The sequence below is a fragment of the Nocardia panacis genome (assembly GCF_003598715.1).
Taxonomy (GTDB): domain Bacteria; phylum Actinomycetota; class Actinomycetes; order Mycobacteriales; family Mycobacteriaceae; genus Nocardia; species Nocardia panacis.
In genome coordinates this window covers 1-113,263 of sequence record NZ_QZFU01000041.1, presented here as the reverse complement: position 1 = coordinate 113,263, position 113,263 = coordinate 1, and the positions used below count along the sequence as shown (strand labels likewise).

The following is a 113,263-nucleotide window of genomic DNA, read 5'->3' as shown; positions in this document are numbered from 1 at the left end:
CTCGACCAGGCCGGTGCCCAGCTTCTTCCTGGTCATCTGGACCAGGCCGAGCGAGGTGACCTCCGAGACCTGATGGCGGGTGCGGTCGCGACCCAGCGCCTCGGTGAGTCGGCGCAGCACCAGGTCCCGATTGGATTCGAGGACCATATCGATGAAGTCGACGACGATCATGCCGCCGATATCGCGCAGCCGCATCTGGCGCACGATCTCCTCGGCCGCCTCCAGATTGTTCCTGGTGACGGTCTCTTCCAGGTTGCTGCCGCCGGAACCGGTGAACTTGCCGGTATTGACGTCGATGACGGTCATGGCCTCGGTGCGGTCGATGACCAGGGTGCCGCCCGAGGGCAGCCACACCTTGCGGTCGAGCGCCTTGGCCAACTGCTCGTCGATGCGGTAGGTCTCGAAGACGTCGACGCCGTTGTTGTCGTGGCGTGACACCCTGGCCAGCAGGTCGGGCGCGACGGTGCGGATGTAGGTCTCCACCGTGCTCCAGGCCCGATCGCCCTCGATGACCAGTCGGGAGAAGTCCTCGTTGAACAGGTCCCGAATGACCTTGACCAACAGGTCCGGCTCTTCGTACAGCGTCTTGGGCGAGCCGGAGTCCCGATTGGCGGCGGCCTTCTCGATGGTGCGCCAGGTGGCCTGGAGCCGCTCCACGTCGCGGGCCAGTTCGGTCTCGCTGACACCCTCGGAGGCGGTGCGGATGATCACGCCCGCGTCGGCGGGCACGATATCGCGCAGGATCTCCTTGAGCCGCTTGCGCTCGGTGTCGGGCAGTTTGCGGCTGATCCCGGTGGAGGTGCCGCCGGGCACGTACACCAGGAAGCGACCCGCGAGGCTGATCTGGGTGGTCAGCCGTGCGCCCTTGTGCCCGACCGGATCCTTGGAGACCTGGACCAGCACCTGATCGCCCGGCCGGAGCGCCTGTTCGATCTTGCGTTCCCGACCGCCGAGTCCGGCGGCCTCCCAGTTGACCTCGCCCGCGTAGAGCACGCCATTGCGGCCGCGACCGATATCGACGAAGGCGGCCTCCATGCTGGGCAGCACATTCTGGACCCTGCCCAGGTAGACATTGCCGACCATGGACGCCGAGCCGGTATTGGTGACGAAGTGCTCGACCAGGACACTGTCCTCGAGCACCGCGACCTGGGTGGCGGCGGCGTGATCCGGGAAGGATTTCTCGCGCACCACCATGACCCGGTCCACCGCCTCGCGGCGGGCCAGGAATTCGGATTCGGTGAGGATGGGCGGACGCCGACGGCCCGCCTCGCGGCCGTCGCGCCTGCGCTGCCGCTTGGCCTCGAGCCGGGTGGAGCCGGTGATGCCCTGGACCTCGTCGACGGCGACGGCGCGGCTGCGGCTCTTGTTGCGCGGCTCGCGCTCGTGCACCACCGTATTCGGCGGATCGTCGTCGGACGGTTCGGATTCGCCGGATTCGCCCGCCACCTTGCGACGGCGACGGCGACGCCTGCGACGGCTGGATCCGTCGGACTCCGAGTCGTCGTCGGCGTCGGCGGCTTCCTCATCGGCCTGCCGCTGCGCCGGTTCGACCGATTCGGTGGACGTTACGTCCTCGCCCTCGGCGGACTCGCCTTCAGCGGACTCGCCCTCGGTGTCCTCATCGGATTCGGCGTCGGCCTGCTGTTCGCCCCGGCCCCGACCGCGACCGCGCCGACCGCGCCTGCGCCGCCGCGGATGATCCTCGGAGTCCTCGCCGTGCTCGGCGTTGTCGGCCTCGTCCTCGACGGGCTCCTGCTCCTCCTCGACCGGCTCGGGGGCGGGCCGTTCGGCGCGGCGGGCCTCGCGTTCGGCCTTGCGCCTGCGGCGCGCCTCCTCGGCGACGGCCGCGTCCGGCGGCAGGAACAGGGGTGCCACCACGGCCGATTGGAAGATCGGCTCCGCGACATGCGGCGCTTCCTGGACGGCACTGGTGAATAGCTGCTCGGGTTCGGGCCGGGCGGCCGCGAACAGCGGCCCCGCGGCGATTCCCGGTTCGGCGACCGCCGCGGCCTCGGGCTGCGGCTCGAACTCGGGTTCGGCCACGACCTCGACGACCGCTTCCGGTTCAGCGGGAGCGGGCTCGGCGGGTGGCGCGACCTCGGCGGGCGCGGGTGGTTGTTCGCTGGTTTCGGACGCGCGCGGACCCAATGCGTCGACCACGGATGCCGCGAAGGCGCGGTCCACGTTCGACTGGGCGCTGCGCGCCTCGGCTCCCAACTCGCTCAGCTTGGCCAGGACGCGCTTGCTCGTGGTACCCAGCAGCTTGGCCAGCGCATGCACTCGGATTCGCTCCGGCAATTGTTCGGCATCCTGTTTTGTTGTGTCCAGCGGCTCTTGATCGGCCACGAAGTCTCCTCGAGGCCCCCGGGCGCGTCCCTCCCGGTACGGAGTGAAGCGGCCGACGCGGGGGCACTGTCCGTTATCGATGCGCGCCCGCTGGCGCGAATCGTTTGGTCTCGCCCCGCGTGCCCGGTTATCACCGTTGTTGTTCTCGTCGTCGGGCTAACTGGTCACGCGGCGCCTGGCTGTTGGCTGAACCTCCGTGGGTTGCGCGATCATCCAGCGTGCCTCGGTGTGCCACGGACCCGGATTACAGGTCGATGGTCCTTCGGCAGCGATGATCGGCAGCGAACCGCGGTGTCATCCGGCTGCCACGGCACCGACAACTCGCGTACCTGCGCGAACTATCGGCATAGAAGGCAACCAGTGCCAGTATCCCACACCGTGCGCCGAAGCTTTGCCATAGGCGCTCGGCTCGGCCGGTGAGCCCGGTGGACAAGCGCACGGCGCGGGTCGATGATCAGGCCGGGTGCTCGGGGAACCAGAGCGCGATCTCACGCTTGGCCGATTCCGGCGAGTCCGAGCCGTGTACCAGGTTGTACTGGGTCTCCAACGCGAAGTCGCCCCGGATGCTGCCGGGGACGGCCTTCTCGACCGGGTCCGTGCCGCCCGCGATCTGACGGAAGGCGGCGATGGCCCGCGGACCCTCCAGGACGGCCGCCACGACCGGGCCGGAGGTGATGAATTCGATCAGGGATCCGAAGAACGGCCGCTCGGCGTGTTCGGCGTAGTGCTCGCCCGCGAGCGTCTCGGAGACATTCTTCAATTCCAGGGCCTTGATCTTCAGGCCCTTGCGCTCGATACGGGTGAGCACCTCGCCGACGAGGCCACGGGCGACACCGTCCGGCTTGATAAGTACCAACGTCTGCTCTGTCACGGCGCAAAGCATAGTGGCCGCCGTGCCGAACGGCCGCCTCAGGAGGAACGTCGGATCCGCTGACCGGGCAGCAGACCGTGCTCCATCCGCTTCTTGACATCCGATCGCAGCACCAGGATGAAGGCCCACACCACTGCGAACAGCACCCCGATGACCCCGATGGATACGTGGATGAACATCCCGGCGATCGTCAATACCTGCAGCGCGAGATTGAACGGCAGCGCCCGGGAACGCCGCTGCACACCCGCACCGAGGATCATGATCACCGCCAGCGCCACCAGATAGCCACCCGATAGCCAGGTGATGCCGCCGCCGACCGATCCGACCACCGGCAGTGCCAGCAGCACCACAATGGCCTCCAGGATCAACGTCCCGGCCATCACACCGCGCAGGCCCTTCCACGGGTCGGGGGGCGAGGGCTGCTCGCCGTTCGACTGTTCCCCGTTCGACTCCGTCATTGCGGATCCTTTCCGAACAGTGCGCGGGCGGCGCCTGCGGTGACGACCGATCCCGTCACCACCACGCCTGCGCCGGAGACCATCTCCCCCGCCTCGCCGATTTCCTCGGCGAGCGCGATGGCCGTCTCCAAAGCGTCGGGCAGTGTGGCGGCCTGGATCACCCGCTCATCGCCGAAGCGCTGCACCGCCAGGTCGGCGAGCCGCTCGACATCCATCGCGCGCGGGGATCCGTTGGTGGTGACCACGATCTCGTCGAAAACGGGTTCCAGGGCCTCGAGGATGCCGGCCGCGTCCTTGTCGCCGAGGACGGCGAGAACCCCGACCAGTTTGCGGAAATCGAATTCGGCGTTCAGCGCGGCGGCCAGCGCCCGCGCCCCGTCCGGATTGTGCGCGGCATCGATGAAGATGGTCGGCGCGCTGCGCATCCGCTCGAGCCTGCCGGGACTGGTCGCGTTCGCGAAGCCCGCGCGCACCGCCTCGATATCGAGCTGCCTGCCCGCACCCGCGCCGAAGAACGCCTCGACCGCGGCCAAGGCCAGCGACGCGTTGCGGGCCTGATGCTCACCGTGCAGGGGCAGGAAGATGTCGTCGTAGACCCCGCCGAGGCCCTGCAATTCCAGCTGCTGACCACCGACCGCGACGCGCCGCGCCAGCACCCGGAACTCCGAACCTTCGCGGGCCACCGCCGCGTCGACCTCGACGGCCCGGCGCAGCAGCACCTCCATGGCCTCCGGCTGCTGCTCGGCGATGATGGCCACCGTGTCGTGCGGGATCAGCCCCTCGGGCGCGCGCTTGATGATGCCCGCCTTCTCCGCCGCGATGGACGCGAGATCGGGGCCGAGGTAGTCGGTGTGGTCAAGGCCGATGGGGGTGATTACCGCGACCTGCCCGTCGATGACATTGGTGGCGTCCCACGTGCCGCCCATGCCGGTCTCCACCACCGCCACGTCCACGGGGGCCTCGGCGAAGGCCGCGTACGCCATCGCCGTGAGCACCTCGAATTTGCTCATGGCCGGACCGCCCTCGGCCGCGGAACGCTTATCGATCATCTCGATGTAGGGCAGCAGTTCCCGGTAGGTCGCGACGTAGTGGGCCGGGCTGATCGGGGCATTGTCGATGCTGATCCGCTCGGTGGCCAGTTGCAGGTGCGGACTGGTGATTCGACCCGTGCGTCGGTGCAGCGCGGTGAGCAGGCTGTCGATCATCCGGGTGACCGAGGTCTTGCCGTTGGTGCCCGCGACGTGGATGGCCGGATAGGTCTGCTGCGGCGAGCCGAGCAGATTCATCAGGGTGGCGATGCGGGTGAGCGACGGCTCGATCTTGGTCTCGGGCCAGCGCCGGTCGAGTTCGGCCTCGACCAGCGCCATCTCGGCCAGTTCGACCGGGGACGGTCCGGCGCCGAGTCGGGCGGCCGTGCCGTGCTGCGGTTCCGGTTCGTCGTTCACTTGCCGCTCAACTCCGTCAGGCGCGCGGTGATCCGGTCCGCCTCGGCGGTGGCCGCCGCACGGCGGGATTTGATCTTGTCGACCACCTGTTCGGGGGCCTTGGCCAGGAACGCCTCGTTGCCGAGCTTGGCCTCGGTGCCGACCAATTCCTTCTGGGCGGCGGCGAGATCCTTCTCCAGGCGGCGCCGTTCGGCGTCCAGATCGACGGTGCCGGAAGTATCCAGTTCGACGGTGACAGTGCCTACGCCGAGCGGCACCTCCAGCGTGGCGGTGGCGGCGAATCCGTCGGCGGGCGCGGTGAGCCGCGCCAGGCTGCGCACCGACTCCTCATGACCGCCGAGCTCGGCCGCGTCCAAGCCGACCAGGGCGGCGGCCACCTTCTGCTTCTCGGCCAGGCCCTGATCGCTGCGGAACCGGCGGATCTCGGTGATCAGGCGTTGCGCGTCCGAAATACGCCGCGCCGCACCGGTATCCGGTTCGATACCGGTGGCGGTGGGCCACGGCGCGACGACGATGGACTCACCACCGGTGAGCGCCTGCCACAGCGATTCGGTGACGAACGGGATGACCGGATGCAGCATCCGCAGCGACGCATCCAGCACGGTGCCCAGCACCACCCTGGTGGCCTCGGCGCGGGCGTCGTCCTCGGCGAACTGCACCTTGGCCAATTCCAGGTACCAGTCGCAGAATTCGTCCCAGAAGAAGTGGTACAGCGCCTCGCACGCCTTGCCGAACTCGTACCCGTCCAGGGCCGAATCCACCTCGGCGCGAACCTCTTCCAGTTTGTCGAGAATCCAGCGGTCCGCGTCGGTGAGCGCGGCGCGGGCGGGCAGATCGCCGGGGCGCGCGCCATTCATCAGGGCGAGTTTGCCCGCGTTGAACACCTTGGTGATGAAGCTGCGCGCGGCCAAGGCGTGCGGTTCGCCGACCGACAGGTCGCTGCCCGGCTGCGCCCCGCGCGCCAAGGCGAAGCGCAGCACGTCGGCGCCGTACTGCTCGATCCATTCGAGCGGGTCGATGCCATTGCCGCGGGATTTGGACATCTTCTTGCCGAACTGGTCGCGGATCAGGCCGTGCAGGAACACATCCCGGAACGGCATCTGATAGTCGCCGTCCTTGCCCACGTTCAGGGCGATGTCGCGCGAGACGAAGGTGCCGAACATCATCATCCGGGCCACCCAGAAGAACAGGATGTCGTAGCCGGTGACGAGAACGCTGGTGGGATAGAACTTCTCGAGTTCGGGTGTGGCATCGGGCCAACCCATGGTGGAGAAGGGCCACAGGCCCGAGGAGAACCAGGTGTCGAGCACATCCGGGTCCTGGACGTAGCCCTCGGGGGCCTGCTCGTCCGGACCGACGCAGATGACCTCGCCCTCCGGCCCGTACCAGATCGGAATGCGGTGGCCCCACCAGAGCTGGCGCGAGATGCACCAGTCGTGCATATTGTCGACCCAGTCGAACCAGCGGGGTTCGGAACTGGCGGGGTGGATCACGGTGTCCCCGTTGCGCACCGCGTCGCCCGCCGCCTCGGCCAACGACTCCACCTTGACCCACCACTGCATGGACAGCCGGGGTTCGATCGGTTCGCCAGTGCGCTCGGAATGGCCGACGCTGTGCAGGTACGGCCGCTTCTCGGCCACCACGCGCCCCTCGGCGGCCAGGCGCTCGCGGATGGCCACCCGCGCCTCGAATCGGTCCATACCGTCGAATTCGGTTCCGGTATCGGCGATTCGGCCGCGCTCGTCCATGATCGTCGGCATGGGCAGACCGTGCCGCAGACCGATCTCGAAGTCGTTCGGATCGTGGGCGGGGGTGATCTTCACCGCGCCGGAACCGAATTCGGGATCGACATAGTCGTCGGCGACGATGGGAATCTGCTTGCCGGTGATCGGGTGGTACAGCGTGGCGCCGATGAGGGCCTGGTAGCGCGGGTCCTGCGGGTGCACGGCCACCGCCGTGTCACCGAGCATGGTCTCCACCCGGGTGGTGGCCACGATGACGTGCGGTTCGGCGTCGTCGAGCGAGCCGTAGCGCAGCGAGATCAGCTCACCTTCGACATCGGAGTATTTGACCTCGATATCGGAGATGGCGGTGCGCAGCACCGGCGACCAGTTCACCAGGCGCTCGGCGCGGTAGATCAGGCCCGCGTCGAACATGCGCTTGAAGATGGTCTGCACCGCGCGCGAGAGGCCCGCGTCGAGGGTGAACCGGTCGCGGCTCCAGTCGACACCGTCGCCGAGGGCGCGCATCTGCCACTGGATGGCTCCGCCGGATTCGCGCTTCCAGTCCCAGACCTTCTGGACGAACAGTTCGCGGCCGAAATCCTCTTTGGTCTTGCCGTCGACGGCGAGCTGCTTCTCCACCACGGTCTGGGTGGAGATGCCCGCGTGATCCATGCCGGGCAGCCACAGCACCTCGTAGCCCTGCATGCGCTTGCGGCGGGTCAGCGTGTCCATCAAGGTGTGATCGAGGGCATGGCCGATGTGCAGATTGCCGGTGACATTCGGCGGCGGCAGCACAATCGAGTACGGCGGTTTGGCGCTGCTCGGATCGGCGGTGAAATAACCGGCCGCTACCCAGCGCTCGTACATCGGGGCCTCTACCGCACCGGGATTCCAGTTCTTGGGCAGGGCATCGGCACGATTACGCGTGTTGTCAGGGGTTGCGCTGGTCACCCCGCGATTCTAATGACCGTTGCCGACGGGATTTCGCAGACCCGCACGGCACGCCGGAAGGGTTCGGCCGCAAGGCAATCCATCGGGGGATCCCGGACACAAAACTAGGCGGAGTCTTCGGTGGATGAGGGACACCGAACACTCCGCCTATGCCTTGTAGCTTACCGCCGTTCCAGGTCGGAGCCTGGAATCCTCAAGTAATTCTCAGCTTCCGACCTTTTTCGCCACGGAAATCGGGCTTGTTCGCGCGGCCTGCCGAGGGTGCGGTGGGGCGCGTCACATCGAGGCGGCCGGAACGGGTGAATCCTCCTCGGCCAGACTCGCGTTGAGCGCGATGGCCGCGGTCGAACCCGCGCCCGCCGCGGTGATCACCTGAGCGCCCGGATTGTTGACATTGCCCGCCGCCCACACTCCGGCCACGGTGGTCTGCCCGCTCGGATCGGTCACCGGCCAACCCGCCGCGTCGAACGTCGCGCCGAGGCTCTCCAGCACCGCCGCGTTGGGGACGAACGTGGGGCCGACGAAGACCGCATCGCGTTCGATGATCCGACCGTCGGCCAGTTCGACACCGCGCAACCGATCGTCGGTAATGACGAACCGAACCACCTCGCCGTCGACGACGATGACACCGCGCCCGGCCAGCCGCGCCCGCTGTTCCGCGCTCAAGAGCATGGTGTGCGGGAAGAACATGGTGTCCTGCGACCACTGCGGCACCAGCACGCCCAGATGGAAGGCCCTGGCCAGCGCGCCGGGTTCGGTGCCGCCGATCACGGCCAGTCGCTGATCGCGGACCTCGTAGGCGTGGCAGTACGGGCAGTGCAGCACCTCATGGCCCCAGCGCTCGGCCGCGCCCGCAATCTCGGGCAGCACATCGCGCAGGCCGGTGGCCACCAGCAGTCTGCGGGCGCGCAGTTCGCCGCCCTTGACCAGGCGGACCGTGAATGTCCTTCCGTCCGCGGCCTTCTCGGCGGAGCTCACCTCGTCGTCGAGCAGTTCGCCGCCGTAGTCGGCCACCTCCGCCGCGCCCAGGGTCAGCAGTTCGTGCGGCGGCATCCCCTCGCGGGAAAGGTAGCCGTGCATATGCTGGGCCGGGGCATTTCGCGCGGCGCCGCCGCGCACCACGGCCACCCGTCGCATCGCGCGGCCCAGTACCAATGCCGCGGACAGGCCCGCCGCTCCGCCGCCGATAACCACCGTGTCGTATATCTGTTCAGTCATTAGTCGTCCACCTCCGCCGACCACCCTGCACGCACCAGAGCTGTTTCGGCAACGAATTTTGCCAATATCGGGAATGGGGTGTGCACTGGGGAAATGACCCAGCAGGCTATCGCTCAGACACTGGCCACCATAGGCCCGCGCCTGCGCTCGGTGCGCACCCGGCGCAATATGACGCTCACCGCGTTGGCCGAGGCCACCGGCATTTCCAAGAGCACGCTGTCGCGTTTGGAATCCGGCCAGCGCAAGGCCAGCCTGGAACTGCTGCTGCCCATCGCCGCCGCGCACGAACTGCCGCTCGACGAGCTCATCTCCGGACCGAGGGTGGCCGATCCCAGGGTGCACACCACGGCCCGGAATGTGAACGGCAACACCGTGATTCCGCTGACCAGGCAGCCGGGACCGCTCCAGGCGTACAAGATGATCATCGGACCCGAGCGCACCGAACCCGAACCGAAGGTGCACGACGGTCACGAGTGGCTCTACGTCCTGGCCGGACATCTGCGGCTGATCCTGGCCGAACACGATCTGGTGCTCGGCCCCGGCGAGGCCGCCGAATTCGACACCAGGCAACCGCACTGGTTCGGCAGCACCGGACGCGGTCCGGTGGAGATCCTCAGCCTGTTCGGCACCCAGGGCGAGCGCATGCACCTGCGGGCGCGCACCACCCCGCACACCTTCCGGAAACGGGCGTGATCAGGGCGTCAGCACCGACAGCGCGCCCGGCGCCACCCGGATGGTGAGCGGCAGCATGCCCGCGGGTTCGCCGTCGGCCGTCGCGGGCGCGCCCGGCGCGCTCAGCGTGATCGATGCGGCCCGATACTGCTCGACCCGCGGATGATCCAGCCGCTTGCCCGCCGCCAAGGCGGGCAGCAACCGCAGCATCTCCAGGCGGGACAGCGCACCGACCACCGTGAGATCGAGCAGGCCGTCGTCGAGCAGCGCGTCCGGGCAGATCCGCATACCGCCGCCGTAGGTGCGGGCATTGCCGACCGCGACCATGATGGCCTCGGTCGTGACGACGGTGTCGGCGCTCGCGCCCGGATTGGCCAAGCCCTCGGCGGTGACACCGGCCAACTCGATGCGGTAGGGCACGGTGAGCCCGCCCGAGAGTTCCGCCAGTGCCGCGACGGTATAGCGCAGCCGACCGCGCGGCCAGTGCATCGCGTTGGCGCGCAGGGTGACTCGCGCATCGAGTCCGGTGCCGGTGACCGTGGCGAACCACATCGGCTCGGTGCGCGGACCGCCCGCTTCGATGCGGCCCAGATCGATGACGCGAATCCGCCCGTCCAGCACCAGATCCGCCGCGGCGGCCGGATCATCGGTCGGCACACCCAATTCCCTGGCCAGGTCATTGCCGGTGCCCGCGGGCACCATGCCGAGCGGGATACCGGTCTCGGCCAGTGCGGGCAGCAGCACCGCGATCAGGCCGTCGCCGCCGACGCACACCACCGCGTCCGGTCGGGTCCGCTCGATCGACTCGCGCAGCAGCCGAACCGAGGCCGCGGCCGAATCCGCGCGGATCTCGGTGACGACCGCACCGCGCGCGGCGAACCGGGCCAATGCCGGGACGGCCGCCTGCTCGCCCTTGCCGAGTCCGGACAGCGGATTGGTGACGACGGTCAGTCTGCGCGGCGAAACCTGGTTCACGGAACCAGCTTTCCAGGATTGAGGATGCCCGTGGGATCCAATTCGGCCTTGACCGCGCGCAGCACCCGCACGCCGAGTTCGCCGATCTCGGCCGACATCCAGGGGCGGTGGTCCGCGCCGACCGCGTGGTGGTGGGTGATGGTGCCGCCCGACGCCACGATCGCGTCGCCCACGGCGTTTTTCGCCCTGTGCCACTGGGCGATCGGGTCATCGAGCTGTTTGGCGATGACGGTGAAGTACAGCGAGGCGCCGGTCGGGTAGCTGTGCGAGATATGGCACATCACCAGTGCGGGGGTGCCCTGCGCGGTGAGCGAATCCGTCAGCGCCGCAGTGACTTTCGCCTTCAGCTCGGACAGGTTCGACCAATTGGTCGCGGTCTCCAGGGTTTCGCAGAGCACGCCGAGATCCAGGAGCGCGTCGCGCATATAGGGCGCGGCGAAGCGGCCGTGCTCCCATTCGCGGGCCGGAGTCTCCCCCAGTGCCTTTCCGCCCGCGGCTGCCAGCAGGTCGTACGCCTCGGCGCTGCGCGCGGCCACGTGCGCGGCGCTGCCCTCGAAGGTCGTGACGGCTAGACAACCCGTCACCGCCGCGCCGCCGATATCGCCCGCACGGGCCAGGTTCACGCCGGTCTCCGCCTCGTCGGACAGTCGAAGCACGGTGGGCGCGGCGCCCGCCTGGACCACCGCGCGCAGTGCCGCCGCTCCGGTCGCGAAGTCCGGGAACGACCACGCCTGGTACGCAGTGGTTTCCGGCACCGGGTGCACCCGCACGGTGACCTCGGTGATCACCCCGAGCGTGCCCTCCGAGCCCACGAACAGCTCGCGCAGATCAGGTCCGGCGGCCGAGGCGGGCGCGCGGCCCATATCCATTGTGCCGCTTGGGGTGGCCACCCGCAGACGCTGAACCATGTCGTCGAAACGGCCGTAGCCCGCCGATGCCTGTCCGGACGAGCGGGTCGCCGCGAATCCGCCGATACTGGCGAATTGGAAGCTCTGCGGGAAGTGGCCGAGCGAAAGTCCGTGCGCGGCAAGCAATTCCTCGGCGCGCGGGCCGGTGAGCCCGGCACCGAGCACCGCCGTGCCGCTGATCGGATCGATTCCGGTGACCGTGTCGAGCCGCCGCAGATCCAGCGCGATGACCGTCGCGAACCGGCCGCGCAGTGGTTCGACACCGCCGACCACACTGGTGCCGCCGCCGAAAGGCACCACGGCGACGGCATTCTCGGCGCAGTAGGCCAGCACGGCGAGCACCTGCTCGTGATCGGCGGGGAAGACGACGGCATCCGGGGCATCCTGCGGACCCTGCGCCCGGCGACGCAGCAGATCCGGGGTGCTCTTGCCGCCCGCGTGCCGCAGCCGATCATCGTGGTCGACCGAGACATGCGCCGCACCGACCACCGCACTCAAACCCGCGCGCGCGTCCTGCCGGAGCGCGGACGCGCGCAGCGGCACATCGCCCTCGTCGCGGCGCGCCAACGGGTCGCCGGAGATTCCGAAGACCTGCGCGAGCAGATTGCGGACCTGCGCCGAGAGCGGTTTGTGTCCGGCCGGAATACCCCAGGCGTCCCACACCATACCCGCCGTATCGCCGCTCGTCGCGGGACTGTCGGCGGCGCTGTCCTGTCGCTGCGTCTCGACCATGCGTTACAGTTTGACATAGACTGTCAAGCAGTAACGATACCTCGAACTCCGGTGGTGATTCCCGCATGCCAGACCACGGCCGCACCGAGGCCGAAATCCCGCTTTCCGCAATCGATCTCGCGATCCTGGCGGCCGCGCGCGACTGCGTGCGGGAATTCGGGATGCGCCGGACCACCCTCACCGAGGTGGCCCGCCGCGCGGGTGTCAGCAGGCCCACCGTCTATCGGCGCTGGCCCGATACCGGATCGCTCGTGGCGGAACTGCTGGTGCGCGAATTGCGCGAGATCGTCGCCGTCGCCATGCCCACCACCGGAACCGGCCGCGCCAGACTGGTCGACGGCATTGTCGCGGGCGCGGCGACCGTCCGCACGAATCCGCTGTTCGACAAGATCTTTCGCACCGACACCGACCTGATGCTGACCTACGTCTTCGGTCGACTCGGGCGCAATCAGCGCATGCTCATCGACCTGTTCGCCGCAAGCATCAGGTTCGGACAGCAGGACGGATCCATTCGCGGCGGCGAACCCGAGCAGATGGCGACCATGCTGCTGCTCATCGCCCAGTCGGCGGTCCAATCCGCAGGCACCGTCGCCGCACTGCTCGCCGGACCCGACCTCGACACCGAACTCACCGCCGCGCTGAGCGGATACCTGGACCCGCTAGGAAAGGGCTTGTGATGACCCGGAATACGCGCACCACCGGAGATTCGGCGCTCAACGCCGCACGACGCGCGCGGGAACTGCGCGCACTCGGCGACGACCCACAGGTCGATGTGCTGGTCATCGGCGGCGGCGTCACCGGCGCGGGTGCGGCACTCGACGCCGCCGCCCGCGGACTGCGCACCGTACTTGTCGAGCGACACGATCTGGCGTTCGGCACCAGCCGGTGGAGTTCCAAACTCGTGCACGGCGGGCTGCGCTACCTCGCGAGCGGACAGGTCGGCATCGCGCACGAGAGCGCGGTCGAGCGCGGCATCCTGATGCGGCGCACCGCACCGCATCTCGTGCGTCCGCTGCCGCAACTGGTGCCGCTGCTGCCGCAGATCCGACCGTCGCAGCGCACGCTGATCCGGGCGGGCTTCGTCGCGGGAGACGCCCTGCGTCGCAGCGCGGGAACACCGCCCGCGCTGCTGCCGCGCGCACGCCGGGTGGCGGCGGCCGAGGCGCTGCGGCTCGCGCCGACGGTGCGGCGGGCCGGGCTGCGCGGCGGCCTCCAAGCGTGGGACGGTCAACTGGTCGACGACGCCCGATTGGTAGTCGCATTGGCCCGGACGGCCGCGGCGGCGGGCGCGACCGTCCTCACCAGGGTCGAAGCCATCGCAGTGCAAGGCAATTCGGCCACCCTGCGGGATACGCTGACCGGCGCGACCCTCGACCTGCGCGCGGGCGCGGTGGTCAATGCCACCGGCGTCTGGGCCGATACGGTCGACGAGAGCATCGAACTGCGTCCGAGCCGGGGCACCCACCTGGTCTTCGACGCCGCCGCCTTCGGCGGGCTCACCGCCTCGCTCACCGTGCCGGTGCCGGGCAGTATCAGCCGGTTCGTCTTCGCCCTGCCCGCCCCGCACGGCCGCGTCTACCTCGGCCTCACCGACGAGGACGCGCCCGGCCCCATTCCGGACGAACCGAAGCCCAGCGAATCCGAGATCGACTTCCTGCTCGACACCATCAACCAGGCACTGCGGGAACCCCTGACCCGCGGCGATATTCGCGGTTCTTTCGCCGGCCTGCGTCCACTGTTGAAGACCGCCGAGGACAGCACCGCCGATATCTCCCGCAAGCACGCGGTCCTGCACTCCCCCTCCGGCATCATCACCATTGTCGGCGGCAAACTCACCACCTACCGACGCATGGCCGAGGACGCGATCGATGCCGCCGTCGCGCGCGTCGGCATCGCCGCGGGTCCGTGTCGGACCCGACGGCTGCCGCTCGTCGGGGCGGTATCCGGCGCGGCGCGCGACAGACTGGCGATCCCCCCGCTGCTCATCGAGCGCTACGGCAGTGCGGCATCGGTCGTCCTGTCGGCGGATCCGTCCTCGCGCGAACCGGTCGCACCCGGAATAGATGTCACCGCGGCGGAATTCGCCTACGGCATCTCCCACGAAGGCGCATTGACGCCCGAGGACCTTCTCGACCGACGCACCCGCATCGGGTTGGTCGCCGAGGACCGGGCAGCGGCCCTGCCCGCTGCCGAAAAGCTCTTCGACTGAGCGCTATTCCCCGATGCCCAACAGCTTTCCGAGCAGGTCGGTGAGCTGTCGGCGTTCGGCGACACTCAGCGGGGCGAAGGTCGCGTCGAGAAATCCGGGGACCGCGCCTTCCGCCTGCTTCAGCCGGGTCAGACCCGCCTCGGTGACGGTGACCGCATAGGAGCGCCGATCCTTCGGATTGCGTTCGCGACGTATGTATTCGGCGCCTTCCAAGTCGTCGCAGAGACCCACCATCACGCTGCGATCGATCCGCAATTCCTCGCAGAGCGTCTGCTGCGCGCACGGTCCCGCGCCCGCCAGCATCTTCAGCACCAGATGCTGGCCGACGCCGAGTCCCTGTGCGCCCGCGTGGGTCTCGGCCGCCTTGGCCACCTGCGCGGCGGCCCGACACAGCGCGATATCGACCCGCTCGTCGGCGAGGCGCGGAAAGTAGTTCGCCCTGTCGGGCTCGGCGCCGGATCTCATGTCGACAGACTACCATCCGGAAGCAGATTGTTTGACAACAGATTATCTTCGCCAATATCTTCTTGGCACTGATTCCTCTAGTCGCGGAGCGAACCCATGACCCTCGACCTCACCCCCGACGAGCTGCTTTCCACCACCAGGGCGGTGCGCAAACGCCTCGACTTCACCCGGCCGGTGCCTCGGCGCCTGATCGAGGAATGCGTCGACCTGGCCACCCAGGCGCCCACCGGACGCAACCGCCAGCGCTGGCACTTCCTGGTCGTGACCGACGAGCGCAAGCGCGCGCAGGTCGCCGACATCTTCCGCCGCGCCACCGCATCGGGTTCGGGCCAACCGTTGAGCCACAACGACATTCGCCGCATGAACCACCACCCCGCCTCCACCGCCGCGGTATTCGACGGACTGCGCCACCTGCTCGACAACGCGCACCGGGTGCCCGCCTACGTCATCCCCGCCATCGAGGGCCGCACCGACCGCGCCCCGGTCGAGATCCAAGCCAATACCTGGGGTTCCATCCTCCCGGCCGTATGGAGCTTCATGCTCGCCGCCCGCGCCCGCGGCCTCGGCACCGTGTGGACCTCGGCACAGGGTCCGCTGGAACGTGAACTCGCCCAAACCCTCGGCGTCCCGCACCGGGATGTGATGCTCGCCGCGCTGATCCCCCTCGCCTACACCCTGGGCACCGAATTCAAACCGGCCCCGCGGATTCCGCGCGCGCAGGTGCTGCACTGGGACAACTGGTGAGCCGAAGCGGGCGGCGCGAGGACCCCGCGCGAACCACTATCCTGGCTTGGACGCCGGTTTCATGCGCCGGGAAGGAGGGCGCAGCGTGCGCAGCAAGATATCCGTGGCAATCGCGGCTGGTGAGGGACTCATCGCGCGATTCGGCGAGGTCGTGGTGTATCTCGCCGAGGAGACCGCCTCCACCGACCGAATACTCGGTGCGGTCGAGGCCGTCGCCGAGGACCGACACGCGGGCGCGGCCATCGCCCAGCGCCTGGCCGCCGTGGTCTTCGGCACCGGATCCGAACCCCCGCCCTTCGGCGTGGTCGCCCCCACCGCCGACGGCACCCTGATCCTGCTGCGCGGCCCCGTGAGCGCCGTCATCGAAGGCGCCGAGGGTATGCGCCGCCTCACCGGCGCGCGCGCCTTCACCTGGGTCGACGAGATCGTCCGAGAACCCGTGCGCCGCATCACCGTCGGCGCCGATACCGGCACACCCACCCGCGCCCATCCCCGCTCCGACCTGCACTCCGGGGTGGTGCCGGGCAGCGGATTCGTCCTCGAAACGGTGCGCCGCACCAAGAAACCCGCCGGGGCGGAACCCGCGCGCCCCACGACAGGCTTCCTCACGCCCCCCACAGGCCCGGCCACCGCGCATACCGGCTTCCCCGCCGAACCCGCCGCCGACGCCAACCCCGCCATTCCCCAGCCCGCTCGCCCCACCCCGCCGAATCGCCCCTATATCCCCGTGGGATTCCAGCCCCAGCCCGAGCAGCACCCCGGCTTCACCCGCCCCGGCTTCACCAATGGCAGGCCCGGCGAACCCAGCCTCGGACACCCTTTCCCCACACCGGGATTCACCACCGACCCTTCCCGGGGACCCACCACTCGATTCGGCCAGCCCGTCCCACGCACCCCCGAATACACGCCACCTCCCCCATGGCCGAGCCCGGTAGCGGAATTCGACGCCACTACCCAATACCGACCGCAACAGCCACTCAGCGCGCAGGCGCCTGCCGAACCCGAAGCGCCGTTGCGCCCCTACACGGCGGCACAGCACTACCCACCCGGATTCACCGGAGCGGCACCCGATGACACTCCGGCAACCGCCGGACTCGAAACGGCCGTCCACAACAGCGGACCGGTCGCGCAGCACCGCCCCGCCGAGACAACCCCGGAGTCCAAGGGCCACACCGCCAACGGACAGTCGAGCGCGGAAGCCGCCATCAACTGGCCCAAGACAACGAGATACGGTGCGGCAGACTTGGCCGACGCGACGAACTCGACCGCGACAGCCGACCGGCCCGAGGCGATGCCGGGCACACCCGACACAGCCGGCCACTCCGAAACCCCTGGTCAAGAGTTCGACCCCACCCCGTACGTTCAAGGCGTCATAGGCGCACATCATGACGGCGTATCGGGCTGGGCCGCCACCCCTTATAGCCACTCCGAAGCACTCGGACAACCGAGCGCGATGGACGATTGGGCCAATGGCGTCGTCGGCCCCGATGCCACCGCACAGGACGCCACGAACTCCGAGCAGCCGAGCAGCAACCAACCCTCCGGGCCCGAGACAGGTCGGCACGATCCGGTTGAATGGCCGTACCCGGCAACGGGATCCACCGCGGCCGACTGGTCGAGCGATATAACCGTGCACAGCGGTATCGAACAGCCCGCGAACGCCCGAACCGAGGCGATCGGACGGCCGCGCGCAGCAGTGGAACGCGAACCGAGGCCCGACCTCGACACACAGGGCCGACCCGAAGACGCACCCGACCGGATCGACACCGGGGATCAACCGGCCACCGCACCTTGGGCCGCCGACGAGGTGTGGTCCGGTGAATTGCCGGAGTTCACCGAGAGCTCCGAACCCGCCGCCGCAACCGCATCCCCCAGCGCGGCAATCACATTCGATGTCGACAACCGATTCGGCGACGAAAGCCACTCGGCGCCGGTGGATATCGCGAAGACGAGCACTCCGCAACCGGTCGAGCACATCGACACCAAGGACCAGCCCGCCACCGCGCCCTGGGACGCGGCCGCCGACTCCGCCGCGCAGGAGGCGGTGCACGCCAATGACGCGACGGTGCGATCCACGCGGCCGGAACATATTTCGGGACCGAATCCGATCGGTCCAACCGAAGCGCCCAGCGGCGCGATGCGGTACGGAATGCCGATGTACGGACGCGCGGCCGAACCGACACTGATCGATCGCTCACCTCAGGCAGGCCCGGCAGCGAACCGGATTCTGCCGCCACCGAACTATCCGGCCCAGGATTCCCGAGCCCACTCGTGGCCGCCGCACAACACCGCGCCCCCACCGCTGGAACCTGTTGCCCTGCACCCGTTCCCGCCACCCGATGAGGGCCGGACACGGATCATGCGCCCGGCCGCCGGAATCGGTTCCGGCAGCAACGGCCCAGGCACCCTGGTCATGCACGACGGCTCCGTGCATCCACTGGACCGACCGTATGTGATCGGGCGCGGCCCGCAGTCCGACGATCTGGTGAAGAAGGCTTCCGCCGCACCGCTGGTCCTGCCGCGCGACCGGCACGTCTCCCGCGTGCACGCCTACATCACCGTCGACCGCGGCAAGGTCTATGTGCGCGACGCGGGCACCCGCTCCGGCACCTTCATCGCCGCCTCGGCGGTGGACCAGTGGACCCGCATCACCGGCGACCCCACCGAACTCCCACCCGGTTGGCTCATCCGAATCAGCAACCGTGTCATGACCTTCCGCCCCGGTGATTAGGGCGGGAGTGGCAGGTCTACGACCCGCCACTCCTCCTCCGGTGCTGAGCACACCCCTCGGTGCTCAGCACCGAACTCACACCGCGCGAGCCGATTCCGTGCGATGCACGAGGTCGGCTATCCGGTCGGCGATCGTCGACCAGAGTTCGCGCGGCAGGCCATGGCCCATACCGTCGAAGATCTCGAGTTCCGCGCCCGGTATCGCCGCGGCGGTGGCGCGGCCGCCGCTGCTGCCGATCATGATGTCGGCGGTGCCGTGGATGACAAGCGTCGGCAGCCGCAGCTCCCGTAGGCGGGCGGTGCGGTCGCCGTAGGCCGCCACCGCCGCGCCTTGCCGACCCATACCGGCAGGTTCATAGCCGCGATCGAAGGCCAGGCCCGCACGTCGCGCCACGGCTTCGGCATCGAATTCGAAAGCCGTTCCACTGACAGCCCGCAGCGCACGAACCTGCCAGGCGATGAATTCGGCGCGCTCGCTCGGCGGTTCGCCCAGCGGACCGATGGCCGCGAAATTCGACTCCCCCACCGACGAATCACCGGTGGTCGAGGCGATCGAGGTCAGCGAACGAATGCGGGCGGGATATTCGATGGCCATCGTTTGGGCGATCATGCCGCCCAGCGACATACCGACGACATGCGCCGAATCCACCGCGAGCGCGTCCAGCAGGCCGATCGCGTCACCGGCCATATCCGCGAGCGTGTAGGGCACCTGCGAGAAATCACCCGCCCACACCGCATCGAAATCGAGCGTCCCGACCGTCGGGAAGTGCGTCGACCTGCCGGTATCCCGATTGTCGAATCGCACGATCCGCAGTTCGCGCGCCACCAGTTCCGCGCAGAACTCATCGGGCCAGTGGATCAGCTGCGCGCCGCCACCCATGATCAGCAGCACCGTCGGTGCACCGACCTCACCCAAACTCTCATAGGCCACCGCTATCCGCGACGGCCCTACCTCGCGCATCATTTCTTCGGCCACCCGCTACCTCATTCCGTCTTCGATTCCGAACCGCGCTGCCGAGATCCGGGGATAAAACCCCAGGTCAGCGAGTATGAACCACTACGGGGGTCTTGCCGCAAGCCCATATCCGCGCGATAGTATTGAATCGGGAAAAACGAGTTGAGTCCCGCGAATTTCGCGTCGTCCGTTTTCCCGCATTCCGAGGGATCAAGCAGGCAGGGACGGCCCGCGAATCAATTGCCGCCCCATCCCGGGCGGGCACTATTCGTCACACGACAGCAGTGCGGCGACGAAACCACTCACCGCGTGTCCACCGGAGGCGAAACCCGCTGCGCTCCTCCGGAAATGACACCGGGCGGCAGCGAAGTGCGTCCCCCCTCGAGGCGAACCGGTTCCCGATCTCCGGCCGAAGGATCGACCAGCTCATCGTCGAGATCACCGGTCAACTCCGCGAATTCGGGCACGGCGTAGCCTGCTTCCGCGACCGGCGACGAGTATCCGAGCAGGAATCCGAGCACCGCGCACCCGCCTGCCACCGCCCACCACATATCGGCCTCCGGAACCCACCAGCGCGCTACCGAGGCGACGAATCCGAAGACCATGCCGATACCGAGGGCCGGGACGAGCAGCCGCAGGCCGCGACGGAAACGGTTGTCCGGGAACCTGTTTCGGACGATCGACAGCGTCACATCGGCGATGGCGGCGACGGTCAGAGCCACCAGCGCCAGTCCGAACAACCCGTACACCGACCACAGCGAGCCACGAACATCGGCGACAATGGGCACGCCCGCCAACCGCTCGCCGCCGGTCCCGTAGACCACCACCTCGCCGCCGATCAGCCCGGTGGTCTGCCGTGCCAGCCCGGTGAGGTCGAGGACATAGTGCAGCGTCTCGGTTTTCCCCGGCGCGATGGTCAATTCGACGGCTGTGGCGTAGGAGAAGAAGGTGAGCCCCAGCACCTTCCCGGTCATTTCGACCCGGTGCGCGACCACCGGGGTCTCCGTTTTGTTCAGCAACGCGACCGTGACCCGCGCCCCGGTCTCCGAGGACAGCGGAATGGGCGAATTCGCCGCGGATCCACCGACATCGCGATCATCGATACTCACCATCATGCGCACCCCGTCGGCGGCACGGGCCGGAGCGGACGGCAGCCACGAGAGCCCGACCACCAAGAGCGCCAGAACAATTCGCAAGACTTTCACGACCGCCTCCTATCCACCGCGTCCGAGACGACCCGCCGAGCGAACAACCCCCCGCCGAGCAACAGGGCGAAGACGATCACGATCAGCGTCGAAGTCCCGGTGTCCACCCGGCTGACCAGCACCACATCCAGGGGCGCGACCGCCGATGCCCCGCACCGCAGACTCACCTCGTACCGCCCGACCCCGGCGGACGCAGCGGCCAAGGAGGTCCGAAAGGCCCCATCCGGTCCCGCGACGGTGCTACCGACCCGCGCATCGCCGATCGACAATTCCACCGGACCAAGCGGCGCACATCCGGACCCCGAAGCGGTCACCATCCCGGCCGGAGCGACCGCGACCGGATCCAGCCGCAGCACAGCGGGACCAATTGCGGGTGAAATAGGTTGTGGTGCAACAATATTCGGCCCAGCGGGCACTGCATCGGGCGTCCCGGCGGGAGCAGGAACCGGCGCGGGCGCCTCGGGCGCAGGGGTAGGCACAGGGGCAGGGGCAGGGGCAGGGGCAGGGGCAGGGGCAGGGGCAGGCACGGGAACCGCCGGACCGGGCGAATCACCCTCGGGCGGCGCTTCGGAGGTAACCGGCGGCCCCGCGGGCACGGTCCCCGGCGGCGGCTCGGTAGTCGGCGGCGGCGCACTGCTCATCGGCGGCAGCGGCGGAATACTGATCGGTGGCACAGAGGGCAAAACGATCGGCGGAGGGCACACCGGTTGCCCGGCACACGGCCCCGGCGGCACCCGAGTCGGCGGCGCCGCCCCGACCATCCCACCCGACCAGAGCAAGATCACCAATAAGCCGCACGCCACCCAGAGCGTGCGAGTCCCCCTGCGCTGCCGAGCGGCGCCCTCGACACGCGCGGCGATCGGTATCCGCATCCCCATCGGCACACTGCCTTCGATCGGGTCGATGACCAGTAATATCGTAAGTCCGCACCGCTGGATTACCCGGCGGTAGATCACGATTTGCCACGCGATATCCGGCAGGGTGCGATAAAACCGACCGATAGGTTAGGTGACTCCACCGGCAGGGCGAGGGCACACCGAACCGCTCGCCGAGTGGAGAGGACAATGGTCACATGCACCGAAATGGGCCGAGCCGGGATATCGACGAATCCGCCCTGCGCGTCAGCGCGCCCAAGGCGCAGGCCGCTGGTGTGACAGCGGTGGCGGTAGCGCTCAAGCGCTCCGTCGAGGAGATGGGTGTGTTGCGCACCGCCCGCACCCTGTCGCGGGTCAATCAGGTACACGGGTTCGACTGTCCGGGTTGCGCCTGGCCGGAACCCTCCGGCCACCGCCGCCCCGCCGAATTCTGTGAGAACGGCGCGAAGGCCGTCGCCGAGGAGGCGACGCTGCGCACCGTCACCCCGGAATTCTTCGCGACCCATTCGGTCGCCGAGTTGGCGGAGAAGTCCGGCTACTGGCTGGGTCAGCAGGGTCGACTCACCCATCCGATGGTGTTGCACCCCGGCGACACCCACTACTCCCCCATCGCCTGGGCCGACGCCTACCGGCTCATCGCCGAGAATCTGCGCGCCCTGAGTTCCCCGAACGAGGCGCTGTTCTACACCTCGGGCCGCACCGCCAATGAGACGGCGTTCCTCTATCAACTGCTGGTGCGCGGCTTCGGCACCAACAACCTGCCCGACTGCTCGAACATGTGCCACGAATCCTCGGGCGCCGCGCTGACCAGTTCCATTGGTATCGGCAAGGGTTCGGTCACCATCGACGATTTCGCCGCGGCCGACCTGATCATCGTCGCCGGTCAGAATCCGGGCACCAACCACCCGCGCATGCTCAGCGCCCTGGGCCGCGCGAAGGCCAACGGCGCCAAGGTGATCGCCATCAACCCGCTCCCCGAGACGGGGCTGATGGGTTTCCGCGACCCGCAGACGATCAAGGGTTTCACCACCGGCATCCCCATCGCCGATGATTTCCTGCAGATCCGTCTCGGCGGCGATATGGCGCTGTTCCAGGGCTTGGGCCGGTTGCTGTTCGAGGCCGAGGATCGGGCGCCGGGCACGGTGGTCGATCGCGCCTTCGTCGACGCGCACACGGCGGGTTTCGCCGAATACGAGAAGCAGACGCGCGCGGTCGATCCGGCCGTGGTCGAGGAGGCGACGGGTCTGAGCCGCGCGCAGATCGAGCGCACCGCCGACCTGCTGGCGCGATCGCGCAGCGTCATCATCTGCTGGGCCATGGGCCTGACCCAGCAGACGCACGGGGTGGCCACCATCGAGGAGGCCACCAATCTGCTGCTGGTGCGCGGCATGATCGGCAAGCCCGGCGCGGGTGTCTGCCCGGTGCGCGGTCACTCCAACGTGCAGGGCGACCGCACCATGGGTATCTGGGAGAAGATGCCCGATACCTTCCTCGACGCGCTGGACCGCGAGTTCGGTATCGCCTCCCCGCGCGAACACGGCTGGGATACCGTCGATTCCATTCGCGCCATGCGCGACGGCCGGGCCAGGGTATTCCTCGGCATGGGTGGCAATTTCGTCTCGGCCACCCCCGATACCGAGGTCACCGAGGCGGCACTGCGCAATTGCGCGCTCACCGTGCAGATCTCCACCAAACTCAATCGCAGCCACGTGGTGCACGGCGCGACCGCGCTGATTCTGCCCACCCTGGGCCGCACCGACACCGATCTGCAGGGCGGGGTGAAACAGCAGGTGTCGGTGGAGGATTCCATGTCCATGGTGCACCTGTCGACGGGTCGACTGGATCCGGTCAGCACGGAATTGCGCAGCGAGGTCGCTATCGTCTGCGAACTCGCCGAGGAGCTGTTCGGGCCGGATCATCCGGTGCCGTGGCGGGCGCTGCGTTCCGATTACGACCGGATCCGCGACGCCATCGCCAGGGTGGTGCCCGGCTGCGCCGACTACAACGCGAAGGTCCGGCAGCGCAACGGATTCCAGCTTCCGCATCCGCCGCGCGACGCCCGCGAGTTCCACACCGCGACCGGCAAGGCGAATTTCGCGGTCAACGAACTGACCTGGCTGCCCGTCCCGCAGGACCGGCTCATCCTGCAGACGCTGCGCAGCCACGACCAGTACAACACCACCATCTACGGCCTGGACGACCGCTATCGCGGTATCCACAATGGCCGCAAGGTGGTTCTGGTGCATCCGGACGATATCGTCGCCGCGGGCTTCGCCGAGGGCGACCTGGTGGATATCGTCACCGAGTGGAACGACGGCATCGAGCGCCGGGTCACCGGATTCCGGTTGGTCGGCTACTCGACCCCGCGCGGCAATGCCGCCGCCTACTACCCGGAGACCAATCCGCTGGTTCCGCTCGATCATGTGGCGGAGCGTTCCAATACGCCGGTGTCCAAGGCTGTCGTGGTGCGGTTGGAGCGCCACGAGCATGGCTAGGGTCACGGCGCGTCGGCCCATGCGCCGGATCACGCCGACCGGCGCGGTGCAGCGGCCCGACACCCTCGCGGTGGAGGAGCCGCTGGAAATGCGCATCGCGGGCGAATCGCTGGTGGTCACCATGCGCACGCCCGGCGGCGATATCGATCTGGCGCACGGATTCCTGTTGAGCGAGAACATCATCGGTGACGCGGCCGATATCGTGGCCGCCCGCTACTGCGCGGGCGCCGACGACGAGGGCCGCAATACCTACAACGTGCTCGATATCAGCCTACGCGAGCCGTACCGACCCAAACCGCGCACATTCCTTTCCACCGGCGCGTGTGGGTTGTGCGGGAAAACCGCGCTGGACGACGTGCGAACCAGCACCCGCTATCCGCTACCGGAGCCGACCCCGCTGGTCGAGATCGAGACCCTGGCCGGACTGCCCGCGGCGCTGCGGGCCGAGCAGTCGGTCTTCGAGGTCACCGGCGGATTGCACGCGGCGGGTCTGTTCACCGCCGAGGGCGCACCGTTGGTGGTGCGCGAGGATATCGGCAGGCACAACGCCGTCGACAAGGTGATCGGCTGGGCAGTGCGGGAAAACCGCGTCCCGGCGCGCGATCTGGTGCTCATCGTGAGCGGACGGGCCAGTTTCGAACTGGTCCAGAAGGCCGTGATGGCGGGTATTCCGGTGCTGGGCGCGGTCTCGGCCCCCAGTTCGCTGGCCGTGGACCTGGCCGCCCAATCCGGTCTCACCCTGGTCGGATTCCTGCGCGGACCGACCATGAACATCTACACCGGCGCGGAACGGTTGATCGAGTCCCGCGTCGCCGCCGCCCGATAGCTGCACACGAGGGTGTCGGACCCGGTCCGACACCCTCCGAGTGCGGAGGGCGCGGTCAGTCCTTGAGCGCCTCGAGCAGCGCGGCGCGCTGCCGGGCTCCGAGGCCACCGATGCGGCGGTCCTCCGGGATCTCCGCCTGATCCATCAGCTTGGCCGCCTTGACCGGTCCGACGCCGGGCAGGGCCTTGATGACGGCGGCGACCTTCGTCTTCTTCACCAGATCGTCGCTGTCGGCCTTCTTGAGCAGGTCGGCGACCGAAACCTTGCCCGCCTTCACCTTGCCGATCAGTTCGGAACGCGCCTTGCGAACAGCCGCCGCCTTGGCCAACGCCTCAGTGCGTTGTTCCGCGGTCATGGTAGGCAGTGCCATGTCTCCTCCGCTTTCACTCGTCACTCGAACATCTGGTTGGACCGGACCGAGTAAACCGCACGACGTCGATGGCGCGACGCCGACACACCGGGACGCGGTAGCGATGAGTTTTCTGGCGGCCGCCCCGACAAATGCCTGCGGGCGCGGCGAACCGGACGAATTGGCTCGACACCGCGTGGCTCGCCCTCGGTGCACGCGAGGTAACGAGCGGAGCTGAAATGTCGACTCCATAGGTGCGAGCACCTGATCGGGAACAGGGTTCAACGGCGAACCAGGGAAATCGATGCGGATTTCCGCGATGGGAGCGGCGAGCCACCGGCATCGTCGGCACCGAATCCCGAAATCGTGCCCACACGGGGGAAACCCGAATCCGCCCCGCCGAGGGTGATCCGGTCGTGAAAGGGCCGCGATCGCCGTCGACGGGGCTCGCCACATCCCACCGAAATGCGTTTGCGGACTGATATGCTGCATGCTAGAACACGTTCCAATTTCACGGGAGTTACCATGGCGCAACAGATTCGGGCCACCATCGAGCGCTACGTCACGGCCGTCGGCTCGGGCGACACCGACGACATCCTGGCCCTCTACGCCCCCGAGGCCACCGTCGAGGATCCGGTGGGGACACCGATCCGCACCACCCGCGAACAACTGCGCGAGTTCTATGACGTCCTCACCGGACTCGAACGCCACGCCGAACTGCACGAGGACGCGGTCCGCATCGCCGACCGACACGCCGCCTTCCGCTTCACCCTCGTCACCACCGTGGCAGGTCAGCGCTTCACCGTATCCCCCATCGACGTCATGGAATTCGATGCCGACGGCCGAATCCTGACCATGCGCGCCTTCTGGGGCTCCGAGGACCTGCGAGCAGAACCGATCTGACCCCTCCGGTGCTGCGGTTCGGGCCGTGAGAGTGTACGTTAAAATCCTCGCGCCTACCGGGACGATCGACGCAGGAAGGGATCTCGGTCCTGCCCACGCGAGATCCCTTACCGTCCAGCCTGTTTGGAGCCGCATGCCCGACCAGCAACCCGACGACGACGTCGCCTTCCTCGCGGCGCGCGTCGAGCGGGCCCGTGGCCGCCTGGCCTACCAGTTCGACCCAGCGCTCAACGAGGCACTGTCCGAGGACGAACTCCAGGCCGAACGCGAACTCGCCGAACGCATCCGCACCCTGGACCGCGAGCAGCGCTGGAAGCACTCGCAGGCTCAGGGCGTGGCCTCGGACCGGGTCAGGGATACGGTCGAGGAGATCGAGAAGGCCGACATCCGGGATCTGATGGCCGCCCGCAGGGCCATCGCCTCCCAGCGCCGCGAGTCCAGCCCGCACGCCAGGCTGGCCTCGCTGTACCGAGCCAGGGCCTGGTCGCTGCGCGCGCTGGCCGGGGTGGTGGTCGCGGGCATGCTGTGGTCGGCGGTCAACGTGCAGCACAATATCGCGCCGACGGGTGCGGCCGATCCGCTCTACTGGTTCAGCTACCTCATCGAGGCCATGATCAGCGCGTGTCTGGTCATCATCATGATCGGCACCAACAAGGTCGCCGAGTGGGGCATTCTGGACAGCCGCCGCAAGGTGGCCATGGCCGAGGTCGCGCTATTGGCACTCACGGTCGGCCTCAACACCTATCCGTATGTGCACAAGGGCAATTGGTACGACGCGGCGGTGCACGGCATCGCCCCGGTCATGATCGGTGTCGCCCTCCTGGTGCACGACGCGGCGAGTGCGCGCTACGGCCTCGCCATCACGCGCGCCACCCAATTGGTCCGCGATTCCCCGGACCCGGTGAGCGGCGAACACGCCGAATCGGCCGAGGAGCCGCAGGCCGACACCTCCAATCCGCATCCGGCGTATTCGCAGATGCCCCCCGGCGCGCTCGATGACGACGCCCCGCAGACGGAGTTCCAACGCGAGATGGCCGACCTGTCGGCCCGTTTCCAGTCGTCGCGCTAATCACGACCTCAAGCGAAGCGTTCGACAAGCAGCGCCACCGCGATAACGATCATCGCGATCCCCGAGACGCGGCTCAACACCTTGGCCGCACCGGGCCGATTCCGCAATAGGGCCTGCGCCGCCAACCCAACTCCGAGGTAGACGACACCGCAGGTCACGGTGTGCACCATGCCCAGTGTGCCGATCTGAATCGCCATGGGCCACTGGCCGTTTCGATCGGTGAACTGCGGCAGCAGCGCCAGGAACAGCAGCAGCGCCTTCGGATTGAATCCGCTGATGCCCGCGCCCTGCCGAATTCGCGCACCCCACGGCGTCGGCTCGCCGAGCATCACCTCCGGCGGCCCACCCGGCCGCAACAGCGCCGTACCTCCCAGCCAGAGCAGATATGCCGCGCCCGCCGTGGTCAGCACGGTCAGCGCCGCCGGGTTGCGCGCCACCACCGCCGCCACTCCCCCGGCGACCACCAGGGTCAATCCCACATATCCCACGATCAACCCGCCGACCGAGGGCAGCACCGAGCGCTCCCGCGCCCCCGCCCCGATGACATAGGCCCAGTCCGCACCCGGAACCAGGACGAGCAGGAACGACACCAGCCAAAAGGCGGCGACGGAACCGGCGGCCACGACTGTCTCCCTCTTCTCGACAAACACCGTTATTTCTCTCGAAGAGGAGACTAATTCCAGTGTGGCCGAACAGGATTCCAAGTATTTTCGGCGAATCGCCCCGGCGTGGAAGAATCTTCTCCGTGGATGCCATAGATCGGAAGATCCTTGCCGAGCTCCAGCGCAACGGCCGGATCACCCTCACCGACCTCGCCGCCAAAGTGCGGTTGAGCCTGTCACCGTGCCATCGCCGGTTGCGGGAATTGGAGGCCAATGGCGCGATTCGCGGCTACCGCGCCGTGGTGGACGCGGCCGCGGTGGGCCTGACCTTCGAGGCCATCGTGTTCGTGAGCATGAATCAAGAAGACCGAGGCACCGTCTCGGCCTTCGAACAGGCGCTCACCGAAATCCCCCAGGTCGTCCAGGCACAGCGCCTCTTCGGCGAACCCGACTATCTACTGCGGGTAGTCGCCGCCGACCTCACGGCCTTCCAGCGGCTCTACGACGACCGACTGGCGACCCTGCCGGGCGTGGGCCGACTGACCTCGACCCTGGTAATGAAGCAGATCGTCACCGACCGGGCACTGCCGCTCTAGGACACAGGCCCTAGCGGATCAAGCCGACTTCTCCCGACGCTCGGGCCGCTGCGGCTTGCGCGGGACGATGGTGGGCAGCACATTGTCGTTGACGGTGTCGGCATCGACGACGACCTTGGCCACATCGTCGCGGCTCGGGATGTCGTACATCACGGGGAGCAGCACCTCCTCCATGATGGCGCGCAGACCGCGCGCACCGGTGCCGCGCAGGATCGCCTGATCCGCGACGGCCTCCAGCGCGTCCTGGGTGAACTCCAGGTCGACGCCATCCATTTCGAAGAGGCGAATGTACTGCTTGACCAGCGCGTTCTTCGGCTCGGACAGGATCTTGATCAGCGATTCCTTGTCCAGATTGGTCACCGAGGCCACGATCGGCAGGCGGCCGATGAACTCCGGAATCAGACCGAACTTGATCAGATCCTCCGGCATCACCTCGGCGAAGTGATCGGTGGTATCGATCTCGGCCTTGGAACGCACCTCGGCGCCGAAGCCGATACCGCGATGGCCGATGCGGTCGGAGATGATCTTCTCCAGACCCGCGAACGCGCCCGCCACGATGAACAGCACATTGGTGGTGTCGATCTGGATGAACTCCTGATGCGGATGCTTGCGCCCGCCCTGCGGGGGAACGCTCGCCTGGGTGCCCTCCAGAATCTTCAGCAGCGCCTGCTGCACGCCCTCACCCGACACGTCGCGGGTGATGGACGGGTTCTCGCTCTTGCGGGCGATCTTGTCGACCTCGTCGATGTAGATGATGCCCGTCTCGGCGCGCTTGACGTCGTAATCCGCGGCCTGGATCAGCTTGAGCAGGATGTTCTCCACATCCTCGCCGACATAGCCCGCCTCGGTCAGCGCCGTGGCGTCGGCGATGGCGAAGGGGACATTGAGCATCTTGGCCAGCGTCTGCGCCAGGTAGGTCTTACCGCAGCCGGTGGGGCCGAGCATGAGGATGTTGGACTTGGTGAGTTCGACTGTCTCCCCGCGACTGTCTCGGCTCTTGTCGCCCGCTTGGATGCGCTTGTAGTGGTTGTAGACGGCGACGGCGAGGGTGCGTTTGGCGGTGTCCTGCCCGATGACGTAGTTCTCCAGGAAATCCCGGATCTCGGCAGGCTTGGGCAGCTCATCGAGTTTGACCTCACTGGACTCGGCCAGCTCCTCCTCGATGATCTCGTTGCACAGATCGATGCACTCGTCGCAGATGTACACCCCTGGTCCCGCAATGAGCTTCTTGACCTGCTTCTGGCTCTTTCCGCAGAACGAGCACTTCAGCAGATCGCCGCCGTCTCCGATGCGCGCCATCTCGTGGGTCCCTACTTCCTTGTCCGCGTGCAACCGTCGTTCCTGATTGCCAGCCGTCTGCCATCCTCGGGCGATTCGGGGACGCCGCTGCCGATTCCGGCGGGAGGGGCAGTGCTGTCAACCGGGAGCAAAGGTTCCTAGGTTGACCGTACCCGGTGTGCGCGACCGAGGGCGACAACTCGAGCATGTTTCTCGTCGGGGTTGTGCGGGTTCTCACCGGAGCATCGCCCGCACCTCGACCCGGCGGCCGGCAACCGCCGCCGTCCCGATCGACCCGACACCGCCGCGCCGGACCCGAATCGGATCGGTGCGCAACACCGTAGCCCAACGGCGGGACGGGCCGTCCACCGGCCCGTCACCAGCCGTATTCCACTGCCGCACAGCAACTTCCGAGCCATCTACTGGGCTATCGAATCCGCCGCCCCGAACAAGGACCGCAATCCTGCGTCCCGATCCGGTCCAGGCCCGGCGGAGCCGGAAAACTGCCTACTTCTTGGCGCTCAGCTTGCGGTATTCGAACACCGTGTCGACGATGCCGTACTCCTTGGCGTCCTCGGCGGTCAGGATCTTGTCGCGATCGGTGTCCTTGCGGATGGTGTCGGCGTCCTTGCCGGTGTGGCGGGCCAGCGTGGTCTCCATGAGCCTGCGCATCCGCTCGATCTCGGCGGCCTGGATCTCCAGATCCGAGACCTGACCCTGAATGCCGCCCTCCACCGAAGGCTGGTGGATCAGCACGCGGGCATTGGGCAGGCAGGCGCGCTTGCCGGGAGTGCCCGCGGCCAGCAGCACCGCGGCGGCCGAGGCGGCCTGACCCAGGCAGACGGTGGCGACATCGGCGCGCACGTACTGCATGGTGTCGTAGATCGCCATCAGCGAGGTGAACGAACCACCGGGCGAATTGATGTACATGGTGATGTCGCGGTCGGGATCCAGGGATTCCAGCACCAGCAACTGCGCCATGATGTCATTGGCCGAGGCGTCGTCCACCTGCACGCCGAGGAAGATGATCCGCTCCTCGAACAGCTTGTTATAGGGGTTGGACTCCTTGACACCGAAGCTCGAGTGCTCGATGAACGAGGGCAGAATGTAACGCGACTGCGGCATCGCGGGAGCTGTGCCGCTCAGGCCTGCGCGCGGATCGATCAGGGCCATCTTCTCTCCAAAGTCTGTGTGGGTGAGCGGGATACGCGCTGCTTACCTCGCGCCGTTCTGGTTCGCGCGGCTGATCACGTGGTCGATGAAGCCGTACTCCAGCGCCTCGGCGGCGGTGAACCAGCGGTCGCGATCGGCGTCGGCGGCGACCTGCTCCACCGATTTGCCGGTGTGCTGGGCCTGCAACTCGTTCAGCTCGCGTTTGGTGTGGGCGAACTGCTCGGCCATGATCGCGATATCGGCGGCCGAACCACCGATACCCGCCGAGGGCTGATGCATCATGATGCGCGCGTGCGGCAGCGCGAAACGCTTGCCCTTGGTGCCCGCGGTGAGCAGGAACTGCCCCATCGAGGCCGCCAAACCCATTCCGTACGTGCGGATATCGCAGTCGGCGTACTGCATCGTGTCGTAGATGGCCATACCCGCCGTGACCGAGCCGCCCGGCGAGTTGATGTACAGCGCGATATCGCGCGTGGGGTCCTCGGCCGACAGCAGCAGGATCTGAGCGCACAACTTATTGGCGATATCGTCGTCGACCTGGGTGCCCAGGAAGATGATGCGCTCGCGCAGCAGCCGCTCGTAGACCGAATCGCTGAGGTTGAGACCAGCCGTCGCGGATGTCATGACGACCCCTGCCTGGTTGATTGTCACGGGTACCTGCCTTCTCTCGCCGGCTCGTTGCTGATGATCCGAGCAGCCATCTGTTCGCTTGTCAGAAACATTAACGAAGCAGGGCGGCACCGAACTCCCGGCACCGCCCATTCTTCGCTTACAGCGCAATCACGCGCCCGGTCCCACGGACTACTCGGCCGAGGCCACGACCTCTTCGGCCGCCGCATCCTCGGCTTCGGAATCGGCAGGCGCGCCGAACATTTCGGCGGTGTCCACCGCATTGCCCGCCGAATCGGTGACCTTCACCTGTGTGACCACACCGGCCAGCGCCTTGCCCCGGCGCACATCGGCGAAGATCGCGCCCAACTGACCGGCCTGCTGCACCTGCTGGATGAACTGCTCGGGCGAGAGGCCGTAGCGCTGCGACTGGAACAGGATGCGCTCGGTGAGCTCCTCCTGGCCGACCTGGGTGCCCTCGGCCTCGGCGATGGCGTCCAGCAGCAGCTGGGTCTTCACCGACTTCTCCGCCGACTCCTTGGTGTCGTTGTCGAATTCCTCGCGGCTGGAACCCTGCGCCTCGAGCGCCTCGGCGAGCTTGGCCTCGTCGTGATCGAAGGGGTGCACCGCATCGTGCAGGACGGCGTCGATCTCGGCCTGGACGACCTTCTCCGGCAGCGGCACCTCGACCTGCTCGAGCAGGGTCTCGAGCACCTTGTCGCGGATCTCGCCCGCCTGCTCCACCTTCTTGACGCGCTCGACGCGGGTCTTCAGGTCTTCCTTCAGCTCGTCGAGGGTGTCGAACTCGGATGCCAGCTGGGCGAATTCGTCATCGGCCTCGGGCAGTTCGCGCTCCTTGACGGTCTGCACCTTGACGGTGATGACCGCCTCCTTGCCCGCGTGCTCACCCGCGACCAGCGTGGAGGTGAAATCCTTCGACTCGCCCGCCGACAGGCCGATCAGGGCCTCGTCGAGCCCCTCGATCAACTGGCCGGAGCCGACCTCGTGCGACAGGCCGGTGGTGGCGGCCTCGGGGACCTCGGCGCCGTCGACGGTGGCCGACAGGTCGATGGAGACGAAATCGCCCTCGGTGACCGGGCGCTCGACACCGGTCAGGGTGCCGAAACGCTGGCGCAGCGACTGCAGTTGCTCCTCGATGTCCTCATCGCCGATGGTGAACGCGTCGACGGAGACCTCGATGGCGGTGTAGTCGGGCAGCGCGATCTCGGGGCGGACGTCGACCTCGGCGGTGAAGGCCAACTCCTGGCCGTCCTCGATCTTGGTGATCTCGATCTCGGGCTGACCGATGACCTTCACCTCGGTGCTGGTGACAGCCTCGCTGTAGCGGCCGGGCAGCGCGTCGTTGACGACCTGCTCCAGGATCGCGCCACGACCGAGGCGGGCCTCGAGCAGCCGGGCAGGCGCCTTGCCGGGCCGGAAGCCCGGAATGCGCACCTGCTTGGCCAGGGTCTTGTAGGCGCGGTCGAAGTCGGGCTTGAGCTCATCGAAGGGCACCTCGACATTGATCCGGACCCTGGTCGGGCTCAGCTGCTCGACGGTGCTCTTCACGGACATGCTCCTTGTTCGTCGTTCGTAACGGGTGGGCGCAACCCTCATCAAGGGATGGGCGAACGATGAGGGACGCGGCAAACGCATCCGCTCCAGGCTAGTCGACCGGCCCGAGCGCCCTTCAGGCGGTGTGTGTCTACTTGCCGACCGCGACCGCGTCGGTCACGAAGACCAGGGTCTCGTTCGGTTTGATGCCATTGCCGCCGCTGCCGTAGCCCAGATCCGGCGGCACGATCAACAACCTGCGCGCGCCCTGCTGGACACCGACCAAACCTTGATCCCAACCCTGGATGACCCGGCCCGCGCCCAGGGTGAGCTGGAACGGCTTGCCCCGGTCGAAGGAGCTGTCCTTCTTCTTGTGGTCCGACCACGTCACCAGGGCGTAGTTCATGGTCAGCGGCTCGCCAACGGCCGCGCCCGGCCCCTTGCCCGCGACCAGGTCCTTGACGATCAACTGCTTGGGCGGATCACAGTCGTCCGGGATGGTGATCTTCGGCGCGGCGCCGAATCCGCCGTCGACGCCGATATCCTCGGCCGCGCATTCGCGGCCCTTGCCCTGCGCGGACTGCGCGGCGACGGTGGAGGATTTTGCCGGGGCGGTGGACTTGTCATCGCTCGAACCGCAGGCGGTGAGCGCGAGGGCGGCCGCGGCGGCCGTGCCGAATCCGATGATCCTGGCGAGTGCATGCATGGGCCGAACCTAAACCACCGCGACCACCCACGCGTGGTTGCCGTCGGGTTGCGGGTCACCGGGGCTTGCCTCTAGCGTTGGCGAACGGCGAAGTGGGCATACGAGAAAGAACGCCGTGAGCATTGATAATGGGTCCGCACAGGCAGGCCCCGAATTCGTTTCGATCATCATTCCCGTCTACAACGGGCTTCCCGACTTGGACGAACAACTCGCCGGGCTCGCCGAACAGGACTATCAGGGGTCCTATGAGGTGATAGTCAGCGACAACGGCTCCAAAGACGGTCTGCGCGAACATATTTCGAACCATCCGCTGACCTCGCGACTCGGGCTGCGCTACGTCGACAGCTCGGCCAAGCGCGGCGCTCCCTTCGCCCGCAACAATGCGGCCAAGGTGGCCAAGGGCGAGTTCCTGGCCTTCGTCGACCAGGACGACCGGGTGTATCCCGGCTGGTTGAGCGCGCTGGTGCGGACCGCCGCCGACTACGACGCCGTCAGCGGCGCACTGGAGGTGACCTCGCTCAACACGCCCGAGGTCGCGCTGTCGCGGCCGCTGCCCGCACCGGAGGACGGCTTCCCGACCCACTGGCTGCCCTACGCCAACGGCAACAACACCAGCTACTGGCGCAGCGCCTTCGAGAAGATCGGCGGCTACGACGAGGAATTGATCATCGCCGGGGACGATGTCGACATCTCGTGGCGGCTGCAACTGGCCGGACTGCGCTTCGGGCACGCCTCGGACGCACTGGTCGCCTATCGGCTGCGGCACGACTGGGACGCCGCCTGGCAGCAGTCGGTGAACTACGGCTACGGGGCCGTACAGGTATATGTGAAACACCGGGCCAATGGCTGCCCGCGGCTGCCGTGGCAGGCGACCCTGCAGTCGCTGCTGATGACCGTACGGCACAATCCGTATATTCCGTTGACCCGCAACAGAATTCCACACGGACTATGGGTGCTGCACGCGGGCGTGTTCGTCGGGCGGATCCGCGCGAGCCTGCGCTACCGGACCTACTACGGCTGAAACCTCCTTGCCCGCGCCGGATCCGCGGGCGACCATCGCACCTCGACGGCGTGCGGCTCGCGCCCTTCCAGACAACCTGCGCAGACTGCGCGACCGAGGACTCGACCGCAAACGTGCCATGGCGCTGCGCGAATACACCCTCGGCCTCGAGGCCCTGGACCGGTTCGTCGCGGGCGAACCCCTGTGGCGGGTGCATGAGGCGGTGTTCGCCGTGCTCGCGCTGGCGCCCGAACCCGTCGACCCGCGCCTGTGAAGCCCGGCGGCGCGGACACCACCCGGCAGACGCGCCGCCCGCCTTCCCTCTGCGTGTCCACCCGAATCCGCGCCTATATTGGCTCAGGCCCTTCCGTTCAGCCATAAGGAGATTCGGATGCGCACCACATCGATCCTCACCTCCCTGCTCGGCGCGGCCGCATTGGTCGCCTTCGCCGCCCCCGCCGCCCACGCCGACCCGGATCAGGGCACCCTGCGCGTAGTGGCCACCACGGGCGCCGACCACCTCCCCGTCGCGGGCGCCCAATTCGGTATCACCACCTGCCGCGCGGGCTCGGTCCTGGCCACCCTCACCACCGGAGGCGACGGCACCGCCACCCGCGATTTCCCCCCGGACTGCTACATGGCCGAAATCACCAAAACCCCCTCCGGCTGCTCCCTGGCGAGCATGGCCTACCTCCAAATCGAGGTAACCCCCGCCGCCACCGCCACCCTCCCCTTCGAATTCCACTGCGCCTGAACCGATCCCCCAGGGGTTGAAAGGCGCTCGGGGTGAATGGATTTGAAGCTGCGACCCTCCGCTCCCCAATATCGCAGAATTGATCATGGTGCCTGGCGTTCATTCCACCCTCACGATCGAAGGCAAACCGGCGGCACATCGTAAAGGACTGCCCCGGTATTGAATTCGCTCCTCGAGTACTGTGGGAACCCGCTCCGGACGCAGCCCGTCAACGATATGCTGTCGTCGAAAACGTAAGGTGCCCGAAGGGGTCACGGGAAATGTCCTCGGTGACTTTTTTGGGGGTAGGCAATGACATTGGAAGCTCACGCGCAGGCCATCGCGGATACAGCGGACTGGGTCCGACGGCAATCGGACGATATGGCCGATGCCATCGAAAAGCGTGTCCAGGAACTGTCGGACTTCCTCGGTGACGCCTGGTCGGGCGCGGGCGCGTCGTCGCACGAAATCCCGTGGCGGGACTGGGCAGACGGCGCCGAGCGGATGGTCGCGTCCTTCTACACCGATGTCGATGCGCTGTACAGCGCCGCAAACATGTACACCACCACCGAGATACGGAACAAGAAGTCGATCGATCGGCTCATATGGGCGACGGATCTGCCGCCGGACAGAGCCTGACACAACCCGATAGGCATCCGCGTGACAACCGACTACGGAGTCGATCTGAACGGACTCCAGTATCAAATCGACGCTACCGCCAAACTGGAGTCGGCGCTCGCTGCGCTCGCCGAGGAGATCGACCGCTCTGTGGCAGACCTACACATCACCTGGATCGGTGTGGGTGCGACAGCCCACAAGACAGCACACGACAGCAGGATTCGGGCACTTGCCGACATGACCGAGGCGTTGGCGACACTGCGGCAACGCCTGGCCCACGCGCACGCCGCCTATGCGAAGGTCGGGCCGACCAATCACCAGATGTGGCCACGGATATGAGTGCCCCGCCGACGCCGACTCCCACGCCGACACCTTCACCGTCGGGGATCGACACGACGGCCCCGAAGCCCGCCGCCCCGACGACACCACCGAAGGTTTTGCCCGCGCCGCCGCCACCCCCGGCCCCGCCACCGCCTCCGACGGTTCCGCTGATCCGGTTCTTCGCCTTGAAATACTGCGACGCAGGCGACGAATTCGGTGCAATCGCAGGCACGATCGCCGAAGTCCACGGCGCGCTGCTACAAACACTGAACTATTGCACCGGGATGGCCGGAAGCGACAATTCGGGTAAGCAATTCGTCGACACCTACGACAATGCGGCGCACTTGGCGGTCTCGGCGTCGTCGACTTTGGCCACCGCGTGCGTGGAAACCCGGAACTTGATCCTCACCGGTGCCTACAATCACGCCGTCGCGGACGCCAACGCGCACCACTCGAACGCCCCACAACCGGATAAGCCGTATCTGACACCTGATCCGTGCCTATCCACCACGGTGGGGTCCGCAGCCGATGACGACTCCGACGTTCCCTTCGGCTGGTCGCTTGTCGGAGATCTCATCCAATACGCGTGGCCGAACGGCAAACCGGGCAAACTGCATGCCGCCGCCAACGCCTGGCACAATGCGGCTACCGACTACCGATCGATGACCTCCGGAGTCGCCCGCGCCATCGATTTGCTGGGGGCCAATCGATCCGACGAGATCGGCACCGCGGTCGCCACCTGCGGACAACGGCAGTCCGACCTCAACGATCTCGCCGACGCGTGCCAAACCATCGGCGACGCCTGCGGCGACTTCGCCAACAACCTCGAAGCGGCACAGCACCAGATCCTCGATGAACTGGGCGATCTCCTCGCGCAAACCGCCGGATTCGAAGTACTCTTCGCCGCGCTGGCTCCCCTCACCGAAACCGCATCCGAATGGGTCGGAAACACGGCCATCGCGGGACGAGTCACCGCCACAGCGTCACGGATCGCCGAGATCATCGGGTCCTTCGTCACTCGTGCGGGGGAATTCATCGCAAGCAGAGTGGGGCCGATCCTCGGCCGCCTGAAACCACTCCTGGAACGACTGCAGAAATGGGTCGAGGAAGCCAAGACAAAGCTGGCCAAATTCGGCAAGGACGACGAACCCCCTGGGTCTAATCCCTCCAACACTCCAGGAAACCCCGAATTCGACAAGCGGATCGAGGAACTCGCGAAGGACCCGGCGAAGAATGGCAAGATATCGCCCCAGTCTCGAAGGGAAGCGGCAGTCGGTTTGTCGGCAGAGCGCGATGGATTGATACCGGGTCCAATTACGCGAGCACAACCGGGTCCGAATAACGAGGACATGGGCGAATTCGTGGATGCAGACGGAAGCCGATGGGATGTGAAGAGTTCCCCTGATGTTCGGCCGAGCTATCGACCGGGTGCAGGCACTCCATTGCCGAATCCGCAGTCCGAACAAGATTTCGTCACGATGGTCGAAAGTAGTCTGAACCATGGTGAGGGTGTCCTTCTCGATCCGGATGGAATGACCCCTGGCCGACTGGCTCAAGTACAGAGCCTCGTCCATGCCAATCCCCAGTGGCAAGGCAAGGTAATATGGACGCGGTGAACAAGAGCTATGGTCGAACTCGGGCGGCAGTTCGCCGGTGGCCCGACGACCGAGATACCCGCAATGCGCTCGAAAGTTATCTCGACGGATTGCCGGTCGACGCAATGGCGGAGATTACCGTGTCGACGGTACTCGCCGCCGCCGGACTCGATTTCACTGGCGCCGATTTGTCCGCACTCGACCTGAACAGCGCAGACTTGGCCGACGCGATACTGCGCAATGTGCCGATGACCGAAGCGGACCTTTACGAATCATGGCTTTCGGGTGCCGACCTGAGCGGTGCAGATCTCAGCGGATCAGATCTGCGGAAAGTCGAGGCTCGCGGCTGCCGTGGCGTACGGGCGAGGTTTTGCGGCGCCGATCTACAGAAGAGCGACTTCGGCGGCAGCGACCTGCGCGGCGCCGATTTCGGTGACACACAGTTGAGAAAGGTGCTGTTCACAGAATCCGATCTTACGGAAGCCGATTTCAGTGGATGCACTTTCGATGGTTTATCCCTCGCCAAATCCAGAATGTGGGGCTGCGTACTGATCGGCGCGTCCGGCATAGTAACAGGACCGGTCAATGTAGGTAAGGAATCGCCCGAACTGCTGGATGGAAGAGAATTAGAAAGCTGGTTCCGCGGCAGTGGTGCCATCAGTATCACTGTCGCTCGGTGAGACGGGGCAGTGCGGCTCGCGTTGGGCACAGCCAACGCCGATCCATCGGGAACCAATATCAACGATAAGCCCCCGACCCGAGCAAATGCGCGAAAATGGCGGCGGAACTGTGAAGACGGAACATGTACGTGGCGGCTTCAACATCAACATATGCAGGCGTGGCGGTAAATACAACGGCCGGCCCCGTGTTCGGATAGCAAATCCCACAGAACGCAAACCACGCAACGCTCACCAACTTAATCGAGTCGAAATCCATACACGCAGGCCGAGTCGCCGCTGACACTGCGGTCGCGGCGCGCGCCGCAGCGAGTCAGGACGCCGACGCGGCACGCGTCGCGGCGGGTGCCTGCGTGGGATTCCGACGGCCCACAGTCCGGGACAACCGAACCACGATTATGCCGACGACCACGCCCACAGTCCACCCGGCCAGCACGTCCGTCGGCCAATGCGCGCCGAGATAGACCATCGCACAGCCGATCAGCGCGACACCCGTCGCGAGCAGTCCTATTGCGTACCGTCGACGCCCCACGCGCCACGGCACGACCGAGTACACGGCCACTGCGAGGGCCGCGGTCATCGCAGCAACGGTCGACGGCATGGAGAACGCCCCGACCTGAACCACCGCGAGATCCTCGGGAGGTCGAGGCCGCGCGATGATTTGCTTCAACACCCTGGCCGACGCTTGCGCAACCAGCACCGAGACACCGATCGTGATACCCGCCCGCCACCACCGCGTGGCGACCACCAGTCCCACGAACATCAGTCCCGCGAGCCCTATCGCCAGATCGCCGGTCCCGATATCCATCCCCCACCGCGCCACCGTGGTCAACACCGCCGTTCGATGCCCGCTGAAGAACCTGAGGATGTCCCGGTCCACATTCACGGTGCCCATCCTGCCCCAACACCTCCGGTGGAAGCGCCCTGAACTCACCACACCCGAACATGCGCATCTTCACTCGGTACTGCGGCGAAAAATGGATACGAGAAACGAGAGTCGACACCCAACTCGCCGGGGCTGTCGTTGCCGGCAGATCCCAAAAATGGTCGGGGTGACAGGATTTGAACCTGCGACCCTCCGCTCCCAAAGCGGATGCGCTACCAAGCTGCGCTACACCCCGAAACGGCCCCCGAAGGGGTGGAGAGCGGGTGACGGGAATCGAACCCGCACCATCAGCTTGGAAGTCTGACGGTGTGTAAGCTTTGACCTGCGAGTTTGTTGAAAAACCCCTGGTAGACGTACTTCTCGTCATACCTCGTTATGTGGGGTTATTCCACATCCCTCACACCAACCATCACACCAAAACCAGTCCGCCGAGGCCGCCACCTCACGGGCTGGGAGCACCAAGGAGCCACCCAAATGCCGAGTCACCGTGGCGAGGGCAAGATCCTCAAAGAGACGCGCAAGCGCAACGGCAAGGAGTACACCCTCTACGCCTGGTACATGGAGATCGGCGTCAAGCCGGATGGCACGCCCGACCGGATCGCCATCCGACGCAAGAACCGCAACGACCTGATCAAGGCCCGCCGTGAAGCGCTGGTGAAGCTCGAGCAGGGCGAGCCGCTGCGCAAGGACAACACGACCGTTGAGTCGTGGCTGCTGTATTGGCTGAAAGAGATCCAGAAACCCCGGCTGCGCCCACGCGCCTGGCACGGCGTGCAGTCAAACCTGAAGTGCAACGTCATCCCGCACGTCGGGCGACACAAGCTGCAAGACCTGGAGCCGCAGCATATCCGGTTCATGATCAAGGAGATCCTGAAGTCCGGTCGGTCACTGCGGACCGCCGAGATCGCCTACAACAATCTGAACAAAGCGATCAAGGACGCCATGAAGGAGCCGAATCTCGGCCTGAAGACGAACGTGCTCTTGATGGTCAACCGACCGAAGCCCAAGTCGAACAGCCAGGACACCGGCGCTCAGAAGGCGCTGCCCACCGGGCACGGCCGCCAACAGAAGCCACGCAAGGCCCTCACATCCTCCACTGCACGCGCGGTGATCAGCACGTCCGTCGAAGCTCGCGACCCGCTTGCGGTCCGCTGGGCCACGGCACTGCTGACCGGTGTCCGGCAGGGCGAATGCCTCGGCCTTACCCTCGATGCCCTGGACCTCGAAGAGGGGAAGTTCGACCTCTCGTGGGCGTTGCAGGAGATCCCACTTACCCGCAGGTCGGACGGGAAGCGCTGGACCGGCGACGTCTACCCGCTGGAGGCGTACGACACCGCAGCGGGATTCGAGATCCGGCCCCTGTACAAGGCGATGTGCCTGGTACGACCGAAGACGAACGACTCCCAGCGAATGACGCCGATCCCTGAACCGCTGCAGGTCCTGCTGCGCGCCCATGTCAAAGCCATGGCTCCGAACCCGTGGGGACTGCTGTTCGTTGCGCCTGCGGACCAGAAGCTCGTGAAGCCGGGCACGCCCATCCGTTCCAAGCTGGACGAGTTGCTGTGGGCCGAGGCGTTGAAGCGTGCCAGCGCACCGGATGTCGTGCTGCACGCGGCTCGACACACCACCGCCACACTGCTACTGGAAGCGGGCGTGCCGGAGGACGTGCGCATGGCGATCATGGGTCACAGCTCCGCCGCCGTACAGCGGGGATACGCGCACGCTGATATCGGGGTGAAGCGCGCCGGCCTCGCAGCACTGGACAACCTGATCGATGCCGAGGTGATCGACATCTGGGAGGAGGATCTGCCCGCGTTGGAGGCCGCACCGGGCGAGGTGATCGACGCCGAGTTCGATGAGGAGTTCAGCGAATTCGACGACAACTACGACGTCGAGAAGGCGGAACCATTCATGCAGCCGCGGACGGTGTCTTCGCCGGACGCTTGGCGAAGTCTCGTATTCCAGACCGCGTCCTGAGTCCGGCCGGGTCCGGGCGGCCATCGTGCAGCCCGGACCCGCTTGGCACCAAAGCTTTGCCTGGAAGCGCAGAAGCGCTGGGCGAGCGGACCGGGAGAGCGTCGAGAATGACGCAAAGGGGATGTGCGACAGGCGGAATCGACGGCCATTCGAGCCGCCGATTCGTCCGTGCGCGTACATCGCGCCAATAATCGCGCGGAAGGGTGCGCAGTGCTGCGGCGAGGATGGGAACCGCGACGCCAAGGTAGCTCGCAATTTGCATCGCATCGGTCGATACATCTTCGAGCAGATTGGCGAGCTTGGCCGGGGGCAGGATCCATTGTGTCGACAGGCACATTGCGTCCAGCTCCTCCCGGATTCCGAAGTTCGCATGGTCATGCTCGAGCTTCAGGTGCGCGAGCATGTGCACGACCTGGATCTGTTGGCGACGGGGAGACATCCGACTGTCGATAAGGATGGTGCGATCCTCGCTGATGTACCAGGACAATCCAGCGGGAAGCTCAGCAGCGGCAACGATCAGCCCAGGGAAATGGGTGCGCGCCAAGTGTTGATAGTCGGGCAATACGGCACCGTACACAGGGGTGTCCTCCATTGGGTGCGCACTGGCCCAGTAGCCGGTGCAGCGACGTCGTTTCGACCCAACCGCTGATCATGCGTTCGATAGCACCCGCCCGTTTTGGACAGCGAGGAGGACCGAATTGTCAGGATCCCCCGACAGCGGCGCGCTGGGGTGCGCCGCGCAGGTCAGGTGAGTTCGGCCATACATTTTGGCTATCAAGACAGCCGCAGGTAGCGGTGGAGACTTGGCACATGACCAGGTCGACGCGGCTATCCGCCGCGCCGAAGCGCGTGAAGCACTCAGATTCCTCCCAAAAGCCCAGGCCGCGACCATCTCGATCAAGTTGACCAGCCAATTGTCCGGCTGCTATCCACAATGTCCGAAGACATTGCCACGAATTAGCCGGACGATGCACTGTCCGGTTTGTGCGGGTCAAGCGTCCTACCCGACCAGCGTTCGCGTCAAACTTCTTAGCGTCACCTAATTTGTCCGCCCGACCAGCTCAGTAGAAGCGAGACCGATGGCTGCCAGCCTCAGATTTGGCACGTTCGTACGAGAGCGCCGCCGATACCTTGGGATTTCCCGCGAAGACCTCGCGAGGCGCACTCAATGGTCCAGAGCGACCATCGAGAAGATCGAGCAGAGCACGCGCCCTCCCACTGTCGACACGCTCATGGCATTATTCGACGCGCTCCTGATCCCGACGATGTACCGGGAACAGTTGTTCAGCCTCATGTACCCAGGCGCCATCCAGGAGATGTACGGCCCGCTCCCCGATGAGCCCTTCCCGAGTGACCTGATCGATCTCGGCAGCTACCCGTACCCCGCCGCGTTCCTGAAACTGCCGGAGGCGGATGTCATCGCAACCTCTCCATCGTGGCCGCTCACGCTTCCCGGCTTGGTCGCCGGGTCGAACCTCATCGAATGGGTCTTCACCGATCCGGACGCGCCTGAAATCCTGGCGGACTGGGAAACCTACGCACTGGGGCTGGCGCACAACATGCACATCACCGGGGCAACCCTGTTCGCGCCGGGCCGCTACGAAACCATCGCCGCGGTTTGCGCAGCAAGCCCCGAGTGGGACCGCTTGCTAGCCAAAGAGTTTCCCGCTCACTCAGTCCTCAACGAGACACTGCGAATCAACGCCCCCAGCTTCGGTGCCGAAGAGACATATCTGATTCGGATCGATCGCCCCGAGTTCCCACGGCGCCCCTGGTTCACCTATCGACTTGTACCGAAGCCACTCGCGCAGGCGGCTTAGTCAGCCTGCGCAGCTTGCGACTTCAAGAACGCGACGTAGGAACGCACCTTCTCGATGTCGTCAGCGGCCAGCCCGCCGACATAGATGGTCTGAGGCATGAGCCCCACCGGGACATCGGCCACGGCAGGGTCGAACCCTGCCGCAGCCAGCAGTTGGCGACGGTCCGCACCGGTCGTCTCCGCTATGCCCGACACCGTCTCCGGCGTCGTCCTCACCGGGAGGGTCTGCCCCCGAACCGTCTCGTATCCGAGTTCGAGCTGCCTCCACCGGGCTTCGCTGATCCCAGCCCTTTTGGCCGCCTCACGCTTGGACAGGCGGGCGCGTTCTCGCGCCTCCTGCACCAGTCGACCGAACTCCCATTGCTCCATAGTTCCTATAGTCTCGCCTGCGCAGTAGCGCGAAGTAAAGACGAAGCTTGCGAAGTCTGTGCGCACTGCGCACGCAGTGCGCACAGAACATCTAGGCATATCACATCTGAGCAGGACATACGCCCCATCATCCCTGATGATACCGGCGGTTTGTTCTGCGAAATCACTTCGCATAGGATCGTAGTGTCACCCCGACAAACGGGATGACGAACACGCCGTACCGTGCGCCGCCACGCACGCCGAGAGGAACCACCCCGTGTCCAAAAAGGCCGAACGCCACCCAATTCCGCTGAATCAACGTCTGGCACTCACTGTCCAGGAAGTCGCCGACACAACCGGATTCAGCTATCCGTTCATCGACCAACAGATCGCCGCAGGGAATCTCGCCGCGTGCGCGCCCGGAGGCAGCGGTCGCTCCAAGCGAGTCCGGCCCGCCGATGTCGATGCCTGGTTGCAGGCCACTCCCTGGGAACCACTGAGCGCCTGATCGCGCCCAAGCACGGATAGCCCTTGCTCGATATGAGGCGGCCGACGCCTCTCCGCCAAGAGATGAGCGTCGGCCTGGTGCACCCGAAAGGAACCACCCACAGATGCAGCACAACAGTACCATCCTCACCGACGCCATTGCCCACCTCAACGAGCGTGCGCCGCACGTCAACGGCACAACTCCGCAATGGAGCCTGAGCAACAAATGGCGCGGATTCGAGGTATTCGTCCACCTACCCGATGCGTACGCCGGGCTCGACGGAACCCGGACCGGCGGCAAGTACTACTGGTTCACTGTGGATGGCACCGAGGCGGTCGATGCAATCAACAACGCACTCGATCTGATCGACCGGCTCAATGCGCAGCTCAAGGCGAAGGTGGCGGCGGTATGAATGCTCGCAGCCGAGAACCGTTGTCCGCCAGTATCATCCACCTGTTCATCGCGGCACCGACCCTCATGTGCATCGGTCTGACGCTGCCGGCTCGCGTAAGAATGCGCGGATGACCGGCGTCGAGGTCACGGCCCTGGAGCCCGGTAGCTCCCGGTGGTCGCGCAAGATCACCGCGTCCAAGATCCCCGGCATCTTCAACGCCAGCAAATTCAGCTCACCCACCAAGGAGTTCCACCTCCTCCGTGGCGAGATCGCCCCAGACGGGCCGAGCGAGGCCACTGAGCGTGGCCAGGACTTCGAGGAGATCATTCTCCGCCGGTTCTTTCGCCGTCACCCCGAGCTACGCCAGCGCGGCACAAGGACATTCAGCCGTCCCGGCTTGGAGGAATGGGCAGCCGCGAACCCAGACGATATTGCCGTAAACGAGCACACCGGCGAGACGTTCGGAGTTGAGGCCAAGACCGACGGGCGCGGCGACTACCAATGGGGGCCGCCCGGCTCAACCGAAATCCCTCTCGGGTACTTCCTGCAAGTCCAGTGGCAAATGCACATGTCGGGGCTTCGCAAGACGTATGTGGTGTGCCTGGGACCGTTCTACGACGAGTCGGAGTACATCATCACCTACGACCCCGAGCTGGCGGCAGCGATCGAGGCCCACTGCGCCGAGTTCTACCGCAAGGCAATGGACCCGACCGGGGAGCCGCCGGACGTCGACGGGCACGGCGAGACCTACAACGCCATCCGCCGCACGCACCGCGATATCGAACGCGACTGGGACTGGGAAGTGTCGATCGAGACCGCCCGCGAATTCGAGGCCGCCGTTCTCGGGGTCGATGCCGCCGACGAAGCCCTCAACCTGGCCCGGTCCAAGCTACTGCGCGCCATGGGAAACGCGCGCCGCGCAGTGGTCGGACACGGGAAGAACGCCCAAACTGTCGCCACCCGCCAACCGACGAAAAACGGTGTGGCCCTTTATAAATTCCGCAAACCGATCGACTGGCACGCCGCCACGTTGCCGCCCCACCCGAAAGGAACCAACTGATGTCCCTTCGCACCCGTAAGCCCACCGGCAAGACCCCGTGGCCGTTCATCCTGGTCGAGGGCGGCGAGAAGACCGGAAAGTCCTGGGCCATGGCCGAACTCACCGCGAGCGACCGGATCGGCCGAGCATTCTGGCTCGACCTCGGCGAAGGCGCGGCCGACGAGTACGCCGCAATCCCCGGCGCGGACTACGAAGTGATCGAGCACAACGGCACTTACCGCGATATCTACGACCAGCTCACCGAAGTGCGGACCATCGCCGCGAAGGCCGCCGAGGCAGGCGAGCTGCCGGTAGCCCTGCTGATCGACTCCATGACCGCCGAGTGGGAGTTGCTCAAGGATTGGGTTTCCGAACGCGCCCGCGAGTCCAAGTACGCGAAGAAGCTGCTGCGCGACGACCCGAACGCCGAGATAAAACCGGCCATGAACCTGTGGAACGACGCCGCCGAGCGACACGGCCGCCTGATGCGACTGCTCATGACATTCCCGGGCATCGTCGTCGTGACCGCACGCGGCAAAGAGGTTGCAGCGCTGGACAACCAGGGCAAGCCGATTCCCGGCAGCAAGGACTACAAGGTCGAGGGACACAAGAATCTGGCATTCGACGCGTCCGCATGGGTCCGACTCTCCCGCGACACCGCGCCCCGTGTGATCGGAGTCCGGTCGGTGCACGCCGGTATCCGGCCCGGCGTCGACAAACCCGTCCCCGCACCTTCGTTCACCCTCGAATGGCTGATCTTCGACGTGCTGAAATGCCACCCGACCACAGCCAAGCCGCGCGAATACGTGCAGCTCACCCCAGACCAGGCACAGGAAGCCGGGCCTGTGCAGGAGAATTCCTCAGCCGCCCCGCTGCCTGTAGCCGACCGTGCAAGGGCTGCCGTCGGACGCCAGACCGCACGCCCGATCACCGAAGAGGACGAGCAGCGCGCCAACGTCATGCGGGCCACCATCGAACGCGCGGACGTCAACCGCGAAGAGTTGCAGGCGGTTTGGAAAGCAGCCGGGGATCTGCCTCAGGCTCTCGCCAACGACATCCGCGCCATGGCCACGGACAGAAGCAAAACCGTTGGAACAGCGGCGTGAAAACGTACACCATCCAACTGAATTGCGGCACCGACGCCGGATACCACCGCCACTACCGCCGAGACGAGCAACCGTGCGAACGGTGCCGCGAAGCACACAACGAGTCCGCCCGTAAACGGCGCAGGGAACGTCCGCGGCTGCATGGCCGGGGCAAGGTCGTGGTCATCGATGCGCACCTTTTCACCGGCATGTACCTCGACACAACACCGACCCGTCAGATCGAGATCGAAGCCGCTCTCGGCCGCGACAACGTGGACCGGCTCGTCGCCCAGTTCGATCGCGTGATCGCCAAGCGTGAGGCTGCCTGATGCAGCGAAACCGACTGGCGCACACAGATTCTGTTCCCACATGCCACAAACGTGCGCACCCGAGTCGGCAGTCCAGACAGAAGGGAACGGCCGAGCTATGGCCGTCTCCGAATTCGACCCAGTCGACGGTGTGAACCACATGGGCCACCTACCCCGCGTGGCCCGAACCGATGAAGTCAGCCGCCACACGCGCAACAACCCAGCGGCACAACCGCCCGTGCGCCGTCCCGACCAAGTCGCCGGGACGGCGTACGGCCAGCCATTCGCGCGGCAGCGCGCCGAAACCCCTCAGGCACACCACCATGACCATGCCCGCCCGCTATAAAGCAGAGCAGCCGTTCACCTACACAAGGGTGGAGGCCGGTGAACTGCCCGCCGAAGTACTCACTCCGCACGACCGTCGCGTACTGGTCCGCCAACTGGTCGCGGACGGATTCACCGACCTGGAGATCGCCTCGCGCACCCAGTGGACGCTCTTCACCGCCGCCCGTATCCGCGACTCGATCTTCCTGCGCCCGAACCACCCCACCGAAAGCGAGTACGCGGTATGACCTGGTTCAAGGTCGACGACAAGTTCTGGTCCAGCCCGGAGAGACTAGGCGCGAGCTTTGCGGCCATTGGGGTCTGGGCCACCGCCGGGAGCTACTGCGCGGACCAGCTCACTGACGGCGTCGTCTCGAAGAACGCGCAGAAAATGCTCCGAATCCGACCGAAAATCGCTCGAGAGTTGGTCGAAATCGGGCTGTGGCACGAGCACGACAACGGCGACTTTTCGTTCAAAAACTGGTCGAAATTCAACCCGTCCAAGGCCGAAGTCGAGACCCGACGCGAACGGCTCCGCGAAGCAGGACGCGCAGGTGGGAGGCGGTCCGGGCAATCCAGAAGGGAAGAGGTGAACGAACCGAACAGCGAACCGATCGCGAAGCATGATGCTTCGCCGAGGCTGAGCATCGTGCCGAGCACAAACGAAGCATCGCCCGTTGAACACCCGACCCGACCCGTACCAACTACTTCTGACGAAGTAGTTAGAGAGCCGCGCAAAAAGCGCGCGACCGCGCTCCCCGACGGCTGGATGCCCGGCTGGACCGTCATCGACGCCATGCGCGCCGAATGCCCCACCGTCGACCTCGAAGCCGAGCACCGCAAATTCGCGGACTACTGGCTCAGTAAAGGCGAACGCCGCGCCGACTGGACAGCCGCTTGGCGCAACTGGATCCGCCGCGCTGCCGAGACCCGCCGCTCGGCGACCACGGACCGCCCGGTCATGCCGAACGGCCACCGGCTCACCCCGGCCGAGATGAAATTCGCCCAAGCCGAAGCGCTCAAGTCGAACCCGAATCCGGAGATCCTGCGCGCCGCAGGACTTCCCGTCCCGCCATCCGCCAACCCGCAAGGCGCGCTGTCGAACTCCGGATCGTCCAGCGCGATCACCGCATAGGAGACTCGCCGTGTCCAGCAATCCCAGAGACACCGTGGTCGCGCTGCTCCAACTCGCGCAGAGCTACGACTCCCGGAACATCGACGCACTCATGGTCGATTCGTGGCTCGACGCCGCCAGGCGGGCACCCTGGACGCCCGAGGCAGCAGCCGAAGCCATCCGCGGCCACTACGCGGAGCAGACAGAGCGCATCATGCCCGGCCACGTCACCGCACGAATCCGTTCGGCGGCAAAGGCTCCGGGTTACGCTCCGGAATACCTGCCGGAACTTCCAGTCGCGCCACCAGCGTCCGAAGAGGCTCGGGCTGCGGCGCGGGCGCTGTTCGACGCGACGACCCGAACACACGAACCTCGGAAGCCTTTCGCACGGCGCAGGCGGGTTGTGGATGGATCGAATGGGGTTGCGTCCGGCCCGGATCCTGTTCCCGCGTTCTCAGCCGATTTAGCGGACATTCTGCGACGGCCACGGTTGCGCTCGGGCGAGCAACACACGACACGCCATACGACATGAGATACGACGTGCTATACGACCTGCTATATGACACGAGATACGGCGCGCTATACGCCACGAGATACGACACAAGAGATGGCGTGAGAGATGGTGCGCAGTATGGCGCGCAGTAAAGTTCGCAGACGGGTGGGGCATAGCGCCCATATGGGCCATATACGCCAACTTGACAATGCCCCTGACCGGGTAATATATGACACAGAACCGTTCTCGCAGGTCATGCGCAGCATTTGCGAAGTGAAGCATCGGCAGGTTAGTGTCATATCCGTTGCGCCGTACGGCCCCATAATCGAACGGTAGTGAGGCACAACAGTTTCCGGCCGCCAACGGGAACAAACCACCCGAAAGAGCCACCTCGGTCGACCGCCATCGACCGAGGTGGCCGGAACCACCACCCACAGGGGCAAACCCATGACGATTCATGTATTCGATTCCAGCGGTGAGGCATACGACCACAGCCAGTGGCGCGACGACATCACAGACGGAGACTTCCTATTCGTCCCGGCAGAGAACGTCGCCGGATGGCTTGAAAAGGCATGGCCGGTCGCTGCCACCGACGACGAGGGCGAATTCCACACCATCCATATCACCGCGCGCCACATGTTCGAGCAGCAGATCGCCGACGTCCGCGAAGCCTTCGCCAGATACATGGGTGAGGACTGGGCGTGGGACCTGAACGCCCTCTACGACAACAAGCTGTGGCAGCCCGCCGGCCTGTGACCACCGACGATCGGAAGCACCGCCGAATCAAAGCCGCGCTCCGCATCATCGACCAAACCCAACAGCCCCTCGGGCTGTTGTTCAACATCGACGACGAAGGCCACGAGTACGAGCACGATTTGCTCGACCTGGCCGACGACGCCGCCTGACCGCCGCCACGGTCACCACCAATCCGGCCGCCACCGGGCGCGAAAGGAGCCAAATCATGGCCAGCCAAACATTCACCGACACAGGCGAAACCACCTCCGAAGGACACCACATCTACCGTGCCGAAGGCCCCGTCACCGGAGCGTTCCAGGTCGCGTACGCGTGGCGCGAGAAACAACACGGCAGCGATATCGGCGGCTGGGTCCTGCGGATCAGCGGCAAGCGATTACACGTCAACCGCGTCGACTACACCGTCCACGTCGACCTGATTGTCGAGATCGCAAAAGGTTGCGGCGCCCCGCGCGATGGCGTCTACGCGGCACAATGGTGGCGGAAGTCCGACGGCGGTTGGGACGACTTCCCAACCGCCGCCGCCAGGGCGAAACTCAAGGCCCTAATCGCCCAGGTACTCGACACCGTGCACACGCCACATGCGTTGTGGGAGGCCAAGATTCGCCGCGAACAGAGCCAAATCGTCGAGCTTCAGGACGCACGCATCAAGTTCCTCGCCGAGAACGACGCAGCGATCGAAGCCGCAGCCCGTCGCCTCTCATTCCACCTCGACAACCCGGCCTGAACCGCCACCACACCGGGACCACGGGTCCGCCAGCCCGCGCCCCGGCGATCGAAAGGAACCACCCATGCGAGTCGAATTCGTCGACCCCGCAACCGATATCGACGCACACCACTTGTGCGACGACACCGGCGACTGCCCCACCTGCCACCCCGACCAGCTCACCAACGGCCCCCAATGCGGCTGCGCCTGGTGCACGAACCCGGACAACGAGCCCGCGGCTTGTGAATGTTCCGACTGCATCGAATCCGAACCCTCGGCCACGTGGATAGCCGCCCTGGAATCTGTCTACGGCGTCGATGCCAGCGACCACTTCACAGACCTCGACCGCGACTGGGACCTGCTGTGAACACATACACCAACACGATGGTCAAGGCCGCCGGTCTCACGCACGGCAAGGTCTCCAGCTACACCAGCGGATGCCGCTGCACCGAATGTCGAGAAGCGTTGCGACGCTATACCGCCGACCTACGCGCGCGCCGCCGTGCCCGACGAGTCATCGTCAAAGGTCGCCCGTTCGCCGCAGTCGATCAGAACGGCAACTACCTCCAGCACGGCACACCGTCGACATATCAGAACTGGGGATGCCGCTGCTTCTCCTGCCGCGTCGCCAAGGCCGCCGATCATGCACCCCTCCCAGAAAGAACTCTGAAGTGACCACACCGAACCTGCTCAAAGGTGTCGAGACGTTCATGGCCGCCGCCGAGCAGCCGATCCCGACCAAGCCCGCTGTCCCGCCAACCCGCATTCTCGCCGCCCGTCTGCTGATGCTGTTCGAGGAGTTCGACGAGTTGCTGATCGCACTCGGGATCGAAGCAGTCGACGTGGAGACAGCCCACGGTTCGCGCGATGGCGCGGAGTGGTTGGCCGGGCTGCTGGAAGACGGGTGGCGCACCGGAAAAGGGCCGGACCTCGTCGAGATGGTGGACGCGTTCCTCGACATGGCCGTAGTGGCGTACGGCGGAAGCCTGGAGACTGCCGGCCTGGCCGGAACCCACGCCGCCGCAGCGGAAGTCACCCGATCCAACCTCGCGAAGATCCTCCCGGACGGCACGTGCCTGAAGCGGGAGGACGGCAAGGTGCTCAAGCCCGAAGGCTGGACGCCTCCGGACATCGGCGGCGCATTGACCGCCATCCTCCGCGAATTCTCCTGAATCCCAATCCATTCCACCCCGAAAGGCGCCAACTCATGGCCAACGACACGGTGATCACCGTCATCGGCAATCTGACCGCCGACCCCGAACTCCGGTTCACCCCAGCAGGTGCGGCCGTCGCCAACTTCACCGTCGCGAGCACGCCGCGCGTGTTCGACCGGAACACCCAGGAATGGAAGGACGGCGATCCCCTGTTCCTGCGATGCAATCTGTGGCGGGAGGCAGCCGAGAACGTCGCCGAGTCACTGACCAGAGGTTCGCGCATCATCGTGACCGGCGCGTTGAAACAACGCAGCTACGAAACACGCGAAGGCGAAAAGAGGACAGTCGTCGAACTCGAGGTCGACGAGATAGGCCCGAGCTTGAAGTACGCCGTCGCGAAAGTCACCAAGACCACGCGCGGCGATGGTAGGAGCGGCGGCAATCGTCCGCAGCAGCGCGGCGGCGATGACCCGTGGGCCTCCAGCTCCGCTGAGGAAGCCCCGTTCTAACCGACGTGAACATGCTGGGTGGGCCGGAGAAGGGGATTCCGGCCCACCCAGCACCTCCATGCTCCCACGACGCACAGCGACCGTCCGGAAGGACACGAAACCTATGCCCGCCACCATGTTCGAGGTAGAAGAAGACCTCACGTTCGGCGATATCACCGCACGCCGTCGACCGCTCGGCATCAAACCCACGACAATCGCATCCGAGATCGCCAACGCCAACCTCGTCGTCGATTTCTGCTGGTTGGTCGATTGCGGTCTCTCATTCGAGACCATCGCCAAACGCCTCGGCTACACCGTCGACAGGCTCGAGGTCGCGCTCCGCCGGGCAGGGTTCATGTATCGCACTCCCGAACGACTCGCGGTCGAGCGACGTATCGACGCGCTGATCGCCAGAGGCCCCGGCTTCCGATTCTCCACCAGCGACATCGACATCCCTCATGCGCTCACGAGCACAGTGTCTCTCGTCATCCAGGCCGCCAATCGCCAGGGCCGTATCCGGATGGCCGAGCCTCCGAAGCTATCCAGTGCCCGTTCCGCCGCGATCTGGGAAGTGATCTGATGTCAGACATCCTGGACGTCCTGTACTCCCGCTGCGCCGAGGCCGCCGGAGAGGCGATCCTCACCGGGGAGAGCCACCCAACGCTGACCCTGACCACGGGCGAAGTGGCCGACTTGCTCATCCACATATCGACCGTCAATCGCCGGTTCCGCGACCTGATCACGGCCCGCAAAGCGCTCGACCATCGCGCGAATCAACTCCGGAAGGCTGCGACCGAGGCTGTGGGGTCATTCGAGCGGATCCGATCAACGCTCGACCATCCAGCCGCGCGTCACGGCCCGCAAACCCGCCTATGCTCGACCATCGCCGATACCGCCGCTGGAAAGCTCACCGCCGCAACCCTTCACACCGAAGGATCTCCGAAATGACCAACCCTCACATCGATCAGCCGCGGATTGTCGACGAGGCCGCTAACGCCGAGCGTATTGCCCTCGATCAGCAAATCCGGACCCTTACAGACAAGCTGTCGATGGGCGGCCCGTCGATCCGGCTCGAAGAACATCGACAGGGTTTGCTGAAGCTTCAGCAATTGCAGGAGGAGCGGGGCGACGCCTTCCGTCGATCGGTGGGCTGGACCGGAACTCGCCAGGTGTGACCAACTCCGCCTCGTGCGGAGTTCTGCCACTGCCGGGGTTGGCTGGCAGGATGCCCAGCTATGAGACATGCCTGGAGTGCCGCATTCGCCCTCTGCATGGCCGTCGCCGCATCTGCCCCTCTGGTCGGATGTTCGACAACCACTGACAGGCCGACGGCAACCAGCTCGTCGACGAAAACGGCCCCCACAACGACCGCCTTCCCGGAGCCGCCCCGCTACACCTACGAAATCCAGGGCCAGGAGATCCGCGTCGCAACTGTCAGCGCGGACCCCTCTGACCTGCTGAACACCTACAACAAGTTGGCGCGCACACTTCAGTCGACGTTAGCGGACGGTGGCTACTGGGTGCGGATCAACTGCGCCTCCAGCGGAACGGCGAAGGCGGACAATCGGCTTGCCAACGGAACGCTCGCGGTCGGCCAGCTCGGCAAGGCGCAGATCGGCGGTCTCGGCAAATTTGAGGGCGTCGTCTCCGGAACCCACTGCCCGTAAGTGCACGAGACGCTTGCGGCCCGACTCCAACTCTGCAACCGGCTACACAGGCCATAGCGTCTACGTCGTCCCTCGGATCACCTTCGACGGACGAGGCGACGACATCGGATTCGTCGAAATCGCCAACGATTTCGCCAGCATCGTCGAGCCGTACGACGCGTACCCGAACGAGGTGACCTTCTGATGCCCACCAAAACCCTCCGGACCAAACCGATCAACATCAAGGCAATCCAGTACACCGGCAACAACCTGCACGAAGTCAACGCGGAAATGCTGGGCCACAAGGCATATGGCAACACCCCGTGTACCCGCGCCTACCCAGGCGACCAGGCGTACCCCGCCGCCTACCACGACCCGAACATCACCGCTGAGGTGTGGAACTCCGCTCTCTCGCAATGGCTTCCACTCAAGTCGGGCGACTGGGTACTTCAAGGAACATCCGGCGAATTCTCGCCGACCTCAGCGGACACCATCGCCGACGCCTACGACGTCACCGCCGACTGACCCCGGTCCCGCCAGGCGCACCCGAACGAACCACCATCCCACCGGATGAGGAGACCTATGCCCGTGTCCGACTCCACCGTCGACGCAATCGAATCCATCCTGGAAGCCATCACCGACGCCGTCAGCGATCCCACTCCGCGCGGGCAAGGTCGGCTGCTGGTCCTGGCCCGCACGCTCAGCACGCTGGCCAACCTTGCCGCGGCATTGGAACTCACCGACCAACCAAAACTCGCTCCAGCCGCGGATGGTCCGGCCGTGATCGCTGCGCATCCCGATTTCCCTGCGTCCTGGCTCAAAGAATGCCGCAATGGCACCGTGCTTCGGTCCGAACTCCTCGAAACCATCTGGCACAAGGTCGATGGCTGGTGGTACACCACCGGCTCGGAGGTTGCGCTCGATAGTCTCGACGTGGCGGCGCAGGGGCCGTTCGCCGTTCTGACCGAACCCATGTAGGCCGGATATGAGTCTCATCGCCGAGCTGGGCCAACGCCAAATCACGAAGTCTTGTATCGCAAGCCGTTGGTCCGACTCGCTCCTGGACTCGCAACCGGGATGCGCTCGACCACATCGAGATTCACGCCCCTGACCCGGATCGCAGATGCATGACCATCCTGGCCGGAGACACCGTGTTCGTGGTCGCGCACGGCCACCAATGAACGACGAGGGGGACGCCGCAGCCGGGTCCACGCGGCGCGATCGATGGCTCTATCGCCGGTCGCGTCGTTCGTGAAGTCCCAGCGTCGGTCGAAGCTGACGAGGCGGCGACTGGACCTGAGCTGCAGCCCGTTCAATCACTGCATCGATCAAGAGTTTAGCTCGCGCTGCGCGCTTCTCCCGTTCGTCCGCACCGTTCGCCTGCGAGATCGACCGAGAGACCTGAATAATCTCGTTGCCGAGATCCTGCATTCGTGTGTCGCTCGTCAGTAACGCAATGCGCACCAGCGCACTGCGGGCCGAAGCTCGCGTTGTATGGGCCACCTTTGCCGCCGCTTGGCTAGCTTCGCCGTCGCCTTCCTGAAGTCGAAACCACCGGTCGTTCTCCGCTCTCCGGTACTCGATCGCTGCATCTCCAAAAGCGTTGTACGCGTTGAGTCGGTCCTGTCTTAGCTTCTCCACAAACCCTAGTGCAGCCGTCCGATCGGCACTCGCCCGTTGAAAGAAGAAGGTCGCAGCGGACCCGAGAAGTGTTCCCGCAACAGCAACCAAAGACGACAACACAGCACTCACACCGGGGAATACTAGACGTGCGGGAGGTTCCCAGGCCCGCACATCTGTTTGATGAAAGCTGTCGGCCCGCTGGTCGCTTCGTAGCTGCACGGCAGACGTCGGCACTTCGCACATCAGGCCTCGATGCGGGTCCCGGAATCACCGTCGGCGAAGCCTGACGGGGAGCTTGATCCCGGCCGACTCACATGATGTCGGGGCCACAAACGCTCGTCGTGGAGTGTCGATTCGCTCAGCGTGTTGCGTCTTCCTCCGAGAACCGCCTCCTGACGTCGGGAGAAGTCGCGCGCCCAGGACGAACGCAACACACTGCGGTGCGCAGCGCATTGCGCAGTGTCTGCGCAGCGGCAGAGGATCTGAGCATGAGGGACACGCGGGCAGAGCAGGCACCATGCCACCTCGACCCCCGATTCCTACAGCCTGGCGACGAACCCGACTGGCATCTCTTTCCTGAGACCATCCAAGCCGTCGCCGTCTGCGAAACAATCTGCCCTATCAGCCATTTAGTCAGATGTGCCCGTGCTGCACTCAGGTCCGGACAACTTGCCACCGAGCCAGAAGTCACCCTCCCCGCAGACGGCGTCATCGCCGCCGGAATCATCTGCCGAGGCGACAACGACACCGCCCTCACCCTGCGCGAAGTGATCAACCGGTACGGCCGCCCAGAAGACTGCATCCCCGTTTGCCCCGGATGCGAACGTCGCCTCGTCCTCGCCGGAGAACCCCTGGGCCTCAACGAAGCCCGCCTGGCCGCCCGAGGCTTATGCAAAGGCTGCTACTCCGCCACCGCCCGATCCGGTCAGCTCACGAAGGTCTACCAGCTGCGGCCCGACCATTGCGCCGACTGCAAACGCCCCCTCGTCGGACGCGAAGATCCAGTGCCAGAAGGCCACGCCCGCTTCCACTCCGACGGCCGCTGCCTCGGCTGCCAATCCACCTACCGCCGCGCCAGCAGGAAGGCAGCATGACCAAACGATTCGGCGACCTCAACAGCAACGATGTCGGCAAGGCCCTCGTCTACCGCGATAGAGGGCGCACGCACCGCGTGAAAATCGCTGGCTTGGAACACAAATCAAGCTATCTCGTCGCCTACGTCACCACCGGATACTCCGGCGAACGGCCGCTCACACTGCCAGCGGACATCGAAGTAACCGTCGAACTCTGACCTGCCCCATCGACCGCCATCGACACCCGCGAGGAACCACCCGATGAACAACACTGCCATTCTGGCGCTGCCCTACACGAAACCACCGCTGTCGCTGAACGACTCCGGCGCTTCCCGTGGCGCTGCTTTCGCGAAAGCCCGCACCCGCAAACAGATTCGCGAAGACGTATGCCGCCTGGCCGCTATCGCATGGTTGCCGAAAGGCGTCGACCACCTGACCGTGCAACTGCACTATCGGCCGCGCGACAGAAGGGTCCGCGACACCGACAACCTTTGGGCCACCCTGAAACCCATCTGTGACGCGCTCACCGTCGGCAAGCCTCCCAGTATCTCACCGCGCACCAAACGCCCCGTCCCCGCCCAGATCGGCTACGGCATGGTCCAAGACGACTCGCCCCGCTGGATGGCAAAGCCGGAACCGATCATCCACCAGGCCGTGAAAGGCGAAACCGGCGCGTTGTGGCTCGAACTCAACTGGCGCTACGTGGCGGAACCGGCAGGCATCGCGTGAGCCACCGCCCTTCGCGTGCCAGTCAGGCGTATGTGACTTCCCGTAACCCGTGACCCCGAAGGAGATACACCGTGCCCCCACAGATGATCGGTGTGACGAAGGAGATGCTGCGCGCCAAGTTGGAGGACGCGCTCGGCCGCTTCCCCGACGGAGAACCGCTGCCGATCGACACCAGCGCTGTCGCCGCAGGCGCGAACCCGCTGATGCCGACCGAGGCTGAACGCATCGCTACTGCCAACGGCCAGCCGACCTCGGCCGACACAAGCAGCTCGATCCTTGGCGCCACTGCCGCCGAGCCTGAACCCGACATCGCCGAGGAGCTGGACGAGATCGGCACCGACTGGGCCGCCCGCGCCAAGTTCGCTACCTCCGGCCCGACCCCGGCCCCACCCGCGGCAACCGCGCTGCACGAGGCCGCCGCGATCACCGACGGCGACCGCATGAACACCTATGGGAACCCGGCCGAATCGTTCGAGCGGATCGCCGGCCTGTGGTCGGCGTACCTGGGCCACCCGGTTCACGCCCGCGACGTCGCCAACCTCATGGTGCTGCTGAAGGTCTCGCGTTCGAGGCACGCCTATCAACGCGACGACTACACCGACATCTGCGGTTATGCCGCTCTGGCAGAACGGATCTCCGAATGACCCTCGTCGCCGTCTCCAAGCTGACCCCTTTTCCCGGCAACCCGCGCCGGGGTGATGTCCCCGGTATCGCCGAGAGTTTGAAGTCGAACGGCCAGTTCCGCCCGATTGTCGTGCAGAAGGCCACCGGCTATGTGCTCGCGGGCAACCACACGATGCAGGCCGCGATCTCGTTGGGCTGGGACAAGATCGACGTGCACTGGGTCGACTGCGACCATGACCGCGCCAAGAAGATCGTGCTCGCGGACAACCGGCTGGCAGACAAAGGCCGCTACGATATCGCCGCTCTTACCGACCTCCTCCAGGATGTCGCCGACCTGGAGGGCACCGGCTACACCGAGGACGAGCTGAACGCCATGCTCGACCAACTGGAGCCGCAGGACCCCGACCTCCTAGACGACAAGCCCGGCCTCGGCAACCCGGTCATCTCCTACAACCTGATCTTCGACGACGAGCAGCAGCAGGACGTCTGGTTCGAGTTCACGAAGTGGCTCAAGCGCACCTACTCGGACAAGGACACAGTCGCCGAGCGGTTGACCGAGTACTTGGAAGCCACAGCGGGCGAGCGAGCGGCCTGATGGCGCGAGTCAAGGGCTTCATCGATGCCAACGTGTACGAGGAGGCGAAGAAGCGGATGCACCGCGTCTACGACCTGTTCGACACGGTCATGGTCGCGTTCTCGGGCGGCAAGGACTCCCTCGCCGCGCTGCACCTGGTGCGCGAGGTCGCGTTGGAGCGCGGAGACGCCCGCCCGCTGAAGGTCGTGTTCCGCGATGAGGAACTGATCCCCGATCAGGTCGTCGATTTCGTCGACAAGTACCGGCAGTTCGACTGGATCGATATGCGCTGGTACTGCGTGCCATTGGAATCGACGAAGTACATCCTCGGCCAGTCGACCCGCTACATCCAGTGGGACCCGGCCCGCGAGCACATGCGACCTGTACCCGAATGGGCGCTCACGCCGGAAAAGCTCAGCCTGCCCACGGATCTCGTGCTGGACCAGTACACCGCCGACACCCTGGTCTCGCGCGAGGAGAAGGGCAAGGTCGCCATCGTGACCGGCGTGCGAGCCGCAGAGTCCATCATGCGATTCAACGCGCTCAAGGCGAAGCTGCACGACAACTACATCAACGCCACAAAAGACCAGCGAGTCATGACGGTGAAGCCGCTGTTCGACTGGCAAGAGAACGACATCTTCCGGTACTTCTACGACCGCGGAATCATGTACTGCCCGATCTACGACTCGCAGGTACTTTCCGGTACACCGCTGAGGGTTTCGACGCCGCTGCACGCGGAGAGCGCGAAGACATTCGGCCGCCTGCGGGCCTACGCGCCGACGTTCTACGAGCAGGTGATCTCGCTCGTACCGGAAATGGCTGTGCAGGAACGCTATTACAGCGAGCTGGACCGGGGCGCGCTCATGACGCGGTACGGGCAGTCATTCGACGGCGTGCAGGCGTACGTGGAGGAGACCATCACCGACGAGGCACAGCGGAAGAAGGCGCTCACCGTGCTCAAGCGGATCCGCATCACCGCCGCCCGCAACCCGGCCGCCTACCCGCCCGACCACGTACTCAAGCAATTCATGGCCGGTGCCTACAAACGCACCATCACCCCGATGACCAAGGCCGAGCAGAAGAAGAGAGCCGCCAAGTGAACAACACCGACGGACTCCCCCGCCTGGACCCGACCCCGGCGGGCGCGAACCCGATCGACCACATCAAGTGGGTTCCGGCCGACACACTGGACCCGAACGTGTGGAACCCCAACCGGGTTCACAAACCCGAGCTGCGGCTGCTGGAACGGTCGCTGCTGCACACCTACTGGATTCAGCCGCTGTTGGTGAACCCGGACCGCATCATCATCGACGGATTCCACCGCTGGCGGCTCTCGCAGGACTCGAAGGCCGTGCGGCAGCGTTGGAAGGGCCGCGTGCCGGTCGCTGTGCTGGACGTGGACAAGCCGACGGCCATGCTGATGACGATCCGAATCAATCGCGCCAAGGGAAGCCATGCGGCCGTGGAGATGTCGGCGATCGTGCGCGAACTGCTGGACACACACCACATGGACCCGGACCAGATCGCGGCCGAGATCGGCGGTACCCGCGCCGAAGTCGACCTACTCGCCCAGGACGGCGTGTTCTCGGCCCGCAAGATCAGTGAGTGGGCGTACTCGCCCGCCTGGTACCCGAAGGACGCTGCGGTATGAGCCGATTCGATTCCGCGGAGCACCTGTACGACTGGCAGCGCTCCGGCCGGTTCCCGCGTATCCATGACGACATCTACAACCTGATCAGGTCGGAGGTGTCGCCGTCGGACGGCCCGGTGCTCGACCTCGGTTCGTCGACTGGTCTGCTCGCGCGGCGGCTTCAGCACGCCCGGTTCGCGGTGCACGCGGTCGAGGCCGACGCCAACTCGATCGACGCCGGGCGCACGGCGGGCACCTACGGCCCGAATGTGCCGGTTCGGCACTGGATGCTCACACCAGGCCAGATGCCGGAGTTCGGGGAGTTCCTGGCGAACGCGGGCATCACCATCGTGGTAGCGCGGCGCGTGCTCCCCGAGCTCGACGACGCCGGGGTCACGCCGGAGCTGCTGGGCGAGACGCTGGCTAATGCCGGTGTGAGCCATCTGTTCCTGGAAGGCCGCGCGCCTCGGCAGGACGCGAAACACAGGCTACGCTCAGTTAGCGACGAAGTTGCCGGTCTTGAAACAGATTGGCGGCCAGCGACTTTCGCTGGCAACCACCGCGCGTATCTGACGCTAAAGGAGTAGTCACCATGGGGATGTCCACCTACAACGGGTTCGATGGCGCATACCGGCAACGCGCGCAGGACGAACTGAACGCCATGTGGACATCCGGACTGTGGGAGCCGCCGTCGGAATGCACCGTGTGCGGGCAGACCAGCGGCGCGATCCACGGGCACCTGGAAGACTACTCGCGGCCGGAAACGTATGTGCCGCTGTGCATCACCTGCCACCTCATCTTGCATATGCGATTCCGGCAGCCGGACCTGTGGGAGGAGTACGCCGCCTGGATTCGCGCCGGGCACCGACCCGACCCGCAGACCCAACGGGGCGGTTTCTACGCCATCAAGAAGGGCTTTCTGGTCGGCTGCTCCAACCATTGGCCCGGCCGCAAGTCCAACCCCGCGCGGCGAGCCACCTACCTCGATGCCCTCGCGCCTGTCCGTTTCACACACCCGAATGCCCCAGCCGACCAGCCATTTTGAGAGGTGATACTGCTGTCTGCCGTCCCCGACGCTCTGTTCGCCACCTTCGTACGCGACTTGCGGCGCATCCCCGAGCTATTCGAGCAGTTGAACGTGACGATCACCAAGACCGACGTCACGCGCCCGCGCGGGGACGGCTCGCCAGGCAGCGGCCATGATCGACCGCTTATCCTCAATGACCGCGCCAGCGAACAGCGCCGTTCCTTGCTGCGGACCCTGCGCCATGCCGCTGCCCCAGTGCCCTACGCGCCCCGCCCACTCAGGCCCGGCGCCGCTGCGCTCGCCATCCTCGACCAACTTCCACACACCAGCCGCGGACATGGCGCTGAATTCTGGATCCGCTCGATACTGCGCGAAATCACCAAAGCCTGGGGCGTGGTGGACGCTCCCGCCAGCCTGGCGTTCTCGGGCTACTGCTTCGATTGCGGCGCGCCTGTGTCCGCGCCTGGGCACCTGCGGGCGGTTTCGTGCCGGGCCTGCGGGGGTGAACATCAGGCGGCCGAGCATCGCGCGTGGATGTGGCAGGAAGCGCAGCAGGTTTCGGGTACAGCCGCCGAGTTGGCGCGGCTGCTACCGCACTTCGACAACTCCCCTGTCAAGGCAGCGACCATCCGCAAATGGCACGAGCGCGGCAAACTGTCCGGCTGTATCGAGAAGCGCGGTACGGTCTTCCGTCTCGGTGACGTGCTGGCACTTCATCGTGTTCGAGCAACACCCCTGCGATCGACGCTGCTTTCGACATAGCCACTGGCCGCGTTTTCCGGGCTATCGGGATGGCACCGGCCACCATCCGGACCAAGGTCGGGGGCCAAGCCTTCCTCGGAGACAAGCGATCCTGTGGTCGGCTTGTGGCTGATCGGCTTCGATCGTAACGGCGGTCTGAGCCGCCATGGTCGTCATCCGGAATTCGCGCAGATCACGCAGTAGTTCGTACCCGTCCCACATCGTGACGTCAGATCCGTAGACTTCGCAGAAGGAACGGTACTCGTCCTCTGTGATCTGGCCGAGTGACTTGTACTTGATCGCGGTGTGGACCGTGTCCCATTCCGGTGGACCGATGGATGTCCGTTCGAGGTCGAGCATAACGACTTCGCCGTCCTCCGTGGCTACCACGTTCCCAACCCAGGCGTCCCCGTGCACAACACACCAAGGAAGCCCCTCCGGCAACCGAGTCCAATGCTCCTTCAACTCCGCCAGGTGCTCACGCATCCATTCGCGGTCGTCGGCGGATATGGTGCTCGCCGATTCGATCCGCTGGCCCAGCCGGACGAATGGATCTAGCCTGCCAAGGTCGAATGTTGCCGGAGGGGTGAGCGCGTGCAGCTTGCGAAGCGCCCCTGCCACCTCGGTCGGCGTTCCGTGACGGTGTGGCGGCAATTCTCGCCAGAAGGTCACTGCCTGGTCGTCGACAACGATCGGCTGATCAGTCTGCGGCAGTACACGGACGGCGGGAACGTCGACTGATTCGAGCCAGCGAGCCACCTCGACCTCGCGGAGGGCGGCGGCGCGCTGGCCCGGCCTGGAGATTCGCGCGACCACGGAACCGGGGAGCCGATAGATGACATTCTCACTGCGGTTGAGGACCGTCGCGCCGGCCGAGTCCAGACCGGCGCGGGCGCACGCGGTGCGCAGGATCTCGCTGGTTGGATCCGGCATGGTCTCGGCGGTCATGTGGCGAAGAGTCCTTCGATTCGGCCGGTCAGGTTTGCCACCTCGGGCTGGTCGATTCTCCGCGATGCGATTCGGTACAGATCCCGGAGGTCGTCGGCCGCTCGCCGGGACCGCAGATGTTCGGCGTCTTCGAGTGCGTGGTGTCCGATCGCTGCCGCTTCCTGCGGATCACCAACCGCCATCACCAGTGACGACAGTTTGATTCCCGAGATCGCGCGGGCGCGGAGATAGGCGTCGGTGTGCCCGTCTACAGCGTCGGAGAGGCGGATTCGCGCTTCCCCGGAGAACTGGCCGGCCATAGCGAGGTCATATAGTGCGTGGCCGGTGTCACCGGAGTGCTGCGCGAGGTCGTAATACTTCATCCACGCGGGGTCGTTCTCAGGGCGTGCTTTGGCGAATTCTTCATCGGCCCTGCCGATCTCGGTAAGGGTCTCCTGAACGCGCCCGAGCTTCGCCAGCGCGCGAGCTTTTGTCGTGTGCAACATGGCCCGTTCGGTCGCGGTGAGCCGGTCGGATCGTACGAATGCCAGTTCGACGGAGGTCAATCCGTCGTCGGGATCGCCGCGCCAGATCGACTGCCGGGCCATCGATGAGTGGACTTTCGCGCGGAGGTTCCAGTCCTTGCCGTCTTCGGCGCAGGCCAGCCCGAGCTCGAACATGCTACGGGCATCCTTGTGGTCGTAGCGGTCGAATGCCATGAATCCGGCTGTGTGGCTGAGGAATCCTACGGCCGAGCGAAGTTCCATCTTGTCTCTGGGAGTCGCGTTCGCACCGAGCAGGCGAACCGCGTACCGCAGCTGCGCGAAGACCGCTTCGCGTACGAGGCCGCGACCATCCGTCGCGTCCCATGAACTGATCTGCTTGGCTGCGGTCCGGATCTCGTCGATCTCGTCCTGTCCGACTGTCGGCGGAACGGGTGTCGTTTTGAGGGCGGAGATCAGTTCGAGCAAGGTTCCAGGGACGAGCGTGACTGCTGTCGCGACTCGTAGGAATCCATGGCGGTTCACATCCTCGAGCGTATCGGCGTTTCGCTTCGGCAGCTTGAACCAAAGGAGATCACTCGGGATGTTCAGAGTCTCGGCCCAGTGGATGAGCTTGCTCAGTTGCTCCGGCGCGGTGCCCTTCTCAAGCCTGCTCAATTGGCCTTGGGTGAGGTTCAGCCAGCCGGCCACCATGTCTTGCGCGAGCGTTCGCCTGTGGAAGGGGTGGGTCCGATAGGCGTAGATCACGCGCCCCATATGCCAGGTGGCGAGAGCGTCGCGCATCAGGTCGGTCTGCCAGAACGCGGGCGGAAGGGTGGGCGGTTTCAGGATGGTGGGTTCGCAAGCGCCGCAGAAGGATTCGTTGTTGTAGGAGTTCAGCCTTGTACCGCAATGGGCACAGTAGCGCCGTGACCGCGGATTCGGCTTCATGCGACCGCTCCGGCTGGACTTTGGGGCGTCGACCCCCTCGATCTCCCTGATCTGCGGAAGGTATCACGCAGTGCCGCAGCGGTCTATGCGTTCGGCGCATATCCCGAATGCATTGGTGTTGTGGTTTCGCCTTCTTCGTCGTCGGACTCTTGGGTTGTCCGAAATCGCGTCGAGGAAGGAGCGGGCCTGTGGGGCTATTTTTGGTCGTTCCGCTGTTCGGGCCACCGGCTGCGGGCAAGACCACGCTGACGATGGTGCTCGGGGCTGAATCGGGAAGACGGGTTTTTCGCCTTCGCGAGCATGTACCGCAAGAGGTCCTGTTGGCAACGGCGACCGACAGTCGGCACCTGGGATGGATCGACGAGCAAACCGTTGAATTGGCGCTTCGGGACTACTGCCGAGGTGTATCGGACGACCCGAACGCCCATACCGTATTGCTGGACAACTTCCCCGGCGCTGCCAATCAGGTCGGCCAACTCTTGTCCGTTGTGGCACAGGTCGAGCCGCGATGCCATGTCGAGGCGATCGAACTCCTGACCGACGCCAAGACATTGAAGCAGCGAGCACAACACCGCAAGGTCTGCCATCGCTGCGAGCGCGACCCGATTTCCGACCCGCGCTTGCCGGTGATTCCACGGGCGGATGATCCCTGGGCGTGCTCACGCTGCGACGGGTTGCTGCATCCACGTCGTGGCGACTCCCCTCGCCTGCTGCGGGCGAGGCTTCAGCGCTACCAGAACGCTGCCAGCGGCATCCGCACCGGCTTCACCGAAGCGGGCATCACCGTCACCCAACTCGACACTACTTCGACGATCGATGGGTCCGCGAATCTGCTTGCCCCCCTTCTCATTTCTCGGAGCGCAGTCAAATGACATCTGTTCCACTGCCGGCACCCAAGGTCCGTGGCGACGGCTACGGCCATGCCCGGATGCCTCGCAAGATCACCATGCCGGAGCCCCAACGCATCGACCCTGTCGCCTACGGACGGTTCCGCAACGTCTACCTCTACATCACCGAGGCGTGCCAATTGCATTGTGAGCACTGCTATATGGGTGAGCGCCTGGAGCGCGCGCTGAAGATCGAGCTTCCTCGAATCGTCGATTGGCTCACCACGTGGCGCAAGCTGGGCGGCAGCAAGGTGACCATCCTCGGAGGCGAGCCGACGCTGCACCCGTACTTCGTCGACTCGATACGCGCGGCGGCCAAGATCGGGTACGAACACGTCATCACCACGACAAACGCGCAGGTCCCGGCTGCTAAGAAGTTCCGACAGATGGAACCCTCCGATTTCGCATACATCCAGGTCAGTCTTGATGGCGGCAGCAAGACGACCCATGACGTCGTGCGGGGACCTGGAACGTTCGATATCGCGATGGCGACAATCGATGAACTGACCGCCCGCGGTTTCGATACTCGGATCATCTGCACGGTCAACAAATCGAATGAAACCGACGCCCTCCAACTGCTCACCGTCGCAGACGAACTGGGCGTCAGCCTGGTCAAGTTCCACGTATTCAGCACGATCGGTGTCGGGCACGGCAATCCCGAGATGGCGATGACTCCGCCGGAATGGGTCGCGTTCTGCGACAACCTCAATCAGGTTGCGCCCGAATACCGAACGCGAGTCTGGTACCAGCCGACATACGTCCGACGCGATCAGATCGATCGGTATGCAAGTGAGGGCTATCAGGGATGCATCGGGCGCACGCTCGACCGGATCTCGATCTTCCCGGACGGCCGCGCGTACGTGTGCAGCTATCTGTTCGACACGAAGATGAACTACGCCCAGATGACCGACGGGCAGGTCCAGCTCAACCACGGCCCCAACGAATTCGAGCTGTTCACCAGCGTCCTCAGTGAAAGTAGCTGCGGAGGTTGCAAAGCCAAGGCATGTATGGGGGGCTGCCCGGCGGAGGAGCTGGTGATGGGCGCGTCCTCGTGCAGCTCCTACCCCGACATCGTGCCGGTCTGTCGACTGTGGAAATCCAGCGCCAAACCCGAGGAGTGAACAGCCAATGTATGAGACCAACACGTCCGACCTCGACCTCGCGGCGGCCAAAGTGTGCGGCATCGACTGGAACGACATCGACGAAGTGGAGCGCGCCTCGTTCGAGTTCTTCGAGGAGGTGGCTGCCGATCCCGCCATTGTGCGCAGCCGACTCTGGGGCCTGCCGAACCAGCCGGAACTGCTCACGCTGTGCGAACACTACGACATCCTGGACAAGATCGTATTGTTCAACGACGACGACTCGGGAGTGCGGATTCGCCTGCATGTGTTCCTGCCGGGCTATTTCGATCGGCCGCACAATCACCGGTGGTCATACGCGAGCCGCATACTTCGCGGGCAGTACCGGCACTACCTGTTCGGCAACGCGGAGGTTGACGATCAGATCGACCCGGTGAAGCTGCCGGTTCTTCAGGTGCGGGAGGAACCGGTCGGCGTCGGCTACGCGCTCCATCACACGATGGTGCACGCCGTAGTGGCGGAACCTTTCACTGTTTCGCTGGTCGTCCGAGGCCCGGCTGTGAAGGATCGCTTTCTGGTCGGCGACCGTGCGACGGGCGAAGTGTGGTGGCAATATGGCGCTGGTCAGGAGTCGCCCGAGGAGTCTTTCAAGAAGCGGATGACGCCGGAGCGTTTTCAGGAACTCGTTGTGCGCCTGGAGGAATGGGGCCTCTTCTAGTTGGAAGCGGGGCGCGCCAGCAGTGTGACAAGCGATTCGAGATCGTGAAGTGAAGGCAGCGGGGCGCTTTGGTCGCGAACGCAGCGAAGCGCCCCGCTCGCCGAGGCGAGCATCAGGCTGCGCCGCATCGGCATACCGGCGTGCAGTCCGTAGAGGAGTCCACCAGAGAACGCGGCTCCCGCGCAATGGGTATGGCGGACCTCGACCGGAACCGCCGAGGTAGTCAGCAACTGCGAGTGGCTGGCGGCGAGCGCGCCGTAGCGGCCCGTGGTCACGATGACCCAGTCCGCGCATGTCCACTCGAGCAATCTTCGGGCCACGCTCGGAGCCTCGACGTGGTCGTCATCGTCGATGTTGGTTTGGATCAGCAGATTCGAGTATCCCGCCAACTCGTGCCGCAGTGCGTCGGACAGTGGAATCCCTCCGAGGTTGACGAACAGGCGCTGCCCGTGGGCACGGACAGTCCTGATCACTCGTATCGCCGCAGCCTCGATGAGCTGGTAGGCGTCAAGATATACGAACGAAGCCGTGGCGATGCTGGATAAATCCACCCGCTCCAGCGCGTCGGCCACTCCCGGAAGGTAGGCGAACCACGTGCGGGTGTGGTCACCGTCGGAGACAACCACGACTCGCCGAGTTGCGTAGTCGGTACTGGCTACAGCCGTCGCGCCAACGCCGTGTTGCTGTAGCCAGTGCCCGACTCGTCGGCCCGCCTCGTCACTGCCGAAATCGTTTGCCACGAGCAGGGTCGGCACTTCCAGCGCCGCCAACACTGCCGCGACCATGGGACCGTCTGCCGCGATAGACATCTCCGTTGCCCGGATTTCGGCTCCGTGATTCACGGCGGGGAACTTCGGCACGCTCCACAGCTCGGCTGATGCCAGATAGCTGATGCACACCACCGGTCTGTCTTGCGTGGTCATAGTGCTACCAGCCGAATGCCGAGAAGGGCTCGTCATCGCTCACGTGCCCCATAGCCGCACGACAGTACTCAATCATGTGGTCGGGCAGGTCCCGGATCGGAAAGAACTCCAGTGCAGCGCATTTGTCCGGTTCGCGATTGGTCGGCTCACCATCCCAGCGGTCCACCGTGAAGAAGAACGCCACCCGACCACCGGACGACGAGTTGTGCATGATGTGGCTGAAGCGGACATCCGCAGGCACGATACGCACCCCGATCTCCTCATCAGCCTCCCGAATCAGTGCCTCGACAACCGACTCATCGGCTTCGAGATGACCGGAAGGCAAATGCCACGCGCCATCCTCGTACCCGGTGTTCTGGCGTTGCCCGAACAGCACCTCATCGCCACGACGCAGGATCAGGTGCACGTCACCGGTGACCTTGTGTCGCTGCGGCTTTGCCGTCTGACTCGGCTCGACTGTCGTTTCCAAGACATCTCCCTTCAGAACGAAACGTATGTGTTGAACTGGACCGCTGAAGCAACTGTGGGTCAAGCGCTCCGAGCGTAGTTCGTTCAACGCGAGCAGGTTATGCGTCGAATGCATATCGACGAATCGCGAACGAGCATGGCCGTTGAAGTCGCAGAACTCGACACTTCAACTACCGCCAGAACGTCATTCGGCCAACATCAAGAGGCGCATCGAACCGCAAGGGGAAGCCATGAGTAGCGAACTACCACAGCGGATTCCAGAGCAGCACACCACGAAGATTGACTTGTCGTTTGACTCACCGCCGGTAGATCTGCTCATTCGGTTCGCCGAAGCCATCGGACAGTGGGCCGGAAAACCAGACCAGCGAACCTGCACGGCCGAAGCGTCCTCTCGTGTGCAGCGTCGGGCTTGACCATGGCACGGCCCGATCTCCTCCCTCTCATAGATCCTTACGTGTCGTGAGAAGCATTGTTAGAGCATGGATTACCGCCGAGCGCTGCTCTGGCGGGAGATCCCTCACAGCTTGCTCGGCCACGGCCGCCTTCGCTCTAGCAATCCTGATCCGTGCGACCGCAGCAGCCGACGCAGTGATCAACCCAGCAACTCCCGCCAAGGCCCCAAGCAAATTCACTGAAAAGTCCTGTCCTGGCAGAGTGAGGACATAGCGAGCAGCCTCGCTCCACCATTTGTGGAGATCGGAGGAGGATTCTCAGGGGCGATAGACACAGTACCGAAGTCACGCGTGTGCGGCAGAGTGCGACTCCAAATCCGCAGTGTCGCAGACCCACCGATAGACTCCAGCCATCGGCGTCGCGTGCATTCCTCCGCATAGCGCCTGATAGAGCCGAGGGCAGCAGGCGGTGTTCGCACCACGCGCCCTCCACAGACGCCCCCGCTCCCGGATTCCCCACCGGTCGTAGCGGGGGCGTCGCACTTTCCTCGCTCCTCCTCAGCAAGGCCGCCCCCGCGCACAACTACAGCGCTCATTGGCGGATGAGGCCCGGCCTCGCTGGGAGGGGCGAGGACGGCCCGCCCAGACGGCCCGGCCACCGCATCCGGCCGCCTGGTGCGTCCGACGCACCGCGAGGAGGCACCCCGGTGCCAGGCAAAAGCAGAACCAGCCCCGAATCCATCGACAAGCGCAAACGAATGGCCCAAGCGCTCCAGCTTCGCGAGACGGGAGCCAACTACCGGCAGATCGCCCAAGCGCTGGACATCTCCACCTCGACCGCGCACTCCTACGTCGAAGAGTCGATGAAAGAACTCACGCGAGAGCCCGCGGAATCCATGCTCTCGCTGGAAATCTCCCGGCTGGACGCCATGCTGCTCGGCATCTGGAAGAAGGCATCGCGCGGCGACCTGCAAGCAATCGACCGCGCCCTGAAGATCATGGAGCGCCGCACGAAGTACACCGGTCTCGACCAGCTCGCCGCACAGAAGATGTTGCATGACGGGAAAGACCTGCCCGCCGTGGACGTATGGCTGGACGCGATGCTCGGCAGTGCCACCAGCGATCCCGGCGAACTCGGGCAGGCGGCATGAGTGCGATCCGGCCGCTCGTCGGCAAGCAGCTCCTCGCCGTGCAAAACTCGACCGCGCGCCTGAACGTGTACGAAGGCTCGGTGCGTTCGTCGAAAACGATCTGCTCTCTGATCGACTGGATTCGCTACTGCCGCAAGGGGCCGCCCGGAACGCTTCTCATGACCGGCCGCACCGAGCGCACCATCATCAACAACCTGATCCTGCCGATTCAGGAAATGCTTGGACCGGGCCGCGTCTCAATCAACAGAGGCAACGGCACCGTCAACATCTGCGGGCGCATAGTGATCCTCGTCGGCGCGAACAACGAGGCCGCCCGCACCAAGATTCAGGGCCTGACCCTGGCAGGGGCGTATGTCGATGAGGCGCCGACCCTGCCGGAGTCGTACTGGAACATGCTTTTCTCCCGACTCTCGGTCCCCGGCGCACAGATGTTCGCCACGGGCAACCCGGAGTCGCCCCGGCACTGGTTCAAGACGCAATGGCTCGACCGGGCGAAATTCTGGATTCGCGATGACGGCAGCATCATTGACCGCCGAGGAGACTTCGCTCGACTCCAGGCCGGTGACCCGGATCGACCGCTGGATCTGCACCGGTTCACGTTCATCCTGGATGACAACCCGAACCTCGACCCGGATTTCGTCGCCTCGCTGAAGTCCAGCTACACCGGCGTCTGGTACCTGCGGTTCGTGTTGGGGAAGTGGGTTGTCGCCGATGGAGCGATCTACGAATCCTTCGACGAGGCCGAACACAAAGTGCCCCACGGTAACCTGCCCCAGATGTCGCGGGTCCTGGCGCTGGGAATCGACTACGGAACGACGAACCCGACCGCCGGAATCCTGCTAGGGATCGGCGCGGACGGACGTCTGTATGCGATCGACGAATGGTCACCGCCGCGTGGCACCGACGCCGAACTGTCTGCGGCGCTGGCGGAGTGGCTGCGCGATACCAAACACGAACCCGAGTGGGTGTTCGTCGACCCGGCCGCCGCGAGTTTCAAGCTCCAGCTCTACCGCGACGACACCGCCCGCGTCGCCGACGCCACAAACGAAGTGCTCGACGGTATCCGTACCGTCGCCGCTCTGTTCTCCACCAGACAGTTGCTTATCTCCGACCGCTGCGAACGACTGCTGAATGAAATCCACGGCTATGTCTGGGATTCCAAGCAGTCGGAGAAGGGGATCGACAAGCCGGTCAAGCTCGACGACCACTTCTGCGATGCCCTGCGATACGCCGTCGTGTCCTCGCAATTCCGCTGGTTCTCGCACCTTTCAACTCCGATCCCCGCAGCCAAGGAGGCAGCCTAGCTATGCCGTTGCCGACCGCGAACACTCCTTGGCCGCCCCGCCACCTCTCCCCCGCTTTCCGGATGTTCGCCAACTGCCAGGTGTGGTGGGAGGGCGACGCCGAGAAGCTGTCGGCGAGCCACGGCGAACCGACCCGTTCAGGCCTGGGTGCGACGTGGCGCGATCGGATCAAACGCCTGTTCTGGGGTACGAAACCCGATGTGTCGAACCAGATTCGACAGATCCATATCCCGGTGGCCGCCGATATCGTGCAGACCGCCGCGTCGCTACTGCTACCCGATCCCGTCGCTTTTCGGGTTGCCGCCGACGACCAGGACGCGAACGACGAGGCCCGTGAGCGCATCGACAAGATCCTCAACTCGCCGCATATGCACTCGGCGATGCTCCAAGGCGCGGAATCGGGCTCGGCGCTGGGCGGCGTCTACGCGCGCATCGTGTGGAACACTGCGGTCAAGGACCACGCCTGGCTCGATTTCGTCGATGCCGATCAAGCTGTGCCCGAGTTCATCTACGGCGAACTGTCCGCGGTGACCTTCTGGGAAGTCGTCGACCAGAATGAGGCCGAGGATCGCGTGCTACGGCATCTGGAACGGCACGAGCCGGGTTTCACCGAGTTCTACAGCGACGGTACCCAGAGGCAGGTGTACGGCCGGATCTATCACGGCCTGTACGAAGGCACCGCCATCACGCTCGGCGGACGGATCGAACTATGGGAGCATCCCGAGACCGAGGGTATTCCCGTCAACGACGAAGGCTACATCGACACCGGTACCGCTGGCCTGACCGCCTTCTACTTCCCGAACGCTTTGCCCAACCCCGTGTTTCGCGGCAAGGGCACTCTGCGGCACTTCGGCCGCTCCGATATAGGCGACCCGGCCGTGATCGGCCTGATGGACCAGATCGACGAAACTTACTCCTCGCTCGCGCGTGACGTGCGCCTGGCCAAGGCTCGGCTGATGGTCTCCGAGCACCTGCTCGAGGTGAAGGGGCCAGGCAAGGGCACGGCCTTCAACGTCGAACAGGAGGTGTACGAGAAGGTCGGCGGCGTCCCGAACGGTAGCCCGGTCATCGAGGCGCACCAATTCGCGATCCGAGTCGACGACCACCTCCGCACCAGCGAAGGATTCCTGCGCGCCATCCTGCGCCGAGTCGGGTTCTCCCCGTATACCTTCGGCCTCTCGGACGACTCCGGCGCGGCCATGACCGCTACCGAAGTGGACGCGAAGAAGGACGCCAGCACCGCGACGTTCAAGACCCGCTCCGGCATCTGGAAGGCCGTACTGACAAGGGCCGCACGCACGCTGATCGAAGTCGATGCCGCTGTGTTCGAGACCGGCGCGGTCGTGGGTCAGGAACTCGAAGTGCACTGGCCGCCCGCCGCGCGTGAATCGGTGCAGTCCAAGGGGCAGACCCTCCAGGCGCTCGAATCCGCGAAAGCGGCATCCACGGAATGGAAGGTCCGCTACCTGAATCCCGACTATGACGACCAGCAGGTCGCACACGAAGTCGCTCGGATTCTCGACGAAGGCGCGGTCGCTGATCCGCTGAGGTTGGGCGCAGATCAACCGTTCTCTCAACGTGATGCCGCCGAGGAAGAACCGGTCGACGACGAACCTCGCACCACCGACGACGAAGAGGACGACAGCGAGGAGCTGCTGTTCGCTGCATAGCAGAAGGTGGGTCAGCCGATGGCATTCGAGCCCGCCGCAGTAGCAGGGTTGCAGGACGGAGTCGCCCAGATCTACGCGGATGCCGAGGTACAACTTCTCGCCCGCATTGCCAAGGCGATTGAGAAGGGTATCGACACCCCGCAGTGGGTGAGCGTGCAGCTCGGCGAGATCGCCCGCCTGTCCAAGGACGCCCGCGGATTCCTGCTATCCCTCGATCCACTTGTCGCAGAACAGATCGAGGCCGCACTGCTGGCCGCGCACGCAACCGGTATCGCCGCCGCTGACGGAGATATCCCAGGGCCGCCGTCCACCGCACCCGCCCCAGTGGTCTCCCAAGAGGCCGTGGCCGCACTCGCGGCCGAAGCCACTGCGGCTGTCGTGTCGACGCATTCGCAAATCCTGCGATCGACGGTCGACAGCTACCGCCAGATCGTCGGCGATGTCGCGGGGCGTATCGTGACCGGCGTCGGCACCCGACGCGAAGCGACACAAGCCGCCCTCGACCAGTTCGCGGCGCGCGGGATCAACAGCTTCCGCGACAAGGCCGGGCGGAACTGGCGGATCGACACCTACGCCGAGATGGCCGTGCGCACCGCCGCACTGCGCGCCTTGAAACAGGGGCACACGGACCGGTTGCTGGAGCGCGGCTACGACCTGGTCGTCATCTCCAGCCATCCTCGCCCGGCACCGCAGTGCCGAAAGTTCGAGGGGCGCATCGTTTCGCTGACCGGCCGCACCCCGAACGGCAAGGTAGACGCCATATCTCCGTTGACCGGTGCGACGGTGACCGAAACGGTTGCCGCGACGATGAAGGAGGCGGAATCCGCTGGCCTGCATCATCCGAATTGCAGGCACACCCACACCTTATGGGTTCCTGGTGCACCGCGTCCGAACGTTGAACCGTACGACGAGCAGGGCTACGCCGACGAACAGGAGCGGCGCCGTCTGGAACGACAAGTCCGCGACGCGAAACGGCAGCAGGCCGCCGCGATCACGCCCGACGCGAAGAGGGCGGCAGCGGCGAAGATTCGTGCCCGCCGAACTGCTATCCGCGACCATGTCGAGCGGACCGGCGTCACCCGCCGCCCCCAACGCGAGCAACTGCGCCAGGGCGACGGAGACAACGCGCAGACGACAACCCGACTGATCCGCCGGGAGCTCTCGCCGGAGATCGACACCAAACCAGCAGCGGCCAAAGCGGATACGAAACTTGCGCGCCGCAAGCGCGAGTTGGAGCACCTGGACGAGCAGCAGCTTGCCGACCTCGCCGAACGAGCCGTCAACGATCTCGACATGGACCTCCTCGACCGCATCGACGCCGAGGATCTGCACCGCCGCAAGCTCGCCGCCAAGCAGACCGCGCGGTGGGCCGGATACGAGCGCGAGTACGACAAGCTCACGGCCGACGGTTGGGATCATGAATCCGCCGTCGAGAAGGCGTACGGAATCTCGGTGAAGACCCAGCGTTCGCAAGCGGCGATCTCGATGCTTCGCGGGCAAGGGTACGAGGGGAAGTCGTTCAACGATCTTGCCCGTCACGCCTTCAAGGACCACGCCTACACGAATTGGCTTGCCGCCGAGGAAGCCACGAACGGCTACATGCTGTCGAAGGCCGGGCAGGCCGCCGGTATCGACCCGCGCTCACTCTGGTTCGGCAACGCCAAGACCGCCGAGAAGTACGCTTCGGAAGAACTGCGCGCCTACTGGGACCAGCATGGCCGACCGACTCTCGACGAGTTCAAAGCCGATCTGCTCGACCCGCATGAGGCCAACCGGATACGAAGCGCGAGAGGGGATTTCCTGCGATGAGCGGACGCGACCTCTACCGCGCGTATCAAGAGGGTTTGGAAGCCGCCGGACAGGCGGACGCCGTCAATCCGCACACGCCAGCCCCAGCCGGTAGTTCTCGTGAGCTGCTGGCCCGAATGTGGTTACGCGGAAGACTGAAGCACGCGCTCGACGTGCCCCGCACCGAGTAGCTACCAACCCCGATACCCGCGCCCCATATTCGCTGGCGGGGCGCGTTCATGCACCGCCTGGCGCGGACGAACCAAATCACCCAGTACCCCAGGAGGGTTCGCCATGTCTACCGCCCAGCTCGCAACCGAACAGACCGCCGCGCCCGAGACCGCCGACGTCGACAGCGAAACCGCGCTCGACACTCCGGATGCGCCGCAGAGCACCGGACAGGGTTCCGTTGGTGTCGATGCCACGGAAGGTGGTGAAGGCGGCACCGGTGAGCCGAAGGGCAGTCAGGCCGAAGATCCGCGGCTGCGGTCCGCACGCAACGATGCCGCCGATTACCGCACCCGCGCGAGCAAGGCCGAAACCGACCTGACCGAGTTCAAGAATCAGGTCGGCAAGCTGTTCGGCTTCGTCTCCGAGGAGGCCAGCGACCCGAAGAAGCTGACCACACAGCTCAAGTCGGCTGTCGATGACGCCAACGAGGCTCGCATCGAACTGGCGGTCTTCCGCGCTGCCGGTAAGGACATCGATGCGGACGCCCTGCTCGATTCCCGGACCTTCGCCGCGACCGTCTCCAAACTCGACGTCACCGCCGACGACTTCACTGCCCAGGTGGCAACGGAGATCGCCAAGGCCGTCGAGAAGAACCCGAAGTTCCGTCTTGCTCCCATGGCGGAGCCACCCAAGCCCCCGAAACGTTCCGGCGCTGATACCGGCTCGGGTAGGGGCGAGAACTCCGGGCAGCTCACCTACGCGCAGTACCAGGCCCTTTCGCCGTCCGAGCGCGTGAAGGCGGTCAAGGAAGGCCGAGCAAATCAGATCCTCGGCCGTAAGTAACCCGCACCCCCATCAAGGAGTGGCCACATGGCTATCAACTTCATCCCCGAATTCTGGTCCGACCAGGTGCTCATGCCGTTCGAGGCAGACCTGGTGTTCGGTCAGCCCAAGGTGGCGAACCGCAAATACGAGGGCACCATTCGCCAGAAGGGCGACACCGTGCACGTCTCGTCGATCGGTGACCCGACGGTCAAGAAGTACGACAAAAACACCAATCTCGACGTCGAGGATCTGACCGACAGCGAAACCGCAATGGTCATCGACCAAGGCGACTACTTCGCATTCCGTGTCAATGACGTCGATGAACTCCAGTCGGCGGTGAACTTCGAGGACCCGGCTACCGCGCGCGCAGGCTACAAGCTTCAGAACCAGGTCGACCTGTTCCTGTACAAGCAGCTCCAGGCGGGTGTTCTGGCCGGTAATCAGCTTGGCCGCGTCACCGTGACCGAGGGCGAGCCAGAGAAAGCGACCGCCGGTCAACTCAGCATGTACCGCGTCGCGGTCAAGCTCCGCGAGAAGCTGGACCGCGCATCGGTCACCAAAAATGGCCGCTACCTGGCGATCCCTCCGGAGTTGCTGTCTCCGCTACTGCTCGATGAACGCTTCATCCACGCCGACAAGCTCGGCAGCGTGGGGCCGCTGCTGAACGGCACCGTAGGTCGGATGGCCGGGTTCGACATCCTGGAGTCGAACAACGTCAACAAAGTGGGTGGCGCTGGCGCGGCCAAGGACGACTACGTGATCGTCGCGGGCGTCTCCGAGGCGTTGTCGTTCGCGAACCAGCTCTCGAACGTCGAAACTCTCCGCGATCAGAACCGCTTCGCCGACATCGTTCGCGGCGTGAACATCTACGGCGGCAAGGTCTTCCGCCCCGAAGGCCTGGCCGCTGCCTCGGTCCTGCTGGCTCCTCCCGCCTGATCCATCCCGTGTGATAGCGCACAACCAGCCCGGACCAATCGGGCTAGGTGCGCGCTATGAGCGATCCACAAAGGAATCTCGTGCTCACCTACGCCACTGTCGACCAGCTCGCCGAGCACGTCACCGCGGCCCAGCTCGACAAGCTCGCCGACAGCGACGCCGCCCGCTACATCCGGGAAGCCACACAGCTTGTGCGGACGGCGACGAAGAACGACATGTACGATGTCACGCCCGCCGGAGTCCCCACCGACCCGATTCTTGCCGATGCGCTGGCCATCGCTACCTGCATCCAGGTGCGCGAGTGGATCCGCAACGACATCAACCCGCTTGCGGGCGCGGCCGGGCTCACCCCGACCGTCGCCTCCGCGTCCACGAACGGCTCGTCGGTCAGCTACATCTCCACCGAACAGGCCGTTGCCCGTGCGCGTCTGCTCACCGAGTTGACGGATACCGCCCGCACCAAGCTGCGGAGTGCGGGCCTCGCTTCTGCGATGGTGGCGCGCCGATGATAGACAGGTTTCTCACTAGTTTGGAAACGTGTTACTGCGACCGATCAACAAAGGCCCGGAGGCGGTGAATCAACTCGTTGGCCTGGTCGGTGACGGTCTCCGAGGTGAGCCATACCCGGACGATATTGTGGCGTACCACATCCTGAGGCAAGCCTAGGGCGCGAGCGTAGCGAGTAAGCCAGTACTGGTGGTCGAGATCAGCGCACGCCGCCGCTGCGGTCGACATGTCGATCGTCTGACGGTTGAGAAGTTTCGCGAGCCGTACGGAATTCTTGGCTGCGGCCTGCGCTAGTTCTGTCTCAGGCGCTTGTCCACCCGGAAGATATAGAATTTGACGAGTGAGGTACTCGAAGGCTTCTTCGCCAACTTTTCCTTTCGGAAACAAGTCCTTGCTTCGACAGTCTCCATCAAGGATTCCTACGTAGGCTACTTCGCGTGAGTTTTTCATTGCCCTCAACCCATGCACTACATTACCCTCACCCTCCGCATGGACGATTTCCACTTGCCTGGCGAGATCCCAGTCAAGCTCGGAAAATAGGTCATTCAGAATATCTGAGGCCATTTCATCTTCCACGAGAATTACGGTCCGAGCCATGCCAGCCACCCCAAGCAAGTCGAACATTTGCGAAGCACTCTTTGCTGGTGCGATAAGAATTCCATCCGAGCTGGGCACGCAGAGACGAATGTTCGACAACGGGAAGCGCGACAGTATTTGCGGTGAATGCGTAGCCACAATCAACTGATTGTCATGCTCAAGACAACGACGGAATACTTCGTCGATAACCGGGCGATGACCGCGTTGAGCCAAGAAAGACTCGGGCTCATCGAGCAACCGAGGCCACCCCTCGGCGAAGATAAACTTCCAGCCAAACAACCAGTGAGTCCAGAGTTCACCTAGACTCATCACCAAGTTGTCAATTCGCCTACCTCCTGCAGCTTCCGCAATGACGTGCGGAAAGGGGTCGAACCGGTCATTATGGTTAAAATACCAACCATAACTTGATACCGACAGATAGTCCTTCCCGAGAATATTTCTAACCGCATCGAGATCCTTGCGTCGATACGATCGGAGTAGCTGAAGATCTTCCGGAATGGGTAATTCATCCGCATATCCATCACTCGCAGCCGCGAACTCATACTCCTCGCGATTCTGTAGATACATCGCTAGATCCGAGAGCATGTGCGGTACACCAATATACTCTAGTTTGGATCTCAGCCCGAGAGCTTCGAGCCATTTCTCGCTGTTTACCCTTGGATCTTCGGAAAGATCAACAGGCACTGTTACGTGTGCACGATTGAAGACTACTGTGATGTTAGCTACAGCAGTGATCGGCTTCGGTTGTGCGTCATCCCATCCATACCCAGGCAGGAATGGTGGCGCGAAAGCCTGACGAACGTTCCCGAACAAAGCCTCAATGAGGCGCAACGTTAGACTCTTGCCAGCACCATGCGCACCAACGATTGCGGTTAGTCGGTCGAGTTCGATGGTCTGCGGCGCGAGAACATTTGATTCGAGAACTTCAATACTCGCGATTTGAAGCGTTGCTGGCTTACGGAGCATTCCTTGGAGACTGCCGACCCGTCGGTCGCCGGTTGTGTTGGCCACTGACACAACGTAGTTCAGTCCGTCGCTGCGGGTCCACGAGGTTCCGGAATACCTCATGTCAGTTGTCGACAACTCCTCCCGCTGAATCGCATGAAGAGCCCGCACCAGCGCGCGATCGACAGTCCCCACGGCAAGGAGCCACCCCATGAGCGACACGCTCGCGATGTTCTGGCACCACTGGGTTCCGGTTCGCCGCTACAACGGCAATGGCGCGGCCGGATCGGATTATCAAGCGCCAGTCGGCGAACGATGCAACGTCGCCGTCAAGCGACAGATTGTGCGGGACAGCAGCGGCGACGAGTTCACCTCGTCCATCACGGTCGTATTCCCGCCCACGGTCCCCTACATCGCGCCCGGCTCCGAGATCGTCCTACCCGCTGAATTCGGTGGAGGCACTGCGAATGTTGTCTCGGTCGCGGTCTCTCATGCCGGCCCACCGTTCCCTGACACCCAGGTCGTCAGTCTCGAATAGAAGGAGGCCGCGCCATGGCATTCTCGATGCGCTGGGAAGGCAGGGCAGTCTCGGCAGTAGCCCGAGTTGGTCTCGAGGAGGGCCTTTTCCAGGCGGCGGAAGTGCTTCTCGCTCAGTCGAACGCGCTCGTCCCGATCGAGGAGGGCACGCTCCAGAACTCCGGCACCGCCGAGGTGCGCGACGGCAAGGGCCGCGTCGGCTACAACACCCCGTACGCGCTGCGCCAGCATGAGGACTTGACCCTCCGCCATCCGAACGGGCGCACAGCGAAGTACCTGGAGAAGCCACTCAACCAGTTCGGGCCGCAACTCGAAGCCATTGCAGGAGCGGCCATTACAAGACGGCTCCGCCAATGAGCACCGACACCGTCCGCTTCGTCGACGCCCTCGCCCGGTACCTCCACAGTGCTGGCATGGCCCGCTACCAGCCGATCGGCGCATACCCCGAAGGCGATATCCCGGCGGTGTTCTTCAACCTGCTGCCCGCGAAACCCGAAGCGGCGCTCGCGATCACCGTCTATGACGAGTTGTTCGACCGCGACGATCACAATCCAGACCTGTTCGTACAGCTCCGCTGGCGGGCCGCAGGAACCGACCCGCGCACCGTCGACCTCACCGCCGATGCCACCAGCCGCATCCTGCACGACCGAGCGCACCTAACCTTTCCCGGCAACGTGCGAGTGCTGCTGTGCCGCAGAAAAGTTCGCGGCCTCACCACTCCCGATTCCAACGGCCGCTACGAGCGCGCCGACTCCTACGTTTTCACCCTCAACCCAGGAGGCACGACATCGTGACCACTCTCCAGGCTCCGAACTCGGCGGGTATGGCGACCGCGCTCGCTCGCGACTACGCCATTCAGGTCGACGTCAACTTCGGCACCGAGAAGGCGGGCAGCCCCGAATGGGTGTTCGTGATGGGCTTGAACAAGGTTTCGCCGTCCAACGACATCACGCTGCAGGACGATGGCGACATCCACTCCAACGGCCGCAAAAGCCAGATCGCAACGGCTATCGGCGAAAACCTGGAACTAGCCGGGCTCCGCAAGGGCAACCTGGCGGCAGGATTCGTCGCCGACCCCGGTCAGGAGAAGCTACGCGGCCACGGCGAGGAGATCGGTGCCGCGAACACCGCGCATGTCCGCTACTGGCGCACCGACGGCATAGACGAGGCCAAGGAAGGCTACTTCGCCGTCTCCTGGGTCTCGGCCGCCGACGACAAGGAAGGTTTGTATGGCTTCACCTGCACCCTGACCGGTAAGGGCCAGCACAAGAAGATCGCCAAGCCCACCGCGCCGACCGCGAAGACGATCACCCTGCCTAGCGGTTCGACCGGTGGCACCTTCTCGATCACCGTGGACGGTCAGACCGCCAGCGGTATCACGTACAACGCGACCGCGGCTGCGGTGAGGACCGCGCTGGACGCGTTGTCGACCGTCGGCACCGGTAATGCCACGGTCACTGGCAGCGCGGGCGGCTCCTACGCCGTGACGCTGCCGGGAACCGTGACCACCGTGACCGCGTCCGGTTCCAGCCTGACCCCTTCGGGCACCGTGACCGTCGCCTGACCCCGAAAGGCACGCATCGTGCGGGAATTCGACGAGTTCCTAGACCCGGACCTTTACCTGCCCGTACGCGGCCAGCAGGTGCGCGTCGCATCCCCTTCCGCCTGGGACGGGCTGCGGCTGCGCAGGCTTCTCAGCGACCTCGACTCGCTCACACCGGAAGTGGAGCGCGGCGAGGTGCGGCGGATGCTCGGTGCCGCGTGGGACCAGCTCGACCGGCTGGGTGCGGACTCCACCGTCATTGCCCTCGCCGGGCGGACCGCGCTGCTGCACTTCGGCAAGAACTCGGATGCGGCGGCATCGTTCTGGAACGGCGAGATCGAGCCGGACGGCGACAACGAACCGGGTATCGCCGTGGACGAATCCGCGCCCGGCCATCTCGGACCCGATGACCCCGGCGGCGGCCCGATCGACCCAGCGACCGGTCTGCGCGCCTGGTTCAACCCCCCGGAACTGGCAGCGGCCAACACCACCTCCCCCACCCTGTCGTGGCGCGAAGTGTTGTCGTGCTGGACCGAAATCGAACTCGACATGCATTCCGTGTTCGGAATCGACGTCAATTCCGGTGTGCTGCACGAACGTCCATGGCGGTGGCTCGAAGTCCGCATCCGTGATCTCGCCAGTACGCCCGGCACGCGGCTGCACCGCGCCATCCTTCCCCCTACCACATGAGGACTACTACTATGGCCGCGCTGCGCGACCTCTCCGAGTTCTACGACCCGGACCTCTCGCTGCCGATCGGCGGCGTCGTCTACAAGATCAAGAGTCCCGGCATCCGCGAAGCGGACCGGCTGCGGCTGCTCATCATCGATGATTCCCTCACCGCCGCACAGGAATACGAGGAGATCGTCAAGATCCTCGGCGCAGCGCGTGGGGACATGGCACGCGACGGCGTCCCCGACACCATGGCGATGCACGCGGGCCGGACCGCGCTCTTGCACTTCGGTGGCAGCCCTGACATGGGCCGGGCGAACTGGCAATTCGGGCAACTCGCCGACTTCATCGACATCCGGGACGTCATCGATGCCGACGAGCACACCGGAACCCGCAGCGCCGATTAACTTTTGAACGGAGCCGCACATGGCTACACGGGTCGGCGAAATCTACGCCGAACTCACCCTCGACGACTCCCGATTCCAACGCTCGCTAGGCAACGCCGAACGAGGCTTCACCGGCTTGCGTGGCGCGGCCGAACGAGCGGCCGGGCAGATCGACCGCAGCTTCTCCGGCTCCGGCTCAAGCATCGAGCGGGGCGGTCTCGGCGCACGCAACGCCTCTCGCGATGTCCGCCGCTTCGGCGACACCGCGCAGGAAGCGGGTCGCGATGTCGAACGGATCGAGCGCTCAGCTAGCCGCGCCGCCAACGCAACCCGCAGGATCGACCTGCCCGCCAGCCTGGCCCAGTCCGCGCGCCGCGCCTCCGAAGCGCTCGCAAATCTCGGACAGCGCGCTTCGGGGGCGGCGGCGACCGGCTCATCGTTCGGCAATTCCTTCGTCTCCGGGTTTGCCAGCAAGCTCCAAGGATTGGGCGGCAAAGGCGGCCCCATTGCCATGGCGTTGGTGGGCGTCGCCGGAATCGGTCTGGCCGCCGGTGCCGTTCTGGCCAAGACCATTTCCGACGGAATGCGGATGGAGCAGGACGCCGCCCTCATCAAGGCCCGCCTGGGCGTCGCCGACGACGCAATGACCGTCATCGGTCACGCCGCCGGTCTCGCCTTCTCGAACGGCTGGGGCGACTCGGTCAACTCCAATATGCAAGCGGTGCAGTCCGCCATCGAATCCGGCCTGTTGAACGGTACTGAAGGGGCCGATCAGATGGCACCGGTCATCACGAAGCTGAATGTGGTCTCCGACCTGCTAGGTGAAGAGGTCCCGAGGGTTGCTCGATCGGCCGGTCAAGCGATCAAGAACGGCATCGCCAAAGACGGCACGGAAGCATTCGACCTGCTGGTCAAGGCTCAGCAGAACGGGTTGAACGTGTCGGAGGATCTGCTCGACTCGTTCGACGAGTATTCGACCGAGTTGCGCGCGCTCGGCCTGGTCGGCGCGGAAGGCTGGGCACTGGTCGCGCAGGGGGTGAAGGCCGGAGCCCGCGATACCGATGTCGTGATCGACAGCCTCAAGGAGTTCAAGCTCCGTGTGTCGGACGGAACCGCAGAAGGCGCAGCGGGATTCGACAAGCTCGGTGTCTCCGTGGAGGACGCACAGAAGGCGATGACCACAGGCGGCGAAGCGGCACGCAATATGATGGCGCAGCTACTGCGCGGGCTTCAGAAGCTCGAAGACCCGCAGGACCGCTACAACGCCGCCCTCGCACTGTTCGGAACGAAGTTCGAGGACATCCAGGGCGCGGCGTTCGCGCTGAATCTCGACACCGCCGTCCAACAGTTCGGCGATGTCGCTGGCGCCGCTGACAAAGCCACGCAAACGATCGGTGACACCACCGCGCACCGATTCGAGGCCGCGAAGAACTCGATCACCTCCGCCATGAACGAGGTGAAATTCTCCATCGCCGAGGCGTTCGGGCCGACTTTGCAGCAGGCCGCCGACTGGGTATCGACCCACAAGCCGGAGATCATCTCGTTTTTCACACAGCTGGCCGACGCGGGACTCGCCTGTCTGGACGGGCTGATCGCGTTCGGTTCCGGCGCGCTGCGCATGTTCGCGAACCTGCAAGAAGGTATCGGCGACACGATGGGCAAGTCGCTGGAAGTGCTGGGCGGCTTCTCGTCCAAGCTCGGCGGCATCATCAAACACATCCCCGGCATGAAGGATGTCGGCGAGGCCATCGAAGGCGGTGGCGACGCGGCCCGGTGGTACGGACAGCAAATGGACCAAGCCGCGGACCGGGCACGCGCGCTGGCGGACAAGCTCGATTCCGCCAAACCGAAGATCGACGCGGTTCGCGAGTCGGTCCGCTCGGCCGGTGAACAAGCCTCCGGCGCAGCCGAAATGACTCGCCTCCTCGGTGGCGCGGTCTCCGACATCCCGGATGGCCGCACAGTGACCGTCCGCGCCCTGACCGATGAGGCCAAGGCCAGTCTGGAAGCGTTCGGTTTCAAGGTCGAGAACCTGCCGGACGGCACATCGACCATCGTCGCGCAGACCGCCGAGGCGCAGAAGGTCGTTGACGCCTTCATCACTCAGAACAACGGCCGCAAGATCACCACGTACACGACGAACGAGATCCGCGATGTCCGTGTGCAGGCGACGCAGCGCACGGGCGCTGACCCGAATCAGGGTCTCGTACAGGGTCCGGTGCGGATGCCCGACGGCACCTGGAGAGCCGACGGCAGCATCGACGTGGACCGGTACGCCGACGGCAAACTACCTCAGACCGCCGAAATCAAACCGGCTTCAGGACGTTTGGTGCAGTGGGCGGAGCCGGAGACCGGCGGCGAGGCGTTCATTCCTCTCGCTCCGTCGAAGCGGACCCGGTCGGTGACGATCCTCGCCGATGTGGCCAAGCGTTTCGGCTACGACCTGTTGCGGTTCGCCGATGGCGGCATCACGGGCCAGATCGGCAAACCGGGTATGGATGAAGCAATCGCGTACGCCAAGCGCATGTCCGGTGTCCGGTACCAGTTGGGCGGTTTCAGTGCGGATGGCATCGACTGCTCGGGTTTTGTGTCTGCGGTCGTCAATGAGGCGGTGGGCCTCGATCCGTACAACTCGCGGATGGCCACCTCCACCGAAGGAGAATGGCTTACGGGGCTCGGTGCACAGCTCGGTCGCGGCCCGGCGGGCACGTTGCGAATCGGGTGGCTCAACGGCGGCCCTGGCGGTGGTCATACCGCCGGGACCTTCCCCGACGGAACGAATTTCGAGTCCAACGGCTCCGACGGAGTCGTCATCGGAGGAAAGACCGGCGCGGACGACCCGATGTTCACCGACCATGCCTTCTTCGTGCCGGGCGGCGACGCGGGCGCGAGCAAAGGCAGCGGCTCGGCCAACCTTGGTGGCGTGAACGGCAGCAGGTCCGCGCCTGCGAACGTCGAAGAGATGAACTCCAGCGGCGCCAGCGACGGTACCCGCGTCTACGTGACGAACTGGCCGGATACTCTCGGCGGCAAGACCGCCGAGCGAACACCGCTGGCCAGCTTCTCGGCAAGATTCTTCGCCGACGGCACGGAGAACCACATCGCACAGATCGCCAAGTCTGGAGATATGCGCGTCTGGGCCGAACCCGAGACCGGCGGCGAGGCCTACATTCCGCTATCTGCCGCGAAGCGAGCCCGCTCCACCGATATCCTGCGCAAAGTCGCAGACCGGTTCGGATTCTCCCTGACCCCTTACGCCAACGGCGGTTTCGGCGGAGTGGGAGGTTCCGGTGACGGCGGCCTGCATACCGGCTCGTGGACAGTTCTCACACAGGGCGACCAGGGAGACATCCCACTATCGACCCCCAGCAGATCGGCTGGACTCAACAGCCTGACTGCTGACGCATACCGAGCTGCCAGCTTTCTAGCCGGCGGTGCGCTCGCGCTGCGGTCCGGCTGGGACGCGGACGGCAAGTTCGTCGGCTTCGACACCGGCAACACCGCCGTTCCCGGACTGGACGGCCAACTGGAGGAACTGGGCGCGAAGCTCGACGAGATCGTCGCGGCGGCCAAGTCGCCAGATCCCGTTGAGGTTTCGGTCGACATCGACTCCGGGGCGCGCACCGCAACCATCAACATCACTCAGCTGGGGCTTTAGGCTCCGGCTTCTTCGTTAGACGGGAAGCTGCAATGGCAGTTCGCTACGAGCTGCGCGGCGTCGAGTATCCCGGACAACCCCGAACCATCTGGCGTTTCGGCGAACCCGAATGCCCGCTCCGTCTCGCCCAGGCCCCATTGGGCGTAGGCGGAGCGCCGATGGGGCATGTCCGGCAAGCAAACGCCCGCCAAGCCGGTGCCACCTACCGAGGCACCAACCGAGAGATCAACCCGATCAGTGTCACCGTCCGCGTCGGTCCCGTAAAGCCGGGCGAAGACGCCTTCGACCTGTGGCACACCTGGCGTGAAAGCCTCGGCGATGGAACCAATCTCGCCGAATTCCACGTCGTCTCACCGGGAGGTGGAAGCCGCTGGCAGTACGTGCGGCTCGAATCCGCCATCGCTGATCAGCCGTTTGAACTCCTCCAGAACGTCGGATGGTGCACCGAAGAAGCAGTCCTCGTCTCCGACGAATCCTGGTGGAACGGCGCGACCATCAACCCCGCACCGTTCACTGCGGACAACTTCGACAACTGGGTCATCCGCAACGACGGCGACGTTGCGACCTGGCCGTTCTGGAAGCTCACCGGCCCCGGCACATTCAGCATCGGAGTCGGCACCGAACGGGTGCTGCTGCCCAAACTCCAGCCCAACGAGGTGTGGACCGTCGAGACCAATCCGGAGTTCCCGCACATCAGGGATTGGACCGGAAAAGACGTGTGGGGCAAGGCGGGCAATGTCGCTTGGTACGACAACGTGCCCGCGAAAGCCACTGTGCCGCTGAACATCGAGGGCGTCGGCACCAGCGCCGATAGCCGCGTCGAGGTGTGGCTGCCGCAGAAGTATCAGCGAGCCGCAGCATGACGGCCACCTACGCCCCGCCCAATCCACTATGGCGGCCGAACATCAAAACGCCTCCGGCGTTCGACATCACGGTCTTCAACCAGGACTGCACTCAGTCCCGGCCGCTCGGCCCGTACGTCAAGTCTCGGTTCGGCTGGTTCTGGAATGTGCCCGGCACCGGCACGATTCAGATTCGCGCGGATCACCCGCTGGCCGACCGGCTGATGCAGTGCAAGCGCGATGTCGTGCCGATCCGCACCTACTACAACGGAATTCCGTGGGACGGGCGCGTCATGTCCGCGACCATCCAGGGCAAACCCGGCGAAGAGATCGTCACCGCCACTTGCGTTTCCAACCTGTACTGGCTGCTCACGATTCTCGCGTGGGTCAACCCCCTGTTCCCGCCGGAGGTTCAGGTCGGGCTGACCGGCAAGCAGGACATCATGTTCGGCCCGGCCGACTTCGTGTTCAAGTACTTCCTCGCGAAGAATGTGATCCGGCTGCAAAAGCCGGTCTACATGAAGCTGCCGATCCGGTACGAGGTCCCCGAGTTGCCGCAGCTGAAGGACCTCAAGTCGCTCGATGACATCCTCGCCGCCATCGATGATCTGACGGCCGAACTGGTCGTCATCTCGGCCCGGTTCACGCAGCTCGACGAGTTGTACAAGACGACTGCCGATTCCGCGGACCTGGGATTGTCGTGCGACCTGTGGATTCCGGAGGACGGTCCGTCGCCTTGGGTGTTCAATACCGACACCCTGGCCCGGTTGCAGAACGTCTTGGACCTGTCCGGCGACAACTTCTTCTGGTTCGCCAACCCCGGTAACATCCTCGGCCTGGCGAACCCGGACCAGTGGGGCAAGATGCAAAGGGCCGGGTACGTCTTCGACACGCACAAGAAGCGCGACCGGCGCTGGATGCAGTGGCGTACCGACTCCGGCCACATCACCACCTATACACGCGGCGTCTCGCATCCCAAGGCGCACTCGGCGGTCGTGGGCGGCAAGGCACCGGAGTTCGTCAATCAGGTGGTCGAGTGGGCGGCCAACGCCGCCATCAAGGCAATCCTGAACTGGCTGCTGCCCGGTGCGTCGCTCGGTGACATCCTCGTGGGCGACCTGTTCGACGATATCTTCTTCGCCTACCAGAAGTTCGACGATCACAAGCTGAAGGCCGACCTCGGTCCGCACGCCTTCGGCGAAATATTCGTCGACAACACCACCGCCTACTCGCTGGACGCATTCGCTGTCGGCCTGGCCGGCCTCAAAGCAGCGGGCGGTGGAGAATCTCTGAAACTGGAAGTCCAGGCCGGAGGCATCGACGGCCGCGGCTTCTCTTTCGGCGAGGACGACGGCTCCGGCCGACGCTTCAAGGTCGGCGACATCATGACCTTCTACGACCGGGGCACCGTCATCGAGGACTACATCTCCGCCGTCGAGGTCGAAGACTCCCGAGGCGAGAAATGCACCGAGTTCATCACCATCGGCGACGACGGCGAGGTCAAGGACGCCTGGGAAAGGCTCATCGACCGGATGAAGGGCTTTGCCGGTCTGTCGCGTGCCATCGCCAACGGCACCAACTGAATCCGCCACTTAGACAGCTCCGCGCTCGACCCTGCGCGGTGCACTCGATCCGGGCGGCGACCACCGAACCGAACGAAGGAGGTACCGGCATGGGCTGGTACGGCGACCCTGTATGGCTCGCGGACGTTCTGCGGGCCGAAGGGCTGAATGTTGTTGAAGCGCCAGGATGGCGCGACCGAGGCCAGGGCGACTTCCAGGACATCTGGGGTGTTGTCTGCCACCACACGGGCGGGTCACGCACTCCGGCAACGGAAATCATGTACGGCGTGCCCGGCCTCGAAGGGCTGCTGTCGCAAATTCATCTCGCGCAGGACGGCACGGTCACCCTATGCGGCGTCGGCGTCGCCTGGCACGCCGGGTACGGCTCGTATCCGGGGCTGCCGGAAGATGCCGCGAACAACCGAACAATCGGTATCGAGGCCGCGAACAACGGCACCGAAGGCTGGGGGCCAGACCAGTACTGGGCCTACGTGAAGGTGTGCGCGGCGATCTGCCGAAAGCTCGACTACGGCGCGGATCGCGTTATCGCGCACAAGGAATGGGCGGGCCGGAAGCAGGGCAAATGGGACCCCGGCCTGCTCGACATGGACCGCTTCCGCGCCGACGTCCAGGCGCAAATCGAGAACCGAAACGAAGGCTTCCTCATGGCACTGTCCGAACAGAAGCAGAACGAGCTGTACAACCTTGTCACCAAGGAACTCGGCTACCGGTTCCAGTCCCGGTACAAAGACGAGCTCGGCGGCCAGTCCGACTACCGCGATTCGCTTGTCGGCTACGTCCTCGAAACCGATCGCAAGGTCGAGTCTTTCGACCGCTGGCGGCGCGCGAAGGACGAACGAGACAAGGCTCTCGACGCCAAGCTTGACGCCATCCTCGCCAAGCTCGCCGCCTGACCATCCTCACCAAGGAGCCCGCATGGCTGAACACTCCCTGCCCGCACCGTCGCAGACCGCATACCCGTGGCGCGCGACCATCCGGACCGTATTCCAGGTCGTAATCGCTCTGGCCACCCTGATCCCCGTCGTCGTGATCACAGGCGGTATCCCCGCCACAGGCGCGGTAGCGGTCGTTCTCGCCGCGTGCGCGGGCATCACCCGCGTCATGGCCTTGCCCGCAGTCAACGAGCTGCTGGCCCGCTTCGCGCCCTGGCTGCTCGCCGAACCGCTGGCCTGACCTTCCATCGACCACAGCGGAGGCCGCCCCTGATCTTCCAGGAGGCGGCCTCCGCCGTTCCGTCTCCGGGAGGCCGGATGAGCACCATCGCTCCCTACGTCAACGACATCCTCACGCTGGCAGGCGTTCTCGCGGGCGCGCTCGGCGTCTGGCACGCCGCCCGGCTCAAGACCAGGATGGAAGCCCGCAATGCCAGGGCCGATGACGACATCGAACGCCACCGACTCGACGGCGAGCACCTGAAGATGCTGCTCGACGCCCAGCGCGCGGATTTCGAGTCCATCGTCAAGCCGCTTCGAGACGACGTCGACACCCTCCGCAAGGAAGTCCGCGAGTTGCACAGCGTCATCGACGCGCTCCGCGCCCGCTACCGCGTCGCCATCGACTACATCCGTCAACTCCTCGCCTGGGCACGCCCCCGGAACAGCGAATCCGCGCCCCTACCACCGCAACTCATCGCCGACGAGGTCTGACTCCGTGAAACGTCTCATCCCACCGCCGGAGGTCATGCCGATCTTCGGCGGATTCTTCGACGCATTCCTCAAAAGCCTGTTCGGCATCACCTCCGCGCACGGCTCCGCCATCGCCCAACTGGAGTCCCGACTCGCGACCGGCGCGTCCTACGTCGACAACTTCAACCGTCAAGAGTCGAACCTGCTGGGTAACGGCTGGGTTCAGGGCGGCACGGGCCAGGGCCTCGGCATCATCGACTTTGCTGCCCGCCTCAACAACCACGGCATTTCGACCGGCATCCGGTACGCCATCTGCCCGCAGCTCATGAGCGAGGACAATCACTCGGTCGCGGCGATCGTCAATCCTGCCGGGGTGATGGACGGTTGTCCCACAGCGCTTTTCGTGCGCGCCAACGCTGACCTCACCGAGTTCGTGTACGCGAACGTGTGGAAGCGGTCGATCCAACTCGGTCGCGGCACCCGCAACGGGAACTCCTGGAAATTCAACGACTGGAAGCACATCGCCAGGGGCGTCCAAGAGTCTGACACCGTCGAACTCGTCGCCGACGGCTCCACCTACAAGGTGATCGTCAACCGCACCACCGTGGTCGAATACACCGACACCGCTGGGTACCCGGTCGACGCCAGTCACCGAACCGTCGGCTTTTCCTCCGAGACACGGTTCCAAGGCATCATCCCCAACTACTCCTGGGGCCTGGCGAATTTCGTTGCCCGCTCCGGGTTGGGGGCACTGGCGGAAACGACGAAGGTAGCCAACGACGCCCACTCACGAGCTGCCGCAGCCCACGAGGCCGCCAGCGATGCACGCAGCGTGGCGAACGTCGCGCAGACGACGGCGAACGGCAAACCGAACTTCACCGATATCCCGACCAACATTCCGCTCTGGCAGAACATCAACGCGGTTGATGACCCGACCTTCCCGCTATCGCAGCTCGTCAACTGGACGAGGGTATATGGCGGTGACAGCAACTCGTCCGCTTCCAGCGACGAGTCCACGAATCCCGACTACACACCGAAAACCCGAAGCCTCGAACTGGGTTTCATCCGCGCCACCCGCGACCGCAATTACAGCACGGTCGGCATGATCACTGGCCGAGGCGGCTGGGGATTCGATCCGCAATCGTTCACCGTTGCCGTCTTCAAGATGGATCCCGGCAACGGCAACTTGTCGAAGGTTTGGGACAGTGGCGACGTCAAGAACCAGATCACCTCCGCCGGTACGCAGTTCCGGCTCACGATGCCGACCATAAGGGCGAGGCAAGGCGACGTGCACGCCGTCGGCGTCTTCCAGATCTCTCCGTTGCCGGGCACATCGAATCGCCCCCTCGCGTGCGTGCACCAGAGCCAACCCGCACAGCCGCCGGGCGTCTACCCCCGCAACATCTACGGCTACATCAGAAACCTTGGAACCATCCCCGACTTCATCAAGGCCACCGATATCCAACAAGGCGAATGGATTCCGTGGTTCGTCCTCGGTTAGCCCGCCATCAAGCTAGAAGGAGGTCTCGATGACCATCCTGTTCGATCAGTTCAGCGACTTGCAGGATGCGCCGATCACTGGCGTTTGCGAGATCTGGCGGCCAACGCTCGGCCCCGACGTGGACGGCGAAGGGGTGACCACGCCCAACCGGGTTGTCGTTCCGATCGTCGCCGGGAACCTGCGGACACCGGACCTCGACCCCGGCCCAGCGAAAGTGATGCTGCGGCTCGGGAACTGGACCGAACCCCGAAACATCATCATTCCGGCGTCGGAGACACCGATTCGGCTCACGCCGCTGTTCGGCCAGTACGAGCCGCAACCACCCGCCATCGTCTCCGAGGCGTGGCTCGCGGCGAATCAGGCACGCTCAGCCCGCGACCAAGCGGTGCTCGCGGCCGAGGGCGTACGCGATATCGCCAAGGACGCAGCCCAAGTCGCCGCCGACAAGACAACTGCGGTCGCGGCGCGCGCCGCAGCCGTCGCAGCGAGCCAGAACGCTGACGCAGCACGCGTCGCGGCTGACGCGGCACGCGACGCAGCGACGGAGAAGGCGGCCGCGGCGGCTAGCAATGCCGCTGGCACTGCGGCCGACCGGGCAACAGCGGAAGGCGCCAAGACCGAAGCGGTTTCCGCGCGTGACGCAGCGGTCGCGGCGCGCGACGTCGTGACGGGCAAGGCCACCGACGCGGCGAAATCGGCGGCTGACGCGGCGAAGTCGGCACAAGACGCGGCAAACACCGGAGGCGTCCCGTCAACCCGCTCGGTGACCACAGGCGGCGGCTTGACCGGCGGCGGTGACCTCAGCACCGACCGCGCGCTGTCCATCGCACCGAACGGCGTCACCAACTCCCACATCGCCGATGGCGCACTGTCGCAGGCCAAGCTCGCGGTATCGGGCGTGATCAGCGACGCGATCAACGCACATGAACTGGCCTCGAGACGAGGTGCGGCGAACGGGTACGCCGCGCTCGACGCATCCGGCAAGGTGCCCGCGACGCAATTACCGTCCACTGACGCAGTGCGCGAGGGAACGACGAACCGCTATTTCACTGACGCGCGCGTCGCGACAGCAGTTGCGTCACTGTTCGGTTCGACCGCTGGAACGGTGACGCAGGGCGACGACCCGCGCCTGTCCGACGCTCGCGCACCGAAGGCACACGCGCACACCATCTCCGACGTGACCGGCCTCCCGGCCGCGATGCTGACAATCGGCACGACGGCCACGACAGCGCTGCGCGGCGACGCCATCCAGCTCGTCACGTCACTTCCGAGCACACCGACTACCGGTGTCCTGTACTGCATCCCGGAGTAACCCATGCCCCTCTATGTCGGACCGCAGAAGATCAAGACGCTGAACGCCGGTGGGCAGAAAGCGAAAGAGGCGTGGTTGTGGAACGGCTCTGCTTGGAAGAAGGTCTTCAGCACCGTCCCGCCCTTCGGATTCATCGACGAGTTCAACACCGCCTACCCGGACTCACTCGGCCCGGCCTGGACCTACATGTCCGGAGTGAAGGGGCGCGTGGTCAACGGCCACGCAGTACTGGCCGCGACAGGAACAACGAGCAAGGTCGTCTGCTGGTACCGCCCTGCTGGCGTCGTCGCTCCACAGGACGACGTCGCAGTCCGTTTCCGACTCACCGCCCCCACTCCGTATGCATTGGGCAACGACAACGAAACCATCGCCGCGCTGCGCTGCACCGATGACGCCTCGACCGACGACGGTGTCTGGGCGGTCTTCATCGGAGGTAAGGCCCGGATCATGACCATGATCGGCGGGAAGCAGACCGCACGCGGCATCCAGGGAACCTTCCCGTTCGACGTTGACCTTGAGTTCCGGGCGGTGGACCGCACATACTCGGTGGTCCGCCTCGATACCCAGGCGGTCATCACGTCATGGCCCGACTCGGCCAACGAATCCAAGATGGACGCCACGCACCGCGCGTTCAAGATTGCGCTCACCGGCAACTACCCGCTGTTCCAGCAGCAGTACAACTCTCCGGCAATCGACCGATTCGAGTCCAAGCTCCCCGATTCGTCGTCGACGAAGACCTGAACGCGAATCACTCCCGTCTGAGATGAACCGGGCTAGCGTATTCATCGTCCCAGGGTCAATGCGTGGCCCCGCAACCCGGCGAACCGTGCGGTGCACGTTGGATACTCGACGTGCGGGGTCGCCAACTGAACGATGCAATCATCGGAGACTGCCGGGATCAGATGCATAGAATCACCTCGTAGGCCAGAAGTCTTAGCAGCTCAATATCGGGATACAGTTGTTCAGCCTCGACACTCTGCGGCAACAAGGGAGGAACTGTCTTGTATTTGAAATCGCCTTTGGTATGAACAATTCGATTTCTAATTCGATAGACTCGGTCTGCGACCTGATACGCCAGAGGAACCTGCTTGTTATCCACATTAATATTGTCTTCAATACCAATGATAGGCCCCTGTTTGGTGAACTGTTTACCCCAGTCGTGGCGCACGAAAAAATCGCGCAACTCTTCGTCTCGAACATTATGCTCGATCAATTCTCTGAGCGCAGAGTTCTCTGACGCGCCAGCGACTCCTTCCCCTATAGACAGAATCCGCCCAAGCGACTTCTTATTCTTTCGATCAAAGCGAGGATCAGCAAGCGCCAACTCCAATTCGCGCAGCGCACTTCTTTTGATCGCTGTCGGGAAGTACGTTTCCAGTACTTGATAGTACGATAGGAACGCTAGCGGCGGATTCTCGGCGGCGGTGCCAGCGAAACTGAAGAGGGCTGCGACCTGGGGGTCGACTTCGATCTCAGGGAACCGCACCTCACGGTTACGATGACGACGGACGGGGAACTTCTTCGTCTGTTCGATGGGCCACGCGACCAGTCGCAACTTGAGATCGTTGCGCACATCGAGTTCATACACTAAAGAATTCAGCAGAGCTTTAGCGTCAGACTCAAGTGCCGATTTGGCCATGGTCCGATCGAATCGGACCCGAATCGACATACGCCACGTCATGGAACCACCAAAGGTCCCCCGGTTCGCGAGCACATGACAGGCAGGCGAAGGCATCGATATCGAAATACAACACCCCTCACCGTGAATCTCGATCGAATTTCGCTCCGGCTTGCGATCGCCCTCATCCAACAGCGGTCTCACGTTGCGTCCGAGCGGCTGAATCACTAAATCGGCACTATGAAAGTCTGAGAAGTTCGGGCACTCGATATTAGCAGGATCAGTCGAGATATATCGGGGTAGTTCGACTGTGTAATTCCTTCTGGCATCCGAAGCCAGGACCTCAATGTATCCAAGTTTCGGAATCACGACTCCGGCCCAATTAGTGGCTAGTTCGACACCGGATTTTAGCTGCCCGGCCAGCGTTTCCATACACTGCCTGGATAACAAGTTGGCCCTTGCCCTGCCGGGCCATCTTGGATTTACGAACCCGAGAAATCCAGGGTACGCAAGATCGCTTCTTTTGAAGGCTATCCCGCGCTTGGCCAACTCCGCAACGACGCTCGCCTCTAGGGGAGTTAGTTCGTCCGCCGTGGCGGCTTCGACATGTGGACTTCCTTCCTCAGCTTCGAGTTCCACCCATGTCTCGTCGTTCTCGTATTCCGCCATCGTTACCCTTCAGGTTGGCCTCTGGTGTACCAGTGTTGCAGGACAGCAACTGTGGCGCACGTTCAAATCGGCTGCATCGGTTGTGCCGCTGCATGTTTCACGATTGGTGACGCATTGCGAGCCTGCCCAGCACGCCTCCAGCTCAGTGGAGAAGGTTGACGTATCGGCTTGCGCTCATCGGCATTACAGCGCTTTCGTCGCAAGCAACTGCTTTCGCCGCCAGCGGCGCGCTGTCGCCTCTGAGACGCCGACGCGCTCGGCGATGGCATAGTTCGACAGGTCGGTGCTGCGCATCAATTCCTCTGCGACGTCACGCGGTTCGCGCGTCGCATCAGCCAGCACATGCAACTCATCGATGTCGCCGCCGATGCCTTCTTCGGCCACAGGTACGGCCGATTCCAACGGTGCTTCGGGTACAACAACTTCCACACCGTTGCTATGCGACAGCAGGTCGCCTGTTGCGTCGCTTCGGTGCCAGGATGCGGCGCTAGGTGGGCGAAAGTGCTTAGCTGGCCATGGAACTCCAGGTTCGGATTCCAGTGGGGCCAGCGGCTCGCCCGGCTCCCATTGCACGCCGTCCCCTGTCGGAGGTGCAGCGCGACGCACTGATGACGCATGGCGTGCAAGGTGGACAGTCAGGTGCGTCACGGCGACGAGAGCGACGGGCGGCACCGCTGCGACGACGGCAGCGAACTGGTGCGGCATCTGCCCTTCGGGCATGACCGCGTCCAGGATGTTCCCAGCGATCGACACGACCGCGCCGGACCCGAGCATGGTCCACGCGTAGCGCGAGCCTTGGATTGCGACGACGGCGAACGTGGCGACGAGGATCAGTCCGTCGACGATGAGGGGCCACAGGACCGGTATCGAGACACCGGATCGGCGGGCGATATCGCTGAGGGCGGAGAACGACAGCACCGACGACAGAGCGACGATGACGATTGTCCCTGCGACGGCTGTCCGGGCAGCGGAAAGCATTCGGGGGTGGTTCCTTTCGGGGGCGCTGGTGGCGGCCAGCTCTATGCGTTGATGGGGTCTCCGGGTCTGGACTCGTTCCAGGCGATGACCTCCCTGCTGTCCCATACCGGAGTGCTGCCGATCTTGTCGATCGGTTTGGGTGCCGGGTTGGTCTTCGTCGGCCGGTTCACATACCCGTGCCAGGTGCGCAGCTTTACGCCGATGTAGTCGGCGCACTGCTGCGCTGTCCACCAGGTGTCAGGGTCGGCCCTACTCATCCGGAAAGCCCTCTCGCCGGTACATACCGCGAATGTACGCGGCCGACTAGGACTGTAGGTGATTATGCTGCGGCTCGGTTCATCGTGCTGGCCGCGGCGATCAGGCCGCCGGGGTTGAGTAGGTTCTGCGCGCGGGTGGCAGCAACGTAGGTCAGCATCAACTCGTCTTTGAGGCGCTTCTGACTGCGGCGCAACGCTTCTTCCGGGGTCTGGCCGTCGTTCGAGCGGCGCACACGCCACTCGTATACGTGCTTGGCAACCTCGTTGCCCTCGAGGGCGAACCGGAGCCGCCCGCCGTCTGCGAGCCACGCCTCTGACTGACGCACGGCCTCGGCCGCCTGCTCGACGCCTTCCGCCAGGTCGTCTGCGAGGTGAACGCTGCTCCATTCGCGGCCCTTGGACTTGTGCGCGGTGGCAACGACCAAGTCGGCCTCGTCTTCGGATACCACGCCGCCGAGTGCGGTCCGAACTTTCGCCGTGCCGTGCTTCTCGATCAGGGCGACCAGTACCTTCCAGTCCGCCGAGTCCGCGGAATCGTTGGCGTGTGCGATGACCTGCTCCCAGTTGCGGAATGCGGCGAGGTCGGCGAGTCGGGGTTTCTTCCATGCGGGGCAGCGCTCGTTCATCAGGAGGTCGGCGTCCTCGCAGAACTGCACGGCGTAGCGGTTCTCGCTCATTAGGTGTACGCGCCGTCCGGCTGCCTGGGCGGCCATGACGTGCTCGATAGCCGTGGCGTTGGTGCGTGCCAGGGTGACGCGCAACCCGGTGGCAGTGTGGTCGACGATGCTGGCGCGGCCGGGGTTTCCGGTCAGGCGCAGGTCATCGCCCAGCCGGGCGAGTAGATCGTTGGCGGCGTCGGCGATTTCGGATCCGAACCGCCAGCTTTGGGTGAGGCGGCCCTCAACGGCTTCGCTGACCTGCGTCATGTAGTCGGTCGCTCCGGTGAACCCGTAGATGCTCTGGGCTTGGTCGCCGACGGCAACCAGTTGCAAATGGGTCTGGTCAGCGATGATGCCCGCGAGCACGGGGCTGGTGTCTTGTGCTTCGTCCAGGAAGATGACGCCCCCATCCCGGCTGACCTTCGGTCTTTCCAACGCGAACAGCTTGAGGTAGTGGGAGTGACCGAACGCGACAGCGTTTCCGCGCGGGTTCTGGAGATCGTTCCAGATGGCTTGTGCCACTGGGTAGACGAAGTCGACGAGTTGGCTGTGCGCGTCGCGGTCGTCAAGGCCGGGGATGCGGGCGATGTGCCGCTGGGTCAGCTCCCTATCGGCGCTCTTGCAGAAGTGGTCGACAGCCGCCAGCGCGTGCCGAGTGACCTCGTAGGCGGTGAGTGTGATGGTCTCGCCGCCGACATGCGCGAGAAACCGATCCACCCTGAGACGCTTGCCCGTCTCGCCGATCGGAATCCGTGTGCCCTTCCGCATCCGATCCAGCAGCGGAGCATGGCGGGTGTTGGCGAGGTTCCGGTACGCGAGTGAGTGCGCGGTCGATGCGGAGATGCAATTGGGGAACTTGGAATTCGCTTCCTCGGCGATGGACTTGTTGAACGCGACGTACAGACCGGCGCGACCCTGCGCCTGGACGATATCGGCGAGCTGGGTGAGTGTGGTGGTCTTGCCGGTGCCCGCTCCAGCGCGGACGCGGATCGGCTGTCCGGTCTTGAACAGGTCGTGAATGTGCAACTGCTCGGGGGTAGGCGCGAACGCGCTCATGTCGTGGTTCCTTTCGCGGAGCGCGACCGTGGCGGCGGTCTCACTCGGGTGGGTGGTTGGTACTCGGCGGGGTGGCGGCCCCATGTGCGTCGTACATGATCAACGTACATACGTCGTATGTACGACGCAACCAGGGGCTGACCGGATTTCTCGTGATACAAATCACCAATGGTGAGGCAAACGGTCAACAGCGGCGCGAGCTCGACATCGGCAGATAGCCGGAACGACAACCGAACGTTCCAGACTCAGAAGTCGCTGGCGCTTCGTATCGAGGTACGTTGAGGCTGGCGCGAAACGCGCACCATCACACCAAATTCGGGAGGCATCTCAACCATCACACCTGGCATCACACCAAGGTTTGGCGGACCGAGGAGTGATCGCCTCGGAAACCGGGTTTGCCACAGGGTTTCCGAGAGGGATGCAGACCGCAGGACATCGTCACAAAACAGCGCGACGAAGGTGTACGCAGACGCCGGTAGATCGTGAAACCGGCTGGTAGATCACGAAAAACTGGTCGGGGTGACAGGATTTGAACCTGCGACCCTCCGCTCCCAAAGCGGATGCGCTACCAAGCTGCGCTACACCCCGAAACGGCCCCCGAAGGGGTGGAGAGCGGGTGACGGGAATCGAACCCGCACCATCAGCTTGGAAGGCTGAGGTTCTACCATTGAACTACACCCGCTGGGCATACGACATCTGTGGGATCGCCATGATGCCGTGTGCGTGTGTGACTGTACCGAATCCGGTTGCCCGAACGCCAATCCGCCCCCGGCGGTGGGATGGGTGGCGAGGTTTCGAGGGGTTAACAGGGATCCGCTAGAACACCACCGCGCGGTTTGGTGAAGCGGGGGTCGGGCGTGCCGAAGATGCGGACCGGCCGGTTTGCAATTGGTCGAGGATTGGCCCAGAGTGGTCCGATCGGGTGACAAGCCCTGACTACCACCGGTTATCGAAGCCAGGGGCGATGCGGTGGGTGGCGCGAAGCAGTGAACCGGTGACCGGAATGCCCGTTCCGAGGGGGCGCGGCAGGCCCGCCGAGGGTGAACGGGGTGATGACAATCACACGGCGAACCCGAATTCTCTGTAACGCGCGACCAACAGGAACGATGACATACCCGATCGCCATTCGCCGGGCGTCGAGAACACGTTATGAAACGACGTTATTCGATGCCGAGTGGCTTGCTAGGATCCTTTTTGCCGGACGGGGGTATCTGGAAAGGGGGCGGTGAGCGTGCGCCGAGCGAGGTGGACACAACCGCGTAGCAGTGGGAACGATCGGGGTGACGCCGGCACCTGTGTGAGCACAGGGCATCCGGAGGCCAACGTCGCCCTCGCAGGGTGAGTTCGATGTCGACCGACATCGAGCCTCCGGTGGCGCAGATGTGTCGCGCCTGGGCGCGCGCGGTGTGCGCCGAACCTGGTTCCGGCGCGTCCGCCGACCAGTTGGAACCGGTGCTGGTCGAGATCGTCGAGCGCCTGCTGGTGCTGGCCAGGAACGAACCTTTTCCGGTGATCGAGGCGCGCGCGCTCGGCGCCCGACTGGTCGAGGCGCCCTTCGAGCGGATTCGGATGCTGGCCCAGGCCACCCGCTGGCTGCTGGGCTTTCCGTCGGGCGCACCCGGTTCGCTGGTCGCCACGCGCTGGCCGTTCGTCGCCAGCCAGGCCATCGACAGCTATGCGCAGGCGCTGCAGGAGCGCGCGCTACAGCAACAGGAGCAGAACATCTCGGCCGCCGTCTCCGTGCGGGTGCGCGAGATCGCGGCGCTGCAGCATCGCCTGCGGCACGAGGCCACCCACGACGCGCTTACCGACCTCGCCAACCGCACCCTGCTCCAGGACCGGGTGCGGTTGATGGCCGCCGACCCGACGCGCGGCGTCGGCCTGCTCCTGATCGACCTGGACCGGTTCAAGCAGATCAACGACGGCTACGGCCACGCCATCGGCGACGAGGTCCTGGTGGAGTTGGCCAACCGCCTGCGCGAGGTGTGCCCGCCCGATACGGTCATCTGCCGTTACGGCGGCGACGAATTCGTGCTCGCCGTCAACCCGCATCGCAATAACCTGGGCGACCTGGCCCATCGCATCGTCTCGGCGCTGCGCGATCCGGTGTGGTCCTCGGCGGGGCCGGTTCCGGTGTCGGCGAGTGTCGGCACCGCCTATTCCAGGCCCGGAACCGCCTGCGATTTCACGGATCTGCTCCGCCGAGCCGACCGCGCCATGTACTCCGCCAAGACCGCGGGCGGCAAGCGTTTCGTGCCCGCCGACGCCGAGGAGGAGATCAAGGCCGCGGTCGCGGGGTGAGTCTCGCGAATCGGTAACCTGGTCGGGCTGATACCGGGATATGCCGATGAGCTCGGCTCCGATGCGGATGAGGTGAGCGGCGCGCATGCCCGAGGGACATACCCTGCACCGGTTGGCGCGCGCGCATCAGCGGAGTTTCGCGGGCGGTGTGGTTCGGGTGTCGAGTCCGCAGGGTCGTTTCGCCGAGGGCGCGGCGCTGGTCGACGGTCGGGTGCTGGTCAGATCCGAGGCGTGGGGGAAGCATCTGCTGCACCACTACGAGTCGGGCCTGGTCGTGCACGTGCATCTCGGTCTGTACGGCATGTTCACCGAATCCGCCGGTCCGCCTGCCGAACCCGTCGGCCAGGTGCGCATGCGCATGATCGGGAGTGGCAAAGCGGGGCCGCTGTGCGGGACGGATCTGCGCGGCCCGACGGCATGCGAGGTGCTGCACGAACCGGAGGTCGCCGGCCTCACCGCGCGCCTCGGCCCCGACCCGCTGCGCCGCGACGCCGACCCCGAGCGCGCCTGGCAGCGGATCCACCGCTCGGCCCGCGCGATCGGCGCACTGCTGATGGACCAGTCGATCATCGCGGGAGTCGGCAACGTCTATCGCGCCGAAGTCCTCTTCCGCCACGACATCTCACCGCACCGCCAGGGAAAGTCCCTGAGCCGCACCGAATGGGATGCTTTGTGGCTGGACCTGGTCGAGTTGATGAAAGTCGGCGTCCGGCGCGGCGTGATGCACGTGGTACGCCCCGAACACGACCACGGCGCCCCGTCCTATACCGCCGACCGCCCCCGCACTTATGTCTACCGCCGGGCGGGCGAGCCATGCCGCCTGTGTGGCGCCACCGTCGTCCACGCGGTCATGGCGTCCCGAAACCTGTTCTGGTGCCCCGCCTGTCAGCCGCATTGACAGGCGGGGGGCAGCATCAGTACGCGGGAACGGCGGGGGCGACACCCGTCTTCTCGTACTCCGCGAGGATGTCGATGCGGCGCTGATGGCGCTCCTCGCCGGACCAGGCGGTGGTGACGAAGGCGTCCACGATGGCCAGCGCCTCCTCGGTGCTGTGCATGCGGCCGCCGATGCCGATCAACTGGGCATTGTTGTGCTCGCGGGCGAGCTGGGCGGTCTGCACGCTCCAGGCCAGGGCGCAGCGGGCGCCGGGCACCTTGTTGGCGGCGATCTGCTCACCGTTGCCGCTGCCACCGAAGACCAGGCCGAGGCTGCCCGGATCGGCGACGGTGCGGCGGGCGGCCTCGATGCAGTAGGCCGGGTAGTCGTCTTGGGCGTCGTATTCCAGTGCGCCGCAGTCCACTACGTCGTGACCGGCCTGCTCCAGATGGGCCTTGACGTGATTCTTCAATTCGAGACCGGCATGGTCGGCACCCAGGTATACGCGCATGGCACGCATTGTGTCAGGCGGGTTGCCGAGCCATGCCGGGGGGACTCAGTCGAAGGCCGGGTCCTCGGTGCGGGTCCGCTTGAGTTCGAAGAAGTGCGGGTAGTCGGCCAGGGTCACCGAGGCGTCCCAGAGTTTGCCCGCCTGCTCACCGCGCGGGATGCGGGACAGGACCGGCCCGAAGAAGGCGGTGCCATTGATGTGGATGGTGGGGGTGCCGACGTCGGGGCCGACCTTGTCCATACCCGCGTGATGGCTGGCACGCAGTGCGGCGTCGTAGTCGGTGCTCTCGGCGGCCGCGGCCAATTCGGCGGGCAGACCGACCTCGGCGAGGGCGTCGACGATGACCGCCGCCAACTTCTCCTGGCGGGTGGGGCGCGCGTATTCCTCGCGCCGATTGTGGATGCGGGTGCCCATCGCGGTGTAGAGCGGGAGCAGCACCTTGTCACCGTGCTGCTGGGCGGCGGCGATGAGTACGCGCACCGGCCCCCATCCCGTCGCGAGCAGTTCCCGGTATGCCTCGGGCAACTCCTCGCGGTGCTCGTTGAGGACCGACAGGCTCATGACGTGGAATCGGGCCTCGATATCGCGCACCTGCTCGACCTCGAGGATCCAGCGCGAGGTGATCCAGCACCACGGGCACAGGGGGTCGAACCAGAAGTCGGCTACATTTTTGGTGCTGTCGCTCACCAGGGGTCCTCTCGATCAGGTGGGCCCGGCGGACACGCCGACGCCATTCCAAACCAACCACGGCGCGTCCGGATTCGTTCCCCGGATCCGATCACCCGAATCCCCTACGGAACGCCGGATTCGGACCGGTCGCGCCAGTAGGGTTGTCGGCACTGGATACCAGCGACCGACGGGAGCCGGATATGACCTCCGAGCAGCAATTCGTCATTGTCGGCGGCGGACTGGCCGCGGCCAAGCTGGCGCAGGCCCTGCGCGGCGCCGATTTCGCGGGCGCGCTCACGCTGCTCACCGCCGAGGAACATCTCCCCTATGAGCGACCGCCGCTGTCGAAGGAGCATCTGCTCGGGAAGAAGTCGTTCGCGGAGTTCACCGTCGAATCCCCGCAGTGGTATCGCGACCATCATGTCGACGTGCGTTTGGGCGCGACGATCGAGGCCGTCGACGCGCGGACCAAAGCGGTCACACTGCCCGACGGGTCGACGCTGCGCTACGACAAATTGGCCTTGGCCACGGGTTCGACACCGCGGCGCCTGCCGATCGCGGGGGCCGACGCGCCCAATGTCTACACGCTGCGCACCATCGAGGATTCCGACACGCTGATCGAATTGTTCGGCGGCGCGCGGCGATTGGCGATCGTCGGGGCGGGCTGGATCGGTATGGAAGTGGCGGCGGCCGCCAGGGCGGCCGGGGTGGCGGTGACGATCGTGGAGGCCGCCGCGCAACCGCTGCTCGCGGCGCTCGGCCCGCAGATGGGCGCGGTCTTCGCCGAACTGCATCGCGAGCACGGTGTCGATCTGCGCCTGAACGCCGAGGTGGCCGAGATCGTGGTCGACGGTCGGGTGGCCACCGGCGTCCGGCTGGCCGATGGCGAGGTGATCGCCGCCGACGCGGTGTTGCTCGCGGTGGGCGCGGCGCCCAATCTCGACCTGGCTCGCTCGGCGGGTCTGGCGGTGGCGGGCGGGGTTCTGGTCGACGACACCCTGGTCACCAGCGATCCGAATATCGTCGCGGTCGGCGATATCGCCGAGCAGCAGCATCCGTTCTACGGTCGGCGAATTCGGGTGGAGCACTGGGCCAACGCCCTCAACCAGCCCGCGGTGGCGGCGCAGACCATGTTGGGCAGGGTCGCGAGCTACGACCGACTCCCCTACTTCTTCACCGACCAATACGACCTGGGCATGGAGTACACCGGTGATGCGGCCGAGGCCACCAGGGTGCTGGTTCGCGGCGACATGGACAAGCGCGAGTTCGTCGCGTTCTGGCTCGACGCCGCCAACCGGGTCCAGGCCGGGATGAATGTCAATATCTGGGATGCGACCGAGCGGATCAAGGAACTCATCCTGTCGCGCGAATCCGTCGATCCGGCCCGGCTGGCCGACGATTCGGTGCCGCTGTAGTCGGCGATAGGTCGAATCGGGACGGACAGCTCCGACCACGGGGCGAACACCCCTACAGGAGGAGCATCGATATGAAGTACATCCTGCTCAAGCACTGGGCGCCCAGCCGCAACTGCGACACCTTCCTGCCCGATTGGGAGCCCGAGGAGATCAAGGCGCATATCGACTTCCAGCTCGCCCTGGCCGAACAACTGCGTCAGTCGGGCGAGTTCGTCGACGCGCAGGGGCTCGCCGGTCCGGAGCAGGCGCGCATCGTCAGCTCCGATGGGCGCTCCGCGCCGATCATCACCGATGGCCCATTTCCGGAGACCAAGGAGTTCCTGGCCGGCTACTGGATGATCGACGTCGACTCGCCCGAGCGTGCCTACGAGATCGCCGCGCTGGCCTCGGCCGGGCCGGGTCCCGGCGGGGTGCCGGTCGCGGAGTACATCGAGGTGCGCGCGCTCATGTCCGCGCCGCCCCACGAGGTCTGACCGCGAGTGGATCCGAGCGACGAGGACCTGCTGCGTGCGCTCGCCCCGCAGGTTCTCGGCACGTTGACCCGCCGATTCGGCGATTTCGACGCCGCGGAGGACGCGCTCCAGGAAGCCATGGTCGCGGCAGGCGCCACCTGGCCGACGCGGGGCCGCCCGGACAACCCGCGCGCCTGGCTCATTCAGGTCGCCCAGCGCCGCATGACCGACGCGGTGCGCGCCGAAGTGGCCCGAAGACGCCGGGAGACGGTCGCTTTCGAGCGGGAGGCGCCCGACGCCGAAGTATCCGACCGCGATGACTCCCTGGCCATGTTCGTGCTCTGCTGTCATCCGGCCCTGTCCCCCGCGAGCGCGATCGCGCTGACCCTGCGGGCGGTCGGTGGACTGGATACCGCCGCGATCGCCCGCGCCTTCCTGCTGCCGGAATCGACCATGGCCCAGCGCATCACCAGGGCCAAGCGGAAGCTCGCCACACTGGAACGACCATTCGCGCGACCGGGTGGACAGCAGTGGCAGCTCGGCGCGGTCCTGCACGTGCTGTATCTGATCTTCACCGAGGGACACACCAGCACTTCCGGTCCGGATCTGCGCCGCGCCGACCTCGCCGCCGAGGCGATCCGCCTGACCCGCGCCGTGCGCGAGCTGCGACCGGACGATACCGAGGTCACCGGACTGCTCGCGCTCATGCTGCTCACCGACGCCCGCCACGCGGCCCGCACCGGTGCGCACGGCGAGCTGATCCCGCTCATCGAGCAGGACCGCACCAAGTGGGATCGCACCATGATCACCGAGGGCGTGCGCTTGGTGACGGGCACGCTCGGGCACGGACTCAACGGCCCGTATCAGATTCAGGCGGCGATAGCGGCGCTGCACGCCAGAGCCCCACGCGCCGAGGACACCGACTGGTCGCGAATCCTGGCCCTGTACACCATGATCGAACGCCGCACGCCGAATCCGATGGTGACGCTCAATCGCGCGGTCGCGCTGGCCATGGTGCACGGCCCGGCCGCCGGGCTCGCGCTCACCGCCGAACTCGCCGATCAATTGGCGGGCACGCACCGGCTGCCCGCCGTGCGCGGGCATCTGCACGAGATGGCGGGCGACTATCGGGCCGCCATTTCCGATTACCTCGCGGCGGCGGGCCGCACCACCAGCATCGCCGAACGCGACTACCTGATGATCCGCGCCGCGCAACTCCGCTCCCGCTGACCCATAGGGCCTGTGTCGGTGTCCCATCCGGCGCCTCCGGATGGGACACCGACACAGGCCCTACACTGCCGGATATGGCAGCCAAATTCAGCGCGGGCATCCTGCTGTTCCGCCGCACGGACGCCGCGATCGAGGTGCTGCTCGGCCACCTGGGCGGCCCCTTCTGGGCGCGCAAGGACAGCGGCGCGTGGTCCATTCCGAAGGGCGAATACGATCCGGACGCGGAATCCGCGCGGGATGCGGCGGCCCGCGAATTCACCGAAGAACTGGGCCTTCCGGTGCCTGCGGGCGCCTGGCTGCCGCTCGGGGAGGTGACCTACGGCAGCGGCAAGAGCCGAAAGCAGCTGTCCACCTGGGCCATCGAGGCCGATCTCGATCCGGCTACCGTGGTGCCGGGCACCTTCGAAATGGAGTGGCCGCCCAAATCCGGTGTGCGAACCGAATTCCCGGAGTTGGACCGCGCCGCCTGGTTCGATCCGACCACCGCCGCCGACAAGCTCGGCAGCGGTCAGCGGCCGCTGCTGCAACGGCTCGCGGAAGCGATCTAGGGCCTGTGCCGAAGTCTCATTCGGATGCATCCGTGGCTCAGCTCGTCGCCTGGCAAGGCGGAGGAGTTCCCGATACCGGGGTTGTCTCGGGGACGACGACAACGCGGCCAGGCGGCGAGCTGAGCCACGGAGGCGCCGGATGAGACTCCGACACAGGCCCTAGGCCCAGGTGCGTCCGGTGATGAGCTCGTAGGCCTGGACGTAGCGGGCGCGCGTGGCGGCCACCACGTCGGCCGGGATCTCCGGACCGGGCGGTTCCTGATTCCAGCCGGTGGAAGTGGACCAGTCGCGCACGAACTGCTTGTCGAAGGAGCGCTGCGCCCCACCGGGCTGCCATTCGGCGGCGGGCCAGAAGCGGGAGGAGTCCGAGGTCAGCACCTCGTCACCGAGGGTGAGCAGCTCACCGTCCCAACCGAATTCGAGCTTGGTATCGGCGATGATGACCCCGCGCTCGGCCGCGTGCGCCGCGCCGCGCGAGTAGATCTCCAAGGTCAGCGCGCGCAGCCGCTCGGCAACCTCGCGCCCTTCCTGAGCGATCACCTCGTCGAAAGTGATGAACTCGTCATGCCCTTCGGAGGCCTTGGTGGTGGGTGTGAAGATCGGCTCCGGCAATTTGTCGCCCTCGACCAGACCGGGCGGCAGCGCGACACCGGAGACCGCGCCGGTGCGCTGGTACTCCCGCAGACCGAGCCCGACCAGGTACCCGCGCGCGATGCACTCGACCTGCACCATCTTCAGCGGTTTGACCCGCACCGCGCGCCCGGCGAACTCGGCCGGGACATCGGTGGCGGACAGCACGTGATTGGGCACGTCGGCGAAGAAATCGAACCACCAGTTCGACAACTGGGTCAGCAGCGCACCCTTGTCCGGGATCGGCGTGGGCAGTACGACGTCGTAGACCGAGACCCGGTCCGAGGCGACCAGCAGCAGGCTCTCGCCATCCTCGTACAGGTCGCGCACCTTCCCGGCGTGCACATGCTTCAACGTCGGTCCTCTCTTCAGTTCCGAATCCCGATGCGGGAACCTTACCGCCGAACACAGCGGTGCGATTCGCGCGGTGTCCGCGAAGAGCCTGCCTGTGGATAACAAGCGGCAACAAGCCGGTTGGGATGGCTAGGGTTGACGCAGAAACTCCCGCGCGGGCTCACCCCACCCCGGTGAGCGACCGCCCGGCCCAGTTCTTCGACCACGAAGGAGCCCCATTTGTCCGCACCGAACCTGACTCGCGACCAGGCGACCGAGCGCGCCGCGACCGTGCGGGTCGAGAACTACCGCGTCGACCTGGACCTCACCGATGGCGCCGGTAAGCCGGGCGAGCAGACCTTCCTTTCGCGCAGCGCCGTCACCTTCACGGCCACCGCGGGCGCACAGACCTTCATCGATATCGTCGCCCGCGGTGTGCGTTCGGCCGTGCTGAACGGAAACGCGCTGGATGTCTCCGGCTACGACCCCGAAAAGGGGCTCGCGCTGACCGATTTGGCCGAGCGCAACGAACTGGTGGTCGAGGCCGACTGCGAGTACTCCAATACCGGTGAAGGCCTGCACCGTTTCGTCGACCCGACCGACGAGGCCGTCTACCTGTACTCGCAGTTCGAGACCGCCGATGCCAAGCGCATGTTCGCCTGCTTCGACCAGCCCGATCTCAAGGCGAGCTTCGATATCGCCGTCGCCGCGCCCGAGGACTGGCGGGTCATCTCGAATGGCGCGCTCGCGCAGCGCGATTCGGGCAAATTCGTCTTCGCCACCACCAAGCCCATGTCCACCTACCTGGTCGCGCTCATCGCGGGTCCGTACGCCGAGTGGACCGACACCTACACCGACGAGCACGGCGCCATCCCGCTCGGCATCTACTGCCGCGCCTCGCTCGCCCCGTACATGGACGCCGAACGCCTCTTCACCGAGACCAAGCAGGGATTCGGCTTCTACCACGCCAGCTTCGGCGTGCCCTACGCCTTCGACAAGTACGACCAGCTGTTCGTCCCGGAGTTCAACGCGGGCGCGATGGAGAATGTCGGCGCGGTGACCTACCTGGAGGACTACGTCTTCCGCTCCAAGGTGACCCGCGCCTCCTACGAGCGCCGCGCCGAGACGTTGCTGCACGAGATGGCGCACATGTGGTTCGGCGACCTGGTCACCATGCGGTGGTGGGACGACCTGTGGCTCAACGAATCCTTCGCCACCTTCGCCTCGGTGCTGTGCCAGGCGGACGCGACCGAATACGCCAGCGCCTGGACCACTTTCGCCAATGCGGAGAAGTCCTGGGCCTACCGCCAGGATCAACTGCCCTCCACCCACCCGATCGCCGCCGACATCCCGGATCTGGCGGCGGTGGAGGTCAACTTCGACGGCATCACCTACGCCAAGGGCGCGAGCGTGCTCAAGCAACTGGTGGCCTACGTCGGACTGGACCCGTTCCTGCGCGGCCTGCGGACCTACTTCGACGACCACGCCTTCGCCAACGCGACCTTCGACGATCTGCTCGGCGCGCTGGAGAAGGCTTCCGGCCGCGACCTGTCCACCTGGGGCGCGCAGTGGCTCAAGACCACGGGCCTGAATATCCTGCGCCCCGAGTTCACCGTGGACGCCGCCGGGAATTTCACCTCCTTCGCGGTGCTGCAGGGCGGTGCGGAGCCGGGCGCGGGCGAGCGGCGGGTGCATCGCCTCGCCATCGGCGTCTACGACGACCAGGATGGAAAGCTGGTGCGCACCAAGCGCGTCGAGCTCGATATCGACCCGACCGAACGTACCGAGGTGCCGGAGCTGGTCGGCGTGCCGCGCGGGAAATTCGTGCTGGTCAACGATGACGACCTCACCTATTGCTCGGTGCGCCTCGACGCCGAATCCCTGGACGTCCTGATCAAGCGGATCGGCGATATCGCCGATCCGCTCCCCCGCACCCTGGCCTGGTCGGCCGCCTGGGAGATGACCAGGCAGGCCGAATTCCGCGCCCGCGATTTCGTGGCGCTGGTGCAGCGCGGCATCGGCGCGGAATCCGAGGTCGGCGTGGTGCAGCGGCTGCTCATGCAGGCCAATACCGCCATCGGCTCCTACGCCGATCCGCAGTGGGCCGCCGCGACCGGTTGGCCCGAATACGCCGACCGGCTGCTGGAACTGGCCCGCGCCGCCGAGGCCGGATCGGATCATCAACTGGCCTTCGTCAACGGGCTGCTCGGCTCGCGGCTCGAAGCCCGGCATATCGAGGTGCTGCGCACCCTGCTCGACGGCGATCCGACCGCGGTCGGGCTGGGCGGCCTTTCGGTGGACACCGATCTGCGCTGGCGGGTGGTCATCGCACTCGCCGCCGCGGGCAGTATCGATGCCGAGGGCATCGCGCATCCGGTCATCGATGCCGAACTGGCGAAGGATCCCACCGCGGCGGGCAAGCGGCTGGCGGCGACCGCCGCGACCACGCGCCCGATCGCCGAGGTGAAGGAACAGGCCTGGCAGACAGCCGTATTCGACGATGCGCTGCCGAATATCACGGTGCGCGCCATCGTCACCGGCTTCGCCCCCAACGGTCAAGCCGACCTGCTCGCACCCTATGTCGAGCGGTACTTCGCCGAGGTGGCGGGCGTCTGGGAGCGGCGCTCCAGCGAGGTCGCCCAGACCGTGGTGGTCGGGCTGTACCCGAGCTGGGCCATCACCGAGGAGGCGGTGGCCATCGCCGACAAATTCCTCGGCGGTGATCACCCGCCTGCCCTGAGGCGGCTCGTGCTGGAAGGTAAGGCGGGTATCGAGCGCTCGCTGCGGGCACGGGCCTTCGACCAGGCCTGAACGCCGACGGGCGCGACCACCGCGGTGGTCGCGCCCGTCCGGTGCTACTCGATCTCAGCGCCCGATCGCGGCGGCCATCACCCGCACGGCGGAGATCAGCCCGTCGATGAGCTGCCCCTGCCGGATCGAGCTCAACGCGGCGGTGACGCCCAACTGGCACACCCTGTCATTGGCCCGGTCGGCCACCTCGGCACCGGAACGCACCTCGATCGCGTGCTCGTTCGGGGAGACCGCGATGAGCACCGAGCGGGCCGCCTCGAGCGTGCGCGGGAACAGCGCGTCGGCACCGGCGGCCGGATCGCCGCCGAGATCACCGATGTAGATGGTGAAGCGCACTTTCGTCGCCCTGGTGGCCTCGGTGAGGACGTTGTCCATCATCAGCCGCTCGGTATCGCTGAACGGGGCCTCGACGAACACCTTGCCCGCCTCGTGCACACCCGATACCCGACCGCTGCTGGTGATCACGTATCCGTGCGGCAGATCGGCCTCGACCACCGCGGGCCATTTAGAACTTGCCACTTGCCCGGCCTCCGATCAGTTCCGCCGCGGCGGATTCGATTGCCGCATGCGAACCATGCGACACGTCATGGTGACCGGAACCGGTCACCTCATCGGTCGCGCTCCACAGCACCGGCGCGGCCGTCCACTTCTGACCCAGGTCGTAGTGGGTCGGCTTGGCACCGGCGAGCGGCTTACCGAGAAACGACAATCCGGCGATCACGCCATAGACCACCAGCGGGATACCGGCGAAGATCAGCACTGTCTCGAGAATGCTCACGGACCAACGGTAGACGATGCTGTGTAGTAGTTCCGCCACCGGCTGGAATCGTGTCGGTGCTTCACATCAGCCAGGCGGCGGCATCCGGGGGCAGACTCAGACCGTCGACCGGGGCACTGGCCAGCACCACCTGCCCCGGCGGCAGCGCCACCGGCACCGGCGAGGCATTGAGCACACAGATCAACCCACCGGGCCGCCGGAAGGCGAGACAACCCGAGGGACTGCCGTACCAGTCGAGAGTCGGACCGGCGAATTCCGGTCGCGCACCGCGCAATTCGATGGCCGCGCGATACAGCGACAGCGTGGAGTCCAGCTGTTCGAGTTGCGCCTCGACGGTGAGTTCGGCCCACTGCGACGGCTGCGGCAACCAGGCCCGACCGGTGGTGAACCCGAACGGCGGCTCCGGCCCCTCCCACGGCAGCGGCACCCGACACCCGTCCCGACCGCGCACCGTATGACCGGACCGCTCCCAGGTGGGATCGCGCAGCGCGTCCTCGGGCAGATCGTCGACATTCGGCAGACCCAACTCGGCCCCGTTGTAGACGAAAACCGCGCCGGGCAGCGCCAACTCGACCAGCATCATGGCGCGCGCCCTGGCCAGCCCGACCACGCCGCCACCGAAGCGGGTGACCTCGCGCGGCACATCGTGATTGGACAGCGTCCACGTGGGACTCGCGCCGACGCCCGCCACGGCGGCGAGCGAATTCTCGATCGCGTCGCGCACCGCGTCGGCCTCGAACGGCGTCTCGGCGAGACGGAAATTGAAGGCCAGATGCAGTTCGTCGGGGCGAACGTACTCGCCGAAGCGGTCGTTGTCGTCCACCCAGACCTCGCCGATGGCCACGGCATTCGGGTATTCGTCCAGGACACGGCGGATGCGACGGTGGATCTCGTGCACGCCGCGATGATTGAAACGCGGGTCGTTGTCGTCCAGGTGGGCCAGCACACCGGAGGCCACCGCCGCCATATCGGGCAGGCCCTCGGGTTTGGCCATCCCGTGCGCCACATCGAGGCGGAAGCCGTCGACGCCACGGTCGAGCCAGAAGCGCAGCGTCTTCTCGAAATCCAGCCAGACTTCCTGGTTGTCCCAGTTGACGTCCGGCTGCTCGGGCGCGAACAGGTGCAGATACCACTGACCCGGCGCACCGTCGGATTCGGTGACCCTCGTCCAGGCCGGACCGCCGAAGATACTGGGCCAATTGTTCGGCGGGAGCGATCCGTCGGGACCGAGACCGTCGCGGAAGTGGTAGCGGGCGCGCTCCGGACTACCGGGCGGCGCGGCCAAAGCCTCGATGAACCAGGGGTGTTCGCTGCTGGTGTGATTGGGGACCAGGTCCATCGTGACCTTGATGCCGCGCTCGTGCGCCTCCTCGATCAACTCGTCCAATGCGGTGAGACCGCCGAAGAGGGGATCGATATCGCGCGGGTCGGCCACGTCGTAGCCGCCGTCGGCCATCGGCGAGCGGGTGATCGGGCAGATCCACAGCGCATCGACGCCGAGGAGTTCCAGATAGCCGAGCCTGTCTCGGATGCCGACCAGGTCCCCGACACCGTTCCCGGTGGAATCCGCGAACGATCTCGGATAGACCTGGTAGAACACGGCCGATCGCCACCACGGCGGCACGGCGGAAGTCTGTGTCACAGTCGTAATAGTGCCAGGACGCTCCGACAAATTCCCGGATGGGCGGCAATCGCTTCCGATTTCCGCAAACCGTCAGCATCCCGAATGGTCGGATCGAAAACCGCAGTGCCACCGGTGTAGTCGGCCGATGCGGCTCGACACCGGCGGCTCAGCAAATTTCGGACGATCCGGCGCGTCGCGTGTTCAGAGCGGCGCGTTCATCAGTGAGTTGGCCGCCATCTCCAAATAGTCGAGCAACTGGCGGCGATGCGCGTCGTCGAGAACGTCGGGGCCGATCTCGGCCACCGCGATACGCATGCAGCGCAACCACGCGTCGCGCTCGATCGGGCCGATACTGAAGGGCATGTGCCGCATCCGCAGCCGGGGATGACCGCGCTCATCGGAGTAGGTGCGGGGGCCGCCCCAGTACTGTTCGAGGAACATCCGCATCCGGCGCTCGGCAGGCCCGAGGTCTTCCTCGGGGTAGATGGGACGTAGGATCTCGTCTGTCGCTACCTCGCGGTAGAACGCGGCGACAAGCTTGTGGAATGTCTCGGCACCTCCCACCGCCTCATAGAATGAAGCAGCCGTCTGCTCTCGCGCAGTCATACACCTCTCGATTCCCTGGGTAGAACACCCGCCGGCGTCCATTGTGCCGTATCACGAACGAGCGGCTCTTCAACCAAGGTTCACCGGACATTGCGCGAAATCACCGTGCATTCCCCGCCGTTCCATGGTCAACTGGGTGGCAGTCTCTGCCCGAATACCACATGATCCTGCCAATCATGAAATTGAGGTTCAGATGAAGCAGCGGCACGGCGCCAAGTCACATGAGGCGCGTACGCATCGACAACTCCAGCCCGCCGACGTCCACAACCGTGGGTCGGGGGCTACTCCGTTGCGCATCCTGTCCGATCATTATCCGGGGCCGCAAGACCACCATCCCAGCACCCCGCCGCCGTCCCAGCACAGCTGGTTGAAGCGCCGGGTGCTTCTGCTCAACGCCACCTACGAACCTCTCACCGCCCTTTCCGCGCGCCGTGCGGTGGTCCTGCTCATCTGCGACAAGGCCGATGCCGTGCACCACGACCCCGACGGGTCGGTGGTCCATTCGGCCGGATCCGCCGTCGCCATTCCTTCGGTCATCCGTCTGCGCACCTACGTCAGGGTCCCGTATCGGGCCAGGGTGCCGATGACCCGCGCCGCCCTCATGCACCGCGACCGCTACCGCTGCGGCTATTGCGGCGGCAAGGCCGAGACCATCGACCATGTCATCCCGCGCAGTCGGGGCGGGGAGCATTCCTGGGAGAACTGCGTCGCCAGTTGCGCGCCGTGCAATCACCGTAAAGCCGACAAACTCCTCGCCGAGCTGGGTTGGACCTTGCACTCGCCGCTGGTCTCCCCGAAGGGTCCACACTGGCGGTTGCTGTCCACCACCTCCGAACTGGATCCGGTGTGGTTGCAATACCTGGGCGAGGGCGCGGCTTAGTGGGCGCAGCCATCCTCAGACCTGCGCATGACCGGAGCGAAGGCGGCGGTACGCCCTAGGGCCTGTGCCGGAGTCTCATCCGGCGCCTCCGCGGCCCAGCTCGCCGCCTGGCCGCGTTGTCGTCGCCCCCGATACAACCCCGGTATCGGGAACTCCTCCGCCTTGCCAGACGACGAGCTGAGCCACGGATGCATCCGAATGAGACTCCGACACAGGCCCTAGGTGCAATGCCGCTCAGTTAGCGATCCTGCCGGGTTGTCAACCCGGCAGGATGTGGATGCTGATCTGCGTTTTGTAGCTGTTGCGGTCGATGTCGCCTTTGGCGCGGTGTTTGGAGATGGCGCGTTTGACG

121 protein-coding genes, 3 tRNA genes and 1 pseudogene (1 of these 125 cut by a window edge) are annotated in these 113,263 nt (G+C 65.4%); 83 read left to right on the top strand and 42 right to left on the bottom strand.

What is annotated here, in order from left to right:
- From D5S18_RS28570 to D5S18_RS28545, 6 genes are all read right to left on the bottom strand, one after another.
- Positions 1-2,346, bottom strand: the 5' portion of a protein-coding gene (locus D5S18_RS28570; RefSeq protein WP_120044219.1) for a translation initiation factor IF-2 N-terminal domain-containing protein. The gene continues 750 nt to the left of window position 1, outside the view; 2,346 of the gene's 3,096 nt are visible here — the first part of the coding sequence; its start codon is at positions 2,344-2,346; its stop codon lies beyond the left edge, outside the window.
- A gap of 454 nt (positions 2,347-2,800) precedes the next feature.
- Positions 2,801-3,217: a nucleoside-diphosphate kinase gene (ndk, locus tag D5S18_RS28565; protein WP_120044218.1), complete on the bottom strand. Its 417-nt coding sequence runs from the start codon at positions 3,215-3,217 to the stop codon at positions 2,801-2,803.
- Positions 3,218-3,255: 38 nt separating this feature from the next.
- On the bottom strand, positions 3,256-3,675 hold the full coding sequence (locus D5S18_RS28560) for a DUF4233 domain-containing protein (protein ID WP_120044217.1): 420 nt from the start codon (positions 3,673-3,675) through the stop codon (positions 3,256-3,258).
- The gene (gene folC, locus D5S18_RS28555; protein WP_120044500.1) at positions 3,672-5,042 is read right to left on the bottom strand and encodes a bifunctional tetrahydrofolate synthase/dihydrofolate synthase; all 1,371 of its coding nucleotides are present in this window, start codon (positions 5,040-5,042) and stop codon (positions 3,672-3,674) included. Before folC ends, D5S18_RS28560 begins: the two co-directional genes overlap by 4 nt.
- Before the next feature lie 74 nt (positions 5,043-5,116).
- Positions 5,117-7,795 (bottom strand): valine--tRNA ligase, encoded by a 2,679-nt coding sequence (locus D5S18_RS28550; RefSeq protein ID WP_120044216.1) that lies wholly within the window; start codon positions 7,793-7,795, stop codon positions 5,117-5,119.
- 276 nt (positions 7,796-8,071) lie between these two features.
- Positions 8,072-9,013, bottom strand: coding sequence for an NAD(P)/FAD-dependent oxidoreductase (locus D5S18_RS28545; protein ID WP_120044215.1), 942 nt, complete (start codon positions 9,011-9,013; stop codon positions 8,072-8,074).
- Positions 9,014-9,106: 93 nt separating this feature from the next.
- On the opposite strand from D5S18_RS28545, the gene D5S18_RS28540 reads away from it, so the two are divergent.
- Positions 9,107-9,706: a helix-turn-helix domain-containing protein gene (locus D5S18_RS28540; protein WP_120044214.1), complete on the top strand. Its 600-nt coding sequence runs from the start codon at positions 9,107-9,109 to the stop codon at positions 9,704-9,706.
- On the opposite strand, the gene D5S18_RS28535 is transcribed toward D5S18_RS28540, so the two are convergent.
- Positions 9,707-10,660, bottom strand: coding sequence for a diacylglycerol kinase family protein (locus tag D5S18_RS28535; protein ID WP_120044213.1), 954 nt, complete (start codon positions 10,658-10,660; stop codon positions 9,707-9,709).
- Positions 10,657-12,234: an FAD-binding oxidoreductase gene (locus D5S18_RS28530; RefSeq protein ID WP_120044499.1), complete on the bottom strand. Its 1,578-nt coding sequence runs from the start codon at positions 12,232-12,234 to the stop codon at positions 10,657-10,659. The genes D5S18_RS28535 and D5S18_RS28530 overlap by 4 nt, the downstream gene beginning before the upstream one ends.
- Before the next feature lie 131 nt (positions 12,235-12,365).
- On the opposite strand from D5S18_RS28530, the gene D5S18_RS28525 reads away from it, so the two are divergent.
- Positions 12,366-12,977 (top strand): TetR/AcrR family transcriptional regulator, encoded by a 612-nt coding sequence (locus D5S18_RS28525; RefSeq protein ID WP_120044212.1) that lies wholly within the window; start codon positions 12,366-12,368, stop codon positions 12,975-12,977.
- Positions 12,977-14,509: a glycerol-3-phosphate dehydrogenase/oxidase gene (locus tag D5S18_RS28520; protein WP_120044211.1), complete on the top strand. Its 1,533-nt coding sequence runs from the start codon at positions 12,977-12,979 to the stop codon at positions 14,507-14,509. The genes D5S18_RS28525 and D5S18_RS28520 overlap by 1 nt, the downstream gene beginning before the upstream one ends.
- Positions 14,510-14,512: 3 nt before the next feature.
- Here D5S18_RS28520 and D5S18_RS28515 read toward each other — a convergent pair whose 3' ends face one another.
- Positions 14,513-14,974, bottom strand: coding sequence for a MarR family winged helix-turn-helix transcriptional regulator (locus D5S18_RS28515; RefSeq protein WP_120044210.1), 462 nt, complete (start codon positions 14,972-14,974; stop codon positions 14,513-14,515).
- 96 nt (positions 14,975-15,070) lie between these two features.
- On the opposite strand from D5S18_RS28515, the gene D5S18_RS28510 reads away from it, so the two are divergent.
- Together D5S18_RS28510 and D5S18_RS28505 are read left to right on the top strand one after the other, a co-directional pair.
- Positions 15,071-15,718 (top strand): nitroreductase family protein, encoded by a 648-nt coding sequence (locus D5S18_RS28510; protein WP_120044209.1) that lies wholly within the window; start codon positions 15,071-15,073, stop codon positions 15,716-15,718.
- A gap of 85 nt (positions 15,719-15,803) precedes the next feature.
- Entirely contained in the window at positions 15,804-18,449 is a 2,646-nt protein-coding gene (locus D5S18_RS28505; RefSeq protein WP_147404243.1) for an FHA domain-containing protein, read from the top strand.
- 75 nt (positions 18,450-18,524) lie between these two features.
- Here D5S18_RS28505 and D5S18_RS28500 read toward each other — a convergent pair whose 3' ends face one another.
- The 3 genes from D5S18_RS28500 to D5S18_RS35080 form a co-directional block, all read right to left on the bottom strand.
- The gene (locus D5S18_RS28500) at positions 18,525-19,424 is read right to left on the bottom strand and encodes an alpha/beta fold hydrolase (protein WP_120044207.1); all 900 of its coding nucleotides are present in this window, start codon (positions 19,422-19,424) and stop codon (positions 18,525-18,527) included.
- 281 nt (positions 19,425-19,705) lie between these two features.
- Positions 19,706-20,608 carry a hypothetical protein gene (locus D5S18_RS28495; protein ID WP_120044206.1) on the bottom strand — a complete coding sequence of 301 codons (903 nt, stop codon included), beginning with the start codon at positions 20,606-20,608 and terminating at the stop codon, positions 19,706-19,708.
- Complete coding sequence (locus D5S18_RS35080; RefSeq protein WP_158608014.1) at positions 20,605-20,883, bottom strand: hypothetical protein; 279 nt, start codon at positions 20,881-20,883, stop codon at positions 20,605-20,607. The genes D5S18_RS28495 and D5S18_RS35080 overlap by 4 nt, the downstream gene beginning before the upstream one ends.
- Positions 20,884-21,680: 797 nt before the next feature.
- On the opposite strand from D5S18_RS35080, the gene D5S18_RS28485 reads away from it, so the two are divergent.
- Together D5S18_RS28485 and fdhD are read left to right on the top strand one after the other, a co-directional pair.
- Entirely contained in the window at positions 21,681-23,978 is a 2,298-nt protein-coding gene (locus D5S18_RS28485) for an FdhF/YdeP family oxidoreductase (protein WP_120044205.1), read from the top strand.
- On the top strand, positions 23,971-24,804 hold the full coding sequence (gene fdhD / locus D5S18_RS28480; protein WP_120044204.1) for a formate dehydrogenase accessory sulfurtransferase FdhD: 834 nt from the start codon (positions 23,971-23,973) through the stop codon (positions 24,802-24,804). The genes D5S18_RS28485 and fdhD overlap by 8 nt, the downstream gene beginning before the upstream one ends.
- Positions 24,805-24,859: 55 nt before the next feature.
- On the opposite strand, the gene mihF is transcribed toward fdhD, so the two are convergent.
- Complete coding sequence (mihF, locus tag D5S18_RS28475; protein WP_040687687.1) at positions 24,860-25,174, bottom strand: integration host factor, actinobacterial type; 315 nt, start codon at positions 25,172-25,174, stop codon at positions 24,860-24,862.
- Positions 25,175-25,678: 504 nt separating this feature from the next.
- On the opposite strand from mihF, the gene D5S18_RS28470 reads away from it, so the two are divergent.
- Positions 25,679-26,056, top strand: coding sequence for a nuclear transport factor 2 family protein (locus D5S18_RS28470; protein ID WP_120044203.1), 378 nt, complete (start codon positions 25,679-25,681; stop codon positions 26,054-26,056).
- A 133-nt stretch (positions 26,057-26,189) separates the two neighbouring features.
- On the top strand, positions 26,190-27,125 hold the full coding sequence (locus D5S18_RS28465) for a hypothetical protein (protein WP_239004058.1): 936 nt from the start codon (positions 26,190-26,192) through the stop codon (positions 27,123-27,125).
- A gap of 8 nt (positions 27,126-27,133) precedes the next feature.
- Here the strand turns inward: D5S18_RS28465 and D5S18_RS28460 are convergent, their stop codons facing one another.
- Positions 27,134-27,748, bottom strand: a complete 615-nt coding sequence (locus D5S18_RS28460) for a LysE family translocator (protein ID WP_120044202.1) — start codon at positions 27,746-27,748, stop codon at positions 27,134-27,136.
- A gap of 122 nt (positions 27,749-27,870) precedes the next feature.
- Between D5S18_RS28460 and D5S18_RS28455 the strand changes: the two genes are divergently transcribed.
- The gene (locus D5S18_RS28455) at positions 27,871-28,323 is read left to right on the top strand and encodes an Lrp/AsnC family transcriptional regulator (RefSeq protein ID WP_120044201.1); all 453 of its coding nucleotides are present in this window, start codon (positions 27,871-27,873) and stop codon (positions 28,321-28,323) included.
- Positions 28,324-28,341: 18 nt separating this feature from the next.
- Here D5S18_RS28455 and clpX read toward each other — a convergent pair whose 3' ends face one another.
- From clpX to D5S18_RS28430, 5 genes are all read right to left on the bottom strand, one after another.
- The gene (clpX, locus tag D5S18_RS28450) at positions 28,342-29,622 is read right to left on the bottom strand and encodes an ATP-dependent Clp protease ATP-binding subunit ClpX (RefSeq protein WP_120044200.1); all 1,281 of its coding nucleotides are present in this window, start codon (positions 29,620-29,622) and stop codon (positions 28,342-28,344) included.
- Positions 29,623-30,108: 486 nt separating this feature from the next.
- Positions 30,109-30,774, bottom strand: coding sequence for an ATP-dependent Clp protease proteolytic subunit (locus D5S18_RS28445; RefSeq protein ID WP_120044199.1), 666 nt, complete (start codon positions 30,772-30,774; stop codon positions 30,109-30,111).
- A 42-nt stretch (positions 30,775-30,816) separates the two neighbouring features.
- Positions 30,817-31,398, bottom strand: coding sequence for an ATP-dependent Clp protease proteolytic subunit (locus D5S18_RS28440; protein WP_120044198.1), 582 nt, complete (start codon positions 31,396-31,398; stop codon positions 30,817-30,819).
- A gap of 177 nt (positions 31,399-31,575) precedes the next feature.
- The gene (gene tig, locus D5S18_RS28435; RefSeq protein WP_369410437.1) at positions 31,576-32,952 is read right to left on the bottom strand and encodes a trigger factor; all 1,377 of its coding nucleotides are present in this window, start codon (positions 32,950-32,952) and stop codon (positions 31,576-31,578) included.
- A 136-nt stretch (positions 32,953-33,088) separates the two neighbouring features.
- Positions 33,089-33,643, bottom strand: coding sequence for an FKBP-type peptidyl-prolyl cis-trans isomerase (locus D5S18_RS28430; RefSeq protein ID WP_120044196.1), 555 nt, complete (start codon positions 33,641-33,643; stop codon positions 33,089-33,091).
- Between the two features lie 115 nt (positions 33,644-33,758).
- On the opposite strand from D5S18_RS28430, the gene D5S18_RS28425 reads away from it, so the two are divergent.
- The 7 genes and pseudogenes from D5S18_RS28425 (at position 33,759) to D5S18_RS28395 (ending at position 38,590) form a co-directional block, all read left to right on the top strand.
- Positions 33,759-34,664: a glycosyltransferase family 2 protein gene (locus tag D5S18_RS28425; protein ID WP_239004057.1), complete on the top strand. Its 906-nt coding sequence runs from the start codon at positions 33,759-33,761 to the stop codon at positions 34,662-34,664.
- A 67-nt stretch (positions 34,665-34,731) separates the two neighbouring features.
- Positions 34,732-34,917, top strand: a pseudogene (locus D5S18_RS28420) (hypothetical protein); the annotation flags it as partial.
- Positions 34,918-35,034: 117 nt separating this feature from the next.
- A complete protein-coding gene (locus D5S18_RS28415; RefSeq protein WP_120044194.1) occupies positions 35,035-35,397 on the top strand; it encodes a prealbumin-like fold domain-containing protein in 363 nt (120 codons plus the stop codon).
- Between the two features lie 291 nt (positions 35,398-35,688).
- Positions 35,689-36,015, top strand: a complete 327-nt coding sequence (locus D5S18_RS28410) for a WXG100 family type VII secretion target (protein WP_120044193.1) — start codon at positions 35,689-35,691, stop codon at positions 36,013-36,015.
- A gap of 21 nt (positions 36,016-36,036) precedes the next feature.
- A complete protein-coding gene (locus D5S18_RS28405; RefSeq protein ID WP_158608013.1) occupies positions 36,037-36,333 on the top strand; it encodes a WXG100 family type VII secretion target in 297 nt (98 codons plus the stop codon).
- A 167-nt stretch (positions 36,334-36,500) separates the two neighbouring features.
- Positions 36,501-37,931 (top strand): WXG100-like domain-containing protein, encoded by a 1,431-nt coding sequence (locus tag D5S18_RS28400; RefSeq protein ID WP_120044191.1) that lies wholly within the window; start codon positions 36,501-36,503, stop codon positions 37,929-37,931.
- Positions 37,928-38,590, top strand: a complete 663-nt coding sequence (locus D5S18_RS28395; RefSeq protein WP_158608012.1) for a pentapeptide repeat-containing protein — start codon at positions 37,928-37,930, stop codon at positions 38,588-38,590. The genes D5S18_RS28400 and D5S18_RS28395 overlap by 4 nt, the downstream gene beginning before the upstream one ends.
- Positions 38,591-38,900: 310 nt before the next feature.
- On the opposite strand, the gene D5S18_RS28390 is transcribed toward D5S18_RS28395, so the two are convergent.
- Both D5S18_RS28390 and D5S18_RS28385 read right to left on the bottom strand, forming a co-directional pair.
- Positions 38,901-39,482, bottom strand: a complete 582-nt coding sequence (locus tag D5S18_RS28390) for a phosphatase PAP2 family protein (protein WP_120044189.1) — start codon at positions 39,480-39,482, stop codon at positions 38,901-38,903.
- Between the two features lie 149 nt (positions 39,483-39,631).
- A tRNA-Pro gene (locus tag D5S18_RS28385) sits at positions 39,632-39,708 on the bottom strand.
- 239 nt (positions 39,709-39,947) lie between these two features.
- Between D5S18_RS28385 and D5S18_RS28380 the strand changes: the two genes are divergently transcribed.
- The gene (locus D5S18_RS28380; RefSeq protein ID WP_158608011.1) at positions 39,948-41,450 is read left to right on the top strand and encodes a tyrosine-type recombinase/integrase; all 1,503 of its coding nucleotides are present in this window, start codon (positions 39,948-39,950) and stop codon (positions 41,448-41,450) included.
- Here the strand turns inward: D5S18_RS28380 and D5S18_RS28375 are convergent.
- Entirely contained in the window at positions 41,383-42,012 is a 630-nt protein-coding gene (locus D5S18_RS28375) for an ImmA/IrrE family metallo-endopeptidase (protein WP_158608010.1), read from the bottom strand. The genes D5S18_RS28380 and D5S18_RS28375 overlap by 68 nt on opposite strands.
- Before the next feature lie 517 nt (positions 42,013-42,529).
- Here D5S18_RS28375 and D5S18_RS28370 point away from each other — a divergent pair.
- Entirely contained in the window at positions 42,530-43,270 is a 741-nt protein-coding gene (locus D5S18_RS28370; protein ID WP_120044186.1) for a helix-turn-helix domain-containing protein, read from the top strand.
- Here the strand turns inward: D5S18_RS28370 and D5S18_RS28365 are convergent.
- Positions 43,267-43,638 carry a helix-turn-helix domain-containing protein gene (locus D5S18_RS28365; RefSeq protein ID WP_158608009.1) on the bottom strand — a complete coding sequence of 124 codons (372 nt, stop codon included), beginning with the start codon at positions 43,636-43,638 and terminating at the stop codon, positions 43,267-43,269. The two genes, D5S18_RS28370 and D5S18_RS28365, sit on opposite strands and share 4 nt — an antisense overlap.
- 256 nt (positions 43,639-43,894) lie before the next feature.
- Here D5S18_RS28365 and D5S18_RS28360 point away from each other — a divergent pair, with 256 nt between their 5' ends.
- The 21 genes from D5S18_RS28360 to D5S18_RS28275 all read left to right on the top strand — a co-directional run bounded on the left by D5S18_RS28360 (position 43,895) and on the right by D5S18_RS28275 (position 54,586).
- Entirely contained in the window at positions 43,895-44,125 is a 231-nt protein-coding gene (locus D5S18_RS28360) for an excisionase family DNA-binding protein (protein ID WP_120044184.1), read from the top strand.
- Positions 44,126-44,228: 103 nt separating this feature from the next.
- Positions 44,229-44,516, top strand: a complete 288-nt coding sequence (locus D5S18_RS28355; protein ID WP_120044183.1) for a hypothetical protein — start codon at positions 44,229-44,231, stop codon at positions 44,514-44,516.
- 109 nt (positions 44,517-44,625) lie between these two features.
- A complete protein-coding gene (locus tag D5S18_RS28350; protein WP_158608008.1) occupies positions 44,626-45,558 on the top strand; it encodes a YqaJ viral recombinase family protein in 933 nt (310 codons plus the stop codon).
- Between the two features lie 89 nt (positions 45,559-45,647).
- Complete coding sequence (locus D5S18_RS28345; protein ID WP_239004056.1) at positions 45,648-46,643, top strand: P-loop NTPase family protein; 996 nt, start codon at positions 45,648-45,650, stop codon at positions 46,641-46,643.
- The gene (locus D5S18_RS28340) at positions 46,640-46,951 is read left to right on the top strand and encodes a hypothetical protein (protein ID WP_120044180.1); all 312 of its coding nucleotides are present in this window, start codon (positions 46,640-46,642) and stop codon (positions 46,949-46,951) included. Before D5S18_RS28345 ends, D5S18_RS28340 begins: the two co-directional genes overlap by 4 nt.
- Positions 46,952-47,253: 302 nt before the next feature.
- The gene (locus D5S18_RS28335) at positions 47,254-47,502 is read left to right on the top strand and encodes a hypothetical protein (protein ID WP_120044179.1); all 249 of its coding nucleotides are present in this window, start codon (positions 47,254-47,256) and stop codon (positions 47,500-47,502) included.
- Positions 47,499-48,389, top strand: coding sequence for a hypothetical protein (locus D5S18_RS34595; protein WP_147404241.1), 891 nt, complete (start codon positions 47,499-47,501; stop codon positions 48,387-48,389). Before D5S18_RS28335 ends, D5S18_RS34595 begins: the two co-directional genes overlap by 4 nt.
- Before the next feature lie 10 nt (positions 48,390-48,399).
- Complete coding sequence (locus tag D5S18_RS34590; protein WP_147404239.1) at positions 48,400-48,900, top strand: hypothetical protein; 501 nt, start codon at positions 48,400-48,402, stop codon at positions 48,898-48,900.
- Positions 48,901-49,308: 408 nt separating this feature from the next.
- A complete protein-coding gene (locus D5S18_RS28325) occupies positions 49,309-49,617 on the top strand; it encodes a hypothetical protein (RefSeq protein ID WP_147404238.1) in 309 nt (102 codons plus the stop codon).
- A complete protein-coding gene (locus D5S18_RS35075) occupies positions 49,614-49,766 on the top strand; it encodes a hypothetical protein (RefSeq protein ID WP_158608007.1) in 153 nt (50 codons plus the stop codon). The genes D5S18_RS28325 and D5S18_RS35075 overlap by 4 nt, the downstream gene beginning before the upstream one ends.
- Before the next feature lie 56 nt (positions 49,767-49,822).
- Positions 49,823-50,341, top strand: a complete 519-nt coding sequence (locus tag D5S18_RS28320; protein ID WP_120044176.1) for a hypothetical protein — start codon at positions 49,823-49,825, stop codon at positions 50,339-50,341.
- Between the two features lie 64 nt (positions 50,342-50,405).
- On the top strand, positions 50,406-50,687 hold the full coding sequence (locus tag D5S18_RS28315; protein WP_120044175.1) for a hypothetical protein: 282 nt from the start codon (positions 50,406-50,408) through the stop codon (positions 50,685-50,687).
- Complete coding sequence (locus tag D5S18_RS35070) at positions 50,684-50,995, top strand: hypothetical protein (RefSeq protein ID WP_158608006.1); 312 nt, start codon at positions 50,684-50,686, stop codon at positions 50,993-50,995. The genes D5S18_RS28315 and D5S18_RS35070 overlap by 4 nt, the downstream gene beginning before the upstream one ends.
- Entirely contained in the window at positions 50,992-51,492 is a 501-nt protein-coding gene (locus D5S18_RS35065) for a hypothetical protein (protein WP_158608005.1), read from the top strand. The genes D5S18_RS35070 and D5S18_RS35065 overlap by 4 nt, the downstream gene beginning before the upstream one ends.
- Positions 51,493-51,527: 35 nt before the next feature.
- Positions 51,528-51,983, top strand: a complete 456-nt coding sequence (locus D5S18_RS28305) for a single-stranded DNA-binding protein (protein WP_120044173.1) — start codon at positions 51,528-51,530, stop codon at positions 51,981-51,983.
- A gap of 103 nt (positions 51,984-52,086) precedes the next feature.
- Positions 52,087-52,542, top strand: coding sequence for a hypothetical protein (locus tag D5S18_RS28300; RefSeq protein WP_120044172.1), 456 nt, complete (start codon positions 52,087-52,089; stop codon positions 52,540-52,542).
- Entirely contained in the window at positions 52,542-52,910 is a 369-nt protein-coding gene (locus tag D5S18_RS28295) for a hypothetical protein (RefSeq protein WP_120044171.1), read from the top strand. The genes D5S18_RS28300 and D5S18_RS28295 overlap by 1 nt, the downstream gene beginning before the upstream one ends.
- Complete coding sequence (locus tag D5S18_RS28290) at positions 52,907-53,137, top strand: hypothetical protein (RefSeq protein WP_120044170.1); 231 nt, start codon at positions 52,907-52,909, stop codon at positions 53,135-53,137. Before D5S18_RS28295 ends, D5S18_RS28290 begins: the two co-directional genes overlap by 4 nt.
- 60 nt (positions 53,138-53,197) lie before the next feature.
- Positions 53,198-53,629: a hypothetical protein gene (locus tag D5S18_RS28285; RefSeq protein ID WP_147404236.1), complete on the top strand. Its 432-nt coding sequence runs from the start codon at positions 53,198-53,200 to the stop codon at positions 53,627-53,629.
- Between the two features lie 183 nt (positions 53,630-53,812).
- Positions 53,813-54,133 (top strand): hypothetical protein, encoded by a 321-nt coding sequence (locus D5S18_RS28280; RefSeq protein ID WP_120044168.1) that lies wholly within the window; start codon positions 53,813-53,815, stop codon positions 54,131-54,133.
- Positions 54,134-54,196: 63 nt separating this feature from the next.
- On the top strand, positions 54,197-54,586 hold the full coding sequence (locus tag D5S18_RS28275) for a hypothetical protein (RefSeq protein WP_147404235.1): 390 nt from the start codon (positions 54,197-54,199) through the stop codon (positions 54,584-54,586).
- Positions 54,587-54,838: 252 nt separating this feature from the next.
- Here D5S18_RS28275 and kilB read toward each other — a convergent pair whose 3' ends face one another.
- On the bottom strand, positions 54,839-55,360 hold the full coding sequence (kilB, locus tag D5S18_RS34585) for a plasmid transfer protein KilB (protein ID WP_147404234.1): 522 nt from the start codon (positions 55,358-55,360) through the stop codon (positions 54,839-54,841).
- 359 nt (positions 55,361-55,719) lie between these two features.
- Here kilB and D5S18_RS34580 point away from each other — a divergent pair, with 359 nt between their 5' ends.
- From D5S18_RS34580 to D5S18_RS28225, 10 genes are all read left to right on the top strand, one after another.
- The gene (locus D5S18_RS34580; RefSeq protein WP_147404232.1) at positions 55,720-56,325 is read left to right on the top strand and encodes a hypothetical protein; all 606 of its coding nucleotides are present in this window, start codon (positions 55,720-55,722) and stop codon (positions 56,323-56,325) included.
- Positions 56,322-56,522: a hypothetical protein gene (locus D5S18_RS28265; RefSeq protein WP_120044165.1), complete on the top strand. Its 201-nt coding sequence runs from the start codon at positions 56,322-56,324 to the stop codon at positions 56,520-56,522. Before D5S18_RS34580 ends, D5S18_RS28265 begins: the two co-directional genes overlap by 4 nt.
- Before the next feature lie 43 nt (positions 56,523-56,565).
- Complete coding sequence (locus D5S18_RS28260) at positions 56,566-57,033, top strand: RusA family crossover junction endodeoxyribonuclease (RefSeq protein WP_120044164.1); 468 nt, start codon at positions 56,566-56,568, stop codon at positions 57,031-57,033.
- A gap of 71 nt (positions 57,034-57,104) precedes the next feature.
- Positions 57,105-57,677 carry a DUF6378 domain-containing protein gene (locus D5S18_RS35470; protein ID WP_203236959.1) on the top strand — a complete coding sequence of 191 codons (573 nt, stop codon included), beginning with the start codon at positions 57,105-57,107 and terminating at the stop codon, positions 57,675-57,677.
- A complete protein-coding gene (locus D5S18_RS28250; protein WP_120044163.1) occupies positions 57,674-58,252 on the top strand; it encodes a ParB N-terminal domain-containing protein in 579 nt (192 codons plus the stop codon). Before D5S18_RS35470 ends, D5S18_RS28250 begins: the two co-directional genes overlap by 4 nt.
- Positions 58,252-59,331, top strand: a complete 1,080-nt coding sequence (locus tag D5S18_RS28245) for a phosphoadenosine phosphosulfate reductase domain-containing protein (protein WP_120044162.1) — start codon at positions 58,252-58,254, stop codon at positions 59,329-59,331. The genes D5S18_RS28250 and D5S18_RS28245 overlap by 1 nt, the downstream gene beginning before the upstream one ends.
- Positions 59,328-59,882, top strand: coding sequence for a ParB N-terminal domain-containing protein (locus D5S18_RS28240; protein WP_120044161.1), 555 nt, complete (start codon positions 59,328-59,330; stop codon positions 59,880-59,882). Before D5S18_RS28245 ends, D5S18_RS28240 begins: the two co-directional genes overlap by 4 nt.
- The gene (locus D5S18_RS28235) at positions 59,879-60,448 is read left to right on the top strand and encodes a class I SAM-dependent methyltransferase (protein WP_120044160.1); all 570 of its coding nucleotides are present in this window, start codon (positions 59,879-59,881) and stop codon (positions 60,446-60,448) included. The genes D5S18_RS28240 and D5S18_RS28235 overlap by 4 nt, the downstream gene beginning before the upstream one ends.
- 5 nt (positions 60,449-60,453) lie before the next feature.
- Positions 60,454-60,906 carry a hypothetical protein gene (locus D5S18_RS28230; protein ID WP_147404229.1) on the top strand — a complete coding sequence of 151 codons (453 nt, stop codon included), beginning with the start codon at positions 60,454-60,456 and terminating at the stop codon, positions 60,904-60,906.
- A 3-nt stretch (positions 60,907-60,909) separates the two neighbouring features.
- Entirely contained in the window at positions 60,910-61,650 is a 741-nt protein-coding gene (locus tag D5S18_RS28225) for a hypothetical protein (RefSeq protein WP_120044158.1), read from the top strand.
- A 21-nt stretch (positions 61,651-61,671) separates the two neighbouring features.
- Here the strand turns inward: D5S18_RS28225 and D5S18_RS28220 are convergent, their stop codons facing one another.
- Together D5S18_RS28220 and D5S18_RS28215 are read right to left on the bottom strand one after the other, a co-directional pair.
- Entirely contained in the window at positions 61,672-62,577 is a 906-nt protein-coding gene (locus D5S18_RS28220; protein ID WP_120044157.1) for an aminoglycoside phosphotransferase family protein, read from the bottom strand.
- Complete coding sequence (locus D5S18_RS28215; RefSeq protein ID WP_239004055.1) at positions 62,574-63,989, bottom strand: NsdA family TPR-like regulatory protein; 1,416 nt, start codon at positions 63,987-63,989, stop codon at positions 62,574-62,576. Before D5S18_RS28215 ends, D5S18_RS28220 begins: the two co-directional genes overlap by 4 nt.
- Before the next feature lie 188 nt (positions 63,990-64,177).
- Between D5S18_RS28215 and D5S18_RS28210 the strand changes: the two genes are divergently transcribed.
- From D5S18_RS28210 to D5S18_RS28200, 3 genes are read left to right on the top strand one after another with little or no spacing between them, the layout of a single operon-like run.
- Positions 64,178-64,861, top strand: a complete 684-nt coding sequence (locus D5S18_RS28210) for a hypothetical protein (RefSeq protein WP_120044156.1) — start codon at positions 64,178-64,180, stop codon at positions 64,859-64,861.
- Entirely contained in the window at positions 64,858-65,997 is a 1,140-nt protein-coding gene (locus D5S18_RS28205; RefSeq protein ID WP_120044155.1) for a radical SAM protein, read from the top strand. The genes D5S18_RS28210 and D5S18_RS28205 overlap by 4 nt, the downstream gene beginning before the upstream one ends.
- 7 nt (positions 65,998-66,004) lie before the next feature.
- Positions 66,005-66,673, top strand: a complete 669-nt coding sequence (locus D5S18_RS28200; RefSeq protein ID WP_120044154.1) for a hypothetical protein — start codon at positions 66,005-66,007, stop codon at positions 66,671-66,673.
- On the opposite strand, the gene D5S18_RS28195 is transcribed toward D5S18_RS28200, so the two are convergent.
- Both D5S18_RS28195 and D5S18_RS28190 read right to left on the bottom strand, forming a co-directional pair.
- The gene (locus tag D5S18_RS28195) at positions 66,670-67,446 is read right to left on the bottom strand and encodes a carbohydrate kinase family protein (RefSeq protein ID WP_203236958.1); all 777 of its coding nucleotides are present in this window, start codon (positions 67,444-67,446) and stop codon (positions 66,670-66,672) included. The genes D5S18_RS28200 and D5S18_RS28195 overlap by 4 nt on opposite strands.
- A 154-nt stretch (positions 67,447-67,600) precedes the next feature.
- Positions 67,601-68,152 (bottom strand): NUDIX hydrolase, encoded by a 552-nt coding sequence (locus tag D5S18_RS28190; protein ID WP_239004054.1) that lies wholly within the window; start codon positions 68,150-68,152, stop codon positions 67,601-67,603.
- Positions 68,153-69,163: 1,011 nt separating this feature from the next.
- Between D5S18_RS28190 and D5S18_RS28185 the strand changes: the two genes are divergently transcribed.
- The 7 genes from D5S18_RS28185 to D5S18_RS28155 all read left to right on the top strand — a co-directional run bounded on the left by D5S18_RS28185 (position 69,164) and on the right by D5S18_RS28155 (position 76,810).
- Positions 69,164-69,607 carry a helix-turn-helix domain-containing protein gene (locus D5S18_RS28185; RefSeq protein ID WP_147404226.1) on the top strand — a complete coding sequence of 148 codons (444 nt, stop codon included), beginning with the start codon at positions 69,164-69,166 and terminating at the stop codon, positions 69,605-69,607.
- Positions 69,604-70,911: a PBSX family phage terminase large subunit gene (locus tag D5S18_RS28180; RefSeq protein ID WP_120044150.1), complete on the top strand. Its 1,308-nt coding sequence runs from the start codon at positions 69,604-69,606 to the stop codon at positions 70,909-70,911. Before D5S18_RS28185 ends, D5S18_RS28180 begins: the two co-directional genes overlap by 4 nt.
- A gap of 233 nt (positions 70,912-71,144) precedes the next feature.
- Positions 71,145-72,581, top strand: a complete 1,437-nt coding sequence (locus D5S18_RS28175) for a hypothetical protein (RefSeq protein ID WP_147404224.1) — start codon at positions 71,145-71,147, stop codon at positions 72,579-72,581.
- Positions 72,582-72,599: 18 nt separating this feature from the next.
- Positions 72,600-74,390 carry a phage minor capsid protein gene (locus D5S18_RS28170; protein WP_120044148.1) on the top strand — a complete coding sequence of 597 codons (1,791 nt, stop codon included), beginning with the start codon at positions 72,600-72,602 and terminating at the stop codon, positions 74,388-74,390.
- A gap of 273 nt (positions 74,391-74,663) precedes the next feature.
- Positions 74,664-75,383, top strand: a complete 720-nt coding sequence (locus D5S18_RS28165) for a hypothetical protein (RefSeq protein ID WP_120044147.1) — start codon at positions 74,664-74,666, stop codon at positions 75,381-75,383.
- 27 nt (positions 75,384-75,410) lie between these two features.
- Complete coding sequence (locus tag D5S18_RS28160; protein ID WP_120044146.1) at positions 75,411-76,301, top strand: phage major capsid protein; 891 nt, start codon at positions 75,411-75,413, stop codon at positions 76,299-76,301.
- Between the two features lie 56 nt (positions 76,302-76,357).
- Positions 76,358-76,810: a hypothetical protein gene (locus tag D5S18_RS28155; RefSeq protein WP_120044145.1), complete on the top strand. Its 453-nt coding sequence runs from the start codon at positions 76,358-76,360 to the stop codon at positions 76,808-76,810.
- Positions 76,811-76,841: 31 nt separating this feature from the next.
- On the opposite strand, the gene D5S18_RS34575 is transcribed toward D5S18_RS28155, so the two are convergent.
- The gene (locus D5S18_RS34575; protein ID WP_147404222.1) at positions 76,842-78,416 is read right to left on the bottom strand and encodes an ATP-dependent nuclease; all 1,575 of its coding nucleotides are present in this window, start codon (positions 78,414-78,416) and stop codon (positions 76,842-76,844) included.
- A gap of 145 nt (positions 78,417-78,561) precedes the next feature.
- On the opposite strand from D5S18_RS34575, the gene D5S18_RS28145 reads away from it, so the two are divergent.
- The 15 genes from D5S18_RS28145 to D5S18_RS28075 all read left to right on the top strand — a co-directional run bounded on the left by D5S18_RS28145 (position 78,562) and on the right by D5S18_RS28075 (position 92,750).
- Positions 78,562-78,888, top strand: coding sequence for a hypothetical protein (locus D5S18_RS28145; protein ID WP_120044143.1), 327 nt, complete (start codon positions 78,562-78,564; stop codon positions 78,886-78,888).
- A 14-nt stretch (positions 78,889-78,902) separates the two neighbouring features.
- Entirely contained in the window at positions 78,903-79,244 is a 342-nt protein-coding gene (locus D5S18_RS28140) for a hypothetical protein (protein WP_120044142.1), read from the top strand.
- Positions 79,241-79,681, top strand: a complete 441-nt coding sequence (locus tag D5S18_RS28135) for a phage tail terminator protein (RefSeq protein ID WP_120044141.1) — start codon at positions 79,241-79,243, stop codon at positions 79,679-79,681. Before D5S18_RS28140 ends, D5S18_RS28135 begins: the two co-directional genes overlap by 4 nt.
- Positions 79,678-80,451, top strand: coding sequence for a phage tail tube protein (locus D5S18_RS28130; RefSeq protein ID WP_147404220.1), 774 nt, complete (start codon positions 79,678-79,680; stop codon positions 80,449-80,451). The genes D5S18_RS28135 and D5S18_RS28130 overlap by 4 nt, the downstream gene beginning before the upstream one ends.
- Before the next feature lie 18 nt (positions 80,452-80,469).
- On the top strand, positions 80,470-81,120 hold the full coding sequence (locus D5S18_RS35465) for a DUF7426 family protein (protein ID WP_203236957.1): 651 nt from the start codon (positions 80,470-80,472) through the stop codon (positions 81,118-81,120).
- Positions 81,121-81,131: 11 nt separating this feature from the next.
- Positions 81,132-81,509 carry a DUF7426 family protein gene (locus D5S18_RS28120; protein ID WP_120044139.1) on the top strand — a complete coding sequence of 126 codons (378 nt, stop codon included), beginning with the start codon at positions 81,132-81,134 and terminating at the stop codon, positions 81,507-81,509.
- Between the two features lie 19 nt (positions 81,510-81,528).
- Positions 81,529-85,146 (top strand): phage tail tape measure protein, encoded by a 3,618-nt coding sequence (locus D5S18_RS28115; protein WP_120044138.1) that lies wholly within the window; start codon positions 81,529-81,531, stop codon positions 85,144-85,146.
- A gap of 32 nt (positions 85,147-85,178) precedes the next feature.
- Positions 85,179-86,009 (top strand): hypothetical protein, encoded by an 831-nt coding sequence (locus D5S18_RS28110; protein WP_120044137.1) that lies wholly within the window; start codon positions 85,179-85,181, stop codon positions 86,007-86,009.
- Entirely contained in the window at positions 86,006-87,571 is a 1,566-nt protein-coding gene (locus D5S18_RS28105) for a Gp37-like protein (protein WP_120044136.1), read from the top strand. Before D5S18_RS28110 ends, D5S18_RS28105 begins: the two co-directional genes overlap by 4 nt.
- 89 nt (positions 87,572-87,660) lie before the next feature.
- Entirely contained in the window at positions 87,661-88,464 is an 804-nt protein-coding gene (locus tag D5S18_RS28100; RefSeq protein WP_120044495.1) for a peptidoglycan recognition protein family protein, read from the top strand.
- 22 nt (positions 88,465-88,486) lie between these two features.
- Positions 88,487-88,744, top strand: a complete 258-nt coding sequence (locus D5S18_RS28095) for a hypothetical protein (RefSeq protein ID WP_120044135.1) — start codon at positions 88,487-88,489, stop codon at positions 88,742-88,744.
- A 77-nt stretch (positions 88,745-88,821) separates the two neighbouring features.
- The gene (locus D5S18_RS28090; protein ID WP_120044134.1) at positions 88,822-89,217 is read left to right on the top strand and encodes a hypothetical protein; all 396 of its coding nucleotides are present in this window, start codon (positions 88,822-88,824) and stop codon (positions 89,215-89,217) included.
- Positions 89,218-89,221: 4 nt separating this feature from the next.
- Positions 89,222-90,697, top strand: coding sequence for a hypothetical protein (locus D5S18_RS28085; protein ID WP_120044133.1), 1,476 nt, complete (start codon positions 89,222-89,224; stop codon positions 90,695-90,697).
- A 28-nt stretch (positions 90,698-90,725) separates the two neighbouring features.
- On the top strand, positions 90,726-92,009 hold the full coding sequence (locus D5S18_RS28080) for a hypothetical protein (RefSeq protein WP_120044132.1): 1,284 nt from the start codon (positions 90,726-90,728) through the stop codon (positions 92,007-92,009).
- A 3-nt stretch (positions 92,010-92,012) separates the two neighbouring features.
- Positions 92,013-92,750: a hypothetical protein gene (locus D5S18_RS28075; protein WP_120044131.1), complete on the top strand. Its 738-nt coding sequence runs from the start codon at positions 92,013-92,015 to the stop codon at positions 92,748-92,750.
- Positions 92,751-92,907: 157 nt separating this feature from the next.
- On the opposite strand, the gene D5S18_RS34570 is transcribed toward D5S18_RS28075, so the two are convergent.
- The 6 genes from D5S18_RS34570 to D5S18_RS28050 all read right to left on the bottom strand — a co-directional run bounded on the left by D5S18_RS34570 (position 92,908) and on the right by D5S18_RS28050 (position 97,928).
- A complete protein-coding gene (locus D5S18_RS34570) occupies positions 92,908-94,296 on the bottom strand; it encodes a hypothetical protein (protein WP_147404219.1) in 1,389 nt (462 codons plus the stop codon).
- Between the two features lie 183 nt (positions 94,297-94,479).
- Positions 94,480-95,274: an Lrp/AsnC family transcriptional regulator gene (locus D5S18_RS28065; RefSeq protein ID WP_158608004.1), complete on the bottom strand. Its 795-nt coding sequence runs from the start codon at positions 95,272-95,274 to the stop codon at positions 94,480-94,482.
- Between the two features lie 41 nt (positions 95,275-95,315).
- Positions 95,316-95,531: a helix-turn-helix transcriptional regulator gene (locus D5S18_RS34565; RefSeq protein WP_147404217.1), complete on the bottom strand. Its 216-nt coding sequence runs from the start codon at positions 95,529-95,531 to the stop codon at positions 95,316-95,318.
- Between the two features lie 62 nt (positions 95,532-95,593).
- Positions 95,594-97,246: a UvrD-helicase domain-containing protein gene (locus D5S18_RS28060; RefSeq protein WP_158608003.1), complete on the bottom strand. Its 1,653-nt coding sequence runs from the start codon at positions 97,244-97,246 to the stop codon at positions 95,594-95,596.
- Positions 97,247-97,757: 511 nt separating this feature from the next.
- Positions 97,758-97,834: transfer RNA gene (locus D5S18_RS28055), tRNA-Pro, on the bottom strand.
- 23 nt (positions 97,835-97,857) lie between these two features.
- Positions 97,858-97,928 (bottom strand) — tRNA-Gly (locus tag D5S18_RS28050).
- Positions 97,929-98,593: 665 nt separating this feature from the next.
- Here D5S18_RS28050 and D5S18_RS28045 point away from each other — a divergent pair.
- Together D5S18_RS28045 and D5S18_RS28040 are read left to right on the top strand one after the other, a co-directional pair.
- Positions 98,594-99,547: a GGDEF domain-containing protein gene (locus D5S18_RS28045; RefSeq protein WP_120044127.1), complete on the top strand. Its 954-nt coding sequence runs from the start codon at positions 98,594-98,596 to the stop codon at positions 99,545-99,547.
- An 85-nt stretch (positions 99,548-99,632) separates the two neighbouring features.
- A complete protein-coding gene (locus D5S18_RS28040; RefSeq protein ID WP_120044126.1) occupies positions 99,633-100,445 on the top strand; it encodes an Fpg/Nei family DNA glycosylase in 813 nt (270 codons plus the stop codon).
- A 16-nt stretch (positions 100,446-100,461) separates the two neighbouring features.
- Here D5S18_RS28040 and D5S18_RS28035 read toward each other — a convergent pair whose 3' ends face one another.
- Positions 100,462-100,935 carry a ribose-5-phosphate isomerase gene (locus D5S18_RS28035; protein WP_120044125.1) on the bottom strand — a complete coding sequence of 158 codons (474 nt, stop codon included), beginning with the start codon at positions 100,933-100,935 and terminating at the stop codon, positions 100,462-100,464.
- Positions 100,936-100,980: 45 nt separating this feature from the next.
- Positions 100,981-101,622, bottom strand: coding sequence for a mycothiol-dependent nitroreductase Rv2466c family protein (locus D5S18_RS28030; RefSeq protein WP_120044124.1), 642 nt, complete (start codon positions 101,620-101,622; stop codon positions 100,981-100,983).
- Positions 101,623-101,804: 182 nt separating this feature from the next.
- Here D5S18_RS28030 and D5S18_RS28025 point away from each other — a divergent pair, with 182 nt between their 5' ends.
- The 4 genes from D5S18_RS28025 (at position 101,805) to D5S18_RS28010 (ending at position 105,249) form a co-directional block, all read left to right on the top strand.
- On the top strand, positions 101,805-103,019 hold the full coding sequence (locus D5S18_RS28025) for an NAD(P)/FAD-dependent oxidoreductase (RefSeq protein WP_120044494.1): 1,215 nt from the start codon (positions 101,805-101,807) through the stop codon (positions 103,017-103,019).
- Positions 103,020-103,090: 71 nt separating this feature from the next.
- The gene (locus D5S18_RS28020; RefSeq protein WP_120044123.1) at positions 103,091-103,492 is read left to right on the top strand and encodes a YciI family protein; all 402 of its coding nucleotides are present in this window, start codon (positions 103,091-103,093) and stop codon (positions 103,490-103,492) included.
- A gap of 6 nt (positions 103,493-103,498) precedes the next feature.
- Positions 103,499-104,701, top strand: a complete 1,203-nt coding sequence (locus D5S18_RS28015; protein WP_120044122.1) for an RNA polymerase sigma factor — start codon at positions 103,499-103,501, stop codon at positions 104,699-104,701.
- Positions 104,702-104,775: 74 nt separating this feature from the next.
- Entirely contained in the window at positions 104,776-105,249 is a 474-nt protein-coding gene (locus tag D5S18_RS28010; RefSeq protein WP_120044121.1) for an NUDIX hydrolase, read from the top strand.
- Between the two features lie 159 nt (positions 105,250-105,408).
- Here the strand turns inward: D5S18_RS28010 and D5S18_RS28005 are convergent, their stop codons facing one another.
- Entirely contained in the window at positions 105,409-106,233 is an 825-nt protein-coding gene (locus tag D5S18_RS28005) for a phosphoribosylaminoimidazolesuccinocarboxamide synthase (RefSeq protein WP_120044120.1), read from the bottom strand.
- A gap of 219 nt (positions 106,234-106,452) precedes the next feature.
- On the opposite strand from D5S18_RS28005, the gene pepN reads away from it, so the two are divergent.
- Positions 106,453-109,023, top strand: coding sequence for an aminopeptidase N (pepN, locus tag D5S18_RS28000; RefSeq protein WP_120044119.1), 2,571 nt, complete (start codon positions 106,453-106,455; stop codon positions 109,021-109,023).
- A gap of 54 nt (positions 109,024-109,077) precedes the next feature.
- Here the strand turns inward: pepN and D5S18_RS27995 are convergent, their stop codons facing one another.
- The 4 genes from D5S18_RS27995 to D5S18_RS27980 form a co-directional block, all read right to left on the bottom strand.
- Positions 109,078-109,542, bottom strand: a complete 465-nt coding sequence (locus D5S18_RS27995; RefSeq protein ID WP_120044118.1) for a DUF5130 domain-containing protein — start codon at positions 109,540-109,542, stop codon at positions 109,078-109,080.
- Complete coding sequence (ctaJ, locus tag D5S18_RS27990) at positions 109,529-109,801, bottom strand: aa3-type cytochrome oxidase subunit CtaJ (RefSeq protein WP_120044493.1); 273 nt, start codon at positions 109,799-109,801, stop codon at positions 109,529-109,531. Before ctaJ ends, D5S18_RS27995 begins: the two co-directional genes overlap by 14 nt.
- Positions 109,802-109,862: 61 nt before the next feature.
- Positions 109,863-111,443 (bottom strand): glycoside hydrolase family 13 protein, encoded by a 1,581-nt coding sequence (locus tag D5S18_RS27985; RefSeq protein ID WP_439651181.1) that lies wholly within the window; start codon positions 111,441-111,443, stop codon positions 109,863-109,865.
- A 183-nt stretch (positions 111,444-111,626) separates the two neighbouring features.
- Positions 111,627-112,031, bottom strand: a complete 405-nt coding sequence (locus tag D5S18_RS27980) for a globin (RefSeq protein WP_120044491.1) — start codon at positions 112,029-112,031, stop codon at positions 111,627-111,629.
- A 193-nt stretch (positions 112,032-112,224) separates the two neighbouring features.
- Here D5S18_RS27980 and D5S18_RS27975 point away from each other — a divergent pair, with 193 nt between their 5' ends.
- Positions 112,225-112,911: an HNH endonuclease gene (locus D5S18_RS27975; RefSeq protein ID WP_239004053.1), complete on the top strand. Its 687-nt coding sequence runs from the start codon at positions 112,225-112,227 to the stop codon at positions 112,909-112,911.
- Positions 112,912-113,263: the final 352 nt, after the last annotated feature.

Excerpts from the sequence above, each read along its gene's own strand:
- D5S18_RS28560 (WP_120044217.1), bottom strand. The coding sequence starts at position 3,675 with ATGACGGAGTCGAACGGGGAACAGTCGAACGGCGAGCAGCCCTCGCCC.
- folC (WP_120044500.1), bottom strand. The coding sequence starts at position 5,042 with ATGGCGCTGGTCGAGGCCGAACTCGACCGGCGCTGGCCCGAGACCAAG.
- D5S18_RS28545 (WP_120044215.1), bottom strand. The coding sequence starts at position 9,013 with ATGACTGAACAGATATACGACACGGTGGTTATCGGCGGCGGAGCGGCG.
- D5S18_RS28540 (WP_120044214.1), top strand. The coding sequence starts at position 9,107 with ATGACCCAGCAGGCTATCGCTCAGACACTGGCCACCATAGGCCCGCGC.
- D5S18_RS28530 (WP_120044499.1), bottom strand. The coding sequence starts at position 12,234 with ATGGTGTGGGACGCCTGGGGTATTCCGGCCGGACACAAACCGCTCTCG.
- D5S18_RS28525 (WP_120044212.1), top strand. The coding sequence starts at position 12,366 with ATGCCAGACCACGGCCGCACCGAGGCCGAAATCCCGCTTTCCGCAATC.
- D5S18_RS28520 (WP_120044211.1), top strand. The coding sequence starts at position 12,977 with ATGACCCGGAATACGCGCACCACCGGAGATTCGGCGCTCAACGCCGCA.
- D5S18_RS28515 (WP_120044210.1), bottom strand. The coding sequence starts at position 14,974 with ATGAGATCCGGCGCCGAGCCCGACAGGGCGAACTACTTTCCGCGCCTC.
- D5S18_RS28510 (WP_120044209.1), top strand. The coding sequence starts at position 15,071 with ATGACCCTCGACCTCACCCCCGACGAGCTGCTTTCCACCACCAGGGCG.
- D5S18_RS28485 (WP_120044205.1), top strand. The coding sequence starts at position 21,681 with ATGCACCGAAATGGGCCGAGCCGGGATATCGACGAATCCGCCCTGCGC.
- fdhD (WP_120044204.1), top strand. The coding sequence starts at position 23,971 with ATGGCTAGGGTCACGGCGCGTCGGCCCATGCGCCGGATCACGCCGACC.
- mihF (WP_040687687.1), bottom strand. The coding sequence starts at position 25,174 with ATGGCACTGCCTACCATGACCGCGGAACAACGCACTGAGGCGTTGGCC.
- D5S18_RS28470 (WP_120044203.1), top strand. The coding sequence starts at position 25,679 with ATGGCGCAACAGATTCGGGCCACCATCGAGCGCTACGTCACGGCCGTC.
- D5S18_RS28465 (WP_239004058.1), top strand. The coding sequence starts at position 26,190 with ATGCCCGACCAGCAACCCGACGACGACGTCGCCTTCCTCGCGGCGCGC.
- clpX (WP_120044200.1), bottom strand. The coding sequence starts at position 29,622 with ATGGCGCGCATCGGAGACGGCGGCGATCTGCTGAAGTGCTCGTTCTGC.
- D5S18_RS28445 (WP_120044199.1), bottom strand. The coding sequence starts at position 30,774 with ATGGCCCTGATCGATCCGCGCGCAGGCCTGAGCGGCACAGCTCCCGCG.
- D5S18_RS28440 (WP_120044198.1), bottom strand. The coding sequence starts at position 31,398 with ATGACATCCGCGACGGCTGGTCTCAACCTCAGCGATTCGGTCTACGAG.
- D5S18_RS28430 (WP_120044196.1), bottom strand. The coding sequence starts at position 33,643 with ATGCATGCACTCGCCAGGATCATCGGATTCGGCACGGCCGCCGCGGCC.
- D5S18_RS28415 (WP_120044194.1), top strand. The coding sequence starts at position 35,035 with ATGCGCACCACATCGATCCTCACCTCCCTGCTCGGCGCGGCCGCATTG.
- D5S18_RS28410 (WP_120044193.1), top strand. The coding sequence starts at position 35,689 with ATGACATTGGAAGCTCACGCGCAGGCCATCGCGGATACAGCGGACTGG.
- D5S18_RS28390 (WP_120044189.1), bottom strand. The coding sequence starts at position 39,482 with ATGGGCACCGTGAATGTGGACCGGGACATCCTCAGGTTCTTCAGCGGG.
- D5S18_RS28380 (WP_158608011.1), top strand. The coding sequence starts at position 39,948 with ATGCCGAGTCACCGTGGCGAGGGCAAGATCCTCAAAGAGACGCGCAAG.
- D5S18_RS28370 (WP_120044186.1), top strand. The coding sequence starts at position 42,530 with ATGGCTGCCAGCCTCAGATTTGGCACGTTCGTACGAGAGCGCCGCCGA.
- D5S18_RS28365 (WP_158608009.1), bottom strand. The coding sequence starts at position 43,638 with ATGGAGCAATGGGAGTTCGGTCGACTGGTGCAGGAGGCGCGAGAACGC.
- D5S18_RS28355 (WP_120044183.1), top strand. The coding sequence starts at position 44,229 with ATGCAGCACAACAGTACCATCCTCACCGACGCCATTGCCCACCTCAAC.
- D5S18_RS28350 (WP_158608008.1), top strand. The coding sequence starts at position 44,626 with ATGACCGGCGTCGAGGTCACGGCCCTGGAGCCCGGTAGCTCCCGGTGG.
- D5S18_RS28345 (WP_239004056.1), top strand. The coding sequence starts at position 45,648 with ATGGCCGAACTCACCGCGAGCGACCGGATCGGCCGAGCATTCTGGCTC.
- D5S18_RS28335 (WP_120044179.1), top strand. The coding sequence starts at position 47,254 with ATGACCATGCCCGCCCGCTATAAAGCAGAGCAGCCGTTCACCTACACA.
- D5S18_RS34595 (WP_147404241.1), top strand. The coding sequence starts at position 47,499 with ATGACCTGGTTCAAGGTCGACGACAAGTTCTGGTCCAGCCCGGAGAGA.
- D5S18_RS28325 (WP_147404238.1), top strand. The coding sequence starts at position 49,309 with ATGACGATTCATGTATTCGATTCCAGCGGTGAGGCATACGACCACAGC.
- D5S18_RS28320 (WP_120044176.1), top strand. The coding sequence starts at position 49,823 with ATGGCCAGCCAAACATTCACCGACACAGGCGAAACCACCTCCGAAGGA.
- D5S18_RS28315 (WP_120044175.1), top strand. The coding sequence starts at position 50,406 with ATGCGAGTCGAATTCGTCGACCCCGCAACCGATATCGACGCACACCAC.
- D5S18_RS28305 (WP_120044173.1), top strand. The coding sequence starts at position 51,528 with ATGGCCAACGACACGGTGATCACCGTCATCGGCAATCTGACCGCCGAC.
- D5S18_RS28300 (WP_120044172.1), top strand. The coding sequence starts at position 52,087 with ATGCCCGCCACCATGTTCGAGGTAGAAGAAGACCTCACGTTCGGCGAT.
- D5S18_RS28295 (WP_120044171.1), top strand. The coding sequence starts at position 52,542 with ATGTCAGACATCCTGGACGTCCTGTACTCCCGCTGCGCCGAGGCCGCC.
- D5S18_RS28290 (WP_120044170.1), top strand. The coding sequence starts at position 52,907 with ATGACCAACCCTCACATCGATCAGCCGCGGATTGTCGACGAGGCCGCT.
- D5S18_RS28285 (WP_147404236.1), top strand. The coding sequence starts at position 53,198 with ATGAGACATGCCTGGAGTGCCGCATTCGCCCTCTGCATGGCCGTCGCC.
- D5S18_RS28280 (WP_120044168.1), top strand. The coding sequence starts at position 53,813 with ATGCCCACCAAAACCCTCCGGACCAAACCGATCAACATCAAGGCAATC.
- D5S18_RS34580 (WP_147404232.1), top strand. The coding sequence starts at position 55,720 with ATGAGGGACACGCGGGCAGAGCAGGCACCATGCCACCTCGACCCCCGA.
- D5S18_RS28265 (WP_120044165.1), top strand. The coding sequence starts at position 56,322 with ATGACCAAACGATTCGGCGACCTCAACAGCAACGATGTCGGCAAGGCC.
- D5S18_RS28260 (WP_120044164.1), top strand. The coding sequence starts at position 56,566 with ATGAACAACACTGCCATTCTGGCGCTGCCCTACACGAAACCACCGCTG.
- D5S18_RS28250 (WP_120044163.1), top strand. The coding sequence starts at position 57,674 with ATGACCCTCGTCGCCGTCTCCAAGCTGACCCCTTTTCCCGGCAACCCG.
- D5S18_RS28245 (WP_120044162.1), top strand. The coding sequence starts at position 58,252 with ATGGCGCGAGTCAAGGGCTTCATCGATGCCAACGTGTACGAGGAGGCG.
- D5S18_RS28235 (WP_120044160.1), top strand. The coding sequence starts at position 59,879 with ATGAGCCGATTCGATTCCGCGGAGCACCTGTACGACTGGCAGCGCTCC.
- D5S18_RS28230 (WP_147404229.1), top strand. The coding sequence starts at position 60,454 with ATGGGGATGTCCACCTACAACGGGTTCGATGGCGCATACCGGCAACGC.
- D5S18_RS28220 (WP_120044157.1), bottom strand. The coding sequence starts at position 62,577 with ATGACCGCCGAGACCATGCCGGATCCAACCAGCGAGATCCTGCGCACC.
- D5S18_RS28215 (WP_239004055.1), bottom strand. The coding sequence starts at position 63,989 with ATGAAGCCGAATCCGCGGTCACGGCGCTACTGTGCCCATTGCGGTACA.
- D5S18_RS28205 (WP_120044155.1), top strand. The coding sequence starts at position 64,858 with ATGACATCTGTTCCACTGCCGGCACCCAAGGTCCGTGGCGACGGCTAC.
- D5S18_RS28200 (WP_120044154.1), top strand. The coding sequence starts at position 66,005 with ATGTATGAGACCAACACGTCCGACCTCGACCTCGCGGCGGCCAAAGTG.
- D5S18_RS28180 (WP_120044150.1), top strand. The coding sequence starts at position 69,604 with ATGAGTGCGATCCGGCCGCTCGTCGGCAAGCAGCTCCTCGCCGTGCAA.
- D5S18_RS28170 (WP_120044148.1), top strand. The coding sequence starts at position 72,600 with ATGGCATTCGAGCCCGCCGCAGTAGCAGGGTTGCAGGACGGAGTCGCC.
- D5S18_RS28165 (WP_120044147.1), top strand. The coding sequence starts at position 74,664 with ATGTCTACCGCCCAGCTCGCAACCGAACAGACCGCCGCGCCCGAGACC.
- D5S18_RS28160 (WP_120044146.1), top strand. The coding sequence starts at position 75,411 with ATGGCTATCAACTTCATCCCCGAATTCTGGTCCGACCAGGTGCTCATG.
- D5S18_RS28155 (WP_120044145.1), top strand. The coding sequence starts at position 76,358 with ATGAGCGATCCACAAAGGAATCTCGTGCTCACCTACGCCACTGTCGAC.
- D5S18_RS28145 (WP_120044143.1), top strand. The coding sequence starts at position 78,562 with ATGAGCGACACGCTCGCGATGTTCTGGCACCACTGGGTTCCGGTTCGC.
- D5S18_RS28140 (WP_120044142.1), top strand. The coding sequence starts at position 78,903 with ATGGCATTCTCGATGCGCTGGGAAGGCAGGGCAGTCTCGGCAGTAGCC.
- D5S18_RS28135 (WP_120044141.1), top strand. The coding sequence starts at position 79,241 with ATGAGCACCGACACCGTCCGCTTCGTCGACGCCCTCGCCCGGTACCTC.
- D5S18_RS28120 (WP_120044139.1), top strand. The coding sequence starts at position 81,132 with ATGGCCGCGCTGCGCGACCTCTCCGAGTTCTACGACCCGGACCTCTCG.
- D5S18_RS28115 (WP_120044138.1), top strand. The coding sequence starts at position 81,529 with ATGGCTACACGGGTCGGCGAAATCTACGCCGAACTCACCCTCGACGAC.
- D5S18_RS28110 (WP_120044137.1), top strand. The coding sequence starts at position 85,179 with ATGGCAGTTCGCTACGAGCTGCGCGGCGTCGAGTATCCCGGACAACCC.
- D5S18_RS28105 (WP_120044136.1), top strand. The coding sequence starts at position 86,006 with ATGACGGCCACCTACGCCCCGCCCAATCCACTATGGCGGCCGAACATC.
- D5S18_RS28100 (WP_120044495.1), top strand. The coding sequence starts at position 87,661 with ATGGGCTGGTACGGCGACCCTGTATGGCTCGCGGACGTTCTGCGGGCC.
- D5S18_RS28095 (WP_120044135.1), top strand. The coding sequence starts at position 88,487 with ATGGCTGAACACTCCCTGCCCGCACCGTCGCAGACCGCATACCCGTGG.
- D5S18_RS28090 (WP_120044134.1), top strand. The coding sequence starts at position 88,822 with ATGAGCACCATCGCTCCCTACGTCAACGACATCCTCACGCTGGCAGGC.
- D5S18_RS28080 (WP_120044132.1), top strand. The coding sequence starts at position 90,726 with ATGACCATCCTGTTCGATCAGTTCAGCGACTTGCAGGATGCGCCGATC.
- D5S18_RS28075 (WP_120044131.1), top strand. The coding sequence starts at position 92,013 with ATGCCCCTCTATGTCGGACCGCAGAAGATCAAGACGCTGAACGCCGGT.
- D5S18_RS34570 (WP_147404219.1), bottom strand. The coding sequence starts at position 94,296 with ATGGCGGAATACGAGAACGACGAGACATGGGTGGAACTCGAAGCTGAG.
- D5S18_RS28065 (WP_158608004.1), bottom strand. The coding sequence starts at position 95,274 with ATGCTTTCCGCTGCCCGGACAGCCGTCGCAGGGACAATCGTCATCGTC.
- D5S18_RS34565 (WP_147404217.1), bottom strand. The coding sequence starts at position 95,531 with ATGAGTAGGGCCGACCCTGACACCTGGTGGACAGCGCAGCAGTGCGCC.
- D5S18_RS28060 (WP_158608003.1), bottom strand. The coding sequence starts at position 97,246 with ATGAGCGCGTTCGCGCCTACCCCCGAGCAGTTGCACATTCACGACCTG.
- D5S18_RS28045 (WP_120044127.1), top strand. The coding sequence starts at position 98,594 with ATGTCGACCGACATCGAGCCTCCGGTGGCGCAGATGTGTCGCGCCTGG.
- D5S18_RS28040 (WP_120044126.1), top strand. The coding sequence starts at position 99,633 with ATGCCCGAGGGACATACCCTGCACCGGTTGGCGCGCGCGCATCAGCGG.
- D5S18_RS28035 (WP_120044125.1), bottom strand. The coding sequence starts at position 100,935 with ATGCGCGTATACCTGGGTGCCGACCATGCCGGTCTCGAATTGAAGAAT.
- D5S18_RS28025 (WP_120044494.1), top strand. The coding sequence starts at position 101,805 with ATGACCTCCGAGCAGCAATTCGTCATTGTCGGCGGCGGACTGGCCGCG.
- D5S18_RS28020 (WP_120044123.1), top strand. The coding sequence starts at position 103,091 with ATGAAGTACATCCTGCTCAAGCACTGGGCGCCCAGCCGCAACTGCGAC.
- D5S18_RS28010 (WP_120044121.1), top strand. The coding sequence starts at position 104,776 with ATGGCAGCCAAATTCAGCGCGGGCATCCTGCTGTTCCGCCGCACGGAC.
- D5S18_RS27980 (WP_120044491.1), bottom strand. The coding sequence starts at position 112,031 with ATGACTGCGCGAGAGCAGACGGCTGCTTCATTCTATGAGGCGGTGGGA.
- D5S18_RS27975 (WP_239004053.1), top strand. The coding sequence starts at position 112,225 with ATGAAGCAGCGGCACGGCGCCAAGTCACATGAGGCGCGTACGCATCGA.